We start from the raw sequence: 112,452 nt of genomic DNA, 5'->3' as shown, positions 1-112,452 counted from the left end.
GGGGGAGAACACGCTGGGCATCGGCAAGGGGTGACGGGGGACGGCGCGGGGTGCGGTGGGGCGTACGAAGGAACACACGCCCCGCGCACCAGGTGCTGGTGTGGGCGTTCGACGACCAGCGGTACGGGGTCGAGCCGGACACCGTCAGCGCCATCGAGGTCGCCGTCGACGCGGGGCAGCAGGGGCGGGGGCTGTCGGCCGTCATGCTCGGTACGGACGTCCCGGGCGCCCTCGCCCCGGTCCGCTGCGAACCGGACCGCAACTGGGCGGTCTACGTGGAGCCCGACGTCTGGATCCGCCACAACCTCCGCTGACTCAGGACGTCGTCAGGGCGCGCGGTGCGGACCCTGCTCGGGCCGCCGTACGGCGAGGGCCAGGGTGTCGTCCGCGTGCAGCACCACGGTGTGCATGTCCTTGGCGATGGCGCCGGGGATGGTGCTGGTGGGGCGGTGCAGGTGGCGCCGGGCCGCGGAGATGAGGCGGATCTCGCCCTCGCGGGGGTCCCGGCGGCTCTCGGTCAGCCCGTCCGTGTAGCAGATGAGGAGGTCGCCGCGCGCCAGGTGGGTGCGCAGGATCCGCTCGCTGCCGGGGAAGGGATAGCCGATGCCGCGGCCACCGCACTGAAGGAACTCCGCCGTGCGGTCGGCGCGCAGGAGCAGCGGCGGGGGGTGGCTGCCGTTGGCCACCCGGAGGGCGCCGGTGGCGAGGTCGACGCGGATCAGTTGCACCGTGGCCATCAGCTCGGGGTCGAACGGCACGAGGACTTCGTCCGTGCGGGCCACGATCGATGCCAGGGGGTGGCCTTCGAGGGCGAGTGTGCGTACGGCGTGGGTGATGGTCAGGGCGCCGCGGGTGCTGCGGACGCCGTGGCCGAGGGCGTCCACGATCGTGATGTGGAGTGAGCCGTCCGGCATGACGAACCAGTCGTAGAGGTCGCCGCCGGTCGGGGCGTACTCGCCGGCGGGGGCGTAGTGGACGGCGAGTTCCAGCCCTTCGGTCTCGATGGGGGTGGGGCGTAGGGCGTCTTCGAGTTCGCGGAGCACCTGCCCGTGTGCGGCGCGCAGCTTTTCGTCCCGCTCCTCCAGTTGGACGTAGAGCGCCAGGACGCCGCTGTTGGTCTCGGCCAGCTCGTGCTTCAGGCGGCGGTGCTCGGCGTCCACCTCGTCGGCCCGGGCGAGCACGGCGAGCAGTTCGTCCTTCGTGTCGCCGATGTCGGCGAGCAGCAGGCTCTCGGCGTCACCGGCCCGGTGCCGCTCGGCGGGTGCCGCGGCTGCGGGGCGCGGGCGGTCCGGGTCGGCCGTCGTCAGCGGCACGTGCCAGGTGGCTTCCCTGCCGGTCGTCCTCGTGACCGGCAGGGGGAGTTCGGTGAGGGTGCGCGCGCCGAGCGCGTGCGGGTAGCGCAGCGTCATGGCCAGGTGCGGACGCGCGTCGGCTCCCGGTTCGACGGCGGCGCGGAGCGCGACGCTCCTTCCGGCGAGGAACGCGGGTTCCGCCAGCGCCGAGACGGACACGACCAGACGGGCCCGGACATCGACGGGCGTGTGGTGGGCGTCGGCGAACTGCCGGACGGCCCGGCGCAGCGGCGGCAGGGCCCGGAAGAGACTGTCCTTCACCGGCGTTCCCGGGGGACTCTGCCGGCCAGGACGGCGGCGTCGTCGTTGCCGTACCGGTGGCCGTGGATCAGTGCCGCGGCGAGCAGGGGCGGGGGCAGGCGCAGCAGGAACGGGGTCGGCGCGTCCGCCCAGCGTGCGGCGATGCCGTCGGAGTGCAGGACGAGGACCGTCTCCGCGGGCAGCGGGAGGCTGCGTACCACCGGCCGGGGAATGTTCCAGCCGACGATGCCCGGCTGGCCGGTGGAGCGGTGGCGGATCTCGTGGGGGAAGACGGCGAGGAAGCGGATGTTGCCGACGCCGCAGTACTCGGCCCGGCCCGGGCGGACGCGCAGCAGCCCCACGGCGGCGCCCCGGGTGCCCCGCAGGGCGCGGTGCACCCGGGTGAGAAGCTCCGGCAACGGCGCGTCGTGGGCCTCGCGGAAGGTGCTGACGGCCCTGGCGGCGGCGTCGGCCGCCTGCGGTCCGTGGCCGAGGCCGTCCGCGACCAGCGCCGTGCGGGCATCGTCGGTGTCGGCGAAGGCGCACGCGTCGCCGCACTCCTCCTCGGAGTCGGCCGGCAGCGACAGGGCTCCGACGGCGGGAGGGCGCGGGGCCGGTCCGCCGGGCGGCGCGAGTCGGGCATAGGCGACGGTGCCGTGCCCGGCGGCCGAGCGGATGACGAAATCGCCGGCTATCCGCCGGACCGCCCCCAGGCCCGCGCCGAGCGACCGGGTGGTGGAGTAGCCGTCGCTCAGGCACCGGGCCAGCTCGGCCATCCCGGGGCCGTGGTCCGCGGCGAGGATTTCCAGCCCGTCGCCCATGGGCTGGGGTTGCAGGTACAGCGCTCCGTCCTTCGCGTGTTTGACGAGGTTGCTGGCCAGTTCGGAGGCCAGCACGGCGGCCTGGTCGGGCAGGAACCCCGGGAGGCGGCAGCGGTGTGCGAGATCGCGGGCCGTGTCCGCGGCCAGTTGCACGGCGCTGGCGTGGTCCATCCGGAGCTGGGTCGTCGGCTCCGCCGGGGTCGGCGTCACGGGCGCTTCCACCGCGTGGCGCTGACGGTCGTGCCGCGACCGGGCGAGGTCTGCACCTGGAAGTCGTGCATGAGCCGGCGGGCACCGCCCAGGCCGTGGCCCAGTCCGGCCCCGGTGGTGAAGCCGTCGGAGAGGGCTGCTTCGACGTTCGGGATCCCCGGTCCGTCGTCCCGCACCACCAGGCGCAGCCCTCGTGCACCGGAGCGGAGCGGGTAGTCGATGGTCAGGGTGCCGCCGCCGCCGTGGATGTAGGAGTTGCGTGCCAGTTCGCTGCCGGCGGTCACGATCCTGGTCTGGTCGACGATGTCGAAGCCGACGCCGATGGCCGCGGAGCGGATGGCGTGCCGGATGGCCAGGAGGTCTTCCTCCGTACGCAGCGGGTGCTCCTCCGGTGCGAACTGCCCGCCCGCGGGCCGGTCCGTGTACGAGGCGGGGACGATCGTGGTCAGGTCATCTGTCGGCGTCATGCCGCGCCCCTTCCCGGGGCGCGGCGTACCGGCGCCAGCCCAGCGCGGCCATGCCCTGCTCGGCGTCGAGGGCACACTCCACCCCGGCCAGTCGGACGCCGAGTTCGACCAGCGTGATGGCGACGGGCGGGCGCATGCCCGCCACGATCACCCGGGCGCCCAGAAGGCGGGCCGTGGTGGTCAGTTCCATGAGCGTACGGGCGACGAAGGAGTCGATGATCTCCAGCCGGGAGATGTCGATGAGCACACCGCGCGCGCCGTCGCCGACGATGCGCTCGGTCAGCTCCTCCATGAGCGCGACGGCCGCCTCGTCGTCGAGTTCGCTGAGCAGGCCGGTGAGGAGGACGTCCCCGAGGCGGATCACCGGCGCGCTGGTCACTCCCGGCGCGGTCATCGGAGAGCCGCCGGCTCGGCGCCCACCGGGGGCGCGCCGGCGAGCGTGACGGCGGTGGCCAGGGCGTCGGCGAGTGTGGCCCGGGTCAGGATGCCGGACAGGTCGATCCCCAACTGGGTGATGGTCTGCGCGATGGGCGGGCGGATGCCGCTGATGACGCAGTCTGCCCCCATGAGCCGCACCGCGCCGACGGTGCTCATCAGGTGCTGTGCGACCGCGGTGTCCACGGTCGGCACGCCGGTGATGTCGATGATGGCGACCCGGGCCTGGTGTTCCTGGATGGCCTGGAGCAGGGACTCCATCACCACCTGGGTACGGGCTGTGTCGAGGGTGCCGATGAGCGGCACCGCCAGGATGTGCTGCCACAACTGGACGACGGGCGTGGACAGTTCGGAGAGCTGCCGGCTCTGCCGGCTGATGATCTCCTCGCGTCCCCCGAGATAGGTCTCGAAGGACAGCGTCCCGGCCGCGTCGAGCAGCCGGTTGACGAACAGGGCGGTGGGAAAGAGCGCCGCCGGTTCGCTCGTGTCCTCCTGAGCGGCGTCCAGCAGCGCTTCCTTGAGGTTCAGCAGGGCCGCCGCGGTCTCCGCGGGCGTCGCGCCGAGCCGGGCGCGGCGCTGCGACATCTCCACCACCGTGTCGCGCAGTGGACCGAAGGAGCCGACGACGTGCTCCGTCGGCAGGTCGCTGTCGAGGCCGTCGGTGAGGGCGTCGAGGAGCCGGTCGGCCTCGCGGCGCAGCTCGGTCTCGTCGACGTCCGTACTCTGTGCGTCCCCGTCGCGCTGAAGCCGGATCCAGCGATCGGCGATCTCGGTGCCGGACCTGCGCAGCAGCTCCGTCAGCCGCGTGCGCACGGCGCTCTCCGTGATACCCACCCACAGCCCTTTCACAGTCCCTGAACATTTCTGGCACAATTGTTGCCGTGCGGCAAATGTTAGCTACTGATGTCAAGAGCAGGAAGGCTCGTTCCTCGCCGGGCGGGCGGGAGCACCGGCCCGATCCGGAGGGCATCCCGTCACGCGGACTGTGAGTCCTCCTCGCCGGGGCGCGCCCGCGCCGGCAGCAGCAGGTCGTCCACCGCCGTACGAAAGCCGTTCAACCCGTGCGTGAGCGCGTTGCGCTGGGTCGGCGGCATGGAGGCGATCACCGCCAGCAGCGCTTCCTCCCGCCGTACCCGCAGGTCGAGCAGGTATGCCTCGCCCTTGCCGGTGAGCCGGGTCTCGACCTGCCGGCGGTTCGCCGGGCGGGGAGTGCGCTCGACGAACCCCAGCGCCTGGAGCCGGTCGCACAGCCGGCTGACGGAGGACGGGGCGGCGCCGAGGAGCCGGCCGAGCCGGCCGAGGCTGATGCCTCCCTCGCGCTCCAGCACGTACAGCGCCCGGAGCTGGGAGGAGGACACCGGTGCCGTGGAGACGGCGTCCCTGCCCCGCTCCCACAGGACCTCCAGCAGCTCGATGACCTCGCGCGCCGCCCATGCGGCATCATTGAACGGCGTCGCCTGCCGGCCGTCCGGCGTCGTACCCATACCGCCCTCCCCCCGATCATCCGTACTGCTGCCTGCTCAATTTCCCTATCACACTTCCGAGAAAGCGGACCTTACGTGGACAGACTGGCCGTGGTGGAACGTGCGCTGCGCTACGCGGCGCCTCATGAACTCCTCGACGCCCTGAGCGCCGCGCTCACCGCGCAGTACGCCGTGACCGGCGTCGAGCTGCTGGTGGCCGACTACGGGATGACCAAGCTCCAGCCGGTCGGCCGCTCTCCGCACACCGCGGCTCCCGTCTCCGTCCGCGCCACCGACCCGGGCCGGGCCTTCGGCGCCCAGCAGCCCTACGTCCGTACCGGCGACCACCCCGCGGCCACCACCGCACATCTGCCCGTGACCGTACGGGGCGACCGGCTCGGTGTGCTGTCCGTCACCCTGCCCGCCGACGAACCCACGCCCGAGGCACTGGGCGACCTCGAAGAGATAGCCAAGGTACTCGCCCACGAGATCGTCATCGCGGAGCGGGACACCGACCTGTTCCTCCAGGCCCGAAGGGCCGAGCGGCTCACGCTCGCCGCCGAGATGCAGTGGCAGTTGCTCCCCGGGCGCTCCTGCGTACGCCCGGAGTACGCCGTCGGCGCGCAACTGGAGCCCGCGTACGCCATCCACGGCGACAACTTCGACTGGTCGACGTCGGCGAACCACCTCACCCTCGCCGTCACCAACGGCATGGGCGAGGGGATCGACGCCGCGCTCCTCACCAACCTCGGCGTCAACGCGCTGCGCAACGCACGCCGCGCCGGCCTCGGCCTGGTCGACCAGGCGTGCCTCGCCGACCAGGCCCTCTACGGGCAGCACCAGGGCGCGGCCCACCTGTCCACCCTGCTGCTGCGCTTCCAGCTCGACACCGGAGCCGTCGAGATCGTCGATGCCGGCTCCCCGCAGATCTGGCTGCTGCGCGACGGAACCGTGGAGGCCGTCGAGCCGGAGGCGCAGCTTCCCCTGGGCATGTTCGAGGACACGGTGTACCGCGGCCAGGACTTCCAGGTGAAGAGCGGCGACCGGCTGCTCTTCGTCAGCGACGGCGTCTACGACGTGGCCTCCCCGACCGGCGAGCGCTACCGCGAGCGCGCCCTCGCCCGCGCCCTCACCGCCACCCGCCTGCTCCCGCCGGCCCAGGTGCCCGGGGCGGTCCTGGAAGAGCTGGTCGGCCACCGCGGAGACGTCCAGGCCGACGACGACGCGATGGTGGTGTGCCTCGACTGGTACGGGCGCGACGAACCGACCTCCTCCGGCACCCCCTGGGGCAACGCGAACGTGCACACCCTGCGAAGACCCTCCGCGGACGGCACCGACTGAACCGAACCCGCCGCCGTGCCCGCCGGGCCGCGGACGGACCCCGGATCCGCGAGCGCCCGCGGCCGGCGGTCAGCGGCCCGTGGCGCCGTCGATCTGTTCGCGGAGGATGTCCGCGTGGCCCGCGTGGCGGCCCGTCTCCTCGATCATGTGCGTCAGCGCCCACCGCACGCTCGGCCCCTTGCCGCCGCGCCCCGGCACCTGCGCGCCCAGGTCCGCGCAGCCGTCGAGGACCCGGTTCGCGCCCTCCACCGCCTCGCGGTAGCCCGCGACGACCTCCGCCACGCTCGCCCCCGCCGGGGCCGTGAACGTCGACGGCCAATCGGTGACCTTCGCGCCGAGGAACGTCGCGCGTTCCACGTACGTGACGTGGTGCAGCAGGCCCAGCAGGTTCGTACCCGAGGGCACTCCCGCCGTTCTGACCTGCGGTTCCGGCGCGGTCTCGACCTTCGCGGCGATCGACGCGCGCAGGTAGTCGAGGAAGCCGCGCAGCGTCTCCGCCTCCGTGCCTCCGGTACGGGGCGGCGGGGTGTCCCTGCGGCGGGGTGCGGCGGTGGCCATGGTGGCTCTCCTCTCGGCGGTCAGTCTCAGCCGTCAGTCTCGGCGGGCGGTGGGAAGGCGGCGGATCAGCAGGACGTGGTCCGTGACCTCGGCGGTGCGACCGCCCGGTCCGGTCGCCGTGCGGCGGGGCGCGTCGGCCCGTTCGACCGCCCAGGTCGCCGGGTCCAGGCCGATACCCGCCGCGACCTCCCGCGGCGGCGGGTGGCGGACGTCCGGGTCCTGGTTCCACGACCAGGGCGCCGTCGATCCGTGGTCGACGACCAGCAGCCGCCCGCCCGGCCGCAGCCTGCCCGCGGCCGTGCGCAGGACCGCCGACCGGTCCAGGCCGTACGGGGTGTGCAGGTAGTGCGCGGCGATCAGGTCGTACCGGCCCTCCGGGAAGGTCTCGCCCAGGTCGTGCCGCGCGGCGCTCACCCGCTCGCCGAGGCCGAGCGACCGCGCCAGATCGCCGACCCGGTCGGCCGCCACCGCCGAGATGTCGACCGCCGTGACCCGCCAGCCCCGCCGGGCCAGCCACAGCGCGTCGCCGCCGCTGCCGCAGCCGAGGTCCAGCGCGTCGCCGGGCGGCAGGTCCGCCACCGTCTCGACCAGGCGTACGTTCGGCCGCGGCGCGGCGGCGGCCGGGCCGCGGGCCGCGTAGACGCCGTCCCAGAAGACGGCTGCGTCGCTCGCGTCGGTCGCATCACCCGCATCACTCGCACCGCTCGCGTCGGTCGTGTTCTTCGGCATCGTGACTCCTTGCGCCGGGAATGCGGCCAGTTTCGGCGGGGGCGCGCGCGACCGCGAGGTTTCTTGCCGTTGTGGCAAGCTCGCCGTATGGAGGACGAGACGACGGCGGACGTGCTCGACGCGGTGGGCGCGCGGCTGCGCACGCTGCGGCGCGCCCGCGGCATCACCCTCGCCGACCTCGCGGCGACGACCGGCGTCTCGGAGTCCACCCTGTCCCGGCTGGAGAACGGCCAGCGCCGGGCCACCCTGGAGTTGCTGCTGCCGCTGGCCCGCGCGTACGACGTCCCCCTGGACGACCTCGTCGGCGCCCCGCGGACCGGCGATCCCCGGATCCACCTGAAGCCGGTCCGGCGGTTCGGGATGGTCTTCGTGCCGCTGTCCCGCCGCCCGGGCGGGACGCAGGCGTTCAAGATGATCATCCCGGCCCGGCGGCAGACCGCGCCGCCCGAGCCGACCCTCCAGACCCACGAGGGCCACGAGTGGCTCTACGTCCTGAGCGGCCGCCTGCGCCTGGTCCTCGGCGAGCGCGACCTGCGCCTGCCGCCCGGCGAGCCCGCCGAGTTCGACGCCTCCGTGCCGCACTGGCTGGGCAGCGCCGACGGCGGGACGGTGGAGCTGCTGATCCTCTTCGACCTCCAGGGCGTACGCACCCACGTACGCACCGAGCGCTAGCCGCACCCGGGGCCGTCCGGCCTCACGTGCCGGTGTCGAAGGAGATGCAGACGTCGAGCGGTGCCTCCGGCCGCCCGGCGACGGGCCTGCGTTCCTCACCCCAGGCGGCACCGGCGGCACCGGCGACCTCCGCCGCGGCCCGCCGCCAGAACCGGCCCGCGGCCGGGTTGCCGTCCTGGAACGCGACCTCCCACCGCCCCGGGTGTGCGGCCACGACCTGCCGTACCGCGCGCAGCCCGACCCCCGATCTCCGTACCCCGCGCACCACGAAGAACGCGTTCAGCACGTGCGTCGCCGGACCGGGCAGGAACTCCACGAGCGCAAGCCCCGCCGGGCGCCCCCGCAGCGTCAGGAGATAGGGGAACCAGCCCGGGTCGGTGAACGCGGTCCGCAGCGTGCGGCGCTGGAAGGACCCGTCGGGCTCGGGCAGTTGGCCGCCGAACTCCGTCATGTCGTGGCAGCACATCAGCCACAGTCGTTCCATGGCGGGCCGGTCGGCGGCCGTCGCGAGACGTACCCGTACGTCGTCCATGAAGCTACCCCTGACGGTGCCGGCCGCGCCCCTCGCGGGGCGCGGCCGGGTCCTTCCGGTTACCAGATGCGCCAAGCCTGCTTGGCCGTCGCGTTCTGGAGACGCTGGATGAACTTGCGCATGCTCCTCACCTCCTGTCGTCGCTCGATACGACCGCCTGGGCGGAGGACGCGGTGGTCGCCCGGCGGTGAAGCCGGAAGTCAGGCGGAGTGATGATCCCCTGCACCCGGGGGCGGGCGTCGCCGCCGTGCACGTCGAGACGCGCCCCCCGGCAGAGCGCGGTCAGCAGGGCGGTGGCCACGTCGAGGGCGACCGAGGCGCCCGTGCACGCCCGCGGCCCGGCACCGAACGGCAGGTACGCCCCCCGCGGCGTCTCGTGGGCCCACCGGTCGGGCCGGAAGCGGCTCGCCTCCGGCCAGACGTCTTCGTCGCGGTGCAGCAGGTACACGCAGACCGCGACGGTCTCCCCGGGCGTCACGGCGGCGCCGCCCACCTCGTGGGGCAGCCGTACGGTCCGGGTGAACAGCCAGGCGACGGGCCACAGCCGCAGGGCCTCGCGCACGGCCCGGTCCGGGCGCACGGCGCCGAGGTCGACTCCGGCTCGGTCCGCGAGCAGCAGCGCCCACGCGACGACGTGCGCGACGGGCGCCACGCTGGTGCGGAACAACTGCACGTAGGCCCCGGCGATCTCCAGCGGATCGGTGTCCGCGGGCGTCGCCGTACGGACCGCGTCCAGCAGGTCCGCGGGCCCCGCGCCGCCGCCGGGGCCGCGGCCCGCCCGCCGGCGTACCCGCACCTCTTCGGCCACCGCACGGTGCAGCTTCGCGCGCAGCAGGTGTTGCGGCGGCCGGGCCAGGGGGTGGGGGGAGCGGATCAGCACGTCGTGGCGGCGGACGCACCGCGCCATGAGGCGACGCACACCCGGGCTGCTCTCCGGGTGCAGCAGCACGTCGGCGAGGGCCTGGTGCACCAGCACGCGACCCGCGTGCGGCCACACCGCGTCGTCGCCCAACCCGGCGACGCCGCTGGCGAACATGTCCCCGTCGCCGGTCAGCCGGTCCCGCAGCACCCGCCGCGCCGCCCGCCCCACGGCCACCTGCGTCGCGGGCTCGGCGAGCCGCCCGCCGCGGGGCCGCAGAAACTCGGTGACTTCCTCGTAGCGCCGGCCGTTGTCCCGGAGCACCATCACCGCGCTCCCGGGATCGGCGACGCACAGCGCCCCGCCGGGTAATCGGAACGGCGCCTCGCGGGCCCGGGCGGCCCGCTCGACGTAGCCGATCGGATCCCGGCGGAATCCCGGCTCCGCAACCATGAGGCGTCACCCCCTCCCGGCTCTGGTGGCATTGTCCCCCTCTGTACGGCGGTACGGAGGGGGAGTTGCACGCTCTGTCCGGAAAGCGCCGCAGCCGGACCGCAGCCGGACCGCGGCCGAGCCGCCGCCGGGTCCCTAGCGGGGCAGGTCCAGTTCGGCCCGTACGGTCTTGCCGACCGGCACCCGGTCCAGCACCGCCCACCGGTCGGCCAGCGTGTCGACGAGCAGCAGCCCCCGCCCGGATTCCCCCTCCGGTACGGGCAGCGCGCTCACCTGCTCCGGCCCGGGCGGGCGCCGCCGCCCCCGGGCGTCGGAGACCTCGATCCGCACGGACCGCCCGAGGAGCGACAGCCGCAGCTCGAAGTCCCGCCCGGGTACGCGGCCGTGGGTCACCGCGTTCGCCGCCAGCTCGGCGACGACGGCGGCGGCGTCGCAGACGGCGGCGGTCTGCGGGACGCCCCAGGAGTGGAGCTGCACGATCGTGAGGTGCCGGGCCAGCCGGGCGCCGAGCGGGGTGGAGCTGAAGCGCTGGCTGAACACACGTACGGTGACGGGCGGGGGCGGCGTGGAGGGTGCGGTCATGTCCCGAATCTGGCCCGGTCACGGGCGGTTGGCCAGCCAAGACGCGCATACGTCGGCGACGGTACGCGGGCGCAGGGGCGGACGTACGGATCACCGACCGTAACCATCGGGCAGTGGCCGGGCCAGTGTCGGCCCCGACGGTGTGGTCTCCCCGTGCGTGTTCTCCACCTGGCTGGGTGTGGGCAACGTCCAGCAGCACCGCTGGCCGCTATTCTCGGCGGCCCGGCCATGGCCGGGGCCAACGCCACCATCCGGGCCGCCGCTCGGGGTGGTGGCTGCGACCGAGGAACTGACATCCGTGACAGACAGTCTTCCCATCGATGAGTTCCGAGCGCTGGTCAAGCCGTACACGGGGGCCCTGACGGCCCGGGTCCGACCGGCCCGGGGGTTCAGCTCCGACTTCACGGCGCTGGTCGAGTGCGAGAACGGGCCGTTCTTCGTCAAGGCGATGCACAACCGGCCTGGCGGGCGGCGGGACTCGATCGTCCGGGAGGGCCTGATCAACCCGTACGTCCTATACGTTTCCCCCGCCGTTCGGTGGCGGGCGGAGGACGAGGAGTGGATCGTCCTCGGTTTCGAGGCCGTGGACGGGCGGCCGGCGGACTTCGCACCGGATTCACCGGACCTGCCCGCGGTCGTGGACGCCGTTGACGCCCTTGGGGAGTTGGGCCTGCCGGAGGTCGCCCGCGGCTGGGCGGAGACCCGCTGGGACCGGTTCGCCACCGACCCGGCCGCGGCGGAGCTGTTCCGGGGGGACGCCTTGCTGCACACCGACATCAACCCCGCCAACCTGCACCTCGGCGCCGAGCGAGCTTGGGTGGTCGACTGGTATGGCCCACCCGCGGGGCGGCGTTCATCGACCCGGCCATCCTGGTCGTGCAACTCGTCTCATCCGGGCACAGCGCCGAGTCGGCCGAATCCCGGGTCTCCCGCTGTACGGCATGGGCCGAGGCCGACCCGAAGGCCCTCGACGCCTTCGCCGCCGCCACGGTACGGATGAACCGCGCCGTCGCCGCCCGCAAACCCGAGGCGGACTGGCTACGGGCGATGACGGCGGCAGCGGAGGCGTGGGCCAACTGGCGCGGGGCGAGCGCTGACTGAGCGTGCGCGTACGGTGTCCAACTGTACGCAGTGACGCTATGGACAGTATTAGTCACTGTGCGTAATCATCTCTGTGTCAGGCGTTCCAGGCGGGCCAGGTGAGTGGGAGGTGGCCGCTGATGGCCGGGGATGTGAGCGGGACGGGTGGTTCCGGGAGTGAGCCGGAGCCGTCGGAAAGCATGAGGACCTTCGGTGCGATGGTCCAAGCGCTGCGAGAGCATGCGGGGTTGAGCCGGGAGCAGCTCGGGGAGCACGTGCGCTATTCGAAGCACATGGTGGCGGCGATCGAGATCGGCCGCCGACTGCCGCCACCGGACTTCGTCGAGCGGGCGGAGCCCGTGCTCGGGGACACCGGTGCGCTGCGGCGGTCGGCGAAGCACGTGGTGCGAAAGCCGGGGCTGGCGCGGTGGTTCCGGGAGTTGGCGCGGCTGGAGGCGGAGGCGATCAGTCTCTATACGTACGAGTGTCGGCTGATCCCGGGGCTGTTGCAGACGGAGGCGTACGCGCGGTCGTCGTTCATGAATCAGTTGCCGCCGATGGGAGACGATCGGATCGAGGCCCAGTGGGAAGCGCGGGCGGAACGGCAGCGGCTGTTGCGGGAGCGGACCGACACCGCGTTCAGCTTCATCCTGGAAGAGCACCTGTTCCTGCGGCGGATTGGTGGGGAGGAGGTAACGCGCGAGCAGATCGACCACGTTCTGGAGGTGGCCGAGCTGCGGAACGTTGAGATCCAGGTCATGCCGTTGGTGAGGGAGACGCACGCCGGGTTGCACGGCCCCATGCAGTTGTTGGAGACACCTGAGAATCAGTGGTTCGCCTACACCGAAGGTCAGGAGAGCGGCCAGTTGATCTCTGACCTGAAAGTGGTCAGCGTTCTCCAGCGGCGGTATGCCAGGATGAGCGCGCAGGCTCTCACCCCCGAGGACACCGTGAGTCTGTTGCAGCGGATTCGAGGAGATGTATGAACCCCTCCGACCTGGCCTGGTTCAAGTCCAGCTTTAGCAGCAGTCCTTCCGGCGACTGCATTGAAGTCGCCGTCGCCTGGCGCAAGTCCAGCCACAGCAGCACGAGCTCCGGCGACTGCGTCGAGGTCGCCGCATGCCCGTCCGTCATCCACGTCCGTGACTCCAAGGACAAGACCGGACCCCAGCTCGCCTTCACCCCCGACGCCTGGGCCGACTTCGTCGCCTTCGCCCGGGGGCTCTGACCCCCGTCCGCGTGACCCCCGTGGCGTGCGGGGCGGTGTGAGCGGGAAGTTGCCCTCCAACTGAGGCCGCGCATCGCACGTCTCATCCACGGGGGAATCATGCTTCACATCGAGTTCACGCCTGCCGATCTCAACCGGCTGCGGCTGGCGGGTGACGTCAGTCCCATGTGGGAAGTCGTCCTCAGCTTGCAGGCGTTGCAGACCGGGCACGCGGCGCTCGCGCTCGATCCGTGGCGGCGCCGGGTGCGGGCCGAGGTGGCCGCTGCCGGGCTCGGGGAGACCGTGGGGGCGTTGCAGCGGTTGTGTCCGGAGGCCGCGTACTTTCCGGACTTTCTGACGCCCAGCGCCAGCGGCGGGCGGACGTTGGACGCCGAGCTGGAGCACGTGCTGCGGACGCCGAAGGTCCGGCTGCGCAAGGAGATCGGGTTGCTCTGCGCCGGTGGCGACCCGCCTCGTGGGGCGCGGCGGTTGGCCGAGGGGGATGCCGGGGCGTTGCGGCGGCTCGGAGATGCGGTGCGGCGGTACTACGCGGTGGCCGTGGCGCCGTACCGGGAGGCGATCCGGTCCGCTGCCGCGGCTGATCGGCCCGTACGGGCGGAGGCCGCGCTGCGGGAGGGCGCGGAGGGGCTGCTTGCCAGTTTCGCTCCGGAGGTGACCTGGCGCGGGGACCGGCTGGAGTGCGCGTACCCGGTGAGCAGGGGGTTTTCTCTCGATGGGCGACCGCTGACGCTCGTCCCCTCGTTCTTCTGCACCCGCAGGCCCGTTGCTCTCGCGGATCCCGGCCTGCCGCCCGTGCTCGTGCACCCGCTGACCCCCGCGCCCGGCTGGCTGCCGGATTCCGTGCCCGGTCACGGTGGCGACACTCTCGTCCGCCTCATCGGGCTCACCCGCGCCCGGGTGCTGGAACTGCTCGACCGGCCGATGTCGACCGGGCGGATCGCGGATGCCCTGTACGTCGCGCCCGCCAGCGCCAGCCGGCATGCGGCCGTTCTGCGCGAGGCCGGGCTCGTGCGGTCCGAGCGGCGCGGGCACTGCGTGATGCACCGGCGTACGGACCTGGGGGAGGCCCTGCTCAACGGCGGGTGACCGCGACTCAGCCGGAACGGCCCACCGATCCCGCTCCGTTCAGCACCGAGTCCAGCAAACCCGGGAACCGCTCGTCCAGGTCGTCCCGCCGCAGCCGCACCAGTCGTGTCCGGCCCTGGACCGTCGTCCACGTCACGCCCGCCTCGCGCAGCACGCGGTAGTGGTGCGACATCGTCGTCTGGTGGACGTCGAGGTCGCCGCCGATGGCGTTGCAGCTCTCCTCGCCGGTCGCGGCGAGCCGGAGCACGACCTCCAGCCGCACCGGGTCGGCGAGCGCGCGCAGCACGTCCACCATGCGGATGGACTCGGCCGCGGGTTGGGACACCTCGCGCATCGTCTTCCGTACTCCTTCCGATGCCTGCCCCCAGCCTACCCACACATTGATACATGGACAACTATCCATGCGTTGCCTACAGTGCCGTTCCGTGACCAGACAGCTCTTCCCCCTCGCCCTCGCGACGTTCGCCGTCGGCACCGACAGCTACGTCATCGCCGGACTCCTCCCCGCCATCGCCGCCGACCTCGGGGTCTCCACCCCCGCGGCCGGGCAGCTCGTGACCGTCTTCGCTCTCACGATGGCCGTGTCCGCACCCGTCGTCGGGGCGCTCACCGGCGGGCTCGACCGGCGTACGACCCTGCTCATCGCACTCGGCGTCTTTGTCGTCGGCAACGCCGCCACCGCCCTGGCCACCGGCTACGGGACCGCCATGGCCGCCCGCGTCGTCACCGCCGTGGGCGCCGGGGTCATCAACTCCGCCGCGTCCAGCACCGCCGCCGCGATCGTGCCGCCCGAACGCCGCGGGCGGGCACTGGCGTTCGTGCTCGGCGGGCTGACGCTGGCGACCGCGCTCGGGCTGCCGCTCGGTACGCTGATCGGCCGCGCCGACTGGCACGTCACGCTCTGGGCCGTCGCCGGGACCGGGCTGGTGGCGGCGGTCGGCGTCGCCGTCGGGCTGCCCGCCGTGCGGCTGCCCGCCGCCTCGCTCGGCGACCGGCTGCGTCCGCTCGTGCGGGGTGGCCGGGTGCCGGGGCTGCTGGCCGTGACGACGCTGGCCTTCCTGGGCACGTACACGCTCTACACGTACGTCGCGCCCGCCCTGCACGACGCGACGGACGGCGACGAGTCGGTGCTGACCCTGGTCCTGCTGGCCTGGGGCGTCGGTGTGCTGGCCGGGAACGTCGCGGCCGGGCGGCTGGTCGACCGGCACGACCCCGCCCGCGTGCTCACCGGCCCGCTCGCGCTCGCGGTCCTCACGCCGGCGCTGACGCCGCTGGCGACCCGCGCCCTCATACCCGCGCTGGTGTGGGCGGTGGTCTGGGGCGTGGCCGTGGGCTTCGTCGTCGTGCCGCAGCAGCACCGGCTCGTCGCCCTCGGCCCGGCCGCCGCGCCCGTTCTGCTCGGGCTCAACTCCTCCGCCCTGTACGCCGGGATGGCGCTCGGCGGCGGGCTCGGCGGGCTGGCGCAGAAGTGGTTCGGGCTGAGCGCGGCGGGGCTGGGGCCGGTGGCCGCGGGGGTCACCGGCGTGGCGCTGCTGTGGCACCTCGGTACGTCCCGGGCGTCCCGGGCGCGTACGCCGCGACGGGTTGTACAACGTTGAAATCTCCGCTACAAACCACGTGACACCCTCCTGCGCACCACACCCCCACAGGCACCGCACGGAAGGTACGCACCGTGACCCACGCCGTACGCAGACTCCGCCACCGGCGCTGGCCCGCCCTGGCCGCGACGCTGCTCGCCGTCGCCGTGGTGGCCGGGCTCGGCCCGGCAGCCGCCGACGAGGGCCCGGCGGCCGGCGCCGCCCCGGGCGCCGCCCGCGTCCCAGCCGCCGACCGGACAGCCGACGAGACCGCCCGACCCGCCGCAGCCGCGGGCCAGTTCCGTAACCCCGTCAACACCGGCGCCGACCCCACCCTCGTCACCCACCAGGGCAACTACTACGTCGCCACCACCCAGGGCGACGCCATCCGCATGTGGAAGTCGCCGTCCGTCGCCACTCTCCTCACCGCCTCCCCGCACGAGGTGTGGCGCGACAGCGACCCCTCCCGCAACCAGCAGATCTGGGCCCCCGGCCTCCTCCAGGACGGCGGGCGCTGGTACCTCTACTACACCGCCAGCGACGGCAACGACGCCGCCCACCGCATGTACGTGCTGGAGTCCGAGGGCAACGACCCGCTAGGCCCGTACCACTTCAAGGCCAAGGTCGCCGACTCCGGCAACGACCGCTGGGCCATCGACGGCGAGCCCTTCCGGCACGACGGCAAGCTGTACTTCGCCTGGAGCGGCCAGCGCGACGACGGCGTCGGCAACCAGCTCTTCGTCGCCCCCATGTCCAACCCCTGGACCCTCTCCGGCGGTCGCGTCCACATCCCCGCCGAAGGCAACTGCCCCGAGGTACGCGAGGGCCCCACCCCGCTGCACAACGCCGCCGGACGGCTCTACCTCACGTACTCCGCCTGCGACACCGGCAAGCCCGACTACGCGGTCTGGGCCAAGTCCCTCGCCCCCGGCGCCAACCCGCTCGACCCCGCCGCCTGGCGGCAGGAGCCCGGCCCGATGTTCTCGCGCAACGACGGCGCGGGCGTCTACGGCCCCGGGCACCACTTCTTCTTCAAGTCGCCGGACGGCAGCGAGGACTGGATCGCGTACCACGCCAAGAACACGACGACGTACACCTACAGTTGGCGCACCACCCGGGTGCAGAAGATCGGCTGGACCGCGGACGGCCGCCCCGACCTCGGTACGCCCGTGGCCGCGGGCGCGACCATCGACCTGCCCGCCGGTGACCCGGGCCCGGGCACCACGGCACTCAACGACACCGACCCGCAGGTGACGTACACCGGCAACTGGAACTCCGGCAGCGGCTGCGCCGTGCAGTGCTTCTGGGGCAACGACCACTGGAGCGCGGAGGCCGGCGCCACGGCCACGTTCCGCTTCACCGGGACGCGGCTGGCGCTGCTGTCGGTCAAGGACACCGGCAACGGCATCGCGGCGATCTCCGTGGACGGCGGTGCGGAGCAGCGCGTCGACTACTACGGCAGCCCGCGCGTCGGCGAACAGCTCCAGTGGGTCAGCCCGGAGCTGCCGCGCGGCGAGCACACGGTACGGGTCCGGGTGACGGGCGAGAAGAACCCCGACTCGGGCGCGGCGTTCGTGTCCGTCGACCGGGCGGAGGTTTATCCGTAGGCGCGGTGGCTAGCATGCGGAACCGGGGCCCGGCCGGGCCCCGGTTCCGAGGGGATGGGCGAAAGCTGTGACCCGAATACGCCGCACGCTGCCGCTGTTTCTCGCCGCCGCCTCGACCGTGGCCGTGACACTGACCGCCGGGTGCGACATCGAGAAGGAGGACCTTCCCGGGGACAGCTCGTCGGCCGAGAAGTCCCCGGCCGAGAAGTCCCCGGCGAAGAAGTCCCCCGACGACAAGCCGGCCGACGACAAGCCGGCCGACGATGCCCCCGCCCACGGCACCTCCCCCCTCGACAACCCCGACGGCACCGACCCCGGCCTCGCCCCCCTCACCGCCGCCGCCGACCGCGAGGCCGCACGGGCCCTCATCGACCGGCTCGCCACCAAGGGCCGCGGCTCCGGCAGCGGTTACGAACGCGAGGAGTTCGGCGACGAATGGCTGGACACCGCAGACGGGGTGCCCCTGGCCGGCAACGGCTGCGACACCCGCAACGACCTCCTGCGCCGGGACGGCCGGGACGTACGGTTCGAGAGCGGCGACGACTGCGTGGTCGAGACGATGGAGCTGTCGGACCCGTACGCCGGGCGGGACATCGACTTCGAACGTGGCCCCTCGACCTCGATGGACGTGCAGATAGACCACGTGGTGCCGCTGTCGTACGCGTGGCAGATGGGCGCCGGGACGTGGGCGGAGGACAAGCGCCGGAAGTTCTCGAACGACCCGCTCAACCTGCTGGCCGTCGACGGGGACACCAACTCCTCGAAGGGCGACTCCGGACCGGCGTCGTGGCTGCCGCCGGACAAGCGGATCCGCTGCGCGTACGGCGTACGGTTCACGCAGGTCGCGCTCCGCTACGAACTCCCGGTGACGACGGCCGACAAGGAGACCCTGGCGCGCCAGTGCCGGAAGTGACCCGCGGGCGCCCTCAGCGACGGCGGCGGCGTCCGGCACGCCGTGCGCTGGCCGGTCGTGGGGTCCGACGCCGCGCGGCGGTGCGCCGGGAGGCCGTGTGTCGCGAGGCCGTGCGCCGCGAGCCGTCTGTCGCACCACCCGCGCGCCCCGTCGCCGGGGCGAACCGCTCACCGCGGCGCGGTGGCAGGCTTCCCCTACCGCCTCCCGCGGTGCCGGCCCGCGCGGCGCCCCCGTACGAAGCCGGAGGAACCGCACGCGTTTGCGCGACGGGCACCGAGAATTCACCCGCTGGCCTCCTGGGCGGCAACCGGCTCCACAGGCGCACGCTTAGCCTTGCGAAGTGCCCAAACTGTCGGTCATCGTGCCCTTTCACAACGTGCAGGAATTCGCCCAGGACACCCTGCGCAGCCTGGCCCGCAACGCCCGTTCCGACCGGGAGTTCATCCTCGTCGACGACTGCTCGACGGACGCCACGCCGCAGATCGTCGACCGCGCCGCGCAGTCACTGCCCGGTGCGCGCGTGATCAGGCACGAGACCAACCAGGGCATCGCCCGCGCCCGCAACAGCGGCATCGACGCCGCCCGCGGCGACTACCTGACGTTCCTCGACGGCGACGACTGGTACGCGCCCGGCTACCTGGACGACCTCGTCGCGGCCATGGACCGGTACGGCACCGACTTCGTCCGCACCGACCACGTGCAGGCCAACGGCCGCGAGCGCGTCGTGCGCCGCGCCCCCGCCCGCCGCCGCGACACGATACTCGCGGCCCGCGACGGCATCGGCCGGGCCAACCTCGAAACGATGGTCGACTACCCCTTCGTCTGGGCCGGCATATACCACCGCCGTCTGTTCCAGGACGGCGCCGGGCGCTTCGCCGCCGAACTGCGCACCGCCGAGGACCGGCTGTGGACGTGGACGCTGCACCTGACCGCCGAGACGTTCGCGGTCACCGGCCTGCTCGGCGTCTTCTACCGCCGCGGCGTGAAGACCTCGCTCACGCAGATCAGCGACGACCGCCAGCTCGACTTCATCCCCGCGCACGACGCGATGCTCGACGCCGTCCGCGCCGACCCCGACGCCGACCGCTTCCTGCCCAAGGCCGTACGCACCTACTGCGCCCTCATCGCCTTCCACCGCGGCAACTCCGAGCGCCTGGAGCCCGGCCTCGCCCGCCGCCTGGAGCGCGCCTCCGCCGAGGCCCTGCGCCGCATGCCGCAGGACGTGCTGGAGGAGACCCTGCGCGGCATGGACGAGCAGCGCGGTCGCATGCTGCGGCAACTGCGCGCGTCGGGGCGGGGGAAGCCCGGCAGGCCCGGAAACCGGCCGGGGAACGGGCAGGGGAGCGGCCCGGGGGACGGCCCGGGGACGAAGGACAACACGGGACAGCCGGAAAGGGTCGCCTGAGCCGTGCACGAGCACCGCACCCAGATCTTCGAAGTCTCCACGCTGTACGGGGCGGCGACGCTCGCCGCCGCGCTGGACGCCGGGCAGTTCGGACCGCGGGCCGGGGCCCGCCGCATCCTGCTCGTCGCCAACAACGCGGCCGTACCCGAGACCGCGACCCAGCTCTCCGAGATGCACGGCTGGACGCCGGTCTCCGCCCGCTTCGACGAGGTGCTGGACTACAACGACGAGATCCGCCCGCACCACCCCGCCGCCTGGCACCCCAAGGGCGGCGACGCCCCGCTGCTCCAGCGGCTGCTGCGGCGCGCCTGGGACCTCGGCGACGGGCCGCTGGACCTGGTGGTCGAGTCGGTGACCGCGCCGCCCGCCAAGGCCCTCGTCGCGATCTTCGCCGACGCCGACGTGCACGTGTACGCGGACGGGCTGATGAGCTACGGCCCGACCCGCGAACGGCTGCCGCAGCACGTGGCCTGCCGGGTGCAGCGGCTCCTCCACCTCGACCTGGTGCCGGGCCTGGAGCCGCTGCTGCTCACCGAGTACGGGGTGCCGGCCGCGGTGGTGCCGAACGAGGCGTTCCGCGCGGTGCTGGACGAGGTGACCGCGGCCACGCCCGCACCCGCGCCCGCGGGCACCAGGGGCAGCAAGGGCGGCGACGACGGCGAGGGCGCGCCCACCGCCGTCCTCCTCGGCCAGTACCTCGCCGCGCTCAACATCCTCAGCCCCGCCGAGGAAGAGGCGCTGCACGAGCGGATGCTCCGCGGCGCCGCCGCGGCCGGCCACCGCGCGGTCCTCTTCAAGCCCCACCCCACCGCCCCCGCCCGCTACTCCACCGTCCTCCAGAAGGCCGCCGCGGACGCCGGCGTCACGCTGACGGTGCAGGAGGAGCCGATGCTCGCCGAGGCGCTGTACGGCACGCTGCGCCCGCGGCTCGTCGTCGGCTGCTTCTCCACGGCGATGCTCACCGCCGCCACCCTCTACGGCATCCCCGTCGCCCGGGTCGGCACCCGGACGCTGCTGGAGCGGCTGACCCCGTACCAGAACAGCAACCGGATCCCCGTCACCATCGTGGACTCCGTCGTACCGGAGCTGGGCGGCCCCGACCGCCCGGCGCGCGACACCGCCCAACTCGCCGGGCTGCTCACCGCGGTGGGGTACTGCATGCAGGCCGACAACCACGCCAGGCTGCGACCCCGCGCGCAGGAGTGGCTGGCGGTGTACCTGGACGCCGCCACGCGCCCGTACTTCAAGCGCAAGCGGCTCACCGCGCTGCGGCTGCCCGGCGGCAACCTCGGCCGGGTGCCCAACGCCCGCAGGGCGCTGGGCAAGATGCGCAGGGCGCTCACGAAGCCGTAGGGCGGTCCGTACGGGCCGAGAGCGCTCGTACGGACACCCGGCGCCCCCCTTCCCTACCCCAGCAGCCGCCGCAGGCCCAGCCGTTGCCACAGCAGCGCCGCGCCGAAGGACAGCACCACGCTCGCCGCCCAGATCACCGCCGTGAGCCCGGCCGCCTCCGCGCCGCCCAGATCCGCCGACACCAGCGGATCAGCCAGGGTCCGGATCACCATCAGGTGCACCAGGTACGCCCCGAACGCCGCCCCCGCGATCCGCTTCAGGTGCGGGCGCCACCGCTCCGGCACCCGCACCCGGGTCAGCGTCAGCAGCACCGCGCCGGTGAACACCGCGACCAGCACATGGGCGTTGGGGATCACGTAGCTGACCTGCGTCTGGTAGACGAGCACGCCGAGCATCGCCGCCGTCGCCGCACCCAGCCACAGCGCCCGTACGCCCCGCCCGCGGTGCGGGCGCAGCGAGAACAGCAGGGCACCCCCGGCCGCGTACACGAGTGAATAGACGCCGAAGCCCCAGCCGAACGACGGCGTCCCCCAGCCGGTCGCGCGCCCCGCGTCGGCCATCAGGCCGGGGCCGAGGGCGAAGCCGAGGAGCACCGCGCCGAGCCACCACGGGCGCCGTCCGGCGCGCAGCAGGACGACGAAGCCGAGGAGCAGGACGATGGGGACGTAGGCGTACAGGTACCAGAGGTGGTAGGCGGGGCGTACGGTCCCGAACGCAGCGTCCACGGCCAGGTTCCGCAGGGGGTCCTCGTTCGTCTCCCGCAGCCTGCCCCACAGCAGGTAGACGACCGTCCACACGGCCATGGGGACGACGATGCGCACCATGCGCTGCGCCAGCCGCCACCCGTCGCGCGGCGGGGCGCCGACGAGGACGGCCCAGCCGGCGATCGCGAAGTACATGGGGACGGCGAACCGGCTGATCGCGTCGGCGGTCATGCCCGCCCAGTACGCGGCGGCGCCGTTCGCCTCCTGGCGGCCGACCGCGTTGATGAACTCCGAGCCGGTGTGCCCCAGGATGACGCCGCAGGCGCACAGCAGCCGGATGACGTCCACGTCGTAGCGGTGGCCGGGTCGCCGGGCGGGCGCCGGCCCGGGTGCCCGCTCCGGGGCCGGGGCCGCGTCGCCGTGCTTCGGCGGGGAGTCGGTGTGCTGCGGCGGAGAAGTGGAGGCGGCTGCGGGCCGCCTCGTCACGTCGGATACGGTCACTGCCGAACCTTCTTGTGCCGCGGTGTACGGAACGTGAATGACGGCCGAACAGAGAAGTCACTCCTTGGCAGTGGTGACGTCGGCCGCCCGTTGCATAAGATCGTGATCCGGATCACGAAGTGGCACGCCGCCGCAGGAGAGCAGCCCAGGAGGCCGCCATGCGCAGGACAGCGCTCGCCGTAACCGCCGCCGCGATCATCGCGGCCGTGCCGCTGCTCACCTCGTGCAGCGGCGAACCGCGCGCGGGAGCCGCCGCCGTGCTCGGCGACGACGAGCGCATCACGGTCTCGCAGTTGCAGAACCGGGTCGCGGACGTACGCGACGCGCAGAACGCCAGCGCCCAGGCCGACGAGATGATCGACCAGAGCGGCGACCTCAGCGTGGACACGCTGAACACGATGCTCCAGGGCCGGGTCATCGAGCAGGCCGCGGAGAACCACGGCGTGACCGTCTCCCGCGGCGACGTGCAGGGCATGCGCCGGGCCGAGGCGGAGTCCGTCGGCGGCGCGAAGCAGCTCGAAGCGATGTACCTCCAGCAGTACAGCATCGCCCCGGAGGGCCTGGACACGCACTACAAGCAGCAGCTCATGGTGCAGGGGCTGGTGGAGAAGCTGGGCATCAACCCGCAGACGCAGGAGGGCCAGGCGCGGCTCGGGCAGGTGCTGATCGAGGCGTCGAAGGACCTGGGCATCGACGTCAGCCCGCGGTACGGCAAGTGGGACGACGAGCAGGTGCGGCTGTCGCAGTCCGACACCCCGTGGATCAAGCAGGTCAGCGCCACCGCGGAGCCGGGCGCGGCACCCCAGCAGTAACCCCGCGGCGACTCCGGCGGTGACTCCGCGGTGCCTCCGGCGGTGACCCCCGGGGGCCCCGGCGGTGAGCCCGCCGCGACCCCGGCGGGCGGCGGTCCGGACGGGCTGACGGCCGGGCCGGACCGGCGCCCCGTGCGGGGCTGTCGGCGGCGTCGGTTACGGTCGGGGACGTGACCGGCCGAATCATCCTGCTGACCACCACCCACCGCATCGCCCCGGGGCTGCTGTCCTGGCCCGCGTGGGAGGCGCTGCGCGGCGCCGACCGCGTGCTGTGCGCCGACGCCGCGCACCCGCAGGTGCCGTATCTGCGCGAGGCCGGCGTCGCGGTGGAGACCGCCGAGCCCGACGCCCGAGAGCTGGTCGACGCCTGCGCCGAGGGCGCCACCGTCGTCGTGGTCGCCGCGGCCGACGGCGAGCCCCGGCTGACGGACGGCCTGGCCCGGCTGGCGGGCTCGGGGCGGACGGAGATGCCGTCGCTGGAGCTGCTGCCCGGGTCGTACGACCTGCCGGGCGCCCGGCTGATCGACGTGGTGCAGACCATGGACCGGATCAGGCGCGAGTGCCCGTGGAGCGGCGGGCAGACCGGCGAGGGACTGGTGAAGTACGGCCTGGAGGAGGCGTACGAGCTGGTCGAGGCGATCGAGTCGGGGGACCGGGAGGCCGTCCGCGAGGAGCTGGGGGACGTGCTGCTCCAGGTCGTCTTCCACGCCAGGATCGCCGAGGAGGACCCGGACGAGCCGTACTCCGTCGACGACGTGGCGGGCACCCTCGTGGAGAAGCTGGTGCGGCGCCATCCGCACGTCTTCGGCGACGCGGTGGCCGAGACCCCGGCGGACGTGAAGGCGCACTGGCTGCGCGAGAAGGCCGCGGAGAAGAGCCGTACGTCGGTCACCGAGGGCGTGCCGCTGGCGCAGCCGGCGCTGTCGCTGGTCGCGAAGCTGGCGGGCCGTGCCCGGACGGCGGGGCTGGACGTGCGGGCCGGGCCCGCGGACGGCCTGGGCGGCGAACTGCTCGCCCTGGCGCTACGGGCCGAGGCACGCGGCGTCGACCCGGAGACGGCGCTGCGGGCGGCGGCGCGCACGTACCGCGAGGCGATCCACGCGGCGGAGGCGGCAGCCGCCGCACCCCCGCGGCAGGCCGCGGAGGGCACGGCGGAACCCGAACGCGACGCCTAGCGGGGCGTGAACTCCACCGGCAGCGTGCGCAGCCCCCGCATGATCAGCCCTCCGCGCCACCGCAGCTCTCCGGCGTCCTGCGCCGGGCGCAGATCCGGCAGCCGGGTCAGCAGCGTCGCCAGCGCCGTCTGGCCCTCCAGCCGCGCCAGCGGGGCGCCCAGGCAGTAGTGGATGCCGTGCCCGTAGCCCAGGTGCGGGTTGTCGCGGCGGGCCAGGTCGAGGGTGCCAGGGCTGTCGAACCGGGCCGGGTCGCGGTCCGCGGCGGCGAGGACGACGAGGACCGGATCGCCTTCCGCGACGGCGACCCCGCCGATCTCCAGCGCCTCGGTCGCGTACCGCCACGTGGCCATCTCCACCGGCCCGTCGAAGCGCAGCAACTCCTCCACCGCCGTCTCCAGCAGCCCCTGCTCGCCCCGGGCGAGGGAGTCCTGGAGCGCGGCCCGCTGCGCGGGGTGGCGCAGCAGGGCGTGCGTGCCGTTGCCGATCAGGTTGATGGTCGTCTCGAAACCCGCAAAAAGCAGCACAAAACACATCGCCACCACCTCCTCCTCGGTGAGGTGTTCACCGTGGTCGGAGGCGCGGATCAGGGCGGAGACCAGGTCGTCGCCGTCGCCCCGCCGCTTGCGGTGGATCAGCTCGGCGAGATAGCCGCGGATCTTCTTGACCGCGCGCGCGACGCCGCCGCGCGGCCCCTTGCCGTGGCGGATCATCATGCCCGCCCAGTCCCGCAGGTCGTCCTGGTCCTCGCGGGGGATGCCGAGGAGGTCGCAGATCGCGTAGATCGGCAGCGGGAAGGCGAACTCGTGGACGAGGTCGGCGCTGCCGCGGCCGGCGAACCCGTCGATCAGATCGTCCGTCAGCTCCTGCACCCGCGGCGCGAACGCGGCCACGCGCCGCGGGGTGAACGCCTTCGACACCAGGCGGCGCAGCCGGGTGTGGTCGGGCGGGTCGATGTTGAGGAGATGGGTCATCAGCCCCGCGCTGCGCTCGCCCGGGATGCCGGTCCTGCTCCTGCCCTCGGCGTCGTCCGCGTGGTGCACCGGGTTCTTCGACAACCGCGGGTCGGCCAGCGCCCGGCGGGCGTCGGCGTACCGGGTCACGAGCCACGCCTCGACGCCGCTGGGGAGCGTCGTCCGGTGGACGGGGGCGTTCTCCCGCAGCCAGGCGTAGGCGGGATAGGGGTCGGTGGCGAACTCCCAGTCGAAGAGCTGGGGGACGGACGCGGCGTTCACGCCCCGACCGTACCCGGGGGCGCCCGCGGCCCTCGCTGGTGCCTGGGGGGTTTCTGTGCAGGGTGGGGCGGGTGTTGCCTCCCCGCGGCCGGGCCGCCGCGCTCCGCGCGTCCACTGTGATCTGCGCGTGACTATCAGGCGATCAACTTGTGATCGGAGGTACTTCGGTATTAAGTTCTGCCACTGGTCGAACACCCAGGGAACGAAAGGCACTCGCATGCGCTCGGGTAACGGACGCCACCGACGTCCCCGCCAGGCCCCCGCGTTCGTCGTGGCCGCAGGTGCGACCGGGGCGGGTCTCGCCCTGCCGCTGCTGGGCGCGAGCGGCGCGAGTGCCGCGGACGCCGGCACGTGGGACCGGGTCGCCGAGTGCGAGAGCGGCGGCCTGTGGAGCGCCGACCAGGGCAACGGGTACTTCGGCGGCCTCCAGTTGACGATGGACATGTGGCAGGAGTACGGCGGCGAGGAGTTCGCCTCGCAGCCCGACTTCGCCAGCCGGGCGCAGCAGATCACGGTCGCCGAGCGCATCCTCGCCGGCATGGGCGCCGACAAGGCGTGGCCGGAGTGCGCCCAGGACGCCGGGCTGCACGGCGACGACGCGGTGCCGGAGGTCGACCCCGGCGCCGAGCTGCCGCTGCCGCCCACGGCGCCCCCGACCCTCGCCCCCGACCCCGGCGCCGCGGACGGCTCGCGGGGCGGGGACAAGGACCGTGGGGACGGGGACGACCGGGACCGCAAGGACGGCGACGAGGAGCGCACCGGCGGCGGCAAGCACCGCGGCTCCCAGGACCCGCGCGAGGGCGACGGCGCCCCCGGCGAGCGGGACGGCGCGGACTCCGACACCACCGGCGCCTCCGAGGGTTCCGGCCGGCACCGCGCGCCGGACGCCTCCGCGAGCCCCACCCCGTCCGACCTCCTGCCGTCCCAGGACGCCCCCGAGGCCCCGCGCGAGGCCGTCGAGACCCCCGGCGCCTCCCAGTCGCCCGACGAGACCGAGCGGCCGAACCCCGGCCGCGAGTGGATCGCCGAGATCCCCGGCGACGTCGAGGAGCGGAGCGGGGGCCGCGGGGGCGATGACGCCGCGGCGGGCGACGGCAGTTATACCGTCCGACCGGGTGACACCCTCTCGGAGATTGCCACAGAGCATTCACTGACGGGCGGATGGTCCGAGTTGTACGACGGCAACAAGAACTCCCTCGGTAAGGACCCCGACAACATCAAGCCTGGTCAGGAACTCGAATTGAGCGGGAACTGAACCGGCGGCGAGTGAAGTCCGTACGCATTAGTCATATTTGACGTAATCGGCTGACCGGGCTAGCTGACGGACGGAAAACCGGGCGCGGCACTTTCCGATGTCTTTGAATCGCACACGCCTATGTGCTTACCGTCACATTGCTCGCCAACGCGAGCCCCGGTGATCGCCTCACGCCGAATCCTGTCGGCGTTCACCCGGGCCACCTGTGCACGAAGCACCGCTGACAGGAGCGGGGGACCCACGGTAAGCGCCGCTTCGGTCCAACCAGAAGGCGGACCGGACGGCTTGGGGTCAAGCCGGACGCTCGACGTTCGGCCGGGCACTCACAGCCCGCACCCGACAGCTCACCTCGCAGGCGTCGGTGAGAAAAGAGCATCATGCTTCTTCCTGCCGGAACGGGTAAGCACCGCCGCCCCGCCGCACAGGCGCGCCTTGGCGCACACTCCCGCATGGCCGTTCTCGTGGGCGCCACCGGAACCGCGATCGGACTCCCGGTGCTGAACACCCAGAACGCCGTCGCGGCGCCCATCGATACGTGGGAACGGGTGGCCGCCTGCGAGTCCGGAGGAAAGTGGGCGACGAATACCGGGAACGGCTATTTCGGCGGCGTCCAGTTCTCCCAGTCGAGCTGGGACGCCGCCGGCGGCCGCAGCTACGCCCCGCGCGCCGACCTGGCGACGAAGCAGCAGCAGATCGCCGTGGCCGAACGGCTGCTGTCCATGCAGGGGCCGGGCGCGTGGCCCAACTGCGGTCCACGCGCGGGCCTGGCCACCGGCAGTCCGGCCGCCGCGCAGATCGTCCCGCCGGCGCAGGAGGCCCAGCAGCCGGCCCAGCCGCAGGCGCAGGAGCAGGCACCGCAGGAGGCCCCCGAGGGCGCGGCGGCCCGCGGGACCGGCGAGCAGACGCAGCCGGAGTCCCGCACGGTCTTCCGCGGCTTCTACTACGAGGTCCGCGAGGGCGACACCCTGGACGACATCGCCCGGCGGCACGGCGCGGAGAGCTGGCAGCAGGTGTACGAGGAGAACAAGTCCGTCGTCGGCGCCGACCCGGACCTGATCCAGCCCGGCCAGAAGCTGAAGGTGCGCTAGCCCGGCGCGGTCGTCCCGGCCCTACCGGTGCGCGGGCCGGGACGACCACGTCGTACGAGCACGCCGCTATGACGCACGCCGTACGAGCACGCCGCTATGACGCACGCCGCACGCGGGACGGCGCGCGCCCCGGAGTCCCGCCGCGGGCCCGAACCGTCTCGTACCGCGGAATGCGGCCGGGTGCGGGCCGGGGCCGTCACCCGGGGCGGCTAGGCTCAGGGCGGAACCCGTAGCGAATCCCTCCGAAGGAGACACCGTGCCGTCCATCGACGTCGTCGTAGCCCGAGAGATTCTCGACTCCCGGGGCAACCCCACGGTCGAGGTCGAGGTCGGCCTCGACGACGGCAGCACGGGCCGTGCTGCCGTACCGTCCGGCGCCTCCACCGGCGCCTTCGAGGCCCTGGAGCTGCGCGACGGGGACAAGGCCCGCTACGGCGGGAAGGGCGTGGAGAAGGCCGTGCTCGCCGTCATCGAGCAGATCGGCCCCGAGCTGGTCGGCTACGACGCCACCGAGCAGCGGCTCATCGACCAGGCGATGTTCGACCTCGACGCCACCCCCGACAAGTCGTCCCTCGGCGCCAACGCCATCCTCGGCGTCTCGCTCGCCGTCGCGCACGCCGCCTCCGAGGCATCCGACCTGCCGCTCTTCCGCTACCTCGGCGGCCCCAACGCGCACGTGCTGCCCGTGCCGATGATGAACATCCTCAACGGCGGCAGCCACGCGGACTCCAACGTCGACATCCAGGAGTTCATGATCGCGCCGATCGGCGCCGAGTCGTTCTCCGAGGCCGTACGCTGCGGCGCGGAGATCTACCACCAGCTCAAGTCCGTCCTCAAGGAGCGCGGCCTGTCCACCGGCCTCGGCGACGAGGGCGGCTTCGCGCCGAACCTCGACTCCAACCGGGACGCCCTGGACCTCATCGTCGAGGCGATCCAGAAGGCCGGCTACACCGCGGGCCAGGACGTCGCCCTCGCGCTCGACGTCGCCGCCTCGGAGTTCTACAAGGACGGCTCCTACGTCTTCGAGGGCAAGAACCGCTCCGCCGCCGAGATGACGGAGTACTACGAGCAGCTCGTCGCCGACTACCCGCTGGTCTCCATCGAGGACCCGCTGTTCGAGGACGACTGGGCCGGCTGGCACGTGCTGACCGAGCGGCTCGGCGACAAGGTCCAGATCGTCGGCGACGACCTCTTCGTCACCAACCCCGAGCGGCTCCAGCGCGGCATCGACGAGAACGCCGCGAACGCGCTGCTGGTCAAGGTCAACCAGATCGGCTCCCTCACCGAGACCCTGGACGCCGTCGAACTGGCCCAGCGCAGCGGCTTCAAGTGCATGATGTCCCACCGCTCCGGCGAGACCGAGGACGTCACCATCGCCGACCTGGCCGTCGCCACCAACTGCGGCCAGATCAAGACCGGCGCCCCCGCCCGCTCCGAGCGCGTCGCCAAGTACAACCAGCTCCTGCGCATCGAGGAGATCCTCGACGACGCCGCCGAGTACGCCGGCCGCAGCGCCTTCCCCCGCTACAAGAACGGCTGACACGGCCGACCCGTACGACATCGGCGTCGGACGCACCGGCCCCGGCCGCACCGCGTTAAGGTGCGACCGGGGCCGACCACCGCCCATCGCCCGGGGAGGAAGCGACGCACATGGCCAGGGAGCGCTTCTCCACCACCACCCGGCTCAAACTGCTCGGCGAGCAGGCCGTCAGCCGGGTCTCCGAGCGCGTCTACCGCGCCCGCCCGCCGCGGCGCAGCCGGCTCACGGGGCGGGCCGCGGTGCTCGCGCTCGTCGTCTGCTCGCTGGTGGTGGCGCTGGCGTACCCGCTGCGCCAGTACATCGCCCAGCGCGCCGAGGTCGCCGAGCTGGAGCGGGAGAAGGCGCAGGCCGAGGAGCGGGTGGAGGAGCTGCGGGACGAGAAGTCGCGCTGGCAGGACCCGGAGTACGTACGCCGGCAGGCCCGCGAGCACCTGCACTACGTCCTGCCCGGCGAGACCGGCTACCTGATGCGCGACGGCTCCGGCTCCGCCCGCTCCGGCGAGGCGGGGGAGGCGGTGGACCGGCCGTGGTACGAGAACCTGTGGGACGGCCTGGACGCCGCGGACGGCCAGCGCTGAGGCACGTACGCACGCGCGCCCGCCCGCCGTTGCCCCCCTGTCGGCTGATCGAGGAGAGATGGACAAGCCCCCGCCGCCCACCGAGCACGCCCCCGCCACCGCGGCGGACGCCGCCGCCGTCGCCGCGCAGTTGGGCCGCGCCCCGCGCGGACTGCGCGCCGTGGCGCACCGCTGCCCGTGCGGCAACCCGGACGTCGTCGAGACGTCCCCGCGGCTGCCCGACGGGACGCCGTTCCCGACGCTGTACTACCTGACGTGCCCGCGCGCGAACTCCGCGATCGGCACGCTGGAGGCGGACGGCGTCATGAAGGAGATGACCGCCCGGCTGGCGACGGACCCGGAGCTGGCGGCGGCGTACCGCGCGGCCCACGAGGACTACGTCGCCCGCCGCGACGCGATCGCCGAGCTGCCCGGCTTCCCGAGCGCCGGCGGGATGCCGGACCGGGTGAAGTGCCTGCACGTGCTCGTCGCGCACGCGCTGGCCGCGGGCCCGGGGGTGAACCCGCTGGGGGACGAGGCGCTGGCGATGCTGCCGGAGTGGTGGCGGAAGGGCCCGTGCGTGGCTCCGGAGACGAACGGGGAGGACGAGGCATGACCCGAGTGGCAGCCGTCGACTGCGGTACGAACTCCATCCGCCTGCTGGTCGCGGACGTCGACGCGGCATCCGCCGAACTGAAGGACCTGGACCGCCGGATGGAGATCGTCCGGCTCGGCCAGGGCGTGGACCGTACGGGCAGGCTGGCGCCCGAGGCGCTGGAACGCACCTTCGCCGCCTGCCGCCGGTACGCGGCGATCATCGAGCGGCTGGGCGCCGGCCGCACCCGGTTCGTCGCCACGTCCGCCTCCCGCGACGCGGAGAACCGCGCGGACTTCGTACGGGGCGTGGAGGACATCCTCGGCGTCCGGCCGGAGGTCATCAGCGGCGACGAGGAGGCCGCGCTGTCCTTCACCGGCGCCACGAAGGAACTGACCGGCCGGGTGCCCGGCCCGTACCTGGTGGTCGACATCGGCGGCGGCTCGACGGAGTTCGTCGCCGGCACGGACCGCGTCGAGGCGGCCCGCTCGGTCGACATCGGCTGCGTCCGCCTCACCGAACGCCACCACTTCGCCGACCCCCCGACCCCGGAGCAGATCGCGGCGACGAAGGCCGACATCGCCGCGGCCCTGGACACGGCGGAGGCGGCGGTCCCCCTCCGCGACACCACCACCCTGGTCGGCCTCGCCGGCTCGGTCACCACGATCGCGGGCATCGCCCTGAACCTCCCCGCCTACGACACGGCGGCCCTGCACCACGCCCGCATCCCGGTCGACCGGGTCCGCGACATCACCCATTCCCTGCTCACCGCGACCCACGCGGAACGAGCCGCCATCCCGGTGATGCACCCGGGCCGGGTCGACGTGATCGCGGCGGGCGCGCTGGTCCTGCTGTCGGCAATGGAACGCACGGCCGCCCACGAGGTGGTCGTCAGCGAACACGACATCCTCGACGGCATCGCCTGGTCTCTGGCACTCGATCCGCGGTGAGAGGCGGATCGGGGTGTCACAGATTGCGGTGGGCGTCCCGCCGGTCGCCCACCCTGACGACGAGGACGACGAGTTCACCGTCGTTGATCTGGGAGGCGACGCGGTAGGTGCCGACCCGCAGGCGGTAGAGGCCCGAGAGGCCGGTGAGCTTCTTGACGTCGGCGTCCTCGCGGTACGGATCGTCGCCGAGCGCGGTCAGTGCGGTGAGGATGCGCATGGCGTCGAGCCGGTCGATCGCCCGGAGCTGCCGCTGCGCTGCCGTGGTGAAGCGGAGCGCGTACTTCACGCCGCGCCGTCACCGCGCTCGGTGAAGAGGCCCGCCAGCATCTCGGCCATCGAAACGGTGGGCCCGCCCTCGGCCAGAACCGCCCCCGCCTCCCGGGCCAGCAGCACGTCGGCGGCCTCCTCCAGCGCCTCGAAGTCCGCTATCGGCACCACGGCGGCCACCGGAGCGCCGTTGCGGGTGATGACCGTCGGGGTGCCCTGCTCGGCGCGGTTGATGTGGTCCGCGAGATGCGCGCGGGCTTCCCGTACGGTCACCGCCTTCTCGGTCATAGAGCCGGTGTACGCACCCGCGTGTACACGCTGCCAGCACGGTCGTCCGCGAGATCCTTCAGCTCGCACCGGGCGGGTGGGCACGTGGTGGAGTTCGCGATCGGCGTTCACGCGGCGACGCGCTCTACCCGCGGCAGGGATTCATGATCGAGCAACCCGTCCCGGAGGACGTGGTCGCGGCGTACGAGCGCCTGCGCGGCGCAGGGTTCACGAGCCGACTCGTGCAGGACGGCGGCCACCTGCCGCCTCGCGCGCGAAGAAGTTCGTGAAGTTATTCACATGCTTCCGGCGCGGATTTGTTCTTCCTGCTCGAATCCTGGACTCTGCGGCCCCGCGCGGGGTGTGACAGGCGCTTTGCGTCACAGTGACATCTGTGCGTCGTAGCCCTGAAACCCCAGTTCAGCGGGGTGCGGCCGAGAACCGGCCGGAGGTGCGCGACGGGCGCGAAAGGTGCGGCGGCGCAGTGTAGCACCACCCGGGGTGGAGCTTGTGAACCCCCTCACGAGCATGGGTCCTGTCCCGGGGGGATACTCGGAAGCATGAGCACTACGGAGCGTCCCAGGATCCTCGTAGTAGGCGGCGGTTACGTCGGCCTTTACGCGGCGCGCCGCATCCTGAAGAAGATGCGGTACGGGGAGGCGTCGGTCACCGTCGTCGACCCGCGCTCGTACATGACGTACCAGCCCTTCCTCCCCGAAGCGGCCGCCGGCAGCATCTCCCCCCGGCACGTCGTGGTGCCGCTGCGCCAGGTTCTCCCCGGCGCCGAGGTGCTCACCGGCCGGGTCACCTCCATCGACCAGGACCGCAAGGTCGCGGTCGTCGCGCCCATCGTCGGCAGGCCCTACGAGGTCCCGTTCGACTACCTGATCGTCGCGCTCGGCGCCGTCTCCCGTACCTTCCCGATCCCCGGCCTCGCCGAGAACGGCATCGGCATGAAGGGCGTCGAAGAGGCGATCGGGCTGCGCAACCACGTGCTGGAGCAGCTCGACAAGGCCGAGTCCACCAACGACGCCGACACCCGGCGCAAGGCCCTCACCTTCGTCTTCGTCGGCGGCGGCTTCGCCGGTGCCGAGACCATCGGCGAGGTCGAGGACCTGGCGCGCGACGCCGCCAAGTACTACCCCTCGATCAAGCGCGAGGACATGCGCTTCATCCTCGTCGACGCCGCCGACAAGATCCTCCCGGAGGTCGGCCCGGCGCTCGGCACATGGGGTCTGAAGCACCTCCAGCAGCGCGGCATCGAGGTCTACCTCGACACCTCCCTGGAGTCGTGCGTCGGCGGGCACGTCGTGCTCAAGAACGGCCTGGAGGTCGACTCCCACACCATCGTCTGGACCGCCGGCGTCAAGCCGCACCCGGTCCTGCGGGAGTACGGCCTGCCGCTCGGCCCCAAGGGGCACGTCGACACCGCCGCCACCCTCCAGGTCCAGGGCGGCGACCACATCTGGGCCGCGGGCGACAACGCCCAGATCCCCGACCTCGCCGCCCGCGCCGCCGGCGTCGAGAACGCCTGGTGCCCGCCGAACGCCCAGCACGCCCTGCGGCAGGCCAAGCTCCTCGGCGACAACGTCGTGGCGGAGCTGCGCGGCTTCCCGCAGCGCGAGTACCGGCACAAGAACAAGGGCGCCGTCGCCGGCCTCGGCCTGCACAAGGGCGTCGCGATGATCAACGTGCTCGGCCGTTCCCTGAAGTTCAAGGGCCGCCTCGCCTGGTACATGCACCGCGGCTACCACGGCCTCGCCGTGCCGACCTGGAACCGCAAGATCCGGGTCTTCATGGACTGGACCCTCGGCGTCTTCCTCAAGCGCGAGGTGGTCTCGCTGGGCGCCATGGAGTCGCCGCGGGACGAGTTCTACGAGGCCGCCGCGCCGGTCACCGCCGCCGCCCGGGCCCAGCACGACCAGTCCGTACGCGACGGCCAGGCGACCCGGGACCAGGAGCAGGCCCGCGGCGCCGCCGGCCTGCCACCCGCCGAGGACACCCGCGAGGAGCGCAGCCGCACGGCGGCCCGCGCCTCCTGACGCACAGCACCGCAGCGCACGCGCAGCGTCCACGGCGTCGGCAGCGTCAGCCGCGTCCGCCGGTCAGGCGCCCTCCCGGTCCGCCGGGCAGGGCGCCTGACTGCTCTTTTCGGCTGGTACCGGTGCGCAACGGGACTTCCCGGGGTGGCCTTTGGTGTTTACGTGTAGTCCAGCAACCCAGGACACACGTCGACCACCCGCCCATCTCACGGAGGTGCGCCATGCCCGACGACGCCGCGCCCCGGCTCGCAGCTCTCGCGGAGGAGCTGCTCGGAGGCCCGCTGCCGATCCGTATCCGCGCCTGGGACGGCTCAGAAGCCGGCCCCGAGCGCGACCCCGTCCTCGTCGTACGCCACCGTCGCGCGCTGCGCCGCTTCCTGTGGCGCCCCGGCGAACTCGGCCTCGCCCGCGCCTGGGTCGCCGGCGAACTCGACGTCGAAGGCGACCTCTACACCGCCCTCGACCACCTCGCCGGCCTGCTCTGGGAACGCGACCCCGACGACGCCCGCCCCCGCCCCCGCCCCGCCCGCATCGCCGCCCTCGCCCGCGACGCACTCTCCCTCGCCCGGCCACTGCCCCCGCCCCCGCCACCACCCGAGGAAGTGCGCAGACGCAGATCCGGCGGCGCCCTGCACACCCTGCGCCGCGACAAAGCCGCCGTCAGCCACCACTACGACGTCGGCAACGACTTCTACTCCCTCGTCCTCGGCCCCTCCATGGTCTACTCGTGCGCCTACTGGGACGACGGCGGCACCCTGGAAGACGCCCAGGCCGCCAAGCTCGACCTCGTCTGCCGCAAACTCGGCCTCAAGGAAGGCGACCGGCTCCTCGACGTCGGCTGCGGCTGGGGCTCGATGGTGCTGCACGCGGCGCGCGAGTACGGCGTACGCGCCGTCGGCATCACGCTCTCCGCCGAGCAGGCCGCGTACGCCCGCAAGCGGGTGGCCCACGCCGGCCTCGGCGACCGCATCGAGATCCGGGTACAGGACTACCGCGAAACCGCCGACGGCCCGTACGACGCGATCTCCTCCATCGGCATGGCCGAGCACGTCGGCTCCCAGCGCTACGGCGAGTACGCCCGCGTACTCCACCGCCTCCTGCGCCCCGGCGGCCGGCTCCTCAACCACCAGATCGCCCGCCGCCCCCTCGCCGACGAAGACGACTACGCCATCGACGAGTTCATCGACGCCTACGTCTTCCCCGACGGCGAACTCTCCCCCATCGGCACCACCGTGGACCAACTGGAGCGCGCGGGCTTCGAGGTGCGCGACACCCAGGCGCTGCGCGAGCACTACGCGCTGACGCTGCGCCGCTGGGTGGCGAACCTGGAAGCCCGCTGGGCGAAGGCGGTGACCCTCACCACACCGGGGCGGGCGCGCGTCTGGCGGCTGTACATGGCGGCCTCGGCGCTGTCCTTCGAGCACAACCGCATCGGCGTGAACCAGGTGCTGGCGGTACGCACCCCGGCGACCGGCGACTCCGGCGTCCCGCTGCGGCAGCCGGAGTGGCGCTGACACCGACCCGGGCCCGCGCGATCCCGCAAACGGTACGAGGGTGTCACGCCGACGCAGCACGGGGTTAACACGGGTCGGGCACATTGGAGGACATCGGAAAGGACGACCCCACCGATACCCGAGTACGGCGCCAGTGACCTCCGGAGCGGCTCCCGGACCTCCTGGTCGCCCGGACGTAGGGCACGGCCCAAACCGGCCCGCGTCCCACGCGGGGACCGCCGTCGTCCCGCCCCTTGGTGCGTGCACCGGGGGTGCGGCGGTCCCCGCGTCACACCAACGGATTCTCGAAGCTCACGTGCTCGGCGACGTCCCGAAGCATCGCGCGGTAGTGCGCGCGGCGGTTCACGGCGGCCGTGGTGAGGGTGAGAACCACGAGCCGGCACCCGTCGGGGTGCGGCAGATACGCATGCACCTGAAGCAGCCGCTTGACGGGCAGGCCGAGGTCCGGCGCGACGGTCATCGTCGTGTCACCGAGCGCGGCCGGCCCGCAGGGCAGGTCAAGCACCTCGATGCGGTCGTGGCCGGTGGCGACGGCGCGGGCGGCGGTGAGGTGCCGGGGCGAGCGGCTGATTTCCTGCCAGCGGAAGGCGAAGAACGAGGTGAGGACACGCCCGTCGCCGGCGTCGTCGCGGTGCAGCCCGAGCGAACAGTGCACGACGCCTTCCTGCCGCAGTGCCAGCAGCATGCGCTGAGCGGAAGCCAACTGCCCGACCAACTGCTCCCGAACGACCCCTTCGGGAGCCGCGGCGAGGAGGGGTTCGACGGCGTCCCGTAATCGGGTGGCATCGGGATGGTCGGGTGGGGCGGTGAGCGCGTCGAGCGGGAGGGTGGTGAACCCGGCGGGCAGAGCGAACCACGCTTCACGATCGGGTGCCGTGACGGAGTCGCTGAGGATGTAGGTGACCTGGTCCTCAGTCACCGCGCGACCATTCCTTTGCCGCCGGCTTGCTGGGCACGCGCTACGTCCTTGGCGCTTGCATGCCATGGTCGGTGTGCGGGGGACTGACGGAGCAGGTGGAGGCGCGCTGGCTTGAGCTCCTTGGCGCTGTCGCGGCGCCTGCTGACGGCGATGACGCCAAAGAAACGTGGGTCGCCAGCAAACCAGATTGGGTCCAGTTGGGCCTTGAGCTCGGGCTTGGCGCGGGGCGCCATGCGCTTCTGCCACCATCCCATGCGGAAGTGTGCGAGAAAGTGCAGTGGTATCCGTTCTTCGGGCCGCTCCGGGTTCGGGAATTCGATCCACTGCTGTTTGTGCGGGGACTCGGGATGCTGCGACAGACTGTAAGGAGCATTGTCCAGGCGCCAGGGGTAGGCCCGGAGGATGCGTCGTATGCGTACGTACGCAAAGATGAAGGCGGCCGCGATGAGCGCGCGGTAACCGCCGTAGACCATAGGGAAAATCAGCAGCGGAACGAACCCGGTCGGCAGGAGCAAGATGAGGAGCAGTACTCCAAAGGCGGTGAGAATCCAGCCGATGACGGCGATCGTGTTCATCATCGACTGTGTGGCCCAGGCGCGCCGCGTGAGGGGATGGTCCCAGGCTGCGGAGTAACTAGTCGGGTGCACGGAAGACCTCGTTCGAGAGCGATCAGCAGGCATCGTCATGGCCTCTACAGGATGGACAGATAGCGGGTTAGAGCGATCACCTCCCCGCTGCTGAGTCCTGCGATTTCGATACTACCGAGAATGCTGTCCGACCCGGCGACGACCTCGTTATCAAGAGCCTCTACACCGGTGCCGAGCAGACCTATCCCACCGGATATCACACCTGCCGATCCTGCGGCGATCTCGATACGTTCGGCCATCTGCGCGGTCCCTCCGACGGCATGGACCCCTCGGGCCAGGATGGGGTTGCCCAGTGCGGCGACGGCTTGGACCTCTGTCATGATTCGGGTGCCCACAGCGCCGAACTTCTGGCCCAGCGTCAGTGCCTCGGCACTCTCGCGAACAACTCCCACTCCTTGACGGATACCTTGCCCTACGGCGGTCGCGCCCGGCAGCATGCCGAGGCCGTCCGCGAGCACGCTCACCGAATTTGACCAGAAGTCGGCGTCGAATTCCCCTTTTGTGATGCCGTCCCAGATGGACGCCCGAACCGCCGGGTCGGACAACCGGAGAGCCAGTGCGGTCGCGCTCAGCGTTGCCGCCACCAGGAACAGCACCGCTGTTGCTGCACCGCCCGTGACGATCGTCAACGCCGCCAGGGCCACCACGCCTGCCGCGATGCTCAGGATGTCCGGGAGGTTTTCCGCGATCCAGGCTGCCGCCTTGGCGAAGAAGCCCGGTTCCTGCGGGGCCAGCTTGTCCGTGGCGTCGCGAATCTTGTCCGCTCGGGCGCGGGCCTCGTTCTCGTGTTCCCAGGCGAGCGCGCGGGCTCCCGACAGGATGCGTTCGAGTTCCGCCTGGGCGTCGTCCACCGCGGCGTTGAGGCGCCGCATCGTCGCCTTCGCGTCGTCCTGGTCGTCGGGTTGACGGTCGCCGCGACCGGTCTCTGTGGCGTCCTCCTTCGCGGCGCCCGCGCGGGACTCCGCCTCGCCGAGCGCCTGACGCGCGTCGCGGGCGCGTTCGTTGAGGCGTTTCGCGCGGCGCTGGAAGTCGCCGAGGTCCGACTCCCAGCCGTCGAGTTGCCGGGCGGCTTTTCTGATGGAGTGCGCGGCGTTCTTGAGGTTCAGGGGGAGGGGGCCGTTCTCCAACTGCTCCCGGAAGGCGACGGCCGCGTCGCCCTTCCAGTAGCTGCCGTCCATCAACTTGGTGACCATGCTGCGGGTCTCATCGAGCACGTCCGCGCATTTGATGAGTTTGGCGCGCAGGGCGTGGACGGTGTCGGTGCTGCCCGGTGCGGGGTTGAAGCGCAGGTACGGGTACCTGTCGGGGACCGTGCCGGGCTGGAGGCCCTGGGGCTGGTTGCCGCGCCACGCCTGGTCGGGCGGGACCACTTCGGCGGGCTTGCGGCCCGGCTGGAAGGTGTCGCCTAAGCCCGGGGTTCCGTCGGTCGTCATTTGCCGCCTCCCGTGGCGGCTTTCGTCAGGTTCTCCTCCAGGGCCTTGTCGACCTCGGCGTAGCTCTCCTTGCTGTCCCCGACGATCTCCGCCAGCTCCGCGACCTGTTCCCCGATCTGCCCGGTCCCGTACTTCCAGTCGTCCTGGAAGTCCTGGCAGGCGCCATCGAGGTCGTCCGTGCCGAGGCCGGTGATGGTGGAGTCGCGCAGGGCTTTGTGGACACCTTCGAGTGACTGGACCGAGCGCTTCAGTAATCGCATGAAGCGCTCAAGCTCGTCGCCGTCGACGGCGAGGCGATCCGACAACCTTCCTCCCCAAGCGAGTCGTTGCTCCGCGCCCGCCTGCCATCGGCCGCCCATGACGATACGGATTCATCGTAGCGTTGGGTGCTCGGGTGTGTTCGAAGGGTGTGGATAACCCGGCGAGGGGCCAGGTCAGGCGCGGCGTGCGCCCTTCGCCAGGTACGCCAGCAGGTCGGTCCGGGACACGACGCCCGTGGGCTTGCCCTCCACGAGCACGACCGCCGCGTCCGCGCCCTCCAGGACGGCGACCAGGTCCGCCACCGGCTCGCCCGAGCCGACCTGCGGCAGCGGCGGGCACATGTGCTGCTCCAGGGGCTGGTCCAGTTCGGCCTTGTGGGTGAACAGGGCGTCGAGCAGTTCGCGTTCCACGATGGAGCCGACGACCTCCGCCGCCATCACGTCCGGATGGCCCGCCCCCGGCTTGACGACCGGCATCTGGGAGACGCCGTACTCGCGCAGTACCTCGATCGCCTCGCCCACGGTCTCCTCCGGGTGCATGTGCACCAGCGAGGGCAGGCTGCCCTCCTTGTCCCGCAGTACGTCCGCGACGCTCGCGGTGCCGGCCTCCTCAAGGAAGCCGTAGTCCGCCATCCAGTCGTCGTTGAAGATCTTCGACAGGTAGCCGCGCCCGCTGTCCGGCAGCAGGACGACGACCACGCCGTTCTCGTCCAGCCGCTCCGCGACCCGCAGTGCGGCGACGACCGCCATCCCGCAGGAGCCGCCGACGAGCAGGCCCTCCTCGCGGGCCAGCCGCCGGGTCATGCGGAAGGAGTCCTTGTCGGAGACGGCGACGATCTCGTCCGCCACCCCGCGGTCGTAGGCGTCCGGCCAGAAGTCCTCGCCGACGCCCTCGACCAGGTACGGGCGGCCCGAGCCGCCGGAGTAGACCGAGCCCTCGGGGTCGGCGCCGACGATCTGCACGGCGCCGTCGGAGACCTCCTTGAGGTACCGGCCGGTGCCGGAGATCGTGCCGCCGGTGCCGATGCCGGTGACGAAGTGGGTGATGCGGCCCTCGGTCTGCGTCCACAGCTCGGGGCCCGTGGAGTGGTAGTGCGACTCCGGGTTGTCCGGGTTGCTGTACTGGTCGGGCTTCCACGCGCCGGGCGTCTCGCGGACCAGGCGGTCGGACACGTTGTAGTACGAGTCGGGGTGCTCGGGGTCGACGGCTGTCGGGCAGACGACGACCTCCGCGCCGTACGCCCGCAGCACGTTGATCTTGTCCGTGGACACCTTGTCCGGGCAGACGAAGATGCACTTGTAGCCCTTCTGCTGGGCCACCATCGCCAGCCCCACGCCGGTGTTGCCCGACGTCGGCTCGACGATCGTGCCGCCGGGGCGCAGCGCGCCGGAGCGCTCGGCCGCCTCGATCATGCGCAGCGCGATGCGGTCCTTGACCGAACCGCCGGGGTTGAAGTACTCCACCTTCGCCAGCACCGTCGCCCGGATGCCCTGGGTCACGCGGCCCAGCCTGACCAGGGGCGTGTTGCCCACCAGGTCGGTGATCGACTCGTGATACTGCACCGCTCACTCCAGGGTCCGTGGCTCTCGGGGCGAGCCCAGCGTACGGCTTCCCCGGCGGGTGATTGAGCCGGGCACCCGGCCGGGCAACAAAGTGTTAGCACGCGCGTAGACCGCGGGTGGCGGCGGGTGCCCGCGCGCCGCCGCGGACAGGAGCGGGAGACGGCGTAGGACAGAGGCGGGGAGGGGACGTCACGGCGGAGGGCGACGAGTACGGCGGCGGTACGGGCGCGAGCGGTACGGGCACAGGCTGTACGGGCACGAGGCGTACGGGCACGAGGCGTACGGGCACGGGGGGCACGGACACGGTGGTACGGAAGCGGCGGCAGCGGTACGTACGGACACGGGCCGGCACGGCACTCGGGGGCCGGCCCGGAACGGAGAGGCGATGTCGATGACCAGGGCGAGGGCGGCGCGCCGGATCGCCGCGGCGGCGGCGTACGGCGGCGGGGGCATCGGCCTGCTCGGCGGTGCGACGCTGGGCGTGCTGGTCGCGGAGGTGCATCTGGCGCGGCGCCGGGTGGGCGGCAGTGACGAGGAGCCGCCGCGGGCCGACGGGCGGTACGGGGCGGCCTTCGGCCGGCGGCGCGGGGTGGAGCCGGTGCTGCTGGCGTTCCTGGGCGACTCCACAGCCGCCGGCCAGGGCGTCTACCGCCCCCGGCAGACCCCGGGTGCGCTGCTCGCCTCCGGGCTCGCGGCGGTCGCGGAGCGGCCGGTTGACCTGCGGAACGTGGCGCTGTCCGGGGCGCAGTCCGACGACCTGGACCGGCAGGTGACGCTGCTGCTGGACGAGGAGCAGCTTCGGCCCGACGTCGCGGTCATCATGATCGGCGCCAACGACGTCACCCACCGGGTGCCGCCGGCCCTGTCGGTGCGCTGCCTGTCCGACGCCGTCGCGCGGCTGCGCGAGGCCGGTACGGAGGTCGTCGTCGGCACGTGCCCGGACCTGGGCACGATCGAGCCGGTGCAGCAGCCGCTGCGCTGGCTGGCCCGCCGGCTGAGCCGGCAGCTCGCCGCGGCGCAGACCATCGCCGTGCTCGACCGCGGCGGGCGGACGGTGTCGCTGGGCGCGCTGCTGGGGCCGGAGTTCGCGGCCAACCCGCGCGAGCTGTTCGGCCCGGACAACTACCACCCCTCGGCGGAGGGGTACGCCACCGCCGCGATGGCCCTGCTGCCGACGCTCTGCGCGGCGCTGGGCATGTGGCCGGCGGAGGAGGAGCGGCCGGACGTCCGCCGCGACGAGGGCTACCTGCCGGTCGCCAAGGCCGCGGCGCAGGCCGCGGGCGAGAGCGGCACGGAGGTCGCACCGGCCGGGCCGACCGGCGGGCGCGGGCCGTGGGCACTGCTGAAGCACCGGCGCAGGCGGCGGGTGGACTCGGAGACGGCCGCGGAGCAGGCGCCGGTGGGGGAGCGGGGGTAGCGGGGACAGCTCGCCGGAGGCGTACGGACCCGGGCCCCGGGTCCGTACGGCGGCACGGGCCGGCGGCGCGGTCCGTACGCGACGAGTGCTGCTTACGGCAGGGGCGTATCCGTGCGGTCCGCAGGACCTGCCGTCTCCCGTACGGCACGGGCGTGGTCGTGCTGCCGTCGCGGGTGACCATCGCGTACGGCACGGGCCGGCCCTGCGGCACGTAGGACATGCGTGTCCCGTACGCCCCGCCCCCCGTCTCAGTCCAGGAACAGTCCGCGCTCCGCCGCCCGGGCGTCGAACTCCTCCAGCCGCGCCTGCGCCTCCGGCAGCGCGTCGCACATCGCCTCCAGCAGCACCCGCCCCAGCAGCATCGGCCCGCACGCCGTGTCGAACGACAGCCCCGTGCCCACCGCCGCCGGCAGCAGCACGTCGCTGTCCTGCGCGACCGGTGTGAACGAGCTGTCCGCCACCGTGACCACCGTCAGCCCCGTCGCCCGCGCCGTGCGCAGCGCGTCCGCAAGCTCCTGCGGGTGGCGCGGCAGCGCGAAGCACAGCAGTGCCGTGGCGCCGGCGCGGGCGGCGGCGTCCACGCGGTCGTCGAGCATCGAGCCGGCCTCGTCGAGGACCCGGATGTCGGGGTGCACCTTCGCCGCGAAGTACGCGAAGCCCCGCGCCTGCGCCGCGGCGGCGCGCAGGCCGAGTACGGGCAGCGGCCGGGAGGCGGCGAGGAGCCGGCCGGCGTCCTCGACGGGGGCGGGGTCGGCGAGCAGCGCGGAGAGGTTGCGCAGGTTCTCGATCTCGGCCTGCACCGCCTGCTGGTACTCGTTCCGGTCCGCCCGCCCCGCGGGCTCGCCGAGCCCCGCCTCGCGCAGCGCGCGGCGCAGGGCGGGGTAGCCGTCGAAGCCGAGGGCGACGGCGAAGCGGGTGACGGACGGCTGGCTGACCCCGGCCAGCTCGGCCAGCTCGACGCTGGAGAGGAACGGTGCGTCGGCGGCCCTGCGCACCATGCAGTGCGCGATACGGCGCTGGGTCGGCGTCAGCCGGCGCCCCTCGAAGAGCTTCTGTAGCCGGGCGCCCGCGTCGGCGGAGACCATCCCACCTCCGGATCCGAGGTCCTATTCACTGCACGACGACTTTGCATGACCGTATGCACGACGGCAAGGGCGCACCGGAACGAACTGGGGGGGTAGCACCACTGCACGTGCGCGCGGCGACTCCGTACCGTACGGGGTATGAGTGCGCGGGACCCGGAGATCAAGAGTGAACTCGATGCCACCCTGCAAACCCGCAGGGACCTCGGCCCCGAGTACGAGGAAGAGCTGATCGAGGGCTTCCTCGAAAAGGTGCAGCAGCGGATGGACGGGACGTTCGACACCCGGCTGCGCCGCCAGCTCGCCGAGCAGCAGATGCAGGTCGCGCGGGGTACGCAGCCGGGTACCGGCTCGACGGAGGGCACCTTCGGCGAGCGCTTCGGCTTCGCCGCCGTGTCGATGGTGCTGGCGATCCCGCTGTCGGCGATCGGCGTGGTCAACGAAGGGCTGGCCGGGCTGCTGGTGACCTGGGGCGGCATCGTCGGCGTGAACGCCGTGCACGCCACGGGGCTGTTCCGGCGGCGGCGGGCGGAGCGGGACAAGTCCGACTGGGACTGACCCGCGGAGGGTGAGCACGGCACACGCCGCCCCCCGGACGGTCGGCGGCGGGTGGCGAATACGAATCGGTGTCAGGTGTGCGCGGGCGGTCCGGCATGGGCCTGCCCGGGTGGCGGCGTTGACCGGGGTGGCGGTGGACCGTAGCGTACGGTCAGAAATTTTCGGCACTGCCTTCGAAATATTTCGCCGCCTCGCTCCGGGAGCCGCTGATGCCCCAGCCCGCGTACCGACGCCCCCGTGACCGCCGCTCCGCCGTGTACCCGTACCTTGCCGCCGCGCTCGTCATGGCCCTCGTCGCGGCCGTGGCCGTGGCGGCCCAGGCGCTACGCGGCCACGCCCCCGCCGCCGCCCGGACCCCCGCACCGGCAGCCGCGGCCGACGCGCGCGGCGGGCCCGCGCAGTGGGTCGCCACCTGGACCTCGATGCCGCAGCTCACCGAGCCGGCGAACATGCCGCCCCCGCCCTTCACCCAGGACGACGGCGTGCTCAAGGACGCCACCCTGCGCCAGACCGTGCGCGTCACCGTCCCCGGCGACCGATTCCGGTTCCGCTTCTCCAACGCCTTCGGCGGCGCCGACCTGCCGATCACCCGCGCCGCCGTCGCCCTGCCGGCCGGCGGCCGGGCCGGGGTCGACGGCATCGTGCCCGGCAGCTCGCGCCCGCTGACGTTCAGCGGCCGGCCGGCCACGACGGTCCCCGTCGGCGCGCAGGTCGTCTCCGACCCCGTACGCCTCGACGCCGCCCCCGGCGCCAACCTGACCGTGACCCTGTACCTCGCCGACGGCCAGGCGTCCACGGACGTCACCTCGCACCCGGGCTCGCGCACCACCTCGTACCTGCTGGCCGGCGACCACACCGCAGCCACCGCCCTGCCCGGCGCGACGGCCACCGACCACTGGTACTTCCTCAGCGGCGTCGAGGCGAAGGCCCCCGCCCGCACCCGCGCCGCCGTCGTCCTCGGCGACTCCCTGAGCGACGGCCGCGGCTCCACCACCAACGGCAACGACCGCTGGCCCGACCTGCTCAACGACCGGCTGCGCGGGCCCGGCGCCCCGCCCGTGGCCGTCGTCAACCAGGCCGCCGGCGGCAACCGCGTCCTGGACGACGGCCTCGGCCCGAACGCGCTGGCCCGGCTCGACCGCGACGTGCTGGCGGTGAGCGGGGTGCGCTGGCTGCTGGTCTTCGAGGGCGTCAACGACATCGGCACGGCGCCGGCCACCGAGGCCGCCCAGCAGGAGGTGGGCGACGAGCTGACGGCCGCGTACGACCAGATCGTCACGCGCGCGCACGCGCAGGGCATCCGCGTCTACGGGGCCACGCTCACGCCGTTCGGCGGCAGCACGCCGTACGACGACCCGGCGGGGCTGCGCGAGTCGACGCGGCAGCGCGTGAACGACTGGATCCGCGACAGCGGGCGCTTCGACGCCGTCGTCGACTTCGACGCCGCCACCCGCGACCCGGCGAACCCCCGCGCGCTGCTGCCCGCCATCGACACCGGCGACCACCTCCACCTCAACCCCGAGGGCTACGCACTCCTCGCCCGCACGGTGCCGCTCCGCCTCTTCCGCTGACGTTGTTTCTACGCGTTCACGGTGATATGGGCGCCGAAACGGATTGGCCCCCCGGTTAGCGGCAACTACGCGGGTAGTGCGGAACGTTCTTTTTCACTTATCGCCGCTAATTCGCGTGACGCTGAATTCGGTGCGCGGTACCAATAGGCGGGATTCCCCGGTACGCGAATACCGCCCGCGCGGGTACCGCGCACCCTGCGCCGGAGCGCGTCAGACGGTGGCCGGCGAGCCCCGGCGTACGCCCCCGCCGGGCAGCGCGTCGCCCGCGGCGATGCCCGTACGGGCGAACTCCGTGCCCGAACCGCCCGTTCCGGCCCCGCGGCGGGTGACGGCGTCGGCCGGCAGCCACAGCAGCGCCTCCTGCTCCCGCTCCCAGCGGCCGAGCCACGCGGCCTTCGCCCGCAGCCCCGCACCGACCCCGGCCAGCGCCAACCCGCCGGCGATCGGCACCGCCGCCGCCGATCCTGCCGCGACGGCGAACGCCGCCGCCAGCCACCACCGCCGGGCCCGCCGCCATGCCCGTACGGTCACGGCGCGGTCCTGCAACACCGCGCCGCGGACCGCCCGTTGGGCCCTTCGCGCCTGCGCCAGGCAGCGTCCGCGGCGTACCGCGTAGACCGTGGGGGCGACGACGAGGAACAGCGCCGCGCCCGCGTAGAGTCCGATCCACTGCCCGGTAAGCCCGTCCGGCCAGGCGCCGGCCGCCGCGGCGGCGATACCCAGCCACCACAGCGGCGCCGCACCCGCGCGCACCACGACCGCCGCCCGCGCCAGCGTTACCATCCCGCGCGCCACTTCCGCTCCTCCCGTCAGGGGTCCTCGACCGCGTGCGCGGGAGGCTACCTGCGGATTCTGAGGACGGGATGAGAGGCGGGGGCCGGGCCGCAGGGTGTCCGAGTGGTCCGATCTGCGGGCGGCGGCGTGTGGGTGAACGTTTCAGCTCAGTGGCCGGTTCCAGACTGCCGGGGCGAGGCCGAAACGGGCGTCAGCGGTGCCCCGGAGGGGCGGGGTCACCGTTGCTGACCAGTCGTCTTCGCACGTAGACGACCTCTTGCCGGGAGGTGCCCGGAGCCGGACTTGAACCGGCACGGCCCGAAGGCCAGCGACTTTTAAGGTCGCCGTGTCTGCTTTCCACCATCCGGGCAGGACTCCCGGCCCGCACACGCTGCGTACGGACCACCGCATGGCGCGTAACCAGAGTAGCGGTGCGGATGGGCCGAACTGGCCATCTACGGACTGATGTTGGCTTGAATTAGGCCCGAGTTGTCGAAGAAGTCCTCGGATGAAATTCCACTTCCCTTAAAGCCCCTCTGGAGGCCCTTGCCCCATGCCTTCGTCAGGGTCCGGGTCATACCCCAGGAGGAGCCGCCGGGGGCCGGAGTACCTCCTCGGTCTCGCCCCGAACCGGAGCGCGGGCTGATCCGATCAACCGGATCCGCCGCAACGATGGAGGGGACAGGTTGCACACCACCGTCCCGACAGGAGCCCACCGCCGTGACCACCACCATCCCCGGCGCCTCTGGCCGCGGTACCGCCTACGCCCCCGTAGCGGCGGCCAGCGCCACCGAGCTGACGAAGGTCTACGGCGAGGGCGAGACGAAGGTCGTCGCCCTCGACCGCGTCTCCGTCCAGTTCGTGCAGGGCGAGTTCTCCGCGATCATGGGGCCGTCCGGCTCCGGCAAGTCGACCCTCATGCACTGCATGGCCGGCCTCGACACCATCTCCGGCGGCTCCTCGCGCATCGGCGAGACCGAGCTGACCGGCCTGAAGGACAAGAAGCTCACCCAACTGCGCCGCGACAAGGTCGGCTTCGTCTTCCAGGCGTTCAACCTCCTGCCGACCCTGAACGCGCTGGAGAACATCACGCTGCCCATGGACATCGCGGGCCGCAAGCCCGACCAGCAGTGGCTCCAGCAGGTGGTGGAGACCGTGGGTCTGTCCGGCCGGCTCAAGCACCGCCCGAGCCAGCTCTCCGGCGGCCAGCAGCAGCGCGTGGCCGTCGCCCGCGCGCTGGCCGCCCGGCCCGAGATCATCTTCGCCGACGAGCCCACCGGCAACCTCGACTCCCGCTCCGGCGCCGAGGTGCTCGGCTTCCTGCGCAACTCCGTGCGCGAGCTGGGGCAGACCGTCGTCATGGTCACGCACGACCCGGTGGCCGCCGCGTACGCGGACCGCGTCGTGTTCCTCGCCGACGGCCGCATCGTCGACGAACTGCGCGACCCGACCGCCGAGAACGTGCTGGACATGATGAAGCGCTTCGACGCCAGGGGCCGCGTGAGCTGAGGCTCGCTCGCCGACCCCGCAGGCCGCCCGCTACCGGCTTTCCACCTCATACAGGACTGACCCCATATGCTTCGCACCGCCTTGCGCAACGTGTTCGCGCACAAGGCCCGGTTGCTGATGACCGTGCTCGCCGTCATGCTCGGCGTGGCCTTCGTCTCCGGCACCCTGGTCTTCACCTCCACCATCTCCGACGCCTACACCAAGAGCTCGGAACAGGGCTTCGACCACGTCGACGTACGCCTCCAGCCCGACGACGACGCCGACGAGGGCCGCCCCGGCGAACCGCCCCCGCTCACCCAGGACCTGCTGGACGACGCCGCCGCCCTGCCCGGCGCGAAGTCCGCCACCGGCAACGTCGCCGGTTTCGCCGCCATCGCCGACAAGGACGGCGACCTCGTCGGCGACGGCTGGTCCACCAGCGGCGCCAACTACTACGGCGGCGGTAAGGACGGCACGAAGGGGGAAGACCCCCGCTACCCGATGAGCGACGGCCGCGGACCCGAGAACGCGAACGAGATCGCCATCGACGCCAAGACCGCCGAGCGCACCGGCTACGAGGTCGGCGACACCCCGCGGATGTCCGTCGACGGCCCCGTACTCGAACCGACGATCACCGGCATCTTCACCACCGACGACGGCAACGTGGCCGCCGGCGGCAGCCTCGTGCTCTTCGACACCAGGACCGCGCAGGAACTCTTCACCAAGCCCGGCGAGTACACCGAGATCGACCTCGCCGCCGCCCCCGGCACCTCCGAGAAGCAGCTCAGGGCCGAGGCGCAGAAGATCCTGCCCGCCGAGGCCGAGGCGCTCACCGGCACCAAGCTCGCCGACGACCAGGCCCGGGAGATCGAGCAGGGCATGGACGGGCTGCGTACCGGCATGCTCGCCTTCGCCGGCATCGCGCTCTTCGTCGGCATCTTCCTGATCGCCAACACCTTCACCATGCTCGTCGCGCAGCGCACCAAGGAGCTGGCGCTGCTACGGGCCGTCGGCGCCAGCCGCCGCCAGGTCACCCGCTCGGTGCTCTTCGAGGCCACCGCCGTCGGTACGGTCGCGGCGCTCGCCGGCCTCGCCGCGGGCACCGGCATCGGCGCCGGGCTGCGCTCCCTGATGGGCGCCACCGGCCAGACGGTGCCCGACGGCCCGCTGGTCGTCTCGCCCACCACGGTGATCGTCTCGCTCGTCGTCGGCATCGTCGTCACCGTGCTCGCCGCCTGGCTGCCCGCCCGCCGGGCCGCGAAGATCCCGCCGGTCGCGGCGATGAGCAGCGTGCACGCCAAGGCGTCCACCCGCAGCCTCGTCGTCCGCAACACCATCGGCGCGGTCATCGCCGGCGGCGGCGCGCTCATGGTCGTCGCCGGCACCACCGCCGACGACGGCAAGGCGCTGATGGGCGGCGGCGCCGCGGTGCTGCTGATCGGCATCTTCGTCCTCACGCCGCTGCTGTCCCGGCCGCTGATCGCGCTCGCCGCGCCGCTGCTGCGGATGTTCGGCGTCTCCGGCAAGCTGGCCCGCCAGAACGCCGTACGCAACCCGCGGCGCACCGCCGCCACCGCCTCCGCGCTGATGATCGGGCTCACCCTCATCACGGGCCTGACGGTGATCGGCAGCGGTATCTCCAACGCCATCGACAAGATGGCCACCGACGCCATGAAGGCCGACTACTCGGTCTCCATGACGAACTTCACCCCGCTCAACCCGGAGGTGGAGGAGAAGCTCGCCGGCCTCGACGAGGTCACCGCCTCCTCCCCGCTGCGCAACGTGCCCGTCGCCATCGGCGGCGACGAGGAGGACCTCACCGCCGTCAAGGGCGAGAACGTCGGCCAGTTGCTCGAACTCGACTTCACGGAAGGCTCGTTCGACGGCATGGCCGAGGGCGTCCCGGCCGGCGGCGGCGCCGCCAAGGCGATCGTCGACGACGACACCGCCGAGGACGAGGGCTGGAAGATGGGCGACACCGTCGAGGTGACGTACCAGGACGGCGCCAAGGGTGCGCTGACCATCTCCGGCATCTACCACGGCAACGAGATGATCAAGGGCCTCATGCTCGACATCTCGGTCGTCGACGGGCACCTCGACAAGATCAACGACTTCGAGGTCTGGCTGAAGACCGAGGGCGGCGAGAGCGACGCCATGAAGGACAAGCTGGAGGCCGCCCTCGGCGACAACCCGGCCATCGCGGTGATGAACGAGGAGGACGTCTCCGAGGCCATCGCCGGGCTCATCAGCATGATGCTGAACGTCCTCTACGCCATGCTCGGCATGGCCGTCCTGGTCGCGGTACTCGGCGTGATCAACACGCTGGCCATGTCGGTCTTCGAGCGCTCGCAGGAGATCGGGATGCTGCGCGCCATCGGCCTGGACCGGCGCGCGGTGAAGCGGATGGTGCGGCTGGAGTCGCTGGTCATCTCGCTCTTCGGCGGGGTGCTCGGCATCGGCCTCGGCGTCTTCCTCGGCTGGGCCGCCGGCGAGCTGATCGCCAGCACGCTGGACACGTACTCGCTGGTGCTGCCCTGGGAGCGCATGGGCTACTTCCTCGCGGGCGCGGCGCTGGTCGGCATGCTCGCGGCGCTGTGGCCGGCGCGGCGGGCGTCGCGGCTCAACATGCTCGCGGCCATCAAGAGCGAGTAGCACGAGCGCGGAGCACATCGGAAGGGCCCGTGTGGAGGGACTTGCCCCTCCCGCGGGCCCTTCGCCTTGCTGTGTCCCCTCCTAGAGCAGTTTGCGCGCGGCACGCCTCAGGTCGTATTCGTGGATGATCGCTTTGGCGTGGCCGTACGCGAGGTTGTGCTCGCCACGGAGCCAGCTGACTTTCTCCTCGAAGCGGAGGAGACAGGGACCGTCTTCGACGGTCTGCAACCAGTCGGATACTTCACGTCCGGTGCAGTGGGGGATGCGGGAGAGCAGGTTCCGGTGGGTTTCTGCGGAGAAGACTTGGGACATCGGCGCCTCCGGTATGCAGTCCTTCTCAGCACCGTGCCTGAGGTGACGGCGATTGACAACCACCTGGAGCAGGGCGGCTCGATCCGCCGCCCGCTACCGGCGGGTTAGGCTCGGACCGTGCTCGACGTGCTCGACTTCGTGACCGCCGTGGACCGGATCGCCGACCGCCTGCGCTCGCTGCCGCAGAGCCGGCTGCGCGCGGGCGCCGCCGCCACCGGGCTGGCGCTGGCGCGCGAGCTGTCCGCGCGGGCGCAGCGGCTGGAGGCGCCGGGGCGTACGCCGTACGAGATGCCGGCGGCGGGGGAGTTCGCGGTGGGGGACCAACTGGCCGTCGCGGGACGGGACCTGGCGGAGGCGCTGCGCGCGGCGGGGGACGCGGAGGGGCTGGCGGAGGCCCTGGCGGTGGTACGGGACGTACGGCTGTGACGGCGGCGGTGCCGGGCGGGTGAGAGGCCGCTGCCGGGCGGTGGGGGGCCGCTGCCGGGGCGGTGAGGGGCCGCTGTCGGGCCGGTGAGGGGCGCGTGCGCCCCGGCCCGTACGCCCGGGTCCGTACGGGTCAGAGGGAGGCGATGACGCGGTCGGCGAGGATGTACACGCTCTCGCCCGCGCAGTCGAAGGTCAGCGCGAACGCCCCGCTGATCGCCGAACCGCCCAGCAGCACCGGCTCCGTACCGCCGTCGAGCGCCTCGGCGAGCCGCTCCGCGGTGTCGCGGTGGCCGGGGGAGAGGCAGAGCGTGGTGCCGTCGGCGAAGACGTAGACGTCGAGGGTGCCGAGCGGGCCCAGCCGCACGTCGGTCAGCGGCGTACGGCCCGAGGCCAGGTCCTCCAGCCGGTTCACGGTGCGCTCGTGGTCGGCGACGGCGGGCTGGGGGCGGAAGTCGGGGTGCGAGGGGTGCCGGCGGCGGGCGGCGGCCAGCTCGGCCGACTCGCCCTCGGCGGGCGGCGCCTCCGCGGCGGCGGCGATGTCGTCGGCGTCGGCGGGCTCGACCGGCTCGACGCGGTCCAGGCGCTCCAGCCGCTCCATCGGGTCGAGCAGCGGCTCGAAGCCGGCGAAGTCGGCCTGGCGCGGTATGAACACCTCGCCGCCGAAGTCGACGGGGTCGTTGAGGAAGGGGGTCGCATCGATGCTGTCGCGCGCCTCCTGCTCGGCCCAGAACGCCCGGGCCTCGGCCAGCTCGCGCTCCCGCTCGTCGGCGAGCGCCTGGGCGACGGCGATACGTATCTCCGTGGCCGGCGCGGTCCTGGCGGCCGGCACAGAGACCTCGTCCGCCGCCGCGCCCTCCGCCGCCGTCGCGGTCTCGGCCGCCGTCGTGGTCCCGGCCGCCGCCTTCGGGGTGGCCTGCGCCCGCTCTCCGACGCCCCGCGCCGCGGTCTGCTCCGTCAGCTCGGCACGGAGCCGGCCGACCTCGCGGCGCAGCCCGCCCACCGCGCGCAGCACGGCGGCGCCGAGCAGCGCGGCGGAGGCGGCGGCCAGCAGGACGGCGAAGTTGGTGGCGCTCACTGTCGGACTCCCGATTGCTGTAGGACCCCCATGTTCTACCTCAGCCTGCCGGAGCGCAGAACCCCACCCCTAGCGGAAAATGGCATGAATAGGACGGGCCTTTGGTCCCACCGCCGGGTGACGGGGCGCGGGAAACGGCTCACGCGCCCCACACGTCCGTCCCGTATCAGCTCGGCTCAGCTCAGCCGCTCCAGCACCATGGCCATGCCCTGGCCGCCGCCCACGCACATGGTCTCCAGCCCGAACTGCTTGTCGTGCCACTGGAGGGAGTTGACGAGCGTGGTGGTGATCCGCGCGCCCGTCATGCCGAAGGGGTGCCCGACGGCGATGGCGCCGCCGTTGACGTTCAGCCGGTCCAGGTCGATGCCCAGATCCCGGTACGAGGGGATGACCTGCGCGGCGAACGCCTCGTTGATCTCCACCAGGTCGATGTCGCCGATCTCCATCCCGGCCCGCGCGAGCGCCTGCCTGCTCGCCTCCACCGGACCCAGGCCCATGATCTCCGGCGAGAGCGCGGACAGGCCGGTCGAGACGATCCGGGCCAGCGGGGTGAGACCCAGCTCACGCGCCTTGGTGTCGGACATCACGACGACCGCGGCGGCGCCGTCGTTCAGCGGGCAGCAGTTGCCGGCGGTGACCAGCCCGTCGGGGCGGAACACGGGCTTGAGCCCCTCGACCCCCGCCATCGTCACGCCGGGCCGCGGGCCGTCGTCCTTGCTGACGACCGTGCCGTCGGGGGTGGTCACGGGCGTGATCTCGCGCGCCCAGAAGCCCTCGGCGATGGCCTTCTCGGCGAGGTTCTGCGACCGCACGCCGAACTCGTCCATGTCCTGGCGCGTGACGCCCTTGGCCCGCGCCAGGTTCTCGGCGGTCTGCCCCATGGCGATGTAGACGTCCGGCAGCAGGCCGTCCCCGCGCGGGTCGTGCCAGCCGCCTCCCTGAAATGCCGAGCCCTTCTCCTGCCGCTCGGCGGTACGGGCCTCGGCGTCGGCGAAGAGGGGGTTGTGGGTGCCGGGCATGCCGTCGGACGAGCCGTGGGCGAACCGCGAGACCGTCTCCACGCCCGCCGAGACGAACACGTCGCCCTCGCCGGCCCTGATGGCGTGGAACGCCATCCGCGTGGTCTGGAGCGACGAGGAGCAGTAGCGGGTGATGGTGCAGCCGGGGAGGTGGTCCATGCCGAGCTGTACGGCGACCACGCGGCCCAGGTTGTGCCCCTGCTCACCGCCGGGCAGGCCGCAGCCGAGCATGAGGTCGTCGATGTCCCGCGGGTCCAGGCCCGGCACCTTGTCGAGGGCGGCCTGGACGATCCCGGCGGTCAGGTCGTCGGGGCGGACGTCCTTCAGCGAGCCCTTCCCGGCCCGGCCGATGGGGGAGCGGGCGGCAGAGACGATCACGGCTTCGGGCATCACGGCTCCCAGGGGACGCGGAGGGGCAGGGTCCTGGGCTGAAGTTACCCGTACGTAGCGAGGGGGTCACGGCTCTCGTACTGTGACGCGGACCTCAATTTCTGAGCGCTTGCTTACCTCGTCCCGGGAAAGACTGGGAAAAGCCTTGTGAAAGATCCTCCTGAGGTCTGGCGCGATGTCTTTGCCTACCCATTACTCTTGACTCAAGGCCGCGCAGTGCGGCCACGGAGGAGTGAGATGAGGAGCAGCAACCCGGTCTTCACGCGACGGGGGTTCAGCCGCGAGGGCGGTTCGGGAGGCTTCAACGCGCCGTCGCAGGCCGGGGGCCCCACTGTCGCCCAGGGCAACAACCCGTACGCCCAGCCCGGCACCAACCCGTACGCCCAGCAGCCGGGTGCAGCCCCGCGGAACCCCTACGCGCCCGCGGACCACCAGCAGCAGGGCGAGTGGGCGCCGTACGCGGCGCCCGCCGGCGGCCGTATGACCATCGACGACGTCGTGTCCCGCACGGGCATGACGCTCGGCCTGGTAATCCTCGCCGCCGTCGCCTCCTGGATCACCTTCGACGGTGAGAAGTCGCTCGGCATCGGCATCGCCGCCGCGCTCGGCGCGTTCGTGCTGGCGATGGTCCAGGCGTTCAAGCGCCGCCCGATCCCCGCGCTGATCCTGTCGTACGCCGTCCTTGAGGGCGTCTTCCTCGGCATCATCAGCGAGTACTTCAACACCTACGTCGACGGCGCGGTCATGCAGGCCGTGCTCGGCACGATGGCGGTGTTCTTCGGTGTGCTTGTGGCGTACAAGCTGCGGATCATCCGGGTCACGGCCCGGTTCCAGCGGTTCGTCATCGGCGCGGCCATCGGCTTCATCCTGCTGATGGCGGTCAACCTGTTCGCCTCGCTCATCGGCGGCGGCGACGGCATGGGCCTGCGCAGCGGCGGCCTCGGCATCCTGTTCGGCGTCATCGGCGTCGTGCTCGGCGCGTGCTTCCTGGCCCTGGACTTCAAGCAGGTCGAGGACGGCATCGCCTACGGCGCCCCGAAGAACGAGGCGTGGCTCGCCGCCTTCGGGCTGACCCTGACCCTGGTCTGGATCTACCTGGAGATGCTGCGTCTGGTGGCCATCCTCCAGGGCAGCGACTGACACGGCTGGGACGGCTGACGACTGACGCGACACTCACACGACTGACCCAGTGGCCCGGCCGGAGGACTCCTCCGGCCGGGCCACCGGCATGAAAAGGGGGGCCGGCCATGACCGACCTGAGGCGGCTGCTGCGCGGTATCGAGGTCTTCCAGGGCGACCTGCCGTCGTTCGATCCGCGGGACACCCCGGACGAGCCGGTGGCGCTCTTCACGAACTGGCTGCTGCACGCCGTACGGGCAGGGGTGCGCGAGCCGCACGCGATGACCCTGTCGACGGCGGACGCGGGCGGCGACCCGTCCGCGCGGGTGCTGATCCTCAAGGACGTCGGCCCGGACGGCTGGCAGTTCGCCTCCGACGCGGGCAGCCCGAAGGGCCGGGATCTGGCCAAGCGGCCGTACGCGGCGCTGACCTTCTACTGGGCGCCGCTGGCCCGCCAGGTACGGATCCGGGGCCCGGTCTCCCCGGCGGACCCGGAGCTGAGCGCCGCGGACTTCCTCGCCCGCGGCGCCGGCGCCCGCGCGGAAGCCCTGCTCGGCCGCCAGTCCCGGCCGCTCGCCGACCCCGCGGAGCGGGACGCGGCGGTCGGCGAGTCGCTGGCGCGGGTGGAGGCGGACCCGGAGCTGGTGGCGCCGGGCTGGACGCTGTACGCGGTGCGGCCGGACACGGTCGAGTTCTGGCAGGGCGACAGGTCCCGCCGCCACACGCGCCTGGTCTACGAGTCCGCGCCACCCGCGTGGACCAAGCGCCTGCTCTGGCCCTGACGCCTCACTTGTCGCCCGCCGCGCGCAGGGCGACCTGGTTGACGATCCACAGCCCGACGCCGATGGCCAGCAGCACCCCGGCCCGGATGTAGACGTCCGCGGGCCGGTCCGACAGCGGGCTGGCCAGGATCCCCGCGGTGACGGCACCCAGCACGGGAATCCACGTCGGGGCGCGGAAGTGCTTGTGCTCCACCGGGTCGCGGCGCAGCACGAGCACCGCCACGTTGACGACCGCGAAGACGCACAGCAGCAGGAACGACGTGGTGTCGCCCAGCCCCTCGATCTCACCGGTGGACACCAGCCCGATCGCCAGCACCGTGACGAAGACGATCCCGACGACCGGCGTCCGCCGCCCCGGCAGCACCCGCGCCATGCCGCGCGGCAGCACCCGCTCGTTGGCGAGCCCGTAGCACAGCCGCGAGGCCATCATGATGTTGATCAGCGCCGAGTTGGACACCGCGAAGAGCGCGATGAGCGCGAACAGCTTCGCGGGGAAGTCCACCCCGCTCTCGTCCACGACCAGCAGCAGCGGCCCGCTGGACCCGGCCAGCCGCTCGTGGTCGACCATCAGCGATGACACGAGCGCGACGAGGACGTAGATCGTGCCGGTGATCGCCACCCCGACGAAGATCGCGCGCGGGAAGTTCCGTACCGGATCCTTGGTCTCCTCCGCCATGTTCACCGAGTCCTCGAACCCGACGAAGGCGAAGAACCCCAGCGCGGTCGCCCCGAGCACCCCGGTCAGCACGGCGTACCCGGTCCCGCCGGTCTCGATGTCCGTCAGCCGCGACGGCTCGCCCTCGCCGGTCAACACGGCCGCGACGCCGATGCCGAGGATGACGAGCAGGCCGGTCAGCTCGACGATGGTCAGCACGACGTTCGTCTTCACCGACTCCGAGACGCCCCGCAGGTTGACCGAGGCGAGCACGACGATGAACAGGATCGCGATCAGCGTCGGCGAGATGTCGACGAACTCCTGGAGGTAGTCCCCGCTGAACGCCCGCGCGGCGGCGCTCGCGGACGACAGCCCGGAGCACATCACCATGAACGCGACGATGAACGTCAGGAAGGGCACCCGGAACGCCTTCTGCGTGTACAGCGCGGCCCCCGCGGCCCGCGGGTACTTGCCGACCAGCTCGACGTACGAGGCGGCGGTCAGCATCGCGACGACGAACCCGATCACGAACGGCAGCCACAGCGCCCCGCCGATCCGCCCGGCGACGGCTCCGGTGTTGGCGTAGATACCGGTACCGAGGATGTCGCCGACGACGAACAGGAGCAGCAGCTTGGGCCCGATGGCCCGCTTCAGGGGCGTACCGCCGCCGTCGGAGGGCGGCGGACCGGCCGCTTCGGTGGAATTCAGCATGCCCGTGCCACTGCCCAGGAGCCCCTTACACCAACCCCTCACATCGTCCCCTCACCCGGAGCACCCCCGGCGGCGCGCTGCGCGACGGGCCGGGCGCTGGTCGATGAGGCGGCTGGTGAAGCCGTCGCGGATGAGATCTTCGTACGCGGCGCGTACGTCCTCCGGCACCTCCTGCGGGACGGCGAACCCGAGCCGCGGGTACTCGATCACGCGCTGCAAGTCGCCGACCATCATGCTGATCACGGTCTCCTGGTCGCCCATGGCTTCGAGGTAGGCGTCGAGCGACAACGGGGCGGAGGCGCATACGACGTCCACCTCGGGCCACCGCTTGCGGCACGTGGCGAAGGCCCGCCGCTCCATGTACGGCATGGTGACCAGCATTACGGAGCGCGGTCGCACGCCGGCGGCCACGAGGACATCGCGCGCGTAGGCGATGTTCTGCCCGGTGTTGGCGGCCCTCGGCTCCAGGAGCATCGCGTGCGCGGGAACGCCGAGCGCGAGAGCGTGCTCCCGGAAGTGCACCGCCTCGCCCCGAGGAAACACGGCGGTGGTGGCCGGACTGTTGCCACCGGTGAACACGAGGGTGGGGAAGAGCCCGGCCTTGTAGAGGCCGGCGGCGAAGGCGCTGACGCCGATGTCGTTGCACCCCAGCGCGATGGCCGCGTCACACGGACGGGCGGCATGACGCATGTGGTGGTGATCCCAGATCAGCCGGGCGGCCTGCCGCTGACCCTCGGTGACGGCGAGTCCCCGCGGCCGTCCCCGGCCCGGGGGTGGCGGGGTCAGGTGAGGGTGGTGAGGGAGGTGGTGTGGGCTCCGCCGGATTCTTGGGTGATTTCTGCCAGGGTCTGCGCTGTTCTGACCGTGGCGAAGCGGGTCGCCGTGGCGTTCGTGGTGAAGCCGTGGACGGCGGGGCGGGGGAGGCTGTTGTAGGAGAAGGGGTTGGAGAAGTAGTACGCGCCCGTGTCCAGGAGGGCCACGTGGTCGCCCGCCGCCAGCGGGGGGAGTTCGCGGGCGCGGGCCACCAGGTCGCCGGCGAAGCAGCAGGGGCCCGCCACGTCCTGGGCGACCGGGGTGCCCGTCTTGGGGTGGCCCTGGGCGTCGTACGCCGCCACCCGCAGGGGCCACGACTCCGGGGCGAAGACGGTGCGTACGGCTACCTGGACGCCCGCGTGGGTGACCGCGATGGGGCGCCCGCCGGCGGACTTGGCGTATTCGACGCGGGCCAGCACCAGGCCGTTCTTCGCCAGCAGGGAGCGGCCGAACTCCGTGATCAGCCCGTAGCGGCCGTCGAACAGGCCCGGGATCTCGGCGTGCAGGAGGCGGGCGTAGTCGGTGAAGGCCGGCCTCACCTCGTCCGAGTCGAAGTTGACCGGCAGGCCGCCGCCGATGTCCAGCGTCGTGACCTGCCGCCGGCCCGCGGCGGCGTTGATCTCCTCCGCCAGTTCGTACGCCGCGCGCACCCCCGCCGCCATCAGCGGCAGCGGCACGCCCTGCGAGCCCGTGTGGGTGTGCAGGGAGGTGAGCCAGGGGCGGTCGAGGTAGGCGCGGACGAGCCAGTCGCGGGCGCCCTCGTCCTGGAGCGTCACGCCGAACTTCGACGTCGCCGTCGCCGTGCTCATCGCGCCGATGCTGCCGCCGCCGACCTGCGGGTTGATCCGTATGCCGACGGTCGAGCGGGTCGGTGCCGAGCGGACCAGGCCGTCGATGCGGGCCAGTTCCTCGGGGTTGTCGGCGTTGACCGCGATGCCCAGGGCCAGCGCGCCGCGCAGTTCGGCGGCGGTCTTGGCGGGGGAGTCGAGCACGGTACGCGCCGGGGGGACGTCCGCGGCGCGGGCCAGCTCCAGTTCTCCGGGGCTGGCGACCTCGGCGCCCAGGCCCTCGTCGGCGAGCAGCCGCAGCACCGGCACCAGGGCGGCGGCCTTGACCGCGAAGGAGTGCAGCACCGGTGTCCCCGGCGCGACGACCTCGTCGAACGCGGCCCGCAGCGCACGCGCCGACTCGCGGATGCCCGCGACGTCCAGCAGTCCGACCACCGGTTCGGCCTCGGACACCAGCCCTTCGGCCAGCGCCGCGCGCACGGCCTGGTCGCGGCGGGCGGCAAGCGGGAGATTCTGCGGTGCGGGCACGGGTTCGTCGGCAGGCATGGTCAAAGTCAATCATCCGTCCGCAAATGCTGTCGTACGGCGTCCAACTGTCGGACGCGAGGCGCCCTTGACTAGGGCAATTCAGCAGCGTCAGGATGTGTTGTTGTTCATTCAAAGAGGCGAGCGCCCCAGGAGGCAGGCATGGCAGGACCCCGACCCGTGCGGGCCCCGCGCGGTACGCGGCCGAGCGCCCGCGGGTGGCCGCAGGAAGCCGCCCTGCGGATGCTCCAGAACAACCTCGACCCCGAGGTCGCCGAGCACCCCGACAAGCTCGTCGTCTACGGCGGCACCGGCAAGGCCGCCCGCGACTGGGGCTCGTTCGACGCCATGGTGCGCACGCTGACGACCCTCGGCCCGGACGAGACCATGCTCGTCCAGTCCGGCCGCCCCGTCGGCGTCATGCAGACCCACGAGTGGGCCCCCCGCGTCCTCATCGCCAACAGCAACCTCGTCGGCGACTGGGCCACCTGGGAGGAGTTCCGGCGGCTGGAGGCCCTGGGGCTGACCATGTACGGCCAGATGACCGCCGGTTCGTGGATCTACATCGGTACGCAGGGCATCCTCCAGGGCACGTACGAGACCTTCGCCGCCGTCGCCGCCAAGCTCAGTCGTGAGACCAAGCACGGCGGCGGCACCCTGGCCGGGACCCTCACCCTCACCGCCGGCCTCGGCGGCATGGGCGGCGCCCAGCCGCTGGCCGTCACCATGAACGGCGGCGTCGCGCTCTGCGTCGACTGCGACCCCTCGCGCATCGAGCGCCGCCTCCGGCACGGCTTCCTGGACGTACGGGCCGACAGCCCCGACCACGCGCTGCGGCTCGCCACCGAGGCCCGCGACGCCCGCCGCCCGCTGTCCGTCGGCGTCCTCGGCAACGCCGCCGACCTGGTGCCCCGGCTGCTCGCCGCCGGCGCCCCCGTCGACATCGTCACCGACCAGACCTCCGCCCACGACCCGCTCGCTTACCTGCCCCTCGGCGTCGACTTCGCCGACATGGCCGCGTACGCCGCCGAGAAGCCCGCCGACTTCACCGCCCGCGCCCGCGAGTCGATGGCCCGGCACGTCGAGGCCATGGTCGGCTTCCAGGACGCCGGCGCCGAGGTCTTCGACTACGGCAACTCCATCCGCGGCGAGGCCAAGCTCGCCGGCTACGCGCGCGCCTTCGACTTCCCCGGCTTCGTACCCGCCTACATCCGCCCCCTGTTCTGCGAGGGCAAGGGCCCCTTCCGCTGGGCCGCGCTCTCCGGCGACCCGAAGGACATCGCCGCCACCGACCGCGCCATCCTCGACCTCTTCCCCGAGAACGAGTCGCTGGCCCGCTGGATCAAGCTGGCCGGCGAGCGCGTCCACTTCCAGGGCCTGCCCGCCCGCATCTGCTGGCTCGGCCACGGCGAGCGCGACCGGGCCGGCGAGCGGTTCAACGACATGGTGGCGAGCGGCGAGCTGGCCGCGCCCCTGGTCATCGGCCGCGACCACCTCGACTGCGGCTCGGTGGCGTCCCCGTACCGCGAGACCGAGGGCATGCGCGACGGCTCCGACGCGATCGCCGACTGGCCGCTGCTCAACGCCATGGTCAACGTCGCCTCCGGCGCCTCCTGGGTCTCGATCCACCACGGCGGCGGCGTCGGCATGGGCCGCTCGCTGCACGCCGGCCAGGTCACCGTCGCCGACGGCACGGCGCTCGCGGGCGAGAAGATCCGCCGGGTGCTGACCAACGACCCGGGCATGGGCGTGATCCGGCACGTCGACGCGGGCTACGAGCGGGCCGAGGAGATCGCGGCGGAGCGGGACGTGCGCGTACCGATGCGGGAAGGCGCACCGGCCGGGGAAGGCGCACCGGGGGAGAGCGCGCCGGCGGGGGAAGGCGACTCCGCGCAGTGAGCCCGTCCTCGTTCCAGGAGATGTGGCGCGAGCTGCTGCCCCTCGGGCGGTACGCGCCCTCCGGCGGCTACCGCCGGTTCGCGTGGACGGCCGCCGACGCCGACTGCCGGGCCTGGTTCCGCGCGCAGGCGACCGCCCGCGGCCTCGCGTACGAGACCGACCGCAACGGCAACCAGTGGGCCTGGCTGGGCGACCCCGCCGCCGGCGGCGCCGTCGTCACCGGCTCCCACCTCGACTCCGTACCCGACGGCGGCGCCTTCGACGGCCCCCTCGGCGTCGTCTCCGCCTTCGCCGCCCTCGACGAGCTGCGCGCCCGCGGCGCCCGCCCCGCCCGCCCCCTCGGCGTCGTCAACTTCGGCGACGAGGAGGGCGCCCGCTTCGGCCTGGCCTGCGTCGGCTCCCGGCTCGCCGCCGGCCACCTGTCCACCGCCGCCGCCCGCGAACTGCGCGACGCCGACGGCGTCACCCTGCCGCAGGCGATGGAGCGCGCCGGCCACGACCCCGACGCCCTCGGCCCCGACCCCGAGCGGCTGGCGCGCGTCGGCGCCTTCGTGGAGCTGCACGTCGAGCAGGGCGTGGCGCTCGCCGGTACGGACCACGCGGTGGGCGTGGCGTCCGCGATCTGGCCGCACGGCCGCTGGCGGTTCGACTTCCGCGGCGAGGCCAACCACGCGGGCACCACCCGCATGGAGGACCGCCGCGACCCGATGCTGACGTACGCCCACACCGTGCTGTCCGCCCGCAAGAAGGCCGCGCAGGCCGGCGCCCGCGCCACCTTCGGCAAGGTCTCCGTCGAGCCCAACGGCGTCAACGCCATCCCCGCGCTCGTCCGCGGCTGGCTCGACTCGCGCGCCGCCGACGAGGAGACCCTGCACACCCTCGTCGCCGCCGTCGAGCAGTCCGCCCGCGAGCGCGCCGGCCGCGACGGCACCGCGCTGGAGGTCACCCGCGAGTCGCTGACGCCCGTCGTCGACTTCGACCACGCCCTGCGCGACCGCCTCGCCGCGCGCCTCGGCGGCGCGCCCCTGCTCCCGACCGGGGCGGGACACGACGCCGGGATCCTGTCCGGCACGCTGCCTGCGGCCATGCTGTACGTACGGAATCCGACGGGCGTCTCGCACGCGCCGGCCGAGTCGGCGGACGAGGACGACTGCGCGGCGGGCGTACGGGCGCTGGCGGACGTACTGGCGGACCTGGCCGGCGACGACGACCCGGCGGCACGGGCGGAAGGGGCCGCGTGACGACGTACTGGGCGGAACAGGCGTGGGTCGACGGCGTCGTCGAACCGGGCGTCGTCCTGGAGGTGGAACCGGAGTCGCACGCAGAGCCGGAGTCACGGGCAGAGCCGGAGCCGCAGGCAGCGCCGGGGACGGAAGCAGCGCCGGGGACGGCCGCGGCCCGCGGGCTGCTCGCCGCCGTACGCACCGGGGCCGCCGCCCCGCCGCCCGGCGCCACCGTGCTGCGCGGCCTCACCCTCCCCGGCCTGGCCAACGCGCACAGCCACGCCTTCCACCGCGCCCTGCGCGGCACCGTGCAGGTCGGCTCCGGCACGTTCTGGACCTGGCGCGAGGTGATGTACGGCGTCGCCGACCGGCTCACCCCCGACACGTACTACGACCTCGCCCGCGCCGTCTACGCCGAGATGGCGCTCGCCGGGATCACCTGCGTCGGCGAGTTCCACTACGTCCACCACGCCCCCGGCGGCGCCCGCTACGACGACCCCAACGCCATGGGCCACGCGCTGATCGCCGGCGCCGCGGCGGCCGGCATCCGGCTGACGCTGCTCGACACCGCCTACCTGGCCGCCGGCTTCGGCAAGCCGCCCGGGCGCCACCAGGTCCGCTTCAGCGACGGCGACGCCGACGCCTGGGCCGCCCGCGCCGCCGCCCTCCCCGCCGACGGCCGCACCACGCGCGTCGGCGCCGCCGTGCACTCCGTACGCGCCGTGCCCGCCGGCCAGCTCGCCACCGTCGCCGCCTGGGCCGCCGACCGCGGCGCCCCGCTCCACGTCCACCTCTCCGAGCAGCCCGCCGAGAACGAGGCGTGCGCCGCCGCCCACGGCGTCACCCCGGCCCGCCTCCTCGCCGACCACGGCGTCCTCGGCCGCCGCACCACCGCCGTCCACGCCACCCACCTCACCGGCGGCGACACCGCCCTCCTCGGCCGCAGCGGCACCGGCGTGTGCATGTGCCCCACCACCGAACGCGACCTCGCGGACGGCATCGGCCCGGCGAAGGCGGTGGAGGGAGCGGGCAGTCCGCTGTCGCTGGGCAGCGACAGCCACGCCGTGATCGACCTCTTCGAGGAGGCGCGGGCGATGGAGCTGAACGAGCGGCTGCGCACCCGCCGCCGCGGCCACTGGACCGCCCACCACCTGCTGCGCGCCGCCACCGAAGGCGGCTACGCCGCCCTCGGCTGGGACGCACCGGCCCGGCTGGAGCGGGGCGGGCTCGCGGACTTCACCACGGTCGCGCTGGACAGCGTGCGCACGGCGGGCGCGATGCCGCGGCTCGGCGCGGAGACGGCGGTGTTCGCGGCGACGGCGGCGGACGTGCGGCACACGGTGGTGGGCGGCCGGCACGTCGTACGGGACGGGGTGCACGCGCTGGTGGAGGACGTGCCGGGGGCGCTGGCGGCGGCGATCGGGGCGCTGCACGGCTGACTCCCGTACCCGGCCCACCCCACGTCACCGACCGCCACCCCGACCCCGACCCACGAGGGCAGGAACATGACCGCCGCAGCCACCGGTACGGCCACCGCCACCGCCATCGTCAACATCGGCAGCCTCGTCACCAACGACCCGGCGCTCGGCGACGGCCCGCTCGGCCTGCTGGAGGACGCGGCCGTCGTCTTCGAGGGCGAGCGCGTCGCCTGGGTCGGCGCGGCCGACGCGGCGCCGGCCGCGGACGTGTCGTACGACGCGGGGGGCCGGGCGCTGCTCCCGGGCTTCGTCGACTCCCACTCCCACCTCGTCTTCGCCGGCGACCGCACCCGCGAGTTCGCCGCCCGCATGTCCGGCCGCCCCTACACGGCGGGCGGCATCCGCACGACGGTCGCCGCCACCCGCGCCGCCGGCGACGGGGAACTGGCCGCCAACCTCGCCCGGTTCGTCCGGGAGACGCTCCGCCAGGGCACGACGACGCTGGAGACGAAGTCCGGCTACGGGCTGACGGCGGCGGACGAGGCGCGGGCGCTGCGGGTCGCGGCGGAGCAGGTGGAGGAGGTCACGTACCTCGGTGCGCATGTCGTCGCGCCGGAGTACGAGGACGATCCGGGCGCGTACGTCGACCTGGTCACCGGCGAGATGCTGGACGCCTGCGCGCCGTACGCGCGGTGGGTCGACGTCTTCTGCGAGCAGGGCGCGTTCGACGGCGACCAGGCGCGGGCGATCCTCGCGGCCGGCAAGGCCCGCGGGCTGACGCCGCGGGTGCACGCCAACCAACTGTCGTACGGGCCGGGGGTGCAGCTCGCCGTCGAGCTGGAGGCGGCGTCGGCGGACCACCTCACGCACCTGACCGACGCGGACGTGGCCGCGCTGGCGTCGGGCGTGACGGTGGCGACGTTCCTGCCGGGCTGCGAGTTCTCCACGCGGGCGGTCTACCCGGACGTACGGCGGGTGCTGGACGCGGGCGCGACGGTGGCGCTGTCCACGGACTGCAACCCGGGCTCGTCGTTCACCAGCTCGATGCCGTTCTGCGTGGCCGTCGCGGTACGGGAGATGGGCATGACGCCGGACGAGGCGGTGTGGTCGGCGACGGCGGGCGGCGCGGCGGCGCTGCGGCGCACGGACGTGGGCCGGCTCGCGCCGGGCGCACGGGCGGACGCGGCGCTGCTGGACGCGCCGAGCCACGTGCACCTGGCGTACCGGCCGGGGGTGCCGCTGGTGGCGGAGGTGTGGCGGCGGGGGGTACGGGTGACGGGGCCGGAGCCGGCCGACGACCGGGGGACCGTACCGGCCGAGAACTGAGGACCGCGCCTGCCGGCGGCCGGCGACGGAAGCGCCGCGCCGGCCGCCGGTCCGCACCGGTCAGCAGCCGAGGCCGGCATCCGGGTCCGGCTCCGCGTCCGGGTCCCCGTCCGCCGCCGTCCGCGCCGTCAGGTGCTCCACCGCCGCCCGCTCCGCGCACTCGTTGCCGAACCCCACCAGCCCGTGCCGCTTCCCCGGCACCGTCAGCAGCGGCGCCCGGAACCGCATCGCCACCCGCTCGGCTCCCGCCGCCGGGGTGCGGATGTCGTCCTCACTGTTGACCAGCAGCAGATCGGCCTCGTTGTCCGCGTCACCGGCCGCCGGGCGGACCGCGCCCAGCGGCTCCCCGCGCCCCGGCCAGTGCACGCAGGGCGCGTAGTCGCGCGCCACCGTCCGCGTACGCCACCGCGCCTCCGCCGCGCCGTCCAGCTCCCGCAGCAGCGCCCGCACGTTCCCCGGCCACCGGAAGTCCGTGCAGTGCACGCCCAGGAACAGCGCCAGCGGCGGCGGCCCCGGGTCCAGTTCGTCGAACGCCCCCCGCACGTCCGGCGGCACGTCCCTCGGTACGGCCCTGGCCGTCGGCTCCGGCACCTGCTCGTCGTCCAGCTCCTGGCGGGTGTGCAGTGTCCGCAGGACGTACGACGTGCCCGGCCGGTCCGGGTCGACGACGCCGTCGAAGACCGCCGCGCGCACCCGCTCCGGGTGGCGGGTGACGTAGACCTGGCCGGCCACCGTGGCGTACGAGTGCAGCAGCAGGCTGATCCGCTCCTCGCCCAGCGCCCGCCGGACCCGCTCCAGGTCCGTCGCCCCGGCGCGGGAGCCGAGGCGGGCCAGCAGCGGGCCGTAGGCGATGCGGCAGCCCTCGACGTAGTCGCGGGCGGCGGCGTCGACGGCGGTGACGTCCCGTACGAGCCGCAGGCTGCGCGCGGTACCGAGGCGGTCCAGGGCGCCGCGGGGCTCGCCGCAGTCGACGCGGTGGCTGCGGCCGGTGCCGCGGCGGTCGTAGCCGACGATGTCGAAGCGGTCGCGCAGCTCGCGCGGGTAGTCGACGCCCGCGGACACGGCCTCCTGGAGGCCGGACAGGCCCGGGCCGCCGGGCGCGAGGACGAGCGCGCCGATGCGGCGGTCGGGGTCGCGGGCGGGCAGGCGGGAGAGGGCCAGGCGCAGGGTCTCGTGGCCGTCGCCGCCCACGGGTACGGTGACGCCGCGGCATTCGCGCCGCTCCATGCCCGTCAGCGGGCAGGGCGTCCACTCGTCGCCGCGGGGGTCCGGTTCGTACGGGGCGGCCGTGGCGTCGGGCGACTCGCCCCCGCCTCCGTCCGGCAGCACGCAGGCACTCGGCCACACCAGCGCCAGCGCCGTGAACAGGGCGAGCAGCGGGGCCGGGCGGCCGGCCCTCCGCCGGGTTGAGGCCATGCGGCGATCATGGCACCGCCACCCGGGAAACCGGGGGAGGCCGCCCCTCGGGCGGCCCCCGGCACCTCCCGGCCTACTCCTCGACCATCAGCCCCTTGCGCAGCCGCACCAGCGTCCGCGACAGCAGCCGCGAGACGTGCATCTGCGAGATGCCCAGCTCGTCGCCGATCTCCGACTGGGTCATGTTGGCCACGAAGCGCAGCGAGAGGATCTTCCGGTCGCGCGGCGTCAGCTCCGCTATCAGCGGCTTGAGGGACTCGACGTACTCGATGCCCTCCAGGCCGTGGTCCTCGTAGCCGATGCGGTCGGCGAGGGTGCTCTCGGAGTCGTCCTCCTCCGGCTGCGCGTCCAGCGAGCTGGCGGTGTAGGCGTTCGAGGCGGCCATGCCCTCGACGACCTCGTCCCGGCCGATGTCCAGCCGCTTGGCCAGCTCGTCGACCGTGGGGGCGCGGTCGAGCTGCTGCGCCAGCTCGTCGCCGGCCTTGGCCAGGTCCAGGCGCAGTTCCTGGAGCCGCCGCGGGACGCGTACGGACCAGGAGGTGTCCCGGAAGAAGCGCTTGATCTCGCCGATGATCGTCGGCATCGCGAAGGTGGGGAACTCCACGCCTCGGGTGGGCTCGAAGCGGTCGATCGCCTTGATGAGCCCTATCGTGCCGACCTGGATGATGTCCTCCATCGGCTCGCTGCGCGAGCGGAACCGGGAGGCGGCGAACTTCACCAGTGCCAGATTGAGTTCGATGAGGGTGTTGCGGACGTACGAGTACTCGTGGGTGCCCTCTTCGAGGGTGCCGAGCCGGTCGAAGAGCGTCTTCGACATGGCGCGCGCGTCGGCGGGGGCGACCTCGTCGAAGGCGATGCCCTCCAGCTCGTCGATGGTCCCGGTGAACGGGGCCTCCGGTGCGGTGCCGTGGTGCTCGTTGTGGTCGTTGCCGTGCTCGGCGTGAGGTCGTGCCGGCGGCGTGCTGGCCGCGGCGTCGAGCCGGGGTGACATTTGTCCTCCATCGTTCTCGGCATGTGGCTGCCGATGCCATCTGTTCCGCTACGGTCTGCGGCGCCTCCCGAGGCCACCTTTTGTCAGTGCCTCTATAGCCCTACCCGCTTCTCCCGTCCGGTGCAAGAATCAGGTGTCCATATTTGCCCTCTTTTGTTGGCTGTTCGGGTGCCGAACGTGTGACCAAAGGCGTAAGGTCAGTGCTTGCATCGCACGACAGACCGAGGTCAGGAGACAAGCGCGCATGGACGCCGGAACGACCGGAAGCCCGAGCCGCGGCCGACTGCACGTCGACGTACGGGTCTATGGCACGAGCGCCGTCCTCACGCCTACGGGTGAGCTGGACTACCACACCGCCGAGCTGCTGCGCGAGCCGCTGGAACGATGCATCGCCGGCGGCCGCAGCCGGCTCGTACTCGACTGCACCCGCCTGGAGTTCTGCGACTCGACCGGGCTGAACGTGCTCCTCGGCGCCCGCCTCAAGGCCGAGGCCGACGGCGGCGCCGTGCACCTCGCGGCGCTCCAGCCCATGGTCGCCAGAGTCTTCGAGATCACTGGTGCGGAGGCGGTCTTCTCGGTGCACGACACCGTGGAGGCCGCTCTCGTCGAGTGACCTCCTGGCCTCCGGCGACGGGTGGGACAGGTGCGACGGGTGATGCGCGTCACAGCACCCTGGGGAAACTCGGGGGTGTTTCCGCGATCTCGCAGGGCAGAAGCCCAGGCGAAAACTTCTGGAACGAGCAGGATGGGCACGAATGCGCGGACGGGTGCGCGAGCGAGCGTGCGGTTGCGCGAAGGGGGTGTCGTGAAGCCATGAGCTTCAGGTCGTTGCCGCCGGGCGCGCTGCCACCGGACGGCGAGGCCGGCAGCGGCGCCGCCGCGCCCGTACGCCCGGACGGCGCGGACACCGCCGCACCCGCCCCGAAGGCCGGGTCCGGCCAGGTGGCACAGGTGCGCCGGCTGCGGCTCGTCGGCGCCAGCGGCATGGTGCCCCGCGCCCGCGACTTCGCCCGCCGGGCACTGGAGGACTGGGGCTGGCTGCCCGCGGCGAGCGCGGAGCAGCGCGCGGCGGCAGAGGACGTCCTGCTGGTCGTCTCGGAGCTGGTGACGAACGCCTGCCTGCACGGCGGCGGCCCGGACGAGCTGCGGCTGCGTACGGCGGGGAAGGTGCTGCGGCTGGAGGTCAGCGACTCCGGCACGGGCACGCCCGAGCCGCGCACGCCGCACCGGGCCAGCAGACCGGGCGGGCACGGGATGTTCATCGTGCAGCGGCTGTGCCTCGACTGGGGCGTGCAGCGGGAGGCGGGAGCGACGGGCAAGACGGTGTGGGCGGAGCTGGCGGCGCCGGTGTAGCCCGCTTGGCTCGATCGTACGTACGGCTCGGATGCTCGTCGTACGTACAGCTCTGACGCTCGTCGTACGCGCCGGCCGTACGTGCCGGCCTGCCGCCGGCCGCTAGCCGATCCGCCCCCGCAGCCACCCCTCGATCTCCCCCTCCACCCCCGGCTCCGCCAGCAGCCGCATCCCGTGCGCGTCGCCCGGCACCACCCGCACCCGTACGTCCTCCGCCGGCATCCCCCGCGCCCGCTCCGCCGCCGCCACCGCCTCCGAGTGGTACGCGGGCACGAAGTCCGCCGCCGAGTGCAGCAGCAGCATCGGGGCGTCGTCCCGCCCGGACGCCTCGCTCCGCGGGTCCAGCGACCGCCACGCCCGCCGGCAGGCCGGGTCCGCCGACACCGCGGGCGTGCCGTCCGGTACGCACCCCGCCAGCCGCTCCGCGCTCGCCCGCAGCCGCCGCCCCGCCGCCGTCGCCCCCGGCGCACCGCCGTCCAGCCAGGCCCGGTACGGCGACGCCACCGGCGACAGCGCCACCACCCCGGCGGCGCGTGACGCCCCCGCGCCGTACGTGGCGGCGGCCACGGCGAGCTGCCCGCCCGCCGACGAGCCCAGCACCGCGACCCGCGCCGGATCCACGGCGTACGCGGCGGCGTTGCGCCGCACCCAGCGCAGCGCCGCCACCACGTCGTCGCGCTGCGCCGGCCAGCGGACGTCGGGGGCGAGGCGGTAGCCGGCGTCGAAGACCGCGTAGCCGCGGCGGGCGAAGGCCCGGGCCCGGCCGCCCCAGTCGGTGTCGTACGACCAGTAGCCGCCGTGCAGGATGACGAGCCCGCCGCGCGGTGCCCGCCGCGGCTGCCAGTGGACGGTGACGCGCTGCCGCGGCTCGGGCCCGTACGCCTCGACGCTCCGCCGCGGCGACTGCCCCGCCGCGTGCCCCGTCGAGCGATCCGCCGCAAGCCCCGCCGACCCGTCCGCCGACCGCTCCGCCCCGCGCTCCGCGGCCCGTTCCGGCGCCGCCCCGACCGGCGGCAGCACCCCGGCGGCGAGCGTCGCGGCGGTCCCCAGCGCCGCGACCACGAGCCGCCGCCGCCACCGGACCCGTACCGCAGCCATCGCACCCGCCTCTCCGCGGACCGGCGGCCCGGTGACCTCATGGTCGCCGACAACGTCCCGCCCCGCGATCCGGCAGCCGGGCGAACCGGCGCACGGGCCCCGCCGGGACGTTCGAGCGCGTCCCGGGAGGTGAGCGAACCCGACGCCACCGGCCCACTCTCGGTGACCGGAGGTCTACCATCGCACCATGACCCGAGTACTGCTGGCCGAGGACGACGCGGCCATCTCGGAACCGCTGGCCCGCGCGCTGCGCCGGGAGGGCTACGAGGTGGAGGTCCGCGAAGACGGTCCCACGGCGCTCGGTGCCGGGCTCCGTGGCGGCGTCGACCTCCTCGTGCTCGACCTCGGACTGCCCGGGATGGACGGCCTGGAGGTGTGCCGGCGGCTGCGCGCCGACGGCCACGGCTTCCCGGTACTGGTGCTCACCGCCCGCGCGGACGAGGTGGACACCGTCGTCGGCCTCGACGCGGGCGCCGACGACTACGTCACCAAGCCCTTCCGCCTCGCCGAACTGCTGGCCCGCGTCCGCGCCCTGCTGCGCCGCGGCTCCACCGAGGCGCAGCCGCCGGCCACCCACGGCGTACGCATCGACACCGACTCGCACCGCGCCTGGCTCGGGGACGAGGAGCTTCAGCTCACCGCGAAGGAGTTCGACCTGCTGCGGGTGCTGGTGCGCGACGCGGGCCGGGTGGTCACGCGCGAGCAGTTGATGCGCGAGGTGTGGGACACCACCTGGTGGTCGTCGACCAAGACGCTCGACATGCACATCTCCTGGCTGCGCAAGAAGCTCGGCGACGACGCCGCCAACCCCCGCTACATCGCGACGGTCCGCGGAGTGGGCTTCCGCTTCGAGAAGAGCTAGGCCGGCCGCCCGCGGCCCCCGGCAGCCATGCGCAGAAGGCTCATCAACAGCACCCTGGCGGTGGTGCTCGTCGTCATCGCCGTCTTCGGCGTCTCGCTCGTCATCGTCGAGACCCGGACCATCGAGGCCGCCGCGCACGACCGGGTGCAGTCCGAGGCCGTGCGGCTCTTCAGCGTCGTGGAAGGCAAGATCGCCGACGACGGGCGGGTGACCCGCCAGGCGCTCGCCGGGCAGGTCACCGACGGGCGGTACGCGGAGGTGGAGCTGCCGGGCGGGCCGCCGCTCAAGATGGGGGACCGGCCCGACGGCTCGGTCATCGAGGTCACGGAGACCGGCAGCCGGGGCGAGCGGGTCACGGTCATGGAGGCCCGCGACCGGGTCAACGACGAGCTGGGCCAGACCCTGCTGATCATCTTCGCCGTGGCGCTGCTCGCCGTGGGCGCCGCCGTGCTGCTCGCCGTACGCCAGGCCAACCGCCTCACCGCCCCGCTCACCGACCTCGCCGAGACCGCCGAACGGCTCGGCTCCGGCGACCAGCGCACCCGCCACCGCCGCTACGGCGTCCCCGAACTGGACCGCGTCGCCGACGTGCTGGACGCCAGCGCCGAGCGGATCGCGCGGATGCTCACCGCCGAGCGGCGGCTGGCCGCGGACGCCTCGCACCAGCTCCGTACGCCGCTGACCGCGCTGTCCATGCGGCTGGAGGAGATCGCGCTCACCGACGACCCGGCGACGGTCAAGGAGGAGGCGGCGGTCGCGCTCACGCAGGTCGAGCGGCTGACGGACGTGGTGCAGCGGCTGCTGACCAAGGCCCGGGACCCCAAGGCCGGCGCGGGGATGGGTTTCGACCTGGACGAGGTCGTCAAGCAGCAGATCGAGGAGTGGCGGCCGGCGTACCGCGGCGAGGGGCGGGCGATCGTCCGCTCCGGCAAGCACGACCTGCGCGCGGTGGGCACGCCGGGGGCGGTGGCGCAGGTGCTCGCGACGCTGATCGAGAACGCGCTGATGCACGGCGCCGGCACCGTCGCGCTGCGCACCCGGGTGACGGGCAACCAGGTGGTGGTGGAGGTCACCGACGAGGGCCCGGGCGTGCCCGCGGACCTCGGCTCCCGGGTCTTCGAACGCACGGTCAGCGGGCGCAACTCGACGGGGCTGGGGCTCGCGGTCGCCCGCGACCTGGCGGAGGCGGACGGGGGGCGGCTGGAGCTGGTGCAGCAGAAGCCGACGACGTTCGCGCTGTTCCTCGCGCGGGAGCACGAGCACCACTGAGGGCGCGTACGGGCCGGCACCGAGGGCGCGTAGGGGCCGCACCAAGCGCGCTACCGGCCGCGCGGCGGGCCTGCGGGGGGCTCGTACGGACGGGGGACGGCTCGTACGGAACGCGAACGCTACCGCCGCGCTCCGACCGCCTCTTCCCGCGCCTCCGGCTCCCCGGGCTCCTCCGGCTCCGGCCGGCTGCCGGGGATCCGCACCTCCGCGGCCCGGGCTATCTCACCCGCGTCACCGGCCTCCGCGGGCTCGGCGGGCCTGACCGCGGGCACCGCACGGAACACCCAGCTCCGGTACGACCAGAAGCGGAACAGCGAGGCGACCCCGATGCCGAGGAACTTGAAGATGTTGTTCTGGAGGGGGGTGTCCCAGTGGAACCCGTACGTGGCCACGAACAGCACGCCGTTCTCGATCACGAGCCCCGCCGAGCTGAAGATCACGAACAGGGTGAACTCACGCGGCGGGCGGGTCTTGTCCCGGTCGCGGTACGTGAAGTACCGGAACCCTATGTAGTTGAAGATGATGGCGACGGCCGTCGCGATGATGCTGCAACGGACCACGGGCAGCTCCGTGGTGTTCCGCACGAGGTTGAAGACGGCGAGGTTGACCAGGACGCCGACGCCCCCGACCGCGGCGAACTCGGCCACCTCGCGGCTCAGGCGCCGCAGCCGCGATACCGCAGGGTGCCGTGCACTCATAAAGATCGTCAGACTCCGATGGTCGGTTGCGTTCCCCTGGTCCTGCGTCAGGTCCTGCGCCTTCTCCGGCGTGCCGGCACCCTCATGCTAACCGGGCCCGCCGACGGAGGGGGCGGCTCCGGCCACCGTGGCCGATACCCTGGGGCGTGTGACATTCCCGGTAGTCGGCATGATCGGCGGGGGCCAGCTCGCCCGGATGACCCACCAGGCAGGCATCCCCCTCGGCATCAGATTCAAGCTCCTCAGCGGCACCACCAAGGACTCCGCGGCCCTGGTGGCGGGTGACACGGTGGTCGGTGACCACAGCGATCTGGACACGCTGCGTGAGTTCGCCCGCGGCTGCGACGTGATCACCTTCGACCACGAACACGTACCGACCGGGCATCTGCGCACCCTCCAGGCCGAGGGCGTCGTGGTCCGGCCGGGCCCGGACGCGCTGGTGTACGCGCAGGACAAGGGCGCGATGCGGGCCCGGCTGACGGAGCTGGGCATCCCCTGCCCGCGGCACCGGATCGTGGCCGACCCGGCGGACGCGGCGCGCTTCGCGCGCGAGGGCGGCGGCTTCCCGGTCGTGCTGAAGACGGTGCGCGGCGGGTACGACGGCAAGGGCGTCTGGGTCGTACGCACCGAGGCGGACGCCGCGGAGCCGTTCCGCGCGGGCGTCCCGGTGCTGGCCGAGGAACTGGTCGACTTCCGCCGCGAGCTGGCCGCGAACGTCGTCCGCTCGCCCAGCGGCCAGGCGGTCGCGTACCCGGTGGTGGAGTCCATCCAGGTCGGCGGCGTCTGCGACACGGTCATCGCCCCGGCGCCCGGGCTGGCGCCGGAGACCGCGGTGCGCACGCAGCAGCTCGCGCTGCGGATCGCGATGGAGCTGGACGTCGTGGGCCACCTCGCGGTGGAGCTGTTCGAGGCGGCCGACGCCTCCGGCGGCACCCGGATCCTCGTCAACGAACTGGCCATGCGCCCGCACAACTCCGGCCACTGGACCCAGGACGGCGCCGTCACCTCGCAGTTCGCCAACCACGTGCGCGCCGTGCTCGACCTGCCGCTGGGCGACCCGCGCCCGCGCGCGCCGTGGACGGTGATGGCGAACGTCCTCGGCGGCGACTACCCCGACATGTACCCGGCGTACCTGCACTGCATGGCCCGGGACCCGGGGCTGAAGATCCACATGTACGGCAAGGACGTGAAGCCCGGCCGCAAGGTCGGCCACGTCAACACCTACGGCGACGACCTGGACAAGGTGCGCGAACGCGCCCGCCACGCCGCCGACTACCTCCGGGGGACGATCACGGAATGAGCATCGCATGAGCGCGGAGAACGGCCCGCTGGTCGGCATCGTCATGGGCTCCGACTCCGACTGGCCGGTGATGGAGGCGGCGGCGCAGGCCCTCGCCGAGTTCGAGATCCCGTACGAGGTCGACGTCGTCTCCGCCCACCGGATGCCGCGCGAGATGATCGCCTACGGCGAACAGGCCGCCGCCCGCGGCCTGCGCACCCTCATCGCCGGCGCCGGCGGCGCCGCCCACCTCCCGGGCATGCTCGCCTCCGTCACCCCGCTGCCGGTGATCGGCGTCCCCGTACCCCTGAAGTACCTCGACGGCATGGACTCCCTGCTGTCCATCGTCCAGATGCCCGCGGGCGTCCCGGTCGCCACGGTCTCGGTCGCCGGCGCCCGCAACGCGGGCCTGCTGGCGGCCCGCATCCTGGGCGCCCACGACGAGGACCTCCGCGCCCGGATGACGACGTTCCAGGAGCAACTGAACGAACTCGCCCAGGAGAAGGGCGCCCGGCTGCGCAAGCGGACGCGGGACGGCGCGGCGTAGCGCGCGGATGGTCCCGCGCCGGGCCCACCCCGGTCGTTCGCGCCGACTCCCTGCGCGGATAACGTGGGATCACGCTATCCGCGCAGGGAGGACCACCCATGACCGGCGAACTGCTCGCGCGTGCGCGCGAGGTGCTGCGGGCGCATCCCGTGGTCGACGGGCACAACGACCTTCCCTGGGCGCTGCGCGAGCAGGTGACGTACGACATCGACCGGCGCGACATCGCCGTCGACCAGAGTGCGCGGCTGCACACCGACATCCCGCGGCTGCGGGCCGGCGGGGTGGGGGCGCAGTTCTGGTCCGTGTACGTGAGCACGGAGCTGGCCGGGGACGCCGCCGTCAGCGCGTGCCTGGAGCAGATCGACGTGGTGCGGCGCCTCGTCGACCGCTATCCCGGTGATCTGGCACTCGCCGTGACCGCCGACGAGGTGGAGGCGGCCCGGGTCGACGGGCGGATCGCCTCCCTGATGGGGGCCGAGGGCGGGCACTCCATCGCCAACTCGCTCGCCACCCTGCGCGCCCTGCACCGCCTCGGCGTGCGCTACATGACGCTCACGCACAACGACAACACCGACTGGGCCGACTCCGCCACCGACGAGCCGCGGCACGGCGGGCTCACCGCCTTCGGCGAGGAGGTGGTGCGCGAGATGAACCGGGTCGGGATGCTCGTCGACCTCTCCCATGTGGCGCCGGCCACGATGCGGGCCGCGCTGCGCGTCACGGAGGCACCGGTCGTTTTCTCCCATTCGTCCGCTCGTGCCCTGTGTGACCACCCGCGCAACATTCCTGATGATGTGCTGGAAATGCTCCCGGCCAACGGCGGTGTGGCGATGGCCACGTTCGTGCCGAAGTTCGTCCTGCCGGCCGCCGTGTCGTGGACCGCCGAGGTGGACGAGCACCTGAGCGCGCGGGGCCTGGACCCGTTCGGGGCGGACGACGAAACGGTCCGTGTGCGGAGTGCGTTCGAGGAGGCGAACCCGCGGCCGCAGGCGACGGCCGCGACCGTGGCGGATCATCTGGACCATATGCGCGAAGTGGCAGGAATCGACCATATCGGTATCGGGGGCGACTTCGACGGCACGCCGTTCACCCCCGCCGACCTCGCCGACGTGGCCGGTTATCCGCACCTCGTCGCCGAGCTGCTGGACCGCCGCTGGTCGGAAGAAGACCTGGCCAGGCTCCTGTGGGGCAACGCGCTGCGGGTGCTGCGCGACGCCGAGGCGGCGGCCCGCGAAGTGGCCGCCCGGCGCGGCCCGTCGATCGCCACCATCGAACAGCTCGACGGCCCCGCGGGCACACCGGAGTGACCAGAGTGACATAAGTCACTCACAGAATTCTCATCTCATGGGGCAATGTGTCCGACTCCTCTGAAATCGACAAGTCTCCACTTCGGAGGGGTAATTGAGCGGCGGCGCGTGATGCGGCGATTGTCGCGCTGATTCCGATGTGACGCTCGGAACGGCCTTGGTGACGGTTCACAGCTTGTTCTGATTTCCGCTGTGTGTTTACGGTGCTCGCCGTGCTCGCGCCACCGATGCGGGCACCTCGTCGCCGTAACGCCGAATCCTGTCGGCGGTGACGTGCAGCCACTTTCAGCTTCCACGGCAGGAGCGGGGGACCCAGGTAAGCGCCGGACCGCGCGCAAGCGCGGTACGGCTTGGGGTGAAGCCATGCTCCGCATGGCCGGGCATCTCCAGCTCGAACCCGACAGCTCACCTCGCAGGCGTCGGAGAGGAGCATGTCCATGTCCGCACGCGGACGTCACCGTCGCCTGGGCCGGATAGCCCGGGGCAGCAGGGCCCTCGTCATCACCGCCGGCAGCGCCGGCGTCGCCATCCCCCTGATCGCCGGCGGCCACGCCCAGGCCGCCTCCGTCGACACCTGGGACCGCGTCGCCCAGTGCGAGAGCGGCGGCGACTGGAGCATCAACACCGGTAACGGCTTCTACGGCGGCCTCCAGTTCGTCCAGAGCACCTGGGAGGGCTACGGCGGCACGCAGTACGCGGCGCGCGCCGACCAGGCCACCAAGGAGCAGCAGATCGAGATCGCCGAGAAGGTGCTCGCCTCCCAGGGCCCCGGCGCCTGGCCGGTCTGCTCCGTACAGGCCGGGCTCACCCAGGGCGGCCCCGCCCCGGACCTCTCCACCGGCGGTGGCGAGGAGGCCCAGCAGGAGGCCGAGCCCGAGGCGCAGACCGAGTCCGAGCAGCCCGCCCAGGCCGCGGAGGCCCCGCAGCAGGAGCAGGCCCCGCAGGCGCCGGAGAGGAAGTACGAGAAGGCGGGCACCTACACCGTCGTCTCCGGCGACACCCTGTGGGACATTGCCCGCAAGCACGGCATCGCGGGCGGTTGGCAGTCGATCTACGGGGCCAACAAGGACGTCATCGGCGACGACCCGGACCTGATCTTCCCCGGTCAGAAGTACGAGTTCGACGGCGGCGAAGAGGTCACCCTGGAGGAGCCGGAGGCCGCTCCGGCCGAGCCGTCCGCGGCGCAGCAGGAGGAGCCGGCGGCCGAGGAGCCGCAGCAGGAGGAGGAGCAGCCCGCCGAGGCCGCTCCGGCGGGCGGGTTCTCCGCCCCGATCGACGCCGGCCTGTCCACCGCGTACCGGGCCTCCGGCGGCTCGTGGTCCAGCGGTTACCACACCGGTGTCGACTTCTCCGCCGGCACCGGCACCCCGGTCAAGGCCGTCACCTCCGGCACCGTCGTCAAGGCCGGCAACGGCGCCGACGGCGGCGCGTACGGCATCGCCGTCGTGATCAAGCACGACGACGGCCGCTACAGCCAGTACGCCCACCTGTCGTCCACCTCGGTGAGCGTGGGCCAGAGCGTGGGCGGCGGCGACCAGATCGGTCTGTCCGGCTCCACCGGCAACTCCACCGGGCCGCACCTGCACTTCGAGGTGCGCACCAGCCCGGACTACGGCTCGGACGTCGACCCCGTCGCGTACCTGCGCGACAACGGCGTCTCGATCTGAGGGTCCCCCGTAGGCACGGCGCAGCCCCCCGTTTCCGGCGGAACGGGGGGCCTCGCCGTGTGCGGTCCCCGGGGGCCGGGGGCCGGGCGCTGGGGTCCGGGCGCGGGACTACGCCGCCGGGCGGCCCATGGCGCGGAACGTCCAGCCCGCGGCGCGCCACGGCGCCGGGTCCAGCGTGTTGCGGCCGTCGACCAGGTGCGGGCGGGAGACGACCGTCGCCAGGTGGGCGGGGTCGAGGTCGCGGAACTGCGGCCACTCGGTGAGGTGCAGCACGATGTCGGCGCCGCGCAGCGCCTCTTCCGCCGACTCCGCGTAGCGCAGGGTGGGGAAGACGCGGCGGGCGTTGTCCATGCCCTTGGGGTCGTAGACCGTGACCTGGCCGCCCTGGAGGTGGATCTGCCCCGCGACGTTGAGCGCGGGGGAGTCGCGTACGTCGTCGGAGTCCGGCTTGAACGCCGCGCCCAGCACGCCGATCCGCCGGCCCAGGAAGGAGTCGCCGCAGGCTTCGCGGGCCAGCTCGACCATGTGGGCGCGGCGGCGCATGTTGATCGAGTCGACCTCGCGGAGGAACGTGAGCGCCTGGTCGACGCCGAGTTCGCCGGCGCGGGCCATGAACGCGCGGATGTCCTTGGGCAGGCAGCCGCCGCCGAAGCCGATGCCGGCGCGCAGGAACTTCTTGCCGATCCGGTCGTCGTAGCCGATGGCCTCGGCCAGCTTGACGACGTCGCCGCCCGCGGCCTCGCAGATCTCGGCCATGGCGTTGATGAACGAGATCTTCGTCGCCAGAAAGGCGTTCGCGGAGGTCTTGACCAGCTCGGCGGTCGGGTAGTCCGCGACCACGAACGGCGTGCCGGACTCCAGAGGCGTGGCGTACACCTCGCGCAGCACCGCCTCCGCGCGGTCCGTGGCCACGCCGACGACGATGCGGTCCGGGCGCAGGGTGTCCTCGACGGCGAAGCCCTCGCGCAGGAACTCCGGGTTCCAGGCCAGCTCGGCCTGCTCGCCGGCGGGCGCCAGCTCGGCCAGCCGGCGCGCCAGCCGGGCCGCGGAGCCCACCGGGACCGTCGACTTGCCGACGACCAGACAGGGGCGGGTGAGGTGGGGCGCGAGGGTGTCGATCGCGGCGTCGACGTAGCTCATGTCCGAGCCGTACTCGCCGTGCTTCTGCGGCGTGTTCACGCAGACGAAGTGCACGTCGCCGAAGTCCGCCGCCTCCGCGTACGACGTGGTGAAGCGCAGCCGGCCGGACGAGCCCTCGACCCCGGCCACGTGCCTGCGCAGCAGGTCCTCCAGGCCCGGCTCGTAGATCGGCACCCTGCCGGCGGACAGCAGCTCGACCTTCTCCTTGACGACGTCCAGGCCGAGCACCTCGAAGCCCAGCTCCGCCATCGCGGCGGCGTGCGTGGCACCGAGGTAGCCGGTGCCGATCACCGTGATCTTCAAGGTCATGGTCCTGAGCATAACGTCGGGCCATGACACCCCACCCGGGCAACCATGGGCCCGGGTGCGGAGTCTGACTCATGAACGTGCACTGAAGAGAGTGGGGATCGTGGCGAGGCAGCATCTGGACGGAGCGGGCAGCGGAACCGACGAGCCCGGCACGCCGCGCGCCCGCGAACCGGAGGCGCCGTACGCCGCGGACACCTCGACGGCGGCGCACGCGGCGTACATAGACGCGGCGTTCGGCCCGGACGCGCCGGGCACCGGCACGGGCGCTGACACCGGCACCGACCCCGGCACCGGCGGCAAGCACTGGCCCGGCGGGAGCGACGCCGCCCCCGCGGACCCGTCGACCGCTCCGGGCGGCCCGGCGGATCCGGGCGGCCCCGCCGGCCCTGCCGACCCGGACGACCCCGCCGGCGCCCCCTCGCACGCCGCGCCCCGCCGCCGCATGGGCCGCGGGCGCAAGGTACTGCTCGGTGCCGTGATCATGCTCGTCGCCGGCGTGCTCATGGCCGCCGGTGGGCTCTGGTGGGCGTACGAGCACTACACCGGCCGCGTCGACCGCATCCCGAACGCCTTCCCGACCGGCGTCCCCGAGAAGCACCAGCCGGCGCCGTCCAAGGGCGGCGAAACGTACCTGCTCATCGGGGTCGACGCCCGCTCCGACCTCCCGCTGACCGGCAGCGGCGCCGGCGAGCACTCCTGGGAGCCGGGCGCGCAGCGCAGTGACACGATGATGCTCGTCCACATCCCCGAGGGCCGCGAGGGCGGTTACGTCGTCTCCCTGCCCCGCGACTCCTGGGTGGACATCCCCGGCCAGGGCGACGCCAAGCTCAACGCGGCCTTCTCCTACGGCGGTCCCCCGCTGCTCATCGACACCGTGCAGCGCATGACGAAAGTCAAGATCGACCACCTCGCGGTGATCGACTGGAGCGGCTTCAAGCGGCTCACCGACGCGGTGGGCGGCGTGGACATCACCATCGACGAGACCACCCCCCGCCGCAACGGCGGCGGCGAGTGGACCGCGGGCACCCACCACATGGACGGCGAGACCGCCCTCGACTACGTACGCGAGCGCCACGGCCTGCCCCGCGGCGACCTCGACCGCACCCAGCGGCAGCAGAACTTCCTGCGCGCGGTCATCACCGAGACGATGTCCTCGGACAACTTCTCCAACCCGCTCAAGGTCAAGCGCCTGCTGGACGCGGTGACCGCCACGGTCAGCGTCGACGACCGGTTCTCCGACGGCGCGATGCGCGACCTGATGTGGGACATGAAGGGCGTGCGCTCCGACGACCTGGTGTTCATGAACGCGCCGGTCGCCGGGCTCGACATGATCGACGGCCAGTCGGTGGTGCTGCTGGACGACAAGGCCGGAGACCCGCTGTGGGAGGCCATGCGCAACGACACCATGGCGCAGTACGTCGAGAAGTACCCCACCGACCGCCTGGGCAGCACCGCACCCTGAGCCCCCGCGGCCCCGACGCCCCCGCCGCGCTCCGCCGCTTTGCCGCCCTGTCGCCAACGTCACGTAGGTCCGCTCGCCGCGCACCGCATACCATCGGAACTACTTAACGGTAATTAGCATGCGCGGGAATGGAGAGAGCCTTGGCAGGAGCGTCCGAATTCGACCTGTACCGCCCGGCCGAGGAGCACGACATGCTCCGGGACGCCGTCCGCTCGCTCGCCGAGGCGAAGATCGGGCCCTTCGCGGCCGAGGTGGACGAGGAGGCGCGCTTCCCGCAGGAGGCGCTGGACGCGCTCGTCGCCAACGACCTGCACGCCGTCCACATCCCCGAGGCGTACGGCGGCGCGGGCGCGGACGCGCTGGCGACGGTGATCGTCATCGAGGAGGTCGCGCGCGTCTGCGCCTCGTCCTCCCTCATCCCGGCCGTCAACAAGCTCGGCTCGCTGCCCCTGATGCTCTCCGCCTCGGAGGAGCTGAAGGCCACGTACCTGACGCCGCTGGCGCGCGGCGAGGCGATGTTCTCTTACTGCCTCTCCGAGCCCGAGGCAGGCTCCGACGCCGCCGGCATGAAGACCCGTGCCGTACGGGACGGCGACTCCTACGTCCTCAACGGCGTCAAGCGCTGGATCACCAACGCGGGCGTCTCCGAGTACTACACGGTGATGGCCGTCACCGACCCGGAGAAGCGTTCCAAGGGCATCTCCGCCTTCGTCGTCGAGAAGTCCGACGAGGGCGTCTCGTTCGGCGCCCCGGAGAAGAAGCTCGGCATCAAGGGCTCCCCGACCCGCGAGGTCTACCTCGACAACGTCCGCATCCCCGCGGACCGCATGATCGGCGCCGAGGGCACGGGCTTCGCCACCGCGATGAAGACCCTCGACCACACCCGCATCACCATCGCCGCCCAGGCCCTGGGCATCGCGCAGGGCGCCCTCGACTACGCGAAGGGCTACGTGCGCGAGCGCAAGCAGTTCGGCAAGCCGGTGGCGGACTTCCAGGGCGTGCAGTTCATGCTCGCCGACATGGCCATGAAGATCGAGGCCGCCCGGCAGTTGACGTACGCCGCCGCGGCGAAGTCCGAACGCGGCGACGCGGACCTGACCTTCCAGGGCGCGGCGGCCAAGTGCTTCGCCTCCGACGTGGCGATGGAGGCCACGACGGACGCTGTGCAGCTCCTCGGCGGCTACGGCTACACCCGCGACTACCCGGTGGAGCGCATGATGCGCGACGCCAAGATCACCCAGATCTACGAGGGCACGAACCAGGTCCAGCGCATCGTCATGGCCCGCAACCTCCCCTGACGTCCGAGCCGTCCGCCCCGCCCCGCCCCGCGGCGGGGCGGGGGCCGGCGGCACGGCCGCCGCCGGAGGTCAGAGGCGGGCTATGTCCGGGATGGCGGCCTTCGGTTTGCGGCGTGGGGGCATGCGGCCCAGGAGGCAGATGTAGCGCGTGGCGCGGTGGCGCTGCGCCTGGGTCGCGTACGGGGCGAGCAGTTCGAGCATGCGCTCGTCGTCCGCGTCGCGTTCGCGCAGCAGCGTGAAGCCCACGATGCGGGGCAGGTGCAGGTCGCCCACCGTGACCGCGTCCGCCGCGCCGTTGACGCGCTGGAGGGTTTCCGCCGCCGTCCAGGGGCCGATGCCGGGGATGGCGGTCAGGCGGCGTACGGCCGCGTCGAGGTCCATCTCCGCCGCCGCCTGGAGCGCGCGGGCGCGGCGGACGGCTCGTACGATCGCCGCCGCGCGCTTGCCGTCCACGCCCGCGCGGTGCCATTCCCACGACGGGATCATCGCCCAGCCGTGCGCGTCCGGCATCACCCGCATCCGCAGCTCCGTCCCCGCCGGGCCCGGCGCGGCGGTGCCGTAGCGGTGCAGCAGCAGGCGCCAGGAGCGGTACGCCTCGTCCGTGGTGACCTTCTGCTCCAGCACCGACGGGATCAGCGACTCCAGCACCAGCCCGGTGCGGATCAGGCGCAGTCCGGGGTGGCGGCGGCGGGCCTCGTGGACGATCCGGTGGCGCGGCGTGAACGGCTCGGGGTCGTCCTCCGCGCCCAGCAGCGCCGGCAGTCCGTCCAGCAGCCACTCCGCGCCCGGGCCCCACGCCTCGGCGGCGACCGCGCCGCCCGCGGGGGCGACGCGCAGCGTGCCGGGGCCCGCGGGGGTGCGGCTGGCCCGCCAGATCGCGCCGTCCGCGACGCGGTACGCCGGGTCTCCCGGGCCGCGCCGCAGCACGCCGAGAGTGCGTCCCAGGTCGTACGGGCCGGGGGGCGTCCAGGTCCGGGTGCGGACGCGGTCGTCGGGGGCGGCGGGCATTCGCACGACTCTAGCGCCCGCCACCGACGGCCACGGCGTCGGCCGGGGCCGGGAGTTGCCCGGCCCGGCCGGCGCCGGTACGGCGGCCGGGTCCGGGCGCCCGCGCGGTCCCGCACTGCCCGCACGGCCGCACCGCCCCGAGGGACTGCCGCGCCCTGTGCTCAGCGGCGGCCCTGGTAGTTCGCCGAACTCGTACGCGCCGCGCCCAGCCGGTCGTACAACCGCACCCCCGGGCAGCTCGTCGCGAAGCCGTCCCGGTGGCCCGAGATGACGTTCAGCCTGACCTTCGTCCCGCTGGTGTACTTGCCGCCGCTCGACACCTTCGTCTGCCTGCTCTCCGGGTTCTTGCCGAAGAGGCCCAGCTTCCACGCCGTCAGCCGCGACACGGCGTTGACCGCGGACCGGGACGGCGCCGAGGAGTCGTAGCTGCCGAGGACGGCGATGCCGGTGCTGTTGTGGTTGAAGCCGTACGTGTGCGCCCCCAGGACCGCGCGCGTGACGCCGCCCGCCCGGCCCTCGTAGACGCGGCCGCACTTGTCGACGAGGAAGTTGTAGCCCAGGTCGGCCCAGGCCAGGCTCTGGGTGTGGTAGCGGTAGATGCCGCGGATCAGGCTCGGGGCCTGGCTACAGCGATAGTTGTTGCCCGTCGCCGAGTGGTGCACGAAGGCGATGTTCACGGTCTTCGTGTACTTGAGCGCCCGCTCCCGCCGGCTCTCGTCCGCACCCCACCCCTTGCGCGTGACGATCCGCGGTCGCGGGCCGACGAACGGCCGGCCGGCGGCGGGCAGGGCGGGGTTGAGGCGGGCGGCGTCGGCCTCGGACCGGGCCTTGGTCTGCTCGGCGATCTCGGCGGCGCCGCCGGCGGTCACCCTGTCCGTCCCCTGCCCGGCCGTGCCCGGGTCGATCAGCTCGGCGCTCAGCCCTCTCGGCAACGCCGCCGCGCCCGCCGTGCCCGCCTGCCGCGCCCGTGCACCCGCCGCCTCCGGCAGGACGCGGACCTCGACCCCCGCCGAGTCGCCCACCCACAGCGGCGCCGTGCCGCCGCGCCGGGCCGCGGGGTCGCCCTCGGCGGAGCCGGGGTCGGGGGCGTCGGCGCCGTGGGCTTCGAGGTCCTGCCAGCCGGACCACCGGCCGGTCTCCGCGGACCTGGCCCGTACCTGCACGCGCGCAGGCAGCTTCGCTGCCGGGTCCTTCCAGACGACGCCGACCATGGTGAACGGCTCGGTGTCCGGCTTCGACAGGCCCACGGTGCCCGCACCCGGGCCGCGCGAGGACGAGTCGAGGGGAGCGAGCGGCAGGGACTGCGTACGGCCGCCCGCCCGCTCGGCCTGCGCGGCTCGCTCTGCCCGCTCGGCCTGTTCGGCCTGACGGACCGCGGCCGCCGGCGCGGACGCGGACACTGCCGCGGCCGGCGTCAGCGGGGCGAGCAGCGCGGCGGTGGATATGGCGATGACCGAAGAAGAAAATGCGTACATAAAACGCATCCTTCCCACACCACCCACGGCTGTCCATTTGCCCCTGCCGGACGGAGTAACGCGACGGCGTAACCTGACGGCGATGAACCCCACCGCCGCCACCCCCGCCGCCCTGCTCGACGCCGCCCTCGCCACCGACCCGGCCCGCCCCCTGGTCACGTACTACGACGACACCACCGGCGAGCGCGTCGAACTGTCCGTCGCCACCTTCGCCAACTGGGTGGCCAAGACCGCGAACCTCCTCCAGGGCGACCTCGCCGCCGAGCCCGGCGACCGGCTCGCGCTGCTCCTGCCCGCCCACTGGCAGACCGCCGTCTGGCTGCTGGCCTGCGCCGCGACCGGCGTCACCGCGGTGCCCGCCGACCCCGACCCGGCCGCCGCGGACCTCGTCGTCAGCGGCCCCGACGCGCTGGAGCAGGCCCGCGCCTGCACCGGCGAGCGGATCGCGCTCAGCCTGCGCCCGCTCGGCGGCCGGTTCCCGCAGCCGCCGGAGGGCTTCCTCGACTACGCCGCGGAGGTGCCCGGCCAGGGCGACCGCTTCCAGCCGTACGCCCCCGCCGACCCGGACGCGCCGGCGCTCGCCGTGGCGGGCGCGGAGTTCACCGGCGGCGAACTGGTCGCGCGCGCCCACGCGGACGCCGAGTCGCGCGCGCTGGCGCCGGGCTCCCGCACGCTGTCGACGCTGGGCTACGACACGTGGGAAGGGCTCTCCGCGGGGCTGTACGCCCCGCTGGCCGCCGGCGCCGCCGTGGTGCTCTGCCCGTACCTGGACCGGCTCTCGCCCGAGCGGCAGGAGAAGCGCAGGGCCGACGAGCGCGTCTCGTAACGCCGCCTGACGACCGGGCCCCGGCGCGGCGCCCGGTCACGCTCTCCCCGGCCGCGCCCCGGGGCGACGCGCGCGGGCGAAGTTATCGGCCGTAGCGCCTCATTCGTGATGCGATGTACCGAATGCGGCGGGCCGTACGACCCGGGGGTGCCCGGCCGTCCGCACAAGTGGACACCGGCCGAGTGAGTGTGAGGGATGGGCGCAGACGAGACCGGCCCGCGGGAGGGCACTCCCGCGAGCCCCGGCGACCCCGACGATCCCGGGGATCCCGGCGGCCCTGGCGGACCCGGCGGACCCGGCGGACCCGAAGATCCCGGGCCGCACCCCGCCCGCGCCCCCCGCGGCCCGCTGCGGCCCCGCCGCCCGCACAGCCGCCGCCGCGTCCTCCTCCGCCGCGCCGGCGTCGGCCTCGCCCTGTTCGTCCTCACCCTCTCCGGCGTCGGCTGGTACTTCTACCAGCGCTTCGACAGCAACATCACCGTCGACTCCGCCACCGCCCGCGAGCTGAAGCGCTACGAGGAGGAGCGCCCCGCGCCCGCCGCCAGCGGGGCCACCAACGTCCTCATCATTGGCTCCGACTCACGCGCGGGCACCGACCGCTACGGCCACGACACCGGCGTCGAACGCTCCGACACCGCCGTCCTCCTGCACCTCGCCGGCGACCGGGACAGCGTCACCGCCGTGAGCATCCCGCGCGACCTCATGGTCAAGATCCCCGACTGCCGCCGCCCCGGCGGCGGGTCGAGCGGCCGGCAGGTCAACCAGTTCAACTTCAGCTTCGCCTACGGCGGTGCCGCCTGCACGATCCGGGTGGTGGAGAAGCTCGTCGGCGCGCGCGTCGACCACCACGTCATCGCCGACTTCCAGGGCTTCAAGAAGGTCGTGGACGCGGTCGACGGCGTCGAGGTGTGCCTGCCGAAACCGATGCACGACAAATCGGCCAAGCTGCGGCTGCCCGCCGGCCGCCAGGTGCTCGGCGGAGAGCAGGCGCTCGGCTACGTACGGGCCCGCAAGTCCCTCGACGGCGGCAGCGACACGCAACGCATGGCGAGGCAGCAGGAGTTCATGGCCTCGCTCGTGAACAAGGTGCAGAGCAACGGTGTGCTGTTCAACCCGATGCGGCTCGCCCCGCTGCTGGACGCGGTGACCTCCGCGCTCACCGCCAACGAGGAGCTGTCGTCGCTCGCCGAGCTGTACGACCTCGTCCGTATCGTGCGCGACGTGCCGCGCGAGCGCGTGCACTTCCTGACCGTGCCGCGCCGCCCGTACCGCCTCGACTCCAACCGCGACGAACTGGTGCAGCCGGCGGCGGGCGAGCTGTTCGAGGCGCTGCGCTCCGACAGCGTCGTGCGCTTCGTCTCGGAGGGCCGGAAGGCCGAGCGGAAACGGGACTCCGACGCGCCGCCCGTCTTCAAGGGAACAACCCCTGTGGATGACATCTGCCGATAGAGCGGATCAACGCGCACAAGGGGGGCACGGTGTATGGAGGGGATGAGCGGGATGTCCTGTTACGAGTGCGTGGAATTTGTCACGGGCGTCGCCAGTCGTCGAAAGAGGCGGCTAGTGTGAGCCGACCGGCCGCCTGACAGGCGGTCGTCGAGCTTGTGCAGGAAGACCGGGCGCCGGCGGGGGAGGCGCTGACCGAGCGATGTGAGGGACCCAAGCGACCGTGGATGGGCGAGGCCGTGGACACGCCGGCGAGGTCGACCCCGCCGATCAGTGGGTGTTCAATCCGGAGACCGGCAGCTACGAGCTGCGGCTCGACCCGCAGACCCCGGGCAGACAGGGCCCCCAGCCCCACGGCCAACACGCACCGGGTCCGCACGGTCACGCCCCGCAGGGGTACGACGGCCGGCACCAGCCGCAGCAGCAGTACATCCCGCAGCAGAACGGCCAGCCGCCGCACGGCCAGCCGCCGCACGGCCAGGCCCCGGGCCCCCAGCACGCGCAACCCCAGCACGCGCAACCTCAGCACGGCCAGCCCAACCCCGGCCACCCCCAGCACGGCCGGCCGCAGCCCGGCGGCCAGCACGCCCAGCCCTCGCCGGCGGACGCCCCCGAACACCCCCAGGAGCCCCGCCTGCCGTCCCAGCGCCGCCGCGGCGCGGCGGGCGGCTCCGGCGGCTCCGGTACGGGATCGGGGCCGGGGTCCGGCTCGCCGCCCGACGGCCCGCGCAGCCGCCGCCGTCCCAAGCCACGCAAGAGCCGCAAGAAGAAGGCGCTCATCTGGACCGCCGGCGGCCTCGCGCTGGTGCTCTTCCTCGTCGGCACCGCCGCGTTCCTCATCTACCGCAAGCTCAACGGCAACATAGACAAGGTCGACGTCGCCGGCGAGGACCACGCCGCGGTCATCGACGGCCCCGTCAACATCCTCGTGATGGGCACGGACAAGCGCACCGGCAAGGGCAACACCAGCTACGGCGACACCAACAGCCCCGGCCACGCCGACACCACGCTGCTGTTCCACGTCTCCGAGGACCGCACCAACGCCACCGCGCTGAGCATCCCGCGGGACATGATCACCGACATACCGGACTGCAAGACCAAGCAGGACGACGGGAGCTGGAAGACCATCCCGGGGACGTACGGGACGAAGTTCAACGAGAGCCTCGGGCAGTACGGCCGCGATCCCGGCTGCACCTGGAAGACCGTCGAGAAGCTGACCGGTCTCGACGTCAACCACTTCATCCTCGCGGACTTCAACGCCGTCAAGGACCTGTCCAGCGCGGTCGGCGGCGTCGAGGTGTGCCTCGCCGAGGACATCGACGACCCCAAGTCGAAGCTCAACCTGCCCGCCGGCCGGCACACGATCGAGGGCGAGGAGGCGCTCGCCTTCGTCCGCACCCGCTACTCGGTCGGCTTCGGCAGCGACCTGAGCCGGATCGAACTCCAGCAGCAGTTCCTCAGCTCGCTCATCCGCAAGATGAAGTCCGGCGGCTCGCTGAGCAATCCGAAGAAGCTCTACGACCTCGCCGACGCCGCCACCAAGGCGCTCACCGTCGACTCCGGCATCGGCAGCGCGAAGAAGCTCATGGACCTGGCCAACGACCTCAAGAAGGTCCCGCAGGACGAGATTACTTTCGCGACTTTGCCCGTCCTGGACAACCCTGAGGACGAGGCGACCGTCGTAATGGACGAGGCCAAAGCCAAGCCGCTCTTCAAGCTGCTGGACGCGGACAAGCCGTTCGACGGGGCGAAGAAGGGCAAGAAGGACAAGCCGGTGAAGAAGGCGAAGCCCGAGGAGGTGAGGGTCGAGGTCGTCAACGGCGGTGGGGAGTCCGGCATGGCGTCGGCCACCGCCACCTGGCTGCTGGACGAGGGCGTGGGCTACGCCGTCGAGGCGGGGAACGCCTCGGACATTCCCGAGACCAGGCTTGAGTACGCACCCGACCAGGCCGACCAGGCCGCGCGGCTCGCCGACATGATGGGACTGCCGAAGAAGGCCATGAAGAAGACGGGGGAGAACGCAGGGGTCGAAGGGGCCATGACGCTCACGCTCGGCGAGGACTTCGCCGCGCCGGGCACCCCGGTCGAGGCGCCGGACAAGGCGCCCGACGGCGTGCAGAACGTCAAGGCCGACGACAAGAACGTCTGTGCGAAGTGAGGCGTACGTGCGGACTGGACACCGCACGTCCGCCATCGACCAGGAGGCCCCATGCGCCGCAGCAATGTCCGCGGTAGCGGAGCGAACGGTCGCCCCGACAGAGCCCGCGAGCTGGGCTGGGACGACACTCTGTACGAAGACCCGGACGCGCCGGGGATGCCGCGGCAGCGAGGCTACGCGCGTCACACCGACGACCGCGACCCGCGGCACGCCGACCACCACGACGGCCACCACGACGGCCACCGCGACGGCCCGGGCCCCCACGGCCCCGAGGGCCGCGCCGAAAGCCACCCCGACGGGCCCGACGACGGCGCCGACGACGGCGGACCGCCGCGGCGGCGGCCCCGCCGCGGGCTGCGTATCGCCCGGTGGTTCTTCGGCATCCTCGCCTTCCTCATACTCGGCACCGCGGCCGCGGGCTACCTCTACTACCGCGATCTGAACAACAACCTGGAGAAGGACCCCCTCAACCTCGGCAAGAACAAGCTCGACGAGAAGCAGCCCAACGCCGAGGGCCAGACCCCGCTGGACATCCTGCTCCTCGGCTCCGACAGCCGGAACTCCGACGAGAACGTCCGCCTCGGCGGCGCCCGCGCCGACCGCGGCCGCAAGCCGCTGGCCGACGTGCAGATGCTGCTCCACGTCTCCGCGGACCGCAGCAACATGTCCGTGGTCAGCGTCCCGCGCGACACCCGGGTGACGATCCCCGAGTGCACCGACCCCGAGGACGGCACCGTCTACCCCGAGACCACCGGCGAGACCATCAACACCAGCCTCCAGCACGGCGGTCCGGGCTGCACCGTCGCCGCCTGGGAGACCATGACCGGCGTCTCCATCGACCATTTCATGATGATCGACTTCGCCGGCGTGGTGAGCATGGCCGACGCGGTGGGCGGCGTCCCCGTCTGCGTACGGGACAACGTCTACGACGAGGACTCCGGGCTGCGCCTCGAAGAGGGCGAGACGACCATCAAGGGCGAGCAGGCGCTGCAATGGCTGCGCACCCGGCACGGCTTCGAGGACGGCAGCGACATCGGGCGCACCCACGCGCAGCACCAGTACATGAACTCGATGGCCCGCCAGCTCAAGGAGGGCGCCAAGCTCTCCGACCCCGGCAAGCTCCGCCGCCTCGCCGAGGCGGCGACCAACGCGCTCACCGTCGACGACGGCCTGGGCTCGCTGAAGGAGCTGTACGACCTCGGCAACGACATCAAGCGGGTGCCGGCCGAACGCATCACGATGACGACGATGCCGTGGGTGCCGGACCCGCAGAACAACGCGCACGTCGTACCCAACGAGGAGGACGCGGCGCAGGTCTGGTCCATGCTCCGCAACGACGTCGCCTTCGACGGCAAGGACAAGCCCAAGAAGAAGAAGCCCGACGACCTCGTCGCCGAGGCCGAGCCGAAGGCGGACATCCCCGTCGTCGTGCAGAACGGCACGGGCACCGCCATGTACGCCCCGGTCACCGGCCGGGCCGGTGACATCGCCCAGGTGCTCGCCGGCGACGGCTTCACGCAGGCCGCCACCGACGCCACGCCCAAGTCGCAGGCCGACACCACGGTCTCGTACGCGACCGAGGAGCAGCACGCGAACGCCCTGGCCGTGGCCAAGGCGATCGGGCTGCCCGACCGGGCGGTGAAGCAGTCCAGCGGCGTCGACCAGGTCACGCTGGTCGTCGGCGCCGACTGGCGGGAGGGCAACGCCTTCCCCGCGACCGAGGACGACGACAAGGGCGGCGAGGAGACGGGGCCGGAGAAGGCCCCGGAAAGCTCCAACCCGCTGGCCGGCAGCAACAAGAAGGCGTGCATGGACGTCAACCCGTCGTACACCTGGTGACGCGCCGGCCCCGCCCGCGAGCGCGGGCGGGGCCGGACGGCGGTCGGCGGGGAGACGGGCGGAAGGCCCGGCGGGGTGTCCGGCGGAGAGTGCGCCGGGGTGCGTGTCCGGGAGTGCGGCGGGTCAGCCGGCCGTGACCGCGGGGCGGCGGCTGGCGATCACCTTCTGCGCCAGCGACCGCGGGCTGGTGAGGAACCCCCAGCCCCACGACATGTGCATCGTGGCCAGCGCCACCGGGATCTGGAGCCGCGCCCGCGCCGGCAGCCCGCGCCCCGCGGGCACCGAGCCGGCCGCGATCCCCGCGGCGTACGCGAGCGGCACCGCCAGCCCCAGCGGCGTCAGCGGCGTGACCAGCACCCCCGCGGCGATCCCCGCGAGGGCGGCGGGCGGCGCGAGGTAGCGCGGGTTGATCGAGCCCTTGTGGTAGCGCGCGACGACGCGGCGCCAGCGGCCGTAGTCCTTGTACTGCTTGGCCAGGGCCCGCAGGGTCGGCCGCGGCCGGTACGAGACCATCAGCTCCGGCGAGAACCAGATCGCCCCGCCGGCCGAGCGGATCCGGAAGTTCAGCTCCCAGTCCTGCGCCCGGATGAACTCCTCGTTGTACCCGCCCTGCCGCTCCAGCGCCTCCCGGCGGAAGACGCCGAGATAGACGGTGTCCGCGGGCCCCGCCTCGCCGCCGGTGTGGAACGCGGCGTTCCCCACCCCGATGCGCGCGGTCATCGCCGCGGCGACGGCCTGCTCCCAGGCCGTCTCGCCCTCGGCGTGCATGATGCCGCCGACGTTCTGCGCGCCGGTCTCGGCCAGCAGCCGCACGGCGGTGGCGATGTAGCCGGGGGAGAGCATGCCGTGGCCGTCGACGCGGACCACGACCGGGTGCCGGGACGCCTTGATGGCGGCGTTGAGCCCGGCGGGCGTACGGCCCGTGGGGTTCGGCACCGTGTGCACCCGGCAGCGGGGGCTGTCGGCGGTCTCGCGGACCAGCTCGGCGGCGATTGCGTCGGTGCCGTCCGTGGACGGGCCGAGGGCGATGACGACCTCCAGGTCGCCTTCGTAGTCCTGCTCCAGGATGTGCCGCACCGCCTCGCGGAGGTGCCGCTCCTCGTTGAGCACCGGCATGATCACGGAGACCGCGGGGGGTGTCGGGAAGTCGCTCATAGCGCCGCTCAGGTTACCGCGAACGGGGGATCGGGGCGTGCCCGCAGGGTGGCGTTAAGCGTACGGACGGCGTGTGCGGGGAAGGACGGCGCCTACGTCCATACCGTGGGCGGGTCCGTGCCCCGTGCCACGGCCTGCCGCGCAGACGTCCACGGGCCCCCTACACCGACGTACCCCCCCCGAGCCCCCCCGAGCCCCGCCCGAGCCCCGCCGGAGGTCCCCCCACCGTGCCTGCCCCGTCCGAGAAGCGCCCGCGCTGGGGTCTGCGGATCGCCACCGCGCTGTCCCTGCTGCTGCTGGCCACCGGCGGGGCCGGGTACTTCCTGCTCAGCTCCATCGGCTCCGGCATCCACCGGGTCGACGCCTTCCGCGGGATCTCCGACCGCCCCCGGGAGGGCCACGGGCTCAATTTCCTCGTCGCCGGCGTCGACCGCCGCGACACCGTGAGCGAGGAGGAGCGGCGCAAGTACCGCCTCGGCGGCGAGCCGTGCAACTGCACGGACGCGCTGATGCTCGTCCACCTTTCGCGGGACCGCGGGCGCGCGAGCGTGGTCAGCATCCCGCGCGACAGCTACGTCGAACTGCCGCCGCACACCAACCGCGCCCTCGGCGAACGGCGCTCCGCGCACCCGGCGAAGGTCAACGCGGCGTACACGCACGGCGGCCCGCCGCTGACCGTACGCGCCGTGGAGAAACTGTCCGGGGTGCACATCGACCACTACGTGGAGATCGACTTCGCGGCGTTCATGAAGACGGTGGACGTGGTCGGGGGCGTGCAGGTGTGCACGCAGCGCCCGCTGCGCGACAAGTACTCCGGTCTCGACCTGCCCGCCGGCACCAGCAGCCTCGACGGCGGGGAGGCGCTGGCGTACGTACGCGCCCGGCATCTGGACGGCGCGTCCGACATGGGCCGGATGAAGCGCCAGCAGCGCTTCCTGGCCGCCGTCATCGACAAGCTCACCGGCACCAGCGGCCTGATGAACCCGCTGCGCTTCCGCGAGGTCGGCTCGACGCTGCTGGGCTCGGTGCGTACGGACGCGTCGCTCGACACCGGCGCGGTCTTCGCGCTGGGCAAGGCGCTGCACGGGTTCTCGCCGGGGTCGTCGGAGTTCGCGACGGTGCCGGTGGCGGACATGGGCTACGAGGTGCAGGGGCTCGGCACGACGGTCAGATGGGACGAGGAGCGGGCCCGGCGGCTCTTCGACCGGCTGCGCGAGGACAGGCCGCTCAAGCCGCGCCGCGGCGACTCCGGCGACTCCGGCGGCCGCAAGGGCAAGGGCAAGGGCGACGGCGCGGGCGGGAAGGGGAAGGCGACGCCGGTGGAGGTGCCGCCGGAGCGGATCCGGGTGCAGGTGGCGAACGGCACAGCGGAGAACGGCCTCGGCGGCCGGGTGGACCGGTCGCTGGCGCGCACCGGCTTCGCCACGACCGGGGCTCCCACGACGGCGGAGCGGACGGACCGTACGGTCGTCACGTACGACCCGGAGTGGGACCGCTCCGCCCGCTCCCTGGCCGCCGCCCTGCCGCACGCGAAGCTGGCCCCGGCCGCGGGCCACGGCGCGGTCATGACGGTCACGCTGGGCGTGGACCACGAGAAGGTGCACCGGGTACGGCCCGCGGACCCGATCCTGGACGGCGCGGACGTCTGGTCGGCGGTCACGGGCGACGAGGTGCTCTGCACCTGACGCCTCCGGCGAGGGCGGCGGAGGAGGCGGAGGCGGCGGGGACGTTGGGTGGGGGTCCGGCGCGCTGCCGCGGCCGGTGGCGGCGTCGGCGCGCGGCACGGCGCCGCCCCGGCCCGTACCCCCGGCCGTCAGGCGGTCTCGCGGCGCTCGCGCAGGTCCTTGATCGCGCGGCGGCGGGCCAGCCGGTGGGTGCGCCGGATCTGGGCCTCCTGGCAGCGCCGCTCGTCGCGCTCGGTCTCCGGGGCGACCGGCGGGACCGGGCGCGGGCGCCCCTGGTCGTCGACCGCCGCGAAGACCAGGTACGCGCTCGCGACCTGCTTCGCCGGCGTCGACTCGTTCCACCGCTCCGCCATGACCCGCACCCCGACCTCCATCGAGGTCCGTCCCGTCCAGTTGACCTGCGCCAGGACGTGGACCAGATCCCCGATCCGCACCGGCTCCAGGAACACCATCTCGTCCATCGACGCCGTCACCGCGGGCCCGCCGGAGTGCCGTCCGGCGACCGCCCCCGCCACGTCGTCCACCAGCTTCATGATCACGCCGCCGTGCACGGTGCCGAGCAGGTTCGCGTCGTTCGCCGTCATGATGTTCGACAACGTGGTGCGGGAGGCCGAGGTGGGCTTGGCCCCGCCCGCCGCCGGGCGTACCTGATCGTTCATGCGTGTCACTGTAAGCGGCGCGTGCCTTTGCATCAGAACCGCTACAAGCCCGGCCCGATTCGGAACCCCCCTTCATGTCGCCCGGGCGGGCAGGGCACACTTCCCGCATGAGTGACTGGCCCGAGGGATGGACCGCCGACAGCCGGGACCGGTACGGGCGCGGCAGCCGCGCGTCCGATCCGGAGCCCCACCGCGTCATGCCCGTCGTGGGCGGCGGCGTGCCGCCGCAGCGGTCCGGGGGCTACGACGACGGCCACGGTCCGTACAACGACGGCTACAACGAGGGGCAGGTCTACCGCAGCGGCGGCGGCGACCCCTCCGACCCGTACGACGACGACCGCGGCCGGCGCCCCGCCGGCGGCTACGGCAAGCCGCCGCCGAACTGGCGCAAGCGCGTCAAGATCGGCGCCGTCGTCGCGCTCGTCATCCTGATCGTCGTGCCCGTCGTCACGTACTTCTGGGCGGACTCCAAGCTCCGCCGCGAGGTGGACCTCAGCAAGGTCGAGGACCGCCCCGGCGACCAGGACGGCACGAACTACCTCATCGTCGGCTCCGACAGCCGCGAGGGCCTGTCCAAGGAGCGGCAGGACGAGCTGCACACCGGCTCGGTCGGGGGCAAGCGCACCGACTCGATGATGATCCTGCACACCGGTGACAACGGGAACACGATGATCAGCCTCCCGCGCGACTGGATGGTCACCATCCCGTCCTTCACCGGCTCGGAGTCCGGCAACCGCATCGGGGAGCAGACCCAGAAGATCAACGCCGCCTACTCCATCGAGGGCCCCGAACTCCTGGTCCGCACGGTCGAGTACAACACCGGCCTGCACATCGACCACTACGCCGAGATCGGCTTCGGCGGCTTCGCCAACATCGTCGACGAACTCGGCGGCGTCGAGATGTGCTTCGACGAGGCGGTCAAGGACAAGAACTCCGGCGCCGACTTCGAGAAGGGCTGCCAGAAGCTCGACGGCGCCGAGGCGCTGGCCTTCGTCCGCAACCGCTACGCGCTGCCCGGCGGCGACCTGGACCGGACGAAGAACCAGCAGAAGCTGCTGTCGAAGCTGGCGAGCGAGTCGGCGAAGATGACGACGATCCTCAACCCGTTCAAGCTCTACCCGACGATGGGCGCCGGGCTGGACTCGCTGATCGTCGACAAGGACATGAGCCTGTTCAACGTGGCCCAGATGTTCTGGGCGATGAAGGGCGTCTCGGGCGGCGACGGCAAGCAGATGAACCTGCCGGTCGTCTCCGGCGGTACGGACCCGCGGCTCGGCTCCGTACAGAAGTGGGACGAGCCGAAGGCCAAGAAGCTCTTCGAGCAGCTCAAGAACGACGAGAAGGTCACCGTCTCGGCCAACTGAAGAAGTGGATCACTCGGACGGGACCCCGGCCCGCGGTGGGCCGGGGTCCCGTCGTCGTACGCCTGCGTGCCGTCCGCGGCGGGCTCAGCGCACCACCGTGAACGCCTCCGCCGTCCGCGGCGGACGCTGCCGCGGCGGGGCCGCCGCGTGGCCCACGGCCACCGAGCCCATCGGGTCCCAGTCCGCCGGCAGGTCCAGCACATCGCGGACCACGTCCCGGCAGAACATCGTGGACGACACCCACGCCGAGCCCAGCCCCTCGGCGGCCAGCGCGACGAGGAAGTTCTGCACCCCGGCCCCCGCGGCGACGACGAACATCTCGCGTTCGGCGGCGTTGCGCCGGTCGTCGGGGTAGGTGTGTGAGCCGTCCATCACCAGGCAGGGCACCACGAGGTACGGGGCGTTGCGCAGGAAGTCGCCGCGGCGGATCCGCTTGGTGACGGACTCCTCGGTGTAGTTGCTCAGCTCCCGCAGGTCCCGGATCCACGCCTCGCGCATCGCGTCCAGCAACTCCGTGCGGGCCGTCTCGGACTCCAGCAGGACGAACCGCCAGGGCGTCGTGTGGTGCGGCGCCGGCGCCGTCACCGCGGCGGCCACGGCCCGCCGCACGGCCGCCGGGTCCACCGGCGCGGCGGTGAACTCGCGCACCGTACGCCGCTGCGTCACCGCCTCGCGGATCGCCTCCGAGGTGCCGAGGCGGAACATGTCCTCGGCCGGCTCCCGCACCAGCGCCCGCGCGCCCGTCCCGTCGTCCTCCTCCCCGGCCGGGGTGACGAGTTGCGGCAGGCCGCTGAGCACCGCCACCGGCAGCCCCTCGGCCTTGCCCTTGACCAGCTCGCCGGCGGCGGCCAGTTCGTCGGCCGCGGCGACGATCGTGCCCTCCAGGGCGTTGCCGTACGTGTCCGGGGCGCCGCGCAGGTCGTCCAGCACGCGGACGCCGGCGGCGCCGATGGCGACGTCGGTGACGCCGTTGCGCCAGGGGCGGCCGAAGGTGTCGGTGACCAGCACGCCGACGTTGACGCCGAGGGCCTCGCGCAGGCCCGTGCGGAGCGCGCGGGCGGAGGCGTCGGAGTCCTCGGGGAGCAACAGGACGGTGCCGGCTGCGGTGTTGGAGGCGTCCACGCCGGCGGCGGCCATCACCAGGCCGTGGCGGGTCTCGACGATACGCAGCGGGCCGCGGCGGGCGACGAGGCGCACGGACTCCTCGTCGATGGCGGCCTCCCGGTCGCCGGGCACGCCGGTCTGCCGCACCCGGCCCTCGGCCTTGCTGACGACCTTGGAGGTGACGATCAGGATGTCGCCGTCCGCGAGCGGGGGGCCGGCGAGGCCGGGTGCGGCGGCGGCGACGAGCTTGGCGAGGTCGTCGCCGGGGCGCACCTCGGGGATGCCGGGCAGGGCCCGTACGCGGAACTCCGCGACCGGCGCCGTGCCGCCCCCGTCGCCCCGGTCCGCCGCCCCGCCTGCGTCCGCGCCCGCGCCCGCGTCCGTGCTCCCGTCCGCGGCCGTGCCCGTGTCCGCCGTCATGCCCGTACCTCCTGAGCCAGCTCCAGTGCCGCCGCGGCCATCCGCGCCGTCGCGTCCGTGTCCCGCATCATCAGCGGCACCGCCCGGCAGCGGATCCCGGCGGCCTCCACCGCCGGCACCGCCGCCGTGTCCACCTCGTCGACCAGCCAGCCGTCGATGAGCCCGGAGCCGTAGTGCAGCGCGACCGCCTCGGCGGTGGACTCGACGCCGACCGCGGCCAGCACCTTGTCCGCCATGCCGCGCACCGGGGCGCCGCCGACGATGGGCGACAGGCCCACCACGGGCACGTCGGCGTCGGCGATGGCCTCGCGGATGCCGGGCACGGCGAGGATCGTGCCGATGCTGACGACGGGGTTGGAGGGCGGGAAGAGGACCACGTCGGCCTCGCCGATGGCCTCCAGCACGCCGGGCGCGGGCTTGGCCTGCTCGGCGCCGACGGGCACCACGGCGAGCGCGGGCACGGAGGCGCGCAGCCGCACCCAGTACTCCTGGAAGTGGACGGCCTTCTGCTCGCCGTCCACTTCGACGGCGACGTGCGTCTCGACCCGGTCGTCGGTCATCGGCACCAGCCGTACGCCCGGCTGCCAGCGGTCGCACAGCGCCTCGGTGACGGCGCTCAGCGGGAAGCCCGCGCCGAGCATCTGGGTGCGCACGATGTGGGTGGCGAAGTCGCGGTCGCCGAGCCCGAACCAGCCGGGGCCGACGCCGTACGCGGCCAGCTCCTCCTTGACCGCGAACGTCTCGTCGGCGCGGCCCCAGCCCTGTCCCTCGTGGATGCCGCCGCCGAGCGTGTACATCACGGTGTCGAGGTCCGGGCAGACCTTGAGGCCGAACAGGTGGATGTCGTCGCCGGTGTTGCCGACGACGGTGACGTCCGCGTCCGGCTCTGCCTGCTTCAGGCCGCGGAGGAACCGGGCGCCGCCGATCCCGCCGGCCAGTACAACGATGCGCATGGCGCCCAGTCTTGCAGGCCGGGCTCAGCCGCGGGCGGGCTCACCGATCTCACGGGTGGCGCAGCGCGCGGCGCTGTGGTGCTCCTCGTGCATCGGCATCTCGGTGAGGGCGGGGAAGTAGACGTGCAGGCTGACGGCGGGGGTCAGCGCGTCGTTGACGACCTCGTGGACGTAGCCCGGCGCGAAGACGCGCTGCGCGCCGGGCGCGAGGGTGCGCGGTGTGTGGTTCGCGTGCTCGGTCAACTCCCCTTCCAGCACGGTGAGTACGCCGGAGGACGGGCCGTGCCCGTGCGCCCCGCTGCGCTGTCCGGGCAGCCAGCTCAGCAGCCACACCTCGTAGCCGGGGCCGGTGCGCAGCCGGTGGTACCAGCGGGTGACGGGGTCGTAGTCGACGAGCGGCGCCCAGGCGCCCCGGTCGGCGGCGAGCGCGCGGGCGAGGCCGGCGAAGTCGGCGACGGTGACGGGGTGGGCGGGCGCCGGCGGGAGCAGATGGGGGGCGGCGAGCGGGTCGCCGCCGATCTGGATGTCGCTGAGCATCGGGCTCGGGAGTCCTTGGCGTGTGTGGTGCGCGAGGAGTGCGGAGGGGGGTGCACTGCGGGGGAGACAGCAGGCAGCAGGGAGCGGAGCTGGAGCCTCAGCGGCTACAACAGCTCGGACACTCCTCGCTCGGCCGGGACGGCCACGGGCCCGACATGGGCATCAGCAGAGCGGATCCGGGGGGTGGTTGTCAACCGGATGTCCGGGTTGGCCGAAAGGATTCACACCTTCCGGTTGCCGGGCGTGGCGAAAGGTTTATTCACCCCGTTGTACGGAGAGACGGCGACCAACCGCAGGGCGCCCATCGGGGCCGGGGTGCCGTTGTGCATCCGTGACGCGACTGTGATCTTCTTCGCTTTGCCGGGCGGGCCGCAACGGCGCCCCAGCTCCGATCGTCTCCCTGGGCAAGGGTGCCCGCCGGGATCGCGGTCTATCGGACTGTCATGGTCTTGGCCGATATGAACACTATTCACGAGGGCTTGGTGCCGCAGGGTGAATAAGAGGTCCAATAGCAGATCCCGGCTTGACTGTGCCAGAGCGGCGTACCTGTAATTTCACACGTGTCGTTCGGGCGATTCGGTAACGGCAACATCACGGGGAAGCAAAGACGAGGGGCGCGCACATGACCGAGCTGTTCCAGCAGGTGCTGGTCGAGGAGGCGGACGAGGAGCTCGGGTGGCAGGAGCGCGCCTTGTGCGCCCAGACCGACCCCGAGTCCTTCTTCCCGGAGAAGGGCGGATCCACGCGCGAGGCCAAGAAGGTCTGCCTCGCCTGCGAAGTCCGGTCCGAGTGCCTGGAGTACGCCCTCGCCAACGACGAGCGCTTCGGCATCTGGGGCGGCCTGTCCGAGCGTGAGCGGCGCCGGCTGAAGAAAGCGGCGCTGTAGCCCGGTCTCCGCCTGCCCGGCGCAGTGGGCCCGCGCGGTGACGCGGACCCCAGCGACCCGGTGCGCTGACCCGGCGCGGTGACCCGGTGCGGCGACCCGGCGCGGTGACCCGGCGCCGTGAGCACGGCGCCGCGAGCATTCGCGCGGGCGTGCGCCCGGCCGCCCGTACGGCGTACGTGACCTCGGCGGAACCTCCCGGCGGCCCGGGGATTGTCCGCCAAGTCGCCCTGTGACGGAGGGACCCTCTAGTGTGGGGGGCCGTCCACGACAGCCGCCACATTCCCGGGAGGTGACCCCGGACTCCGCAAGGGGTCCGCACCTCGATGTCCGAGCACAGCAACGCTGACTACGCGGCCGGCTACCCGGCCGCCGCAGCCGACGCAGCAGGCCGGCCCGGGACGGCCACGGCCGCCCCCGGCGGCGGCGCCCCCGCCTTCCCGCGGCACGTCGTGACCGCCGTGCTCGTCTCGCACGACGGCGAGCGGTGGCTGCCCGACGCACTCGCCGCGCTCACGGCGCAGGAGCGCCCCGTGCAGAACGTCATCGCCGCCGACACCGGCAGCGCCGACGGCTCCGCCCGCATCCTCACCGAAGCCCTCGGCGCCGAGCGCGTACTCCACCTCGCCCGCCGCACGGGCTTCGGCACCGCCGCCGCCGAGGCCGCGCGCACCGCCGGCGTACTCACCCCCGAGCAACTGCCGTACCTGCGCCGCCCCAGCGGCTGGGACCCCGTCAGCCGCAGTTGGCGCGACGACGCGTACGACATGCCGGAGCTTCCCCACGGCGAGCCCGTGCAGTGGCTGTGGCTGCTGCACGACGACTGCGCCGCCGAGCCCGACGCGCTCGCCGCGATGCTCCGCCTCGCCGACGACATGCCCTCCGCCGCGATCATCGGCCCCAAGCTGCGCGGCTGGTACGACCGCAGGCAACTGCTCGAAGCCGGCGTCACCATCGCCCACAGCGGGCGCCGCTGGACCGGCATCGACCGCCGCGAGCAGGACCAGGGCCAGCACGACGGCATCCGCGACGTGCTCTCCGTCTCCACCGCCGGCATGCTCATCCGCCGCGACGTCTTCGACCAACTCGGCGGGTTCGACGCCCGGCTGCCCCTCATGCGTGACGACGTCGACCTGTGCTGGCGCGCCCACAAGGCCGGCCACCGCGTCGTCGTCCAGCCCGACGCCGTCATGCGGCACGCCGAGGCCGCCGCCCGCGAGCGGCGCTCCATCGACTGCATGGGCAGATCGGGGCAAACCGCGAAAGGGGCGAGCCCGCACCGCGTCGACAAGGCCGGCGCCGCCTACACCCTCCTCGTCAACAGCACCGCCGCGGCCCTGCCGTACATCGCCTTCCGGCTCGTCCTCGGCACCCTGCTGCGCACCCTGGCCTACCTCGTCGGCAAGGTCCCGCGCCAGGCACTCGACGAGGTCGCCGGCCTCGGCGCCGTGCTCCTGCGCCCGCACCGCATCGCCGCCGCCCGCCGCCGGCGAAGCAGCCTCTCCGGCAAATCGGCGGTGCCGCCGAGCGACCTCAAACCCCTGTTCCCGGGCCGCGGCGCGACCGTACGCGCCACCGTCGAACAGGTCCTCAGCAACTTCAGCGGCCGCTCCGAGCCCGAGCTGTCCGGCGGCGGCCGGCACGGCAGCGCCGTCGAGACCGGGCCCGGCGACGAGGACGCCGACTTTCTCGAAGTCGAGCAGTTCGCCCGGCTGAAGCGGGTGGCGCGCAAGCCGGGACCGGTGCTCTTCGCCGTCCTGCTGCTCGTCGCCCTCATCGCCTGCCGCGAACTGATCGGCGGCGGCGCCCTCATCGGCGGCGCGCTGCTGCCCGCCCCCGCCGACGCCGGCGACCTCTGGTCCTCGTACGCGAACTCCTGGCACCCCGTCGGCACCGGCGGCACCCAGGACGCGCCGCCCTACCTGGCGTTCCTCGCCGGCCTCGGCACGGTCCTGTTCGGCAGCACCAACGCCGCCCTGACCCTGCTGCTCGTCTGCTCGGTGCCGCTGGCCGGCTTCACCGCGTACTTCGCCTCCCGGCCGCTCGTCAGCTCCCGGCTGCTGCGCGCGTGGGGCAGCGTCGCGTACGCCTTCCTGCCGGCCGCCACCGGCGCGCTCGCCGCCGGCCGCATCGGTACCGCGGTGCTCGCCGTGCTGCTGCCGCTGATCGCCCGCGCGGCCGTCGCCGCGAGCGGGCTGCGCGGCCGGGCGAGCTGGCGCGGCGCCTGGGCGTACGCGCTGCTGCTGACCGTCACCACCGCCTTCACGCCCGTCGTATGGCCGCTGGCCGGCTGTCTGGCCGCCGCGCTGCTCGCCTGGACCGTCGTGCGCGGCCGGCGCCCCGCCGGGCCGCTCATCCGTCAACTGGCCGTCCTGGTCACCCCCATGGTGCTCCTCGCACCCTGGTCGCTCGACCTGCTGACCGCGCCCTCGCGCTTCTTCACCGAGGCCGGCCTGGAGGCCCCGGCCACCGACGCGACCCCGCTCGGCCTGCTGCTCGCCTCGCCCGGCGGCCCCAACGCCGGCGGCGGCGTGCTGCTCGTCGGCGTCGTGCTCGCCGCGCTGGCCGCACTGCTGCGCTCCGACCGGCGGCTGCCGGTGGGCGCCGCGTGGGCCGTCGCCGCCCTCGCCGGGCTGCTCGCCGCGGCCGGCGCGGGCGACGGCTGGACCGGGCCGCAGACCCTCGTCTACGGGCTCGCGCTGCTCGCCGCCGCCGTCATCGGCGCCGACGGCGCCCGCCACCGCGTCGCCGAGCAGTCCTTCGGCTGGCGGCAGCCGGCCGCGGTGCTCGTCGCCGTCTCCTGCGCCGTGGCGCCGCTGGTGCTGGCCGTCGGGTGGATGTGGCGCGGCGCCGACGGGCCGCTGGAGCGCGGCGGCGTCGAGCAGGTGCCGGCGTTCGTCGCGGAGGAGAGCCGCACGCCGGACCAGCCGCGCACGCTGGTCGTCGGCGGGTCGGTCGGCGAGGTCGAGTACATGCTCGTCCGCGGCGCCGGCGCCCGCCTCGGCGACGCCGAGCTGGCCGAGGCCGGCGGCGGCAACATCCGGCTGTCGGGTGTCGTCTCCGGGCTCGTGGCCGGCTCCGGCGCCAACCAGTCGGCGGAGCTGGGCGAGTACGCCGTGCGCTACGTCCTGGTACGCAACGACGCCCCCGACGCCTTCGGCCGCGTACTCGACGCCACACCCGGGCTGACCCGGCTCAGCCAGCAGGACGGCGGCGCGCTCTGGCGCGTCGACGCCCGGGTCTCGCGGGCCACCGTCGTCGCCGCAGAACCCGAGGGCGACGAAGCCGCCGCCACCACCGCCGAGCCGCTGCCCGTGGCCGCCGGGCCCGTCGAGGTGCACACGGACCTCAAGGAGGGCCCCGAGGGCCGCGTGCTGCGGCTCGCGGACGCGGCGAGCCCCGGGTGGCAGGCCACCCTGGACGGCGAGCCGCTGGAGGCGACGACGGTCGACGGCTGGGCGCAGGGCTTCGAACTGCCCGCCGCCGGCGGCCGGCTGGACGTCACGTACGACACCGCCGTGACGCACACGGCGTGGACCTGGGCGCGCGGCGGGGCGCTGCTCGTCGTGCTGGTGCTGGCCCTGCCGGGGCGGCGGCGCGACGTGGACGACGACCTGCCGGAGGCGGACGCGCCCGCGGTGCCGGCGCAGGCGATGGAGGGCGACGGGCGGCGTGCGCGGCGGCTCCGGGCGGCGGCTGCCGCGGCGGAGGCCGACGGTGCGGGCACCGGGGCGCACGAGGGCGCGGGCGCGCCGGGTGCCGTGCCCGAGCCGCCCGCGATGCCGCCGGGTCCGCCGGGTGCCGCGCCGGGCGGCCCCGAGGAGCAGCCGGCCTGGGCCGCGGCGCCGGTGCCGGGCGCCGGGCAGGCGGAGCAGGGGTACGGGGACACGTCCGTCGCCGACCCGTACGCGGCCCCGCCGCAGGGCTACGAGTGGGACGGCGCCGGCTACGGGCAGCAGCAGTACGGCGGCACGTCGTACGAGGCGCCCTACGAGCCGCAGTACGACGCCGGCGCGTACGAGGGCGACCGGCAGCCCGGCGCCTCCGCGGCCCCGCAGCAGGGCGGCCAGGGCTACGGCGACGGCGAGCAGGACCCGTACGGCACGGGCCAGTACCCGGACCCGTACTACGACCAACGGACCTACGGCGGAGGCGCCGAGCGGGACGGGAGCGACAACGCGTGAAGACCGGCCCCCTCTCCCTGATCGCCGCCGCGGCGGCACTCGCCGTCACCGCCGGCATCGCCACGCTCACCGTCCCCGACGAGGACGGCGGCGCCACGGCCGCGCCCGCCGCGGCCCGTATCGCCGTCGAGCGCTCCACCCTGGTGTGCCCGCAGCCGGGCGACACCGAGGTAGGCGAGACGACGTACACCTCCTACGCGCCCGGGGGCGAGGGCGACGAGGGCCGCGCCGAACTGCTGCCCGCCACAACGGAGTCCGAGGCGGCGGAAGAGGAAGAGAAGAAGGACGAGAAGAGCGACAAGGAGGACAAGAAGGACGAGGGCGGCGAGAAGAAGGGCGAGGAGAAAGAGGCCGCCGCCCCCGACCCCGTCGCCCCCCTGAAGCGTGCCGGCACCCCCGCCGCGGCCACCACCGACGAGGCCGGGGCCCCCGCCCTCGTCGGCACCGCCGAGGGCGCCTTCGCGCCCGGCTGGAGCGTGCAGCAGACGACCCTCGTCACCGCGGGCGACGGCCGCGGCCTGTCGGGCGCGCGGTGCACGGCGCCGGACAGCGAGTTCTGGTTCGCCGGCGCCAGCACGATCGAAGAGCGCCGCGACTACGTCCAGCTCGCCAACCCCGACGACGAGGCCGCCGTCGTCGACCTGGAGCTGTTCGACAAGGACGGCAAGGTCGAGAGCGACACCGGCGACGGCATCCAGGTCCCGGCCCGCTCCAGCGTCTCGGTGCTGCTCTCCACGATCGCCGAGGAGCCGTCGATCAACGTCGCGGTGCACGTCGCCGTACGCTCCGGCCGCGTCGGCGCCGCCGTGCACGTCGCCGACGAGCAGCTCGGCGGCGACTGGCTCCAGCCCGTCTCCGCACCCGCGTCCGGCGCGGTCCTGCCCGGCATCCCCGGCGACGCCACCTCCGTGCGCCTGGTCGTCTACGTCCCGGGCGAGGACGACGCGGACCTCGCCGTGAAGCTCGCCGGCCCCAACGGCTCGATCACCCCCGCGGGCTACGAGTCGGTGCACGCCAAGAGCGGCATGACCACGGCGATCGACATGCAGAAACTCACCCAGGGCGAGGTGGGTTCGCTGATCCTGGAGCCGGAGGACGGCAGTACGGCGCCCGTCGTCGCCGCCCTGCGCGTGACCCGCGGCAAGGACAGCGGGCAGGAGATGGCGTTCATCCCCGCCTCCGCCCCGGTCGAGGAGCGCGGCACGGCCTCCGGGAACTGGCCGAAGGCCGCGAGCCTGTCCCTGGCCGCCCCGGGCAAGGGCGTCAAGGTCAAGGTGACCGCGTCGCCGGGCAGCGAGGGCGGCGAACCGGCGGAGGAGACGTACACCGTCAAGCCGCACACCACCCTCACCGTCGAGCCCCCGAAGGCGTCCGGCACCAAGGGCACGTTCGCCCTCACCGTCGAGCGCGTCTCGGGCGGCCCGCTCTACGCCTCGCGCACGCTGGAGTCGAAGGAGGACGGCATCCCGATGTTCACGATCCAGACCCTCCCGGACGACAAGGGCATGGTCGAAGTCCCGGACGCCGAGCAGGACCTGGGCGTCCTCACCGACTGACGGCCCGGCCGACGGCCGCGCGATCGCCGACCGGCGTGCGGTGCGGCGGGTCAGTCCTGGCCGTAGTGCGGATCGACCGACTCCGGGGCGACGCCGAGGAGTTCGGCGACCTGCTCGACGATCACCTCGTGGACCAGCAGCGCGCGCTCGTCGCGGTTCTTCGTGCGGATCTCGACCGGCCGGCGGTAGACGACGATGCGGTCCTGGCCCCCGCCGCCCGTGACGAGCTTGCCGAGCGGCACCCCGCCGTCCTCCTCCCAGTCGGCCGGGCCGCTGCCGCCGCCGGGGACGTCGAGGACGGCGAACTCGACGCCGGCGAGCTGCGGCCAGCGGCGTTCGAGGCGGGTGGCGGACTCGTGCACCAGGTCGACGAAGGCGTCCGAGCGGCTGACCGCCAGCGGCACCTGCGGCGGCGCCACGGGGCCGCGCATGCCGCGACCGTGGCGGTCGCGGGTGCGGCCGCGCGGGCGCGGCTCGGGCCCGGGGGGCGGTGCCGGTCGTTCTGTGTGCTCCATCACCGATGAGCGTAGCCCGCGCCGGGCCCGCCGCAGACCATCCCGGGGCAACCCCGGGAATGTCGTGAAGTGAACGGTCGGCACAGGAATCGGCCCGCGGATGAACGGGCCGACGTCCGCCGAAACCGGTGGGATTGACACGATTTGCAGCCAGGGCTGATCACTTGTCCCGTCGTACGGGTCGCCGATGTGACCGACGTCGCAGGTCAACTCGGCCATCCGCGACCGGCTTCGCGACGAACGGCGGGCGACACGGGTGGGTGACGCGATGGTGAGTCGTCGCGGCCCGCTCAGGAGTGCGGTACCGTCCAACGTCGTGAGCCCTGTACGTCGCTGTTCGCGCACCGCATGCGGCCGTGCCGCCGTCGCGACGCTCACCTACGTCTACGCCGACTCCACCGCCGTCCTCGGCCCCCTCGCGACCCACGCCGAGCCGCACTGTTACGACCTGTGCACGGAGCACTCCGAGCGGCTCACCGCCCCGCGCGGCTGGGAGGTCGTCCGCCTCGCGCTCCCCTCCGGCCCCGTGCGGCCCAGCGGCGACGACCTGGAGGCCCTGGCCAACGCCGTACGCGAAGCGGCCCGCCCGCCCCGCCCGCCCCGCGGGGCGCCGGACGGCGACCGGATGGCCGCCCCGCGCGCCGTCGCCCCCGGCGGCCGGGACGCGGACCCCATGGAGGTCGCCCGCCGCGCCCACCTGCGGGTGCTCCGCTCCCCGGAAGGCTGACGGCGCACACCGCCCGCGGGCGGTGCGCAAACCCCTCCCGTACGGCCCCCGGACGGCCCGGCCCCGGACGGCGCGTGCTCGCCCCATCGCGTACTGTGCAAGCCTCAGCAGCGTGCGAAGGGCGGTAAACCGTGACCGATCTCTCGACGATCGTGAAGGCGTACGACGTACGCGGCGTCTTCCCCGAGCAGCTCGACGAGCCGCTCGTCGAGCTTTTCGGCGCCGCCTTCACCGAAACCACCGGCGCGGACAAGATCGTCGTCGGCCACGACATGCGCCCCTCGTCGCCCGCGCTGGCCGCCGCGTTCGCCCGCGGCGCCGTCGCCCGCGGCGCGGACGCCGTCCTCATCGGACTCTGCTCCACCGACCAGCTCTACTTCGCCAGCGGCCATCTCGGCCTGCCCGGCGCCATGTTCACCGCCAGCCACAACCCCGCGCGGTACAACGGCATCAAGATGTGCCGCGCCGGCGCCGCCCCCGTCGGCCAGGACACCGGGCTCGCGGAGATCCGCGCCAAGGTCGAGCGCTGGCAGGCCGAAGGGCCGCCCGAGCCCGCCGCGACCCCCGGTACCGTCACCGAGACCGACCTCCTCGCCGACTACGCCGCCCACCTGCGCTCCCTGGTCGACCTCAGCGCCGTGCGGCCCATGAAGGTCGTCGTCGACGCCGGCAACGGCATGGCCGGCCACACCGTGCCCAGCGTCTTCGAACCACTGCCCGTCGACGTCGTCCCCATGTACTTCGAGCTGGACGGCACCTTCCCCAACCACGAGGCCAACCCGCTCGATCCGAAGAACATCGTCGACCTCCAGGCCGAGGTCCGCAGGACGGGCGCCGACGCCGGCCTCGCCTTCGACGGCGACGCCGACCGCTGCTTCGTCGTCGACGAGAACGGCGACCCGGTCCCGCCGTCCGCGATCACCGCGCTGGTCGCCGCGCGCGAGCTGGAGCGCAACGGCGGCGGCACGATCATCCACAACCTGATCACGTCCTGGTCCGTGCCCGAGGTCGTCAAGGAGCACGGCGGCACCCCCGTGCGCACCCGCGTCGGCCACTCCTTCATCAAGGAGGAGATGGCCAAGACCGGCGCGATCTTCGGCGGCGAGCACTCCGCGCACTACTACTTCCGCGACTTCTGGAACGCCGACACGGGCATGCTCGCGGCGCTCCACGTCCTCGCCGCGCTCGGCGGCCAGGACGGCCCGCTGTCGCAGCTCGTCGCCGCCTACGACCGGTACGCGGCCTCCGGCGAGATCAACAGCACCGTCGAGGACCAGAACGGCCGCCTCGCCGCGGTCAGGGCCGCGTACACCGGGCGCGAGGGCGTCACCATCGACGAGCTGGACGGGCTGACCGTCACCGGCGACGGCTGGTGGTTCAACCTGCGCGCGTCCAACACGGAGCCGCTGCTGCGGCTGAACGTGGAGGCGGGCGACGCGGAGACGATGGCGCGGGTACGGGACGAGGCACTGGCGCTGGTACGGGGCTGAGGCAGGCCCGCGCCGGGAAGCCGGGCACGGCCGAAAGCGCACGAAGGCGTGCGGCGGGCCGGTGGGCGACGGGCCGACCGGTAAGGGGCACCATCCCTGGGCGTACGGACCTTACCCCCGCCCGTACGCCGCCGACCGGCAGTCCCGCTTCGGCCCACCGCCACCCGCCGCCGCCCCCGGATGTCCGGACGCAGCCCGTACGCGCGCAGGCGGCCCCGTACGCCCGGCGGTAGGCTGGCCGCCTGCCGCTCGTACGCACAGCCGAGAACGGCCGAGATCAGCCAGCAACAGCGAGCCCGCACAGCACCGCCGCAGCCAGCCGAAGGGGACGTACATGCCGGTCGACGCCAGCCTCCTGGAGATCCTCGCCTGCCCGGCATGCCACGCCCCGCTGCGCGAGAGCAAGGGCGGCGCGGCCGGCGAAGGCGCCTCCGACGCCCCCGGCGAGCCCGCGCTCCAGTGCACCTCCGACACCTGCGGCCTGGTCTACCCCGTACGCGACGAGATCCCCGTCCTGCTCGTGGACGAAGCCCACCGCCCCGCCTAGGCCCCCGCCGCCATGCTCGACGAGTCGCTGCTCGACGACCCCGAGGAACTCGCCCGCGCCGACGCCCGCGGCCTGCTGCGCAGCGTCGCCCAGGCCGGCGCCCAGGTCCGTATCGCCGCCCGCCAGGCCGCCGAGTCCGACCTCGCCAAGGTCAAGCCCGACGGCCGCCCCCGCGCGCTGCTCGTCGCCGCCCCGGGCCCCGTCGCCTACACCACGGCCGACCTGCTGCGCGCGCTGACCGGCGGCGCCAGCCCCGTCACCGCCCTGCGCCCCACCGGCTCCCGCCCCGAGCCCAGCGCCCTGAACTGGACGCTGCCCGGCTGGGCCGGCCCGTACGACCTGCTGCTCATCGCCACCGACTACGGCCGCGAGCCCGGCCTGACCGCGCTCGTCGAGCAGGCGTACCGGCGCGGCTGCACCGTCGCCGCCGTCGCCCCCCGCACCTCCGCGGTCGCCGAGATCGTCACCTCCCGCGGGCTCGCGATGCCGCTGCTGCACGCCCCCGGCGAGCAGATCGAGACCGGCGGCCTGTGGCCGCTGCTCACCCCGCTGCTCGCGCTCGCCGACCGCATCGGGCTGCTCGCCGCCCCCGACGACGTCCTCGCCCGGGTCGCCGACCGCCTCGACGTCGTCGCCGAGCGCTGCGGTCCGGCCATCGAGACGTACGCGAACCCCGCCAAGACGCTCGCCGCCGAGCTGGCCGAGTCGCTGCCGCTGCTGTGGAGCGAGGGCCCCGTCGCGGGCGCCGCCGCGCGCTACTTCGCCCGCCGGCTGGCCGCCGTCGCCGGCCGCCCCGCGCTGCCCGCGGCGCTGCCCGACGCGCTCGCCGCGCACGGCATGCTGCTGTCCGAGGCGTTCACCACCGGCGCCGACCCCGACGACATCTTCCGCGACCGCGTCGAGGAGCCCGCCGCGCTCCGCGCCCGCATCGTCCTGCTGCACGACGAGTCCGCCGACGCCGCCCGCACCCCCCGCGAGGCCGCCCCGGCGGTTCGCGAGCTGGCCTCCTCCCAGGGCACCCCCGTCAGCGAGCTGGAACCGTCCGACGGCGCACCCCTGGAGGCCGCCGGCGAGCTGATCGCCACGGCCGATTTCACCGCCGTTTACCTCGCCCTGGCTGCCGGTTCCGCCTGACCCGTACCAAGATGGCCGTATGGACCGCCTGAACAACACCGTCCGCCCGTACGCCTGGGGCTCCACCACCGCCATCCCCGAGCTGCTCGGCACCGACCCGACCGACGAACCGCAGGCCGAGCTGTGGATGGGCGCCCACCCCGGCGCGCCCTCCCGCGTCGACCGCGGCGCAGGACCCGTCCCCCTGGACGGGGTGATCTCCGGCGACCCGGACGCCGAGCTGGGCCCGGCGACGGTCGCGCGCTTCGGGCCCCGGCTGCCGTTCCTGCTCAAGGTGCTGGCCGCCGCCGCCCCGCTGTCCCTCCAGGTCCACCCCGACCTCGTACAGGCCCGCACCGGCTACCGCGAGGAGGAGGAGCGCGGCGTCCCCGCCGACGCCCCCGAGCGCAACTACAAGGACGCCAACCACAAGCCCGAGCTGATCTGCGCCCTCACCCTCTTCGAGGGCCTGTGCGGCTTCCGCCCGGCGGCCGTCGCGGCCGACCTCCTCGACGGCCTCGGCGTCGACGGCCTAAAGCCGTACGCCGACGCGCTGCGCGCACACCCCGAGGAGGACGCGCTGCGCGAGGTGTTCGCGGGCGTGCTGCGCGCCGACCGGGACGAGTTGGCGTCCACCGTCGAGGCCGCGGGCCGGGCCGCGGAGAAGCTGGGCACCACCGACTCCCCGTACGCCGTCGACTACGCCGCCTACGGCGCCCTGGCCCGCTCCTGGCCCGGCGACCCTGGCGTCGTCGCCGCCTTTCTGCTGAACGTCGTCAGACTGCTGCCGGGCGAGGCGCTCTTCCTCGGCGCCGGCGTGCCGCACGCCTACCTCGACGGCGTCGGCGTCGAGATCATGGCCAACTCCGACAACGTGCTGCGCTGCGGCCTCACGCCCAAGCACGTGGACGTGCCGGAGCTGCTGAAGATCGTGTCGTTCACCCCCGGCGCCCCCGAGGTGCTGCGCGCCGGCCCCGACGGCCGCTACGCCGTGCCCGTCGACGACTTCCGCCTCTACCGCCACGACCTCGACGAAGGCCCCGTCACCGTCGAGGCCCCGGCGGCGGGCGCGGGCCCGCAGATCCTGCTGTGCACCGACGGCAGCGCCGAACTGACCAACGCCGCCGGCGAGCACCTGGCCCTGCACCGCGGCGAGTCGGCCTTCGTCCCGGCCGCGGACGGCAGGCTGCACGCCACCGGCTCCGGCACCCTCTTCCGCGCCACCCCCGCCGACTGACCCCGCCGCCGACCGACCCCCGCCAGCCGGGCCCGTCCACAGCGCCGGGAGTTGTCCACAGCCGTGGCCGGCGGGGCTTGCGCCCACCGGCCGCGGTGCTGACAGAATGTGCCGCCGTGACAGGACGCCGCTTCCCGCGGCGCCTCGCGGCAGCAGACCGAAGGGAGCCGGCGGCACATGGCGGCAGGCGGCGGTACGAAGGCGATCCTCGCGGCGCTCTGCGCCAACTTGTCGATCGCGGCTGCGAAGTTCGTGGCATGGGTCTTCAGCGGCTCGTCCTCCATGCTCGCCGAGGCCGTGCACTCCCTCGCGGACTCCGGCAACCAGGCGCTGCTCCTCCTCGGCGGCAAGCGCGCCAAGCGGGCGGCCACGAAGGAACACCCCTTCGGCTACGGCCGCGAGCGCTACGTCTACGCGTTCCTCGTCTCCATCGTGCTCTTCACGGTCGGCGGCCTCTTCGCGGTCTACGAGGGCTATCACAAGATCGAGGAGCCGCACGAGATCGACCACTGGTACTGGCCGGTGGGCGTCCTCGTCTTCGCGATCATCGCGGAGATCTTCTCCTTCCGCACCGCCATCAAGGAGTCCAACCAGGTACGGGGCAGCCAGGGCTGGTGGGAGTTCATCCGCCGCGCCAAGGCGCCCGAGCTGCCCGTGGTGCTGCTGGAGGACCTCGGCGCGCTCGTCGGCCTGGTCCTGGCGCTCCTCGGCGTGGGCGTCGCCCTCGCCACCGGCGACGGCGTCTGGGACGGCGTCGGCACGGTCTCCATCGGCGTCCTGCTGCTGATCATCGCCGTGATACTGGCCATCGAGACCAAGAGCCTGCTCCTCGGCGAGGGCGCCAGCGAAGCCGACGTGGAGGCCATCGGCACCGCGCTCGTCGACGGCGACACCGTCACCCAGGTCATCCACCTCAAGACCCTCTACCTCGGCCCGGACGAGCTGCTGGTCGCCGCGAAGATCGCGGTGCAGCACGACGACACCGCGGGCGAGGTGGCGCGCGCCATCGACGCCGCGGAGTCCCGGATCAGGGAGGCGGTGCCGGTGGCCAGGGTGATCTACCTGGAGCCGGACATCGCCCGCGCGAAGACGGACACGTAACGCAGCCACCGGCCCCAGGACCGGACACCGCCCACCCGCCTGAAGCCCGCGCGCACCCCTGCCCCGGGCCCCGTCTCAGCGCGTGTCCGGTGGGCGGGATGGCCAGTTCCCGTCGCCCCCGTGCCCTCGCGGCGAGGACCGCCTGCGGTAGATTTGGGGCGCAGAGCCAGACGTCGCTGCTGATGGCGATCGGGTGGTCCGCACGCGGGCCGGCCGAGGGGGAGAGAGGGCCTCCGGCGGACTGAGCCGCAGAGGGACAGGTGTGTCCGTATCCGTACGTGCACACGCGCACCGTGCGCACGTCCCGCTCTGCGCTCAGGGAATCCGACCACCCCTCAAGGAGTGTCGACGTGACTTCCACGACCACCGCGACGAGCCCGGACTTCAAGGTCGCCGACCTGTCCCTGGCCGCCTTCGGCCGCAAGGAGATCCAGCTCGCCGAGCACGAGATGCCCGGCCTCATGTCCATCCGCAAGGAGTACGCCGAGGCCCAGCCGCTCGCCGGCGCCCGCATCATGGGCTCGCTGCACATGACCGTGCAGACCGCGGTCCTCATCGAAACCCTGGCCGCCCTCGGCGCCGAGGTCCGCTGGGCCTCCTGCAACATCTTCTCCACCCAGGACCACGCCGCCGCGGCCGTCGCCGTAGGCCCCGACGGCACCCCGGACGCCCCCCGCGGCGTCCCCGTCTTCGCCTGGAAGGGCGAGACGCTGGAGGAGTACTGGTGGTGCACGGAGCAGGCCCTCACCTGGCCCGGCACCGCCACCGGCGGCCCGAACATGATCCTCGACGACGGCGGCGACGCGACCCTCCTCGTCCACAAGGGCGTCGAGTTCGAGAAGGACGGCAAGGTCCCCTCGCCCGACACCGCGGAGAGCGACGAAGAGCGCGTCATCCTCCAGCTCCTCACCCGCACCGTCGCCGAGACCCCGCAGAAGTGGACCGAGCTGGCCTCCGAGATCCGCGGCGTCACCGAGGAGACCACGACAGGCGTCCACCGGCTCTACGAGATGCACGAGGCCGGCACGCTGCTCTTCCCGGCGATCAACGTCAACGACTCGGTGACCAAGTCGAAGTTCGACAACAAGTACGGCTGCCGCCACTCCCTCGTGGACGGCATCAACCGCGCCACCGACGTCCTCATCGGCGGCAAGACCGCGGTCATCTGCGGCTACGGCGACGTCGGCAAGGGCTGCGCCGAGTCCCTGCGCGGCCAGGGCGCCCGGGTCATCATCACCGAGATCGACCCGATCTGCGCCCTCCAGGCGGCCATGGACGGCTTCCAGGTCGCGCGGCTGGAGGACGTCGTCGAGACCGCCGACATCTTCGTCACCGCCACCGGCAACAAGGACATCATCCTCGCCGAGCACATGGACCGGATGAAGCACCAGGCGATCGTCGGCAACATCGGCCACTTCGACAACGAGATCGACATGGCCGGCCTCGCCAAGCTGCCCGGCGTGGTCA

Annotated in this window: 102 protein-coding genes, 1 tRNA gene, 2 pseudogenes and 2 riboswitches (2 of these 107 only partly in view); of the genes and pseudogenes, 62 read left to right on the top strand and 43 right to left on the bottom strand. The window is 73.3% G+C overall.

The features are described from left to right. Together QBL21_RS29920 and QBL21_RS29915 are read left to right on the top strand one after the other, a co-directional pair. Window positions 1–34, top strand: the final stretch of a protein-coding gene (locus QBL21_RS29920; protein WP_407565350.1) for an SCO6745 family protein. Its footprint begins 857 nt before the window's first position; the window shows 34 of its 891 coding nt (coding positions 858–891); its start codon lies beyond the left edge, outside the window; it ends in the stop codon at window positions 32–34. Window positions 35–89: 55 nt separating this feature from the next. Beyond that, a pseudogene (locus QBL21_RS29915) lies at window positions 90–314 on the top strand (N-acetyltransferase); the annotation flags it as partial. Window positions 315–326: 12 nt separating this feature from the next. On the opposite strand, the gene QBL21_RS29910 reads toward QBL21_RS29915, so the two are convergent. The 6 genes from QBL21_RS29910 to QBL21_RS29885 form a co-directional block, all read right to left on the bottom strand. Further along, window positions 327–1,613, bottom strand: coding sequence for a PP2C family protein-serine/threonine phosphatase (locus QBL21_RS29910; RefSeq protein WP_407565349.1), 1,287 nt, complete (start codon window positions 1,611–1,613; stop codon window positions 327–329). Then, window positions 1,610–2,623, bottom strand: coding sequence for a SpoIIE family protein phosphatase (locus QBL21_RS29905; protein ID WP_407565348.1), 1,014 nt, complete (start codon window positions 2,621–2,623; stop codon window positions 1,610–1,612). The genes QBL21_RS29910 and QBL21_RS29905 overlap by 4 nt, the downstream gene beginning before the upstream one ends. Then, window positions 2,620–3,090: an ATP-binding protein gene (locus tag QBL21_RS29900; RefSeq protein ID WP_407565347.1), complete on the bottom strand. Its 471-nt coding sequence runs from the start codon at window positions 3,088–3,090 to the stop codon at window positions 2,620–2,622. Before QBL21_RS29900 ends, QBL21_RS29905 begins: the two co-directional genes overlap by 4 nt. After that, complete coding sequence (locus tag QBL21_RS29895; protein ID WP_407565346.1) at window positions 3,074–3,484, bottom strand: STAS domain-containing protein; 411 nt, start codon at window positions 3,482–3,484, stop codon at window positions 3,074–3,076. Before QBL21_RS29895 ends, QBL21_RS29900 begins: the two co-directional genes overlap by 17 nt. Next, entirely contained in the window at window positions 3,481–4,338 is an 858-nt protein-coding gene (locus QBL21_RS29890) for an STAS domain-containing protein (RefSeq protein ID WP_407565345.1), read from the bottom strand. The genes QBL21_RS29895 and QBL21_RS29890 overlap by 4 nt, the downstream gene beginning before the upstream one ends. 161 nt (window positions 4,339–4,499) lie before the next feature. Beyond that, window positions 4,500–5,009 (bottom strand): MarR family winged helix-turn-helix transcriptional regulator, encoded by a 510-nt coding sequence (locus QBL21_RS29885; protein WP_407565344.1) that lies wholly within the window; start codon window positions 5,007–5,009, stop codon window positions 4,500–4,502. A gap of 75 nt (window positions 5,010–5,084) precedes the next feature. Between QBL21_RS29885 and QBL21_RS29880 the strand changes: the two genes are divergently transcribed. Continuing rightward, complete coding sequence (locus tag QBL21_RS29880) at window positions 5,085–6,329, top strand: PP2C family protein-serine/threonine phosphatase (RefSeq protein WP_407565343.1); 1,245 nt, start codon at window positions 5,085–5,087, stop codon at window positions 6,327–6,329. A 69-nt stretch (window positions 6,330–6,398) separates the two neighbouring features. On the opposite strand, the gene QBL21_RS29875 is transcribed toward QBL21_RS29880, so the two are convergent. Further along, window positions 6,399–6,887 (bottom strand): DinB family protein, encoded by a 489-nt coding sequence (locus QBL21_RS29875; protein ID WP_407565342.1) that lies wholly within the window; start codon window positions 6,885–6,887, stop codon window positions 6,399–6,401. A 33-nt stretch (window positions 6,888–6,920) separates the two neighbouring features. Further along, the gene (locus tag QBL21_RS29870) at window positions 6,921–7,616 is read right to left on the bottom strand and encodes an SAM-dependent methyltransferase (RefSeq protein WP_407565341.1); all 696 of its coding nucleotides are present in this window, start codon (window positions 7,614–7,616) and stop codon (window positions 6,921–6,923) included. Window positions 7,617–7,703: 87 nt separating this feature from the next. On the opposite strand from QBL21_RS29870, the gene QBL21_RS29865 reads away from it, so the two are divergent. After that, window positions 7,704–8,288 (top strand): helix-turn-helix domain-containing protein, encoded by a 585-nt coding sequence (locus tag QBL21_RS29865; RefSeq protein ID WP_407565340.1) that lies wholly within the window; start codon window positions 7,704–7,706, stop codon window positions 8,286–8,288. Between the two features lie 22 nt (window positions 8,289–8,310). Here QBL21_RS29865 and QBL21_RS29860 read toward each other — a convergent pair whose 3' ends face one another. The 3 genes from QBL21_RS29860 to QBL21_RS29850 all read right to left on the bottom strand — a co-directional run bounded on the left by QBL21_RS29860 (window position 8,311) and on the right by QBL21_RS29850 (window position 10,714). Next, complete coding sequence (locus QBL21_RS29860; RefSeq protein WP_407565339.1) at window positions 8,311–8,820, bottom strand: GNAT family N-acetyltransferase; 510 nt, start codon at window positions 8,818–8,820, stop codon at window positions 8,311–8,313. A 127-nt stretch (window positions 8,821–8,947) separates the two neighbouring features. After that, complete coding sequence (locus QBL21_RS29855) at window positions 8,948–10,132, bottom strand: cytochrome P450 (protein ID WP_407565338.1); 1,185 nt, start codon at window positions 10,130–10,132, stop codon at window positions 8,948–8,950. A 135-nt stretch (window positions 10,133–10,267) separates the two neighbouring features. Next, the gene (locus tag QBL21_RS29850) at window positions 10,268–10,714 is read right to left on the bottom strand and encodes an ATP-binding protein (protein WP_407565337.1); all 447 of its coding nucleotides are present in this window, start codon (window positions 10,712–10,714) and stop codon (window positions 10,268–10,270) included. Window positions 10,715–11,527: 813 nt separating this feature from the next. Here QBL21_RS29850 and QBL21_RS29845 point away from each other — a divergent pair. The 4 genes from QBL21_RS29845 (at window position 11,528) to QBL21_RS29830 (ending at window position 14,108) form a co-directional block, all read left to right on the top strand. Beyond that, window positions 11,528–11,815: a hypothetical protein gene (locus tag QBL21_RS29845; RefSeq protein ID WP_407565336.1), complete on the top strand. Its 288-nt coding sequence runs from the start codon at window positions 11,528–11,530 to the stop codon at window positions 11,813–11,815. A gap of 119 nt (window positions 11,816–11,934) precedes the next feature. After that, window positions 11,935–12,780, top strand: a complete 846-nt coding sequence (locus tag QBL21_RS29840; protein WP_407565335.1) for a helix-turn-helix domain-containing protein — start codon at window positions 11,935–11,937, stop codon at window positions 12,778–12,780. Then, the gene (locus QBL21_RS29835; protein ID WP_407565334.1) at window positions 12,777–13,022 is read left to right on the top strand and encodes a DUF397 domain-containing protein; all 246 of its coding nucleotides are present in this window, start codon (window positions 12,777–12,779) and stop codon (window positions 13,020–13,022) included. Before QBL21_RS29840 ends, QBL21_RS29835 begins: the two co-directional genes overlap by 4 nt. Window positions 13,023–13,121: 99 nt before the next feature. Then, window positions 13,122–14,108, top strand: coding sequence for an ArsR/SmtB family transcription factor (locus tag QBL21_RS29830; protein ID WP_407565333.1), 987 nt, complete (start codon window positions 13,122–13,124; stop codon window positions 14,106–14,108). A 7-nt stretch (window positions 14,109–14,115) separates the two neighbouring features. On the opposite strand, the gene QBL21_RS29825 is transcribed toward QBL21_RS29830, so the two are convergent. Continuing rightward, complete coding sequence (locus tag QBL21_RS29825; RefSeq protein WP_407565332.1) at window positions 14,116–14,442, bottom strand: ArsR/SmtB family transcription factor; 327 nt, start codon at window positions 14,440–14,442, stop codon at window positions 14,116–14,118. A 91-nt stretch (window positions 14,443–14,533) separates the two neighbouring features. On the opposite strand from QBL21_RS29825, the gene QBL21_RS29820 reads away from it, so the two are divergent. The 5 genes from QBL21_RS29820 (at window position 14,534) to QBL21_RS29800 (ending at window position 20,963) form a co-directional block, all read left to right on the top strand. Further along, window positions 14,534–15,706, top strand: coding sequence for an MFS transporter (locus QBL21_RS29820; RefSeq protein WP_407565331.1), 1,173 nt, complete (start codon window positions 14,534–14,536; stop codon window positions 15,704–15,706). 74 nt (window positions 15,707–15,780) lie between these two features. Then, the gene (locus QBL21_RS29815) at window positions 15,781–17,292 is read left to right on the top strand and encodes a family 43 glycosylhydrolase (RefSeq protein ID WP_407565330.1); all 1,512 of its coding nucleotides are present in this window, start codon (window positions 15,781–15,783) and stop codon (window positions 17,290–17,292) included. Between the two features lie 67 nt (window positions 17,293–17,359). Then, on the top strand, window positions 17,360–18,205 hold the full coding sequence (locus QBL21_RS29810) for an HNH endonuclease family protein (protein WP_407565329.1): 846 nt from the start codon (window positions 17,360–17,362) through the stop codon (window positions 18,203–18,205). A gap of 340 nt (window positions 18,206–18,545) precedes the next feature. Then, entirely contained in the window at window positions 18,546–19,610 is a 1,065-nt protein-coding gene (locus tag QBL21_RS29805) for a glycosyltransferase (RefSeq protein ID WP_407565328.1), read from the top strand. Between the two features lie 3 nt (window positions 19,611–19,613). Next, window positions 19,614–20,963 carry a polysialyltransferase family glycosyltransferase gene (locus QBL21_RS29800; protein WP_407565327.1) on the top strand — a complete coding sequence of 450 codons (1,350 nt, stop codon included), beginning with the start codon at window positions 19,614–19,616 and terminating at the stop codon, window positions 20,961–20,963. A 53-nt stretch (window positions 20,964–21,016) separates the two neighbouring features. Here QBL21_RS29800 and QBL21_RS29795 read toward each other — a convergent pair whose 3' ends face one another. Further along, window positions 21,017–22,168, bottom strand: coding sequence for an acyltransferase (locus QBL21_RS29795; RefSeq protein WP_407565326.1), 1,152 nt, complete (start codon window positions 22,166–22,168; stop codon window positions 21,017–21,019). A 158-nt stretch (window positions 22,169–22,326) separates the two neighbouring features. On the opposite strand from QBL21_RS29795, the gene QBL21_RS29790 reads away from it, so the two are divergent. Together QBL21_RS29790 and QBL21_RS29785 are read left to right on the top strand one after the other, a co-directional pair. Beyond that, complete coding sequence (locus tag QBL21_RS29790) at window positions 22,327–22,980, top strand: SurA N-terminal domain-containing protein (RefSeq protein WP_407565325.1); 654 nt, start codon at window positions 22,327–22,329, stop codon at window positions 22,978–22,980. Between the two features lie 140 nt (window positions 22,981–23,120). After that, complete coding sequence (locus QBL21_RS29785; protein ID WP_407566608.1) at window positions 23,121–24,155, top strand: nucleoside triphosphate pyrophosphohydrolase; 1,035 nt, start codon at window positions 23,121–23,123, stop codon at window positions 24,153–24,155. Here QBL21_RS29785 and QBL21_RS29780 read toward each other — a convergent pair. After that, entirely contained in the window at window positions 24,152–25,387 is a 1,236-nt protein-coding gene (locus QBL21_RS29780; protein WP_407565324.1) for a cytochrome P450, read from the bottom strand. The two genes, QBL21_RS29785 and QBL21_RS29780, sit on opposite strands and share 4 nt — an antisense overlap. Window positions 25,388–25,604: 217 nt before the next feature. Here QBL21_RS29780 and QBL21_RS29775 point away from each other — a divergent pair, with 217 nt between their 5' ends. From QBL21_RS29775 to QBL21_RS29750, 6 genes are all read left to right on the top strand, one after another. Then, window positions 25,605–26,642 carry a transglycosylase family protein gene (locus QBL21_RS29775; protein WP_407565323.1) on the top strand — a complete coding sequence of 346 codons (1,038 nt, stop codon included), beginning with the start codon at window positions 25,605–25,607 and terminating at the stop codon, window positions 26,640–26,642. Between the two features lie 161 nt (window positions 26,643–26,803). Next, window positions 26,804–27,015, top strand: a riboswitch (cyclic di-AMP (ydaO/yuaA leader). A gap of 76 nt (window positions 27,016–27,091) precedes the next feature. Continuing rightward, window positions 27,092–27,730 (top strand): transglycosylase family protein, encoded by a 639-nt coding sequence (locus tag QBL21_RS29770; RefSeq protein WP_407565322.1) that lies wholly within the window; start codon window positions 27,092–27,094, stop codon window positions 27,728–27,730. Window positions 27,731–27,986: 256 nt separating this feature from the next. After that, entirely contained in the window at window positions 27,987–29,270 is a 1,284-nt protein-coding gene (gene eno, locus QBL21_RS29765) for a phosphopyruvate hydratase (RefSeq protein ID WP_407565321.1), read from the top strand. A gap of 110 nt (window positions 29,271–29,380) precedes the next feature. Further along, a complete protein-coding gene (locus QBL21_RS29760) occupies window positions 29,381–29,848 on the top strand; it encodes an FtsB family cell division protein (protein ID WP_407565320.1) in 468 nt (155 codons plus the stop codon). Window positions 29,849–29,906: 58 nt separating this feature from the next. Next, window positions 29,907–30,443, top strand: coding sequence for a DUF501 domain-containing protein (locus tag QBL21_RS29755; protein ID WP_407565319.1), 537 nt, complete (start codon window positions 29,907–29,909; stop codon window positions 30,441–30,443). Further along, window positions 30,440–31,372: an exopolyphosphatase gene (locus QBL21_RS29750; protein ID WP_407565318.1), complete on the top strand. Its 933-nt coding sequence runs from the start codon at window positions 30,440–30,442 to the stop codon at window positions 31,370–31,372. Before QBL21_RS29755 ends, QBL21_RS29750 begins: the two co-directional genes overlap by 4 nt. A gap of 16 nt (window positions 31,373–31,388) precedes the next feature. Here QBL21_RS29750 and QBL21_RS29745 read toward each other — a convergent pair whose 3' ends face one another. Then, entirely contained in the window at window positions 31,389–31,658 is a 270-nt protein-coding gene (locus tag QBL21_RS29745) for a type II toxin-antitoxin system RelE family toxin (RefSeq protein ID WP_407565317.1), read from the bottom strand. Then, on the bottom strand, window positions 31,655–31,927 hold the full coding sequence (locus QBL21_RS29740) for a type II toxin-antitoxin system Phd/YefM family antitoxin (protein ID WP_407565316.1): 273 nt from the start codon (window positions 31,925–31,927) through the stop codon (window positions 31,655–31,657). The genes QBL21_RS29745 and QBL21_RS29740 overlap by 4 nt, the downstream gene beginning before the upstream one ends. Before the next feature lie 122 nt (window positions 31,928–32,049). On the opposite strand from QBL21_RS29740, the pseudogene QBL21_RS29735 reads away from it, so the two are divergent. The 3 genes and pseudogenes from QBL21_RS29735 to QBL21_RS29725 form a co-directional block, all read left to right on the top strand. Next, window positions 32,050–32,196 (top strand): annotated as a pseudogene (locus QBL21_RS29735) (YdcF family protein); the annotation flags it as partial. 270 nt (window positions 32,197–32,466) lie between these two features. Further along, complete coding sequence (locus tag QBL21_RS29730) at window positions 32,467–33,948, top strand: NAD(P)/FAD-dependent oxidoreductase (protein WP_407565315.1); 1,482 nt, start codon at window positions 32,467–32,469, stop codon at window positions 33,946–33,948. A gap of 221 nt (window positions 33,949–34,169) precedes the next feature. Continuing rightward, window positions 34,170–35,462, top strand: a complete 1,293-nt coding sequence (locus tag QBL21_RS29725) for a class I SAM-dependent methyltransferase (protein ID WP_407565314.1) — start codon at window positions 34,170–34,172, stop codon at window positions 35,460–35,462. 268 nt (window positions 35,463–35,730) lie between these two features. Here the strand turns inward: QBL21_RS29725 and QBL21_RS29720 are convergent, their stop codons facing one another. The 5 genes from QBL21_RS29720 to QBL21_RS29700 form a co-directional block, all read right to left on the bottom strand. Beyond that, window positions 35,731–36,381 carry a hypothetical protein gene (locus QBL21_RS29720; RefSeq protein WP_407565313.1) on the bottom strand — a complete coding sequence of 217 codons (651 nt, stop codon included), beginning with the start codon at window positions 36,379–36,381 and terminating at the stop codon, window positions 35,731–35,733. After that, window positions 36,378–36,956, bottom strand: coding sequence for a hypothetical protein (locus QBL21_RS29715; protein WP_407565312.1), 579 nt, complete (start codon window positions 36,954–36,956; stop codon window positions 36,378–36,380). The genes QBL21_RS29720 and QBL21_RS29715 overlap by 4 nt, the downstream gene beginning before the upstream one ends. 116 nt (window positions 36,957–37,072) lie before the next feature. Next, window positions 37,073–38,461: a hypothetical protein gene (locus QBL21_RS29710; RefSeq protein WP_407565311.1), complete on the bottom strand. Its 1,389-nt coding sequence runs from the start codon at window positions 38,459–38,461 to the stop codon at window positions 37,073–37,075. Continuing rightward, entirely contained in the window at window positions 38,458–38,766 is a 309-nt protein-coding gene (locus QBL21_RS29705; RefSeq protein ID WP_407565310.1) for a hypothetical protein, read from the bottom strand. Before QBL21_RS29705 ends, QBL21_RS29710 begins: the two co-directional genes overlap by 4 nt. Before the next feature lie 129 nt (window positions 38,767–38,895). After that, window positions 38,896–40,284 (bottom strand): cystathionine beta-synthase, encoded by a 1,389-nt coding sequence (locus tag QBL21_RS29700; RefSeq protein ID WP_407565309.1) that lies wholly within the window; start codon window positions 40,282–40,284, stop codon window positions 38,896–38,898. A 385-nt stretch (window positions 40,285–40,669) separates the two neighbouring features. Between QBL21_RS29700 and QBL21_RS29695 the strand changes: the two genes are divergently transcribed. Further along, window positions 40,670–41,701 (top strand): SGNH/GDSL hydrolase family protein, encoded by a 1,032-nt coding sequence (locus QBL21_RS29695; protein ID WP_407565308.1) that lies wholly within the window; start codon window positions 40,670–40,672, stop codon window positions 41,699–41,701. A 248-nt stretch (window positions 41,702–41,949) separates the two neighbouring features. Here the strand turns inward: QBL21_RS29695 and QBL21_RS29690 are convergent, their stop codons facing one another. Next, a complete protein-coding gene (locus QBL21_RS29690; protein ID WP_407565307.1) occupies window positions 41,950–42,786 on the bottom strand; it encodes a MurR/RpiR family transcriptional regulator in 837 nt (278 codons plus the stop codon). A 138-nt stretch (window positions 42,787–42,924) separates the two neighbouring features. On the opposite strand from QBL21_RS29690, the gene QBL21_RS29685 reads away from it, so the two are divergent. Continuing rightward, on the top strand, window positions 42,925–43,341 hold the full coding sequence (locus QBL21_RS29685) for a hypothetical protein (RefSeq protein ID WP_407565306.1): 417 nt from the start codon (window positions 42,925–42,927) through the stop codon (window positions 43,339–43,341). A 209-nt stretch (window positions 43,342–43,550) separates the two neighbouring features. Continuing rightward, window positions 43,551–44,912 carry an SGNH/GDSL hydrolase family protein gene (locus QBL21_RS29680; RefSeq protein WP_407565305.1) on the top strand — a complete coding sequence of 454 codons (1,362 nt, stop codon included), beginning with the start codon at window positions 43,551–43,553 and terminating at the stop codon, window positions 44,910–44,912. Window positions 44,913–45,122: 210 nt separating this feature from the next. On the opposite strand, the gene QBL21_RS29675 is transcribed toward QBL21_RS29680, so the two are convergent. Together QBL21_RS29675 and QBL21_RS29670 are read right to left on the bottom strand one after the other, a co-directional pair. Further along, window positions 45,123–45,707 carry a hypothetical protein gene (locus tag QBL21_RS29675; RefSeq protein ID WP_407565304.1) on the bottom strand — a complete coding sequence of 195 codons (585 nt, stop codon included), beginning with the start codon at window positions 45,705–45,707 and terminating at the stop codon, window positions 45,123–45,125. 267 nt (window positions 45,708–45,974) lie between these two features. Beyond that, window positions 45,975–46,056: transfer RNA gene (locus tag QBL21_RS29670), tRNA-Leu, on the bottom strand. Between the two features lie 350 nt (window positions 46,057–46,406). On the opposite strand from QBL21_RS29670, the gene QBL21_RS29665 reads away from it, so the two are divergent. Then, window positions 46,407–47,195: an ABC transporter ATP-binding protein gene (locus tag QBL21_RS29665; protein ID WP_407565303.1), complete on the top strand. Its 789-nt coding sequence runs from the start codon at window positions 46,407–46,409 to the stop codon at window positions 47,193–47,195. Window positions 47,196–47,261: 66 nt separating this feature from the next. Continuing rightward, a complete protein-coding gene (locus QBL21_RS29660; RefSeq protein ID WP_407565302.1) occupies window positions 47,262–49,826 on the top strand; it encodes an ABC transporter permease in 2,565 nt (854 codons plus the stop codon). 81 nt (window positions 49,827–49,907) lie between these two features. On the opposite strand, the gene QBL21_RS29655 is transcribed toward QBL21_RS29660, so the two are convergent. Beyond that, on the bottom strand, window positions 49,908–50,138 hold the full coding sequence (locus QBL21_RS29655) for a DUF4287 domain-containing protein (RefSeq protein ID WP_047016108.1): 231 nt from the start codon (window positions 50,136–50,138) through the stop codon (window positions 49,908–49,910). A 117-nt stretch (window positions 50,139–50,255) separates the two neighbouring features. Here QBL21_RS29655 and QBL21_RS29650 point away from each other — a divergent pair, with 117 nt between their 5' ends. Further along, the gene (locus tag QBL21_RS29650; RefSeq protein WP_407565301.1) at window positions 50,256–50,564 is read left to right on the top strand and encodes a hypothetical protein; all 309 of its coding nucleotides are present in this window, start codon (window positions 50,256–50,258) and stop codon (window positions 50,562–50,564) included. Between the two features lie 130 nt (window positions 50,565–50,694). Here QBL21_RS29650 and QBL21_RS29645 read toward each other — a convergent pair whose 3' ends face one another. Together QBL21_RS29645 and QBL21_RS29640 are read right to left on the bottom strand one after the other, a co-directional pair. Beyond that, window positions 50,695–51,639, bottom strand: coding sequence for a hypothetical protein (locus QBL21_RS29645; RefSeq protein WP_407565300.1), 945 nt, complete (start codon window positions 51,637–51,639; stop codon window positions 50,695–50,697). Window positions 51,640–51,815: 176 nt separating this feature from the next. Beyond that, window positions 51,816–53,048: an acetyl-CoA C-acetyltransferase gene (locus tag QBL21_RS29640; RefSeq protein ID WP_407565299.1), complete on the bottom strand. Its 1,233-nt coding sequence runs from the start codon at window positions 53,046–53,048 to the stop codon at window positions 51,816–51,818. A 237-nt stretch (window positions 53,049–53,285) separates the two neighbouring features. Here QBL21_RS29640 and QBL21_RS29635 point away from each other — a divergent pair, with 237 nt between their 5' ends. Beyond that, window positions 53,286–54,188 (top strand): Bax inhibitor-1/YccA family protein, encoded by a 903-nt coding sequence (locus tag QBL21_RS29635; protein ID WP_407565298.1) that lies wholly within the window; start codon window positions 53,286–53,288, stop codon window positions 54,186–54,188. 107 nt (window positions 54,189–54,295) lie between these two features. After that, entirely contained in the window at window positions 54,296–54,949 is a 654-nt protein-coding gene (locus QBL21_RS29630) for a pyridoxal 5'-phosphate synthase (protein ID WP_407565297.1), read from the top strand. A 4-nt stretch (window positions 54,950–54,953) separates the two neighbouring features. Here QBL21_RS29630 and QBL21_RS29625 read toward each other — a convergent pair whose 3' ends face one another. The 3 genes from QBL21_RS29625 to QBL21_RS29615 all read right to left on the bottom strand — a co-directional run bounded on the left by QBL21_RS29625 (window position 54,954) and on the right by QBL21_RS29615 (window position 58,462). After that, window positions 54,954–56,315 (bottom strand): APC family permease, encoded by a 1,362-nt coding sequence (locus QBL21_RS29625; RefSeq protein WP_407565296.1) that lies wholly within the window; start codon window positions 56,313–56,315, stop codon window positions 54,954–54,956. A 51-nt stretch (window positions 56,316–56,366) separates the two neighbouring features. Then, a complete protein-coding gene (locus QBL21_RS29620; RefSeq protein WP_407565295.1) occupies window positions 56,367–57,005 on the bottom strand; it encodes a YdcF family protein in 639 nt (212 codons plus the stop codon). A gap of 92 nt (window positions 57,006–57,097) precedes the next feature. Beyond that, window positions 57,098–58,462, bottom strand: a complete 1,365-nt coding sequence (locus QBL21_RS29615) for a diaminopimelate decarboxylase (RefSeq protein ID WP_407565294.1) — start codon at window positions 58,460–58,462, stop codon at window positions 57,098–57,100. A gap of 141 nt (window positions 58,463–58,603) precedes the next feature. Here QBL21_RS29615 and hutU point away from each other — a divergent pair, with 141 nt between their 5' ends. The 4 genes from hutU to hutI all read left to right on the top strand — a co-directional run bounded on the left by hutU (window position 58,604) and on the right by hutI (window position 64,307). Continuing rightward, complete coding sequence (gene hutU, locus QBL21_RS29610) at window positions 58,604–60,340, top strand: urocanate hydratase (RefSeq protein ID WP_407565293.1); 1,737 nt, start codon at window positions 58,604–58,606, stop codon at window positions 60,338–60,340. A gap of 20 nt (window positions 60,341–60,360) precedes the next feature. After that, complete coding sequence (locus QBL21_RS29605; RefSeq protein WP_407566607.1) at window positions 60,361–61,581, top strand: allantoate amidohydrolase; 1,221 nt, start codon at window positions 60,361–60,363, stop codon at window positions 61,579–61,581. Next, entirely contained in the window at window positions 61,578–63,002 is a 1,425-nt protein-coding gene (locus QBL21_RS29600; protein ID WP_407565292.1) for a formimidoylglutamate deiminase, read from the top strand. Before QBL21_RS29605 ends, QBL21_RS29600 begins: the two co-directional genes overlap by 4 nt. A 66-nt stretch (window positions 63,003–63,068) precedes the next feature. Next, window positions 63,069–64,307, top strand: a complete 1,239-nt coding sequence (gene hutI, locus QBL21_RS29595; RefSeq protein WP_407565291.1) for an imidazolonepropionase — start codon at window positions 63,069–63,071, stop codon at window positions 64,305–64,307. A gap of 60 nt (window positions 64,308–64,367) precedes the next feature. On the opposite strand, the gene QBL21_RS29590 is transcribed toward hutI, so the two are convergent. Then, on the bottom strand, window positions 64,368–65,723 hold the full coding sequence (locus QBL21_RS29590; protein WP_407565290.1) for an alpha/beta fold hydrolase: 1,356 nt from the start codon (window positions 65,721–65,723) through the stop codon (window positions 64,368–64,370). Between the two features lie 73 nt (window positions 65,724–65,796). Beyond that, window positions 65,797–66,714 (bottom strand): RNA polymerase sigma factor SigF, encoded by a 918-nt coding sequence (locus QBL21_RS29585; RefSeq protein ID WP_407565289.1) that lies wholly within the window; start codon window positions 66,712–66,714, stop codon window positions 65,797–65,799. Window positions 66,715–66,958: 244 nt separating this feature from the next. Here QBL21_RS29585 and QBL21_RS29580 point away from each other — a divergent pair, with 244 nt between their 5' ends. Beyond that, window positions 66,959–67,327, top strand: coding sequence for an STAS domain-containing protein (locus QBL21_RS29580; protein ID WP_407565288.1), 369 nt, complete (start codon window positions 66,959–66,961; stop codon window positions 67,325–67,327). Window positions 67,328–67,527: 200 nt separating this feature from the next. After that, on the top strand, window positions 67,528–68,067 hold the full coding sequence (locus QBL21_RS29575) for an ATP-binding protein (RefSeq protein WP_407565287.1): 540 nt from the start codon (window positions 67,528–67,530) through the stop codon (window positions 68,065–68,067). Window positions 68,068–68,169: 102 nt separating this feature from the next. Here the strand turns inward: QBL21_RS29575 and QBL21_RS29570 are convergent, their stop codons facing one another. Next, window positions 68,170–69,165 (bottom strand): alpha/beta hydrolase, encoded by a 996-nt coding sequence (locus QBL21_RS29570; RefSeq protein WP_407565286.1) that lies wholly within the window; start codon window positions 69,163–69,165, stop codon window positions 68,170–68,172. A gap of 187 nt (window positions 69,166–69,352) precedes the next feature. Here QBL21_RS29570 and QBL21_RS29565 point away from each other — a divergent pair, with 187 nt between their 5' ends. Both QBL21_RS29565 and QBL21_RS29560 read left to right on the top strand, forming a co-directional pair. Next, entirely contained in the window at window positions 69,353–70,027 is a 675-nt protein-coding gene (locus QBL21_RS29565; RefSeq protein WP_347580527.1) for a response regulator transcription factor, read from the top strand. 27 nt (window positions 70,028–70,054) lie between these two features. Continuing rightward, the gene (locus QBL21_RS29560; RefSeq protein ID WP_407565285.1) at window positions 70,055–71,296 is read left to right on the top strand and encodes an ATP-binding protein; all 1,242 of its coding nucleotides are present in this window, start codon (window positions 70,055–70,057) and stop codon (window positions 71,294–71,296) included. Between the two features lie 119 nt (window positions 71,297–71,415). Here QBL21_RS29560 and QBL21_RS29555 read toward each other — a convergent pair whose 3' ends face one another. After that, complete coding sequence (locus QBL21_RS29555; RefSeq protein WP_407565284.1) at window positions 71,416–71,994, bottom strand: GtrA family protein; 579 nt, start codon at window positions 71,992–71,994, stop codon at window positions 71,416–71,418. A 148-nt stretch (window positions 71,995–72,142) separates the two neighbouring features. Here QBL21_RS29555 and QBL21_RS29550 point away from each other — a divergent pair, with 148 nt between their 5' ends. From QBL21_RS29550 to QBL21_RS29535, 4 genes are all read left to right on the top strand, one after another. Then, window positions 72,143–73,294: a 5-(carboxyamino)imidazole ribonucleotide synthase gene (locus QBL21_RS29550; RefSeq protein WP_407565283.1), complete on the top strand. Its 1,152-nt coding sequence runs from the start codon at window positions 72,143–72,145 to the stop codon at window positions 73,292–73,294. A gap of 7 nt (window positions 73,295–73,301) precedes the next feature. Beyond that, the gene (gene purE, locus QBL21_RS29545; protein ID WP_407565282.1) at window positions 73,302–73,820 is read left to right on the top strand and encodes a 5-(carboxyamino)imidazole ribonucleotide mutase; all 519 of its coding nucleotides are present in this window, start codon (window positions 73,302–73,304) and stop codon (window positions 73,818–73,820) included. Window positions 73,821–73,918: 98 nt separating this feature from the next. Then, window positions 73,919–75,127, top strand: coding sequence for a dipeptidase (locus QBL21_RS29540; protein WP_407565281.1), 1,209 nt, complete (start codon window positions 73,919–73,921; stop codon window positions 75,125–75,127). A gap of 240 nt (window positions 75,128–75,367) precedes the next feature. After that, window positions 75,368–75,561: riboswitch (cyclic di-AMP (ydaO/yuaA leader) on the top strand. A 3-nt stretch (window positions 75,562–75,564) separates the two neighbouring features. Further along, a complete protein-coding gene (locus QBL21_RS29535; RefSeq protein ID WP_407565280.1) occupies window positions 75,565–76,794 on the top strand; it encodes a transglycosylase family protein in 1,230 nt (409 codons plus the stop codon). Window positions 76,795–76,902: 108 nt separating this feature from the next. Here the strand turns inward: QBL21_RS29535 and QBL21_RS29530 are convergent, their stop codons facing one another. Then, window positions 76,903–78,243 carry a UDP-glucose dehydrogenase family protein gene (locus QBL21_RS29530; protein ID WP_407565279.1) on the bottom strand — a complete coding sequence of 447 codons (1,341 nt, stop codon included), beginning with the start codon at window positions 78,241–78,243 and terminating at the stop codon, window positions 76,903–76,905. 100 nt (window positions 78,244–78,343) lie between these two features. Here QBL21_RS29530 and QBL21_RS29525 point away from each other — a divergent pair, with 100 nt between their 5' ends. Further along, window positions 78,344–79,705, top strand: coding sequence for an LCP family protein (locus QBL21_RS29525; RefSeq protein WP_407565278.1), 1,362 nt, complete (start codon window positions 78,344–78,346; stop codon window positions 79,703–79,705). 128 nt (window positions 79,706–79,833) lie between these two features. After that, the gene (locus QBL21_RS29520) at window positions 79,834–81,003 is read left to right on the top strand and encodes an acyl-CoA dehydrogenase family protein (protein ID WP_407565277.1); all 1,170 of its coding nucleotides are present in this window, start codon (window positions 79,834–79,836) and stop codon (window positions 81,001–81,003) included. Between the two features lie 69 nt (window positions 81,004–81,072). Here QBL21_RS29520 and QBL21_RS29515 read toward each other — a convergent pair whose 3' ends face one another. Both QBL21_RS29515 and QBL21_RS29510 read right to left on the bottom strand, forming a co-directional pair. Beyond that, window positions 81,073–82,011: a DNA-3-methyladenine glycosylase family protein gene (locus QBL21_RS29515; protein ID WP_407565276.1), complete on the bottom strand. Its 939-nt coding sequence runs from the start codon at window positions 82,009–82,011 to the stop codon at window positions 81,073–81,075. Window positions 82,012–82,172: 161 nt separating this feature from the next. Beyond that, window positions 82,173–83,486 (bottom strand): peptidoglycan recognition protein, encoded by a 1,314-nt coding sequence (locus tag QBL21_RS29510; protein ID WP_407565275.1) that lies wholly within the window; start codon window positions 83,484–83,486, stop codon window positions 82,173–82,175. 82 nt (window positions 83,487–83,568) lie between these two features. Between QBL21_RS29510 and QBL21_RS29505 the strand changes: the two genes are divergently transcribed. The 4 genes from QBL21_RS29505 (at window position 83,569) to QBL21_RS29490 (ending at window position 89,755) form a co-directional block, all read left to right on the top strand. Continuing rightward, window positions 83,569–84,312: a TIGR03089 family protein gene (locus tag QBL21_RS29505; protein WP_407565274.1), complete on the top strand. Its 744-nt coding sequence runs from the start codon at window positions 83,569–83,571 to the stop codon at window positions 84,310–84,312. A gap of 195 nt (window positions 84,313–84,507) precedes the next feature. Continuing rightward, window positions 84,508–85,761, top strand: coding sequence for an LCP family protein (locus tag QBL21_RS29500; protein ID WP_407565273.1), 1,254 nt, complete (start codon window positions 84,508–84,510; stop codon window positions 85,759–85,761). 274 nt (window positions 85,762–86,035) lie between these two features. Then, window positions 86,036–87,916, top strand: coding sequence for an LCP family protein (locus QBL21_RS29495; RefSeq protein WP_407566606.1), 1,881 nt, complete (start codon window positions 86,036–86,038; stop codon window positions 87,914–87,916). 51 nt (window positions 87,917–87,967) lie between these two features. Beyond that, window positions 87,968–89,755, top strand: a complete 1,788-nt coding sequence (locus QBL21_RS29490; RefSeq protein WP_407565272.1) for an LCP family protein — start codon at window positions 87,968–87,970, stop codon at window positions 89,753–89,755. Between the two features lie 123 nt (window positions 89,756–89,878). On the opposite strand, the gene QBL21_RS29485 is transcribed toward QBL21_RS29490, so the two are convergent. After that, window positions 89,879–90,910 carry a glycosyltransferase family 2 protein gene (locus QBL21_RS29485; RefSeq protein ID WP_407565271.1) on the bottom strand — a complete coding sequence of 344 codons (1,032 nt, stop codon included), beginning with the start codon at window positions 90,908–90,910 and terminating at the stop codon, window positions 89,879–89,881. 227 nt (window positions 90,911–91,137) lie between these two features. On the opposite strand from QBL21_RS29485, the gene QBL21_RS29480 reads away from it, so the two are divergent. After that, window positions 91,138–92,595, top strand: coding sequence for an LCP family protein (locus QBL21_RS29480; RefSeq protein WP_407565270.1), 1,458 nt, complete (start codon window positions 91,138–91,140; stop codon window positions 92,593–92,595). Between the two features lie 128 nt (window positions 92,596–92,723). Here the strand turns inward: QBL21_RS29480 and QBL21_RS29475 are convergent, their stop codons facing one another. Further along, entirely contained in the window at window positions 92,724–93,254 is a 531-nt protein-coding gene (locus QBL21_RS29475) for an acyl-CoA thioesterase (RefSeq protein WP_407565269.1), read from the bottom strand. A 197-nt stretch (window positions 93,255–93,451) separates the two neighbouring features. Here QBL21_RS29475 and QBL21_RS29470 point away from each other — a divergent pair, with 197 nt between their 5' ends. Continuing rightward, window positions 93,452–94,618 carry an LCP family protein gene (locus tag QBL21_RS29470; RefSeq protein WP_407566605.1) on the top strand — a complete coding sequence of 389 codons (1,167 nt, stop codon included), beginning with the start codon at window positions 93,452–93,454 and terminating at the stop codon, window positions 94,616–94,618. An 84-nt stretch (window positions 94,619–94,702) separates the two neighbouring features. Here QBL21_RS29470 and QBL21_RS29465 read toward each other — a convergent pair whose 3' ends face one another. The 3 genes from QBL21_RS29465 to QBL21_RS29455 are packed head-to-tail and all read right to left on the bottom strand — an operon-like array spanning window position 94,703 to window position 97,632. Continuing rightward, window positions 94,703–96,142, bottom strand: a complete 1,440-nt coding sequence (locus QBL21_RS29465; protein WP_407565268.1) for a coenzyme F420-0:L-glutamate ligase — start codon at window positions 96,140–96,142, stop codon at window positions 94,703–94,705. Next, on the bottom strand, window positions 96,139–97,095 hold the full coding sequence (gene cofD / locus QBL21_RS29460) for a 2-phospho-L-lactate transferase (protein WP_407565267.1): 957 nt from the start codon (window positions 97,093–97,095) through the stop codon (window positions 96,139–96,141). Before cofD ends, QBL21_RS29465 begins: the two co-directional genes overlap by 4 nt. Before the next feature lie 24 nt (window positions 97,096–97,119). Beyond that, window positions 97,120–97,632 (bottom strand): cysteine dioxygenase, encoded by a 513-nt coding sequence (locus QBL21_RS29455; protein ID WP_407565266.1) that lies wholly within the window; start codon window positions 97,630–97,632, stop codon window positions 97,120–97,122. 622 nt (window positions 97,633–98,254) lie between these two features. Here QBL21_RS29455 and QBL21_RS29450 point away from each other — a divergent pair. From QBL21_RS29450 to QBL21_RS29440, 3 genes are all read left to right on the top strand, one after another. Further along, window positions 98,255–98,518, top strand: coding sequence for a WhiB family transcriptional regulator (locus QBL21_RS29450; RefSeq protein WP_018840771.1), 264 nt, complete (start codon window positions 98,255–98,257; stop codon window positions 98,516–98,518). Between the two features lie 323 nt (window positions 98,519–98,841). After that, window positions 98,842–102,699: a glycosyltransferase gene (locus QBL21_RS29445; protein ID WP_407565265.1), complete on the top strand. Its 3,858-nt coding sequence runs from the start codon at window positions 98,842–98,844 to the stop codon at window positions 102,697–102,699. After that, window positions 102,696–104,255 (top strand): DUF5719 family protein, encoded by a 1,560-nt coding sequence (locus QBL21_RS29440; protein WP_407565264.1) that lies wholly within the window; start codon window positions 102,696–102,698, stop codon window positions 104,253–104,255. The genes QBL21_RS29445 and QBL21_RS29440 overlap by 4 nt, the downstream gene beginning before the upstream one ends. Before the next feature lie 50 nt (window positions 104,256–104,305). On the opposite strand, the gene QBL21_RS29435 is transcribed toward QBL21_RS29440, so the two are convergent. After that, complete coding sequence (locus tag QBL21_RS29435) at window positions 104,306–104,686, bottom strand: metallopeptidase family protein (protein WP_407565263.1); 381 nt, start codon at window positions 104,684–104,686, stop codon at window positions 104,306–104,308. Between the two features lie 352 nt (window positions 104,687–105,038). On the opposite strand from QBL21_RS29435, the gene QBL21_RS29430 reads away from it, so the two are divergent. From QBL21_RS29430 to ahcY, 7 genes are all read left to right on the top strand, one after another. Further along, on the top strand, window positions 105,039–105,497 hold the full coding sequence (locus QBL21_RS29430; RefSeq protein ID WP_407565262.1) for a DUF3499 domain-containing protein: 459 nt from the start codon (window positions 105,039–105,041) through the stop codon (window positions 105,495–105,497). Window positions 105,498–105,628: 131 nt separating this feature from the next. Further along, window positions 105,629–106,987: a phosphomannomutase/phosphoglucomutase gene (locus tag QBL21_RS29425; protein ID WP_407565261.1), complete on the top strand. Its 1,359-nt coding sequence runs from the start codon at window positions 105,629–105,631 to the stop codon at window positions 106,985–106,987. Window positions 106,988–107,321: 334 nt separating this feature from the next. Next, a complete protein-coding gene (locus QBL21_RS29420) occupies window positions 107,322–107,534 on the top strand; it encodes a Trm112 family protein (protein WP_407565260.1) in 213 nt (70 codons plus the stop codon). Between the two features lie 12 nt (window positions 107,535–107,546). After that, complete coding sequence (locus tag QBL21_RS29415) at window positions 107,547–108,668, top strand: SIS domain-containing protein (RefSeq protein WP_407565259.1); 1,122 nt, start codon at window positions 107,547–107,549, stop codon at window positions 108,666–108,668. 19 nt (window positions 108,669–108,687) lie between these two features. Continuing rightward, entirely contained in the window at window positions 108,688–109,884 is a 1,197-nt protein-coding gene (gene manA, locus QBL21_RS29410; RefSeq protein ID WP_407565258.1) for a mannose-6-phosphate isomerase, class I, read from the top strand. 177 nt (window positions 109,885–110,061) lie between these two features. Then, window positions 110,062–110,985 carry a cation diffusion facilitator family transporter gene (locus tag QBL21_RS29405; RefSeq protein WP_407565257.1) on the top strand — a complete coding sequence of 308 codons (924 nt, stop codon included), beginning with the start codon at window positions 110,062–110,064 and terminating at the stop codon, window positions 110,983–110,985. Between the two features lie 350 nt (window positions 110,986–111,335). Further along, window positions 111,336–112,452 carry the 5' portion of an adenosylhomocysteinase gene (ahcY, locus tag QBL21_RS29400; protein WP_407565256.1) on the top strand. It continues 347 nt past the right edge of the window, so the window shows 1,117 of its 1,464 coding nt (coding positions 1–1,117); its start codon is at window positions 111,336–111,338; the stop codon falls past the right edge of the window.

The organism is Streptomyces sp. 184, assembly GCF_045781775.1.
Taxonomy (GTDB): Bacteria; Actinomycetota; Actinomycetes; order Streptomycetales; family Streptomycetaceae; genus Streptomyces.
The sequence above is the reverse complement of the archived record's forward strand: the minus strand, read 5'-3'. Positions and strand labels throughout refer to the sequence as shown.

Excerpts from the sequence above, each read along its gene's own strand:
- QBL21_RS29540 (WP_407565281.1), top strand. The coding sequence starts at position 73,919 with ATGACCGGCGAACTGCTCGCGCGTGCGCGCGAGGTGCTGCGGGCGCAT.
- QBL21_RS29725 (WP_407565314.1), top strand. The coding sequence starts at position 34,170 with ATGCCCGACGACGCCGCGCCCCGGCTCGCAGCTCTCGCGGAGGAGCTG.
- QBL21_RS29870 (WP_407565341.1), bottom strand. The coding sequence starts at position 7,616 with ATGCCGAAGAACACGACCGACGCGAGCGGTGCGAGTGATGCGGGTGAT.
- QBL21_RS29895 (WP_407565346.1), bottom strand. The coding sequence starts at position 3,484 with ATGACCGCGCCGGGAGTGACCAGCGCGCCGGTGATCCGCCTCGGGGAC.
- QBL21_RS29775 (WP_407565323.1), top strand. The coding sequence starts at position 25,605 with ATGCGCTCGGGTAACGGACGCCACCGACGTCCCCGCCAGGCCCCCGCG.
- QBL21_RS29680 (WP_407565305.1), top strand. The coding sequence starts at position 43,551 with ATGCCCCAGCCCGCGTACCGACGCCCCCGTGACCGCCGCTCCGCCGTG.
- QBL21_RS29590 (WP_407565290.1), bottom strand. The coding sequence starts at position 65,723 with ATGGCCTCAACCCGGCGGAGGGCCGGCCGCCCGGCCCCGCTGCTCGCC.
- QBL21_RS29830 (WP_407565333.1), top strand. The coding sequence starts at position 13,122 with ATGCTTCACATCGAGTTCACGCCTGCCGATCTCAACCGGCTGCGGCTG.
- QBL21_RS29580 (WP_407565288.1), top strand. The coding sequence starts at position 66,959 with ATGGACGCCGGAACGACCGGAAGCCCGAGCCGCGGCCGACTGCACGTC.
- manA (WP_407565258.1), top strand. The coding sequence starts at position 108,688 with ATGGACCGCCTGAACAACACCGTCCGCCCGTACGCCTGGGGCTCCACC.
- hutU (WP_407565293.1), top strand. The coding sequence starts at position 58,604 with ATGGCAGGACCCCGACCCGTGCGGGCCCCGCGCGGTACGCGGCCGAGC.
- QBL21_RS29505 (WP_407565274.1), top strand. The coding sequence starts at position 83,569 with ATGAACCCCACCGCCGCCACCCCCGCCGCCCTGCTCGACGCCGCCCTC.
- QBL21_RS29860 (WP_407565339.1), bottom strand. The coding sequence starts at position 8,820 with ATGGACGACGTACGGGTACGTCTCGCGACGGCCGCCGACCGGCCCGCC.
- cofD (WP_407565267.1), bottom strand. The coding sequence starts at position 97,095 with ATGCGCATCGTTGTACTGGCCGGCGGGATCGGCGGCGCCCGGTTCCTC.
- QBL21_RS29475 (WP_407565269.1), bottom strand. The coding sequence starts at position 93,254 with ATGAACGATCAGGTACGCCCGGCGGCGGGCGGGGCCAAGCCCACCTCG.
- QBL21_RS29760 (WP_407565320.1), top strand. The coding sequence starts at position 29,381 with ATGGCCAGGGAGCGCTTCTCCACCACCACCCGGCTCAAACTGCTCGGC.
- QBL21_RS29570 (WP_407565286.1), bottom strand. The coding sequence starts at position 69,165 with ATGGCTGCGGTACGGGTCCGGTGGCGGCGGCGGCTCGTGGTCGCGGCG.
- QBL21_RS29555 (WP_407565284.1), bottom strand. The coding sequence starts at position 71,994 with ATGAGTGCACGGCACCCTGCGGTATCGCGGCTGCGGCGCCTGAGCCGC.
- QBL21_RS29515 (WP_407565276.1), bottom strand. The coding sequence starts at position 82,011 with ATGCCCGCCGCCCCCGACGACCGCGTCCGCACCCGGACCTGGACGCCC.
- QBL21_RS29875 (WP_407565342.1), bottom strand. The coding sequence starts at position 6,887 with ATGGCCACCGCCGCACCCCGCCGCAGGGACACCCCGCCGCCCCGTACC.
- QBL21_RS29575 (WP_407565287.1), top strand. The coding sequence starts at position 67,528 with ATGAGCTTCAGGTCGTTGCCGCCGGGCGCGCTGCCACCGGACGGCGAG.
- QBL21_RS29465 (WP_407565268.1), bottom strand. The coding sequence starts at position 96,142 with ATGACGGCGGACACGGGCACGGCCGCGGACGGGAGCACGGACGCGGGC.
- QBL21_RS29855 (WP_407565338.1), bottom strand. The coding sequence starts at position 10,132 with ATGGTTGCGGAGCCGGGATTCCGCCGGGATCCGATCGGCTACGTCGAG.
- QBL21_RS29585 (WP_407565289.1), bottom strand. The coding sequence starts at position 66,714 with ATGTCACCCCGGCTCGACGCCGCGGCCAGCACGCCGCCGGCACGACCT.
- QBL21_RS29405 (WP_407565257.1), top strand. The coding sequence starts at position 110,062 with ATGGCGGCAGGCGGCGGTACGAAGGCGATCCTCGCGGCGCTCTGCGCC.
- QBL21_RS29470 (WP_407566605.1), top strand. The coding sequence starts at position 93,452 with ATGCCCGTCGTGGGCGGCGGCGTGCCGCCGCAGCGGTCCGGGGGCTAC.
- QBL21_RS29625 (WP_407565296.1), bottom strand. The coding sequence starts at position 56,315 with ATGCTGAATTCCACCGAAGCGGCCGGTCCGCCGCCCTCCGACGGCGGC.
- QBL21_RS29415 (WP_407565259.1), top strand. The coding sequence starts at position 107,547 with ATGCTCGACGAGTCGCTGCTCGACGACCCCGAGGAACTCGCCCGCGCC.
- QBL21_RS29605 (WP_407566607.1), top strand. The coding sequence starts at position 60,361 with ATGTGGCGCGAGCTGCTGCCCCTCGGGCGGTACGCGCCCTCCGGCGGC.
- QBL21_RS29435 (WP_407565263.1), bottom strand. The coding sequence starts at position 104,686 with ATGCGCGGCCCCGTGGCGCCGCCGCAGGTGCCGCTGGCGGTCAGCCGC.
- hutI (WP_407565291.1), top strand. The coding sequence starts at position 63,069 with ATGACCGCCGCAGCCACCGGTACGGCCACCGCCACCGCCATCGTCAAC.
- QBL21_RS29655 (WP_047016108.1), bottom strand. The coding sequence starts at position 50,138 with ATGTCCCAAGTCTTCTCCGCAGAAACCCACCGGAACCTGCTCTCCCGC.
- QBL21_RS29620 (WP_407565295.1), bottom strand. The coding sequence starts at position 57,005 with ATGCGTCATGCCGCCCGTCCGTGTGACGCGGCCATCGCGCTGGGGTGC.
- purE (WP_407565282.1), top strand. The coding sequence starts at position 73,302 with ATGAGCGCGGAGAACGGCCCGCTGGTCGGCATCGTCATGGGCTCCGAC.
- QBL21_RS29530 (WP_407565279.1), bottom strand. The coding sequence starts at position 78,243 with ATGACCTTGAAGATCACGGTGATCGGCACCGGCTACCTCGGTGCCACG.
- QBL21_RS29710 (WP_407565311.1), bottom strand. The coding sequence starts at position 38,461 with ATGACGACCGACGGAACCCCGGGCTTAGGCGACACCTTCCAGCCGGGC.
- QBL21_RS29430 (WP_407565262.1), top strand. The coding sequence starts at position 105,039 with ATGGTGAGTCGTCGCGGCCCGCTCAGGAGTGCGGTACCGTCCAACGTC.
- QBL21_RS29500 (WP_407565273.1), top strand. The coding sequence starts at position 84,508 with ATGGGCGCAGACGAGACCGGCCCGCGGGAGGGCACTCCCGCGAGCCCC.
- QBL21_RS29630 (WP_407565297.1), top strand. The coding sequence starts at position 54,296 with ATGACCGACCTGAGGCGGCTGCTGCGCGGTATCGAGGTCTTCCAGGGC.
- QBL21_RS29900 (WP_407565347.1), bottom strand. The coding sequence starts at position 3,090 with ATGACGCCGACAGATGACCTGACCACGATCGTCCCCGCCTCGTACACG.
- QBL21_RS29885 (WP_407565344.1), bottom strand. The coding sequence starts at position 5,009 with ATGGGTACGACGCCGGACGGCCGGCAGGCGACGCCGTTCAATGATGCC.
- QBL21_RS29660 (WP_407565302.1), top strand. The coding sequence starts at position 47,262 with ATGCTTCGCACCGCCTTGCGCAACGTGTTCGCGCACAAGGCCCGGTTG.
- QBL21_RS29690 (WP_407565307.1), bottom strand. The coding sequence starts at position 42,786 with ATGGTCTCCGCCGACGCGGGCGCCCGGCTACAGAAGCTCTTCGAGGGG.
- QBL21_RS29640 (WP_407565299.1), bottom strand. The coding sequence starts at position 53,048 with ATGCCCGAAGCCGTGATCGTCTCTGCCGCCCGCTCCCCCATCGGCCGG.
- QBL21_RS29445 (WP_407565265.1), top strand. The coding sequence starts at position 98,842 with ATGTCCGAGCACAGCAACGCTGACTACGCGGCCGGCTACCCGGCCGCC.
- QBL21_RS29510 (WP_407565275.1), bottom strand. The coding sequence starts at position 83,486 with ATGTACGCATTTTCTTCTTCGGTCATCGCCATATCCACCGCCGCGCTG.
- QBL21_RS29850 (WP_407565337.1), bottom strand. The coding sequence starts at position 10,714 with ATGACCGCACCCTCCACGCCGCCCCCGCCCGTCACCGTACGTGTGTTC.
- QBL21_RS29685 (WP_407565306.1), top strand. The coding sequence starts at position 42,925 with ATGAGTGCGCGGGACCCGGAGATCAAGAGTGAACTCGATGCCACCCTG.
- QBL21_RS29740 (WP_407565316.1), bottom strand. The coding sequence starts at position 31,927 with ATGACCGAGAAGGCGGTGACCGTACGGGAAGCCCGCGCGCATCTCGCG.
- QBL21_RS29755 (WP_407565319.1), top strand. The coding sequence starts at position 29,907 with ATGGACAAGCCCCCGCCGCCCACCGAGCACGCCCCCGCCACCGCGGCG.
- QBL21_RS29490 (WP_407565272.1), top strand. The coding sequence starts at position 87,968 with ATGCGCCGCAGCAATGTCCGCGGTAGCGGAGCGAACGGTCGCCCCGAC.
- QBL21_RS29520 (WP_407565277.1), top strand. The coding sequence starts at position 79,834 with ATGGAGAGAGCCTTGGCAGGAGCGTCCGAATTCGACCTGTACCGCCCG.
- QBL21_RS29865 (WP_407565340.1), top strand. The coding sequence starts at position 7,704 with ATGGAGGACGAGACGACGGCGGACGTGCTCGACGCGGTGGGCGCGCGG.
- QBL21_RS29790 (WP_407565325.1), top strand. The coding sequence starts at position 22,327 with ATGCGCAGGACAGCGCTCGCCGTAACCGCCGCCGCGATCATCGCGGCC.
- QBL21_RS29455 (WP_407565266.1), bottom strand. The coding sequence starts at position 97,632 with ATGCTCAGCGACATCCAGATCGGCGGCGACCCGCTCGCCGCCCCCCAT.
- QBL21_RS29535 (WP_407565280.1), top strand. The coding sequence starts at position 75,565 with ATGTCCGCACGCGGACGTCACCGTCGCCTGGGCCGGATAGCCCGGGGC.
- QBL21_RS29750 (WP_407565318.1), top strand. The coding sequence starts at position 30,440 with ATGACCCGAGTGGCAGCCGTCGACTGCGGTACGAACTCCATCCGCCTG.
- QBL21_RS29715 (WP_407565312.1), bottom strand. The coding sequence starts at position 36,956 with ATGAACACGATCGCCGTCATCGGCTGGATTCTCACCGCCTTTGGAGTA.
- QBL21_RS29560 (WP_407565285.1), top strand. The coding sequence starts at position 70,055 with ATGCGCAGAAGGCTCATCAACAGCACCCTGGCGGTGGTGCTCGTCGTC.
- QBL21_RS29730 (WP_407565315.1), top strand. The coding sequence starts at position 32,467 with ATGAGCACTACGGAGCGTCCCAGGATCCTCGTAGTAGGCGGCGGTTAC.
- QBL21_RS29825 (WP_407565332.1), bottom strand. The coding sequence starts at position 14,442 with ATGCGCGAGGTGTCCCAACCCGCGGCCGAGTCCATCCGCATGGTGGAC.
- QBL21_RS29420 (WP_407565260.1), top strand. The coding sequence starts at position 107,322 with ATGCCGGTCGACGCCAGCCTCCTGGAGATCCTCGCCTGCCCGGCATGC.
- QBL21_RS29635 (WP_407565298.1), top strand. The coding sequence starts at position 53,286 with ATGAGGAGCAGCAACCCGGTCTTCACGCGACGGGGGTTCAGCCGCGAG.
- QBL21_RS29450 (WP_018840771.1), top strand. The coding sequence starts at position 98,255 with ATGACCGAGCTGTTCCAGCAGGTGCTGGTCGAGGAGGCGGACGAGGAG.
- QBL21_RS29695 (WP_407565308.1), top strand. The coding sequence starts at position 40,670 with ATGTCGATGACCAGGGCGAGGGCGGCGCGCCGGATCGCCGCGGCGGCG.
- QBL21_RS29615 (WP_407565294.1), bottom strand. The coding sequence starts at position 58,462 with ATGCCTGCCGACGAACCCGTGCCCGCACCGCAGAATCTCCCGCTTGCC.
- QBL21_RS29770 (WP_407565322.1), top strand. The coding sequence starts at position 27,092 with ATGGCCGTTCTCGTGGGCGCCACCGGAACCGCGATCGGACTCCCGGTG.
- QBL21_RS29835 (WP_407565334.1), top strand. The coding sequence starts at position 12,777 with ATGAACCCCTCCGACCTGGCCTGGTTCAAGTCCAGCTTTAGCAGCAGT.
- QBL21_RS29565 (WP_347580527.1), top strand. The coding sequence starts at position 69,353 with ATGACCCGAGTACTGCTGGCCGAGGACGACGCGGCCATCTCGGAACCG.
- QBL21_RS29840 (WP_407565335.1), top strand. The coding sequence starts at position 11,935 with ATGGCCGGGGATGTGAGCGGGACGGGTGGTTCCGGGAGTGAGCCGGAG.
- QBL21_RS29485 (WP_407565271.1), bottom strand. The coding sequence starts at position 90,910 with ATGAGCGACTTCCCGACACCCCCCGCGGTCTCCGTGATCATGCCGGTG.